General features: G+C 71.8%; 110 protein-coding genes, 1 tRNA gene and 1 pseudogene (2 of these 112 cut by a window edge). 57 read left to right on the forward strand and 55 right to left on the reverse strand.

The features are described from left to right. The 6 genes from IE096_RS19140 to IE096_RS19165 form a co-directional block, all read left to right on the forward strand. Positions 1-866: the 3' portion of an SIS domain-containing protein gene (locus IE096_RS19140; protein WP_189453315.1), read on the forward strand. It extends 19 nt beyond the left edge of the window; the window shows 866 of its 885 coding nt (coding positions 20-885); its start codon lies off the left edge, out of view; the stop codon is at positions 864-866. Positions 867-1,252: 386 nt separating this feature from the next. Next, positions 1,253-2,218, forward strand: coding sequence for an ROK family protein (locus IE096_RS19145; protein ID WP_189453317.1), 966 nt, complete (start codon positions 1,253-1,255; stop codon positions 2,216-2,218). Continuing rightward, complete coding sequence (nagA, locus tag IE096_RS19150; protein ID WP_189453319.1) at positions 2,215-3,393, forward strand: N-acetylglucosamine-6-phosphate deacetylase; 1,179 nt, start codon at positions 2,215-2,217, stop codon at positions 3,391-3,393. The genes IE096_RS19145 and nagA overlap by 4 nt, the downstream gene beginning before the upstream one ends. A 135-nt stretch (positions 3,394-3,528) precedes the next feature. Continuing rightward, positions 3,529-4,449 (forward strand): 1-phosphofructokinase family hexose kinase, encoded by a 921-nt coding sequence (locus tag IE096_RS19155; RefSeq protein WP_189453321.1) that lies wholly within the window; start codon positions 3,529-3,531, stop codon positions 4,447-4,449. Positions 4,450-4,519: 70 nt separating this feature from the next. After that, positions 4,520-5,353 carry a class II fructose-bisphosphate aldolase gene (locus tag IE096_RS19160; RefSeq protein ID WP_189453322.1) on the forward strand — a complete coding sequence of 278 codons (834 nt, stop codon included), beginning with the start codon at positions 4,520-4,522 and terminating at the stop codon, positions 5,351-5,353. 164 nt (positions 5,354-5,517) lie between these two features. Then, positions 5,518-6,006 carry an RICIN domain-containing protein gene (locus IE096_RS19165; RefSeq protein ID WP_189453324.1) on the forward strand — a complete coding sequence of 163 codons (489 nt, stop codon included), beginning with the start codon at positions 5,518-5,520 and terminating at the stop codon, positions 6,004-6,006. A 594-nt stretch (positions 6,007-6,600) separates the two neighbouring features. Here IE096_RS19165 and IE096_RS19170 read toward each other — a convergent pair. Next, positions 6,601-7,608, reverse strand: a complete 1,008-nt coding sequence (locus IE096_RS19170) for a carbohydrate-binding protein (protein WP_189453326.1) — start codon at positions 7,606-7,608, stop codon at positions 6,601-6,603. Between the two features lie 145 nt (positions 7,609-7,753). Then, positions 7,754-9,550 carry a diguanylate cyclase CdgB gene (gene cdgB, locus IE096_RS19175; RefSeq protein WP_189453328.1) on the reverse strand — a complete coding sequence of 599 codons (1,797 nt, stop codon included), beginning with the start codon at positions 9,548-9,550 and terminating at the stop codon, positions 7,754-7,756. Between the two features lie 413 nt (positions 9,551-9,963). Here cdgB and IE096_RS19180 point away from each other — a divergent pair, with 413 nt between their 5' ends. Continuing rightward, entirely contained in the window at positions 9,964-10,509 is a 546-nt protein-coding gene (locus IE096_RS19180) for a flavin reductase family protein (protein ID WP_229820358.1), read from the forward strand. 16 nt (positions 10,510-10,525) lie between these two features. Here the strand turns inward: IE096_RS19180 and arfB are convergent, their stop codons facing one another. Then, positions 10,526-10,963 (reverse strand): alternative ribosome rescue aminoacyl-tRNA hydrolase ArfB, encoded by a 438-nt coding sequence (gene arfB, locus IE096_RS19185; RefSeq protein WP_189453330.1) that lies wholly within the window; start codon positions 10,961-10,963, stop codon positions 10,526-10,528. Positions 10,964-11,162: 199 nt separating this feature from the next. Between arfB and IE096_RS19190 the strand changes: the two genes are divergently transcribed. Continuing rightward, positions 11,163-11,738: a TerD family protein gene (locus IE096_RS19190; protein ID WP_189453332.1), complete on the forward strand. Its 576-nt coding sequence runs from the start codon at positions 11,163-11,165 to the stop codon at positions 11,736-11,738. Between the two features lie 96 nt (positions 11,739-11,834). Here IE096_RS19190 and IE096_RS19195 read toward each other — a convergent pair whose 3' ends face one another. Together IE096_RS19195 and IE096_RS19200 are read right to left on the reverse strand one after the other, a co-directional pair. Beyond that, positions 11,835-12,488, reverse strand: coding sequence for an NAD(P)-dependent oxidoreductase (locus tag IE096_RS19195; RefSeq protein WP_189453597.1), 654 nt, complete (start codon positions 12,486-12,488; stop codon positions 11,835-11,837). Positions 12,489-12,586: 98 nt separating this feature from the next. Beyond that, positions 12,587-13,453, reverse strand: coding sequence for an EamA family transporter (locus IE096_RS19200; protein WP_229820360.1), 867 nt, complete (start codon positions 13,451-13,453; stop codon positions 12,587-12,589). A gap of 99 nt (positions 13,454-13,552) precedes the next feature. On the opposite strand from IE096_RS19200, the gene IE096_RS19205 reads away from it, so the two are divergent. Next, positions 13,553-14,050 (forward strand): MarR family winged helix-turn-helix transcriptional regulator, encoded by a 498-nt coding sequence (locus IE096_RS19205; protein WP_189453337.1) that lies wholly within the window; start codon positions 13,553-13,555, stop codon positions 14,048-14,050. A 29-nt stretch (positions 14,051-14,079) separates the two neighbouring features. Here IE096_RS19205 and IE096_RS19210 read toward each other — a convergent pair whose 3' ends face one another. Further along, the gene (locus tag IE096_RS19210; RefSeq protein WP_189453339.1) at positions 14,080-14,844 is read right to left on the reverse strand and encodes a MerR family transcriptional regulator; all 765 of its coding nucleotides are present in this window, start codon (positions 14,842-14,844) and stop codon (positions 14,080-14,082) included. A 149-nt stretch (positions 14,845-14,993) separates the two neighbouring features. Here IE096_RS19210 and IE096_RS19215 point away from each other — a divergent pair, with 149 nt between their 5' ends. Beyond that, positions 14,994-15,182, forward strand: coding sequence for an antitoxin (locus IE096_RS19215; protein ID WP_189453341.1), 189 nt, complete (start codon positions 14,994-14,996; stop codon positions 15,180-15,182). Positions 15,183-15,201: 19 nt separating this feature from the next. Here IE096_RS19215 and IE096_RS19220 read toward each other — a convergent pair whose 3' ends face one another. Next, positions 15,202-15,783: a GNAT family N-acetyltransferase gene (locus IE096_RS19220; RefSeq protein ID WP_229820398.1), complete on the reverse strand. Its 582-nt coding sequence runs from the start codon at positions 15,781-15,783 to the stop codon at positions 15,202-15,204. Between the two features lie 303 nt (positions 15,784-16,086). Between IE096_RS19220 and IE096_RS19225 the strand changes: the two genes are divergently transcribed. The 4 genes from IE096_RS19225 (at position 16,087) to IE096_RS19240 (ending at position 21,087) form a co-directional block, all read left to right on the forward strand. Next, positions 16,087-17,640 (forward strand): M4 family metallopeptidase, encoded by a 1,554-nt coding sequence (locus tag IE096_RS19225; protein WP_189453601.1) that lies wholly within the window; start codon positions 16,087-16,089, stop codon positions 17,638-17,640. 142 nt (positions 17,641-17,782) lie between these two features. Beyond that, a complete protein-coding gene (locus tag IE096_RS19230; RefSeq protein ID WP_189453342.1) occupies positions 17,783-18,277 on the forward strand; it encodes a hypothetical protein in 495 nt (164 codons plus the stop codon). Positions 18,278-18,358: 81 nt separating this feature from the next. Then, positions 18,359-19,372 (forward strand): zinc-binding dehydrogenase, encoded by a 1,014-nt coding sequence (locus tag IE096_RS19235; RefSeq protein WP_189453603.1) that lies wholly within the window; start codon positions 18,359-18,361, stop codon positions 19,370-19,372. Positions 19,373-19,554: 182 nt separating this feature from the next. After that, complete coding sequence (locus tag IE096_RS19240; protein ID WP_189453344.1) at positions 19,555-21,087, forward strand: MFS transporter; 1,533 nt, start codon at positions 19,555-19,557, stop codon at positions 21,085-21,087. Between the two features lie 28 nt (positions 21,088-21,115). Here IE096_RS19240 and IE096_RS19245 read toward each other — a convergent pair whose 3' ends face one another. Further along, a complete protein-coding gene (locus tag IE096_RS19245) occupies positions 21,116-22,222 on the reverse strand; it encodes an aminopeptidase P family protein (RefSeq protein WP_189453346.1) in 1,107 nt (368 codons plus the stop codon). A 251-nt stretch (positions 22,223-22,473) separates the two neighbouring features. Between IE096_RS19245 and IE096_RS19250 the strand changes: the two genes are divergently transcribed. The 4 genes and pseudogenes from IE096_RS19250 to IE096_RS19265 all read left to right on the forward strand — a co-directional run. Further along, positions 22,474-24,636 carry an MMPL family transporter gene (locus IE096_RS19250; RefSeq protein ID WP_189453348.1) on the forward strand — a complete coding sequence of 721 codons (2,163 nt, stop codon included), beginning with the start codon at positions 22,474-22,476 and terminating at the stop codon, positions 24,634-24,636. 150 nt (positions 24,637-24,786) lie between these two features. Continuing rightward, positions 24,787-25,947: a DUF262 domain-containing protein gene (locus IE096_RS19255; protein WP_189453350.1), complete on the forward strand. Its 1,161-nt coding sequence runs from the start codon at positions 24,787-24,789 to the stop codon at positions 25,945-25,947. 5 nt (positions 25,948-25,952) lie between these two features. Beyond that, positions 25,953-26,651, forward strand: coding sequence for a HEPN domain-containing protein (locus IE096_RS19260; protein ID WP_268248329.1), 699 nt, complete (start codon positions 25,953-25,955; stop codon positions 26,649-26,651). A gap of 997 nt (positions 26,652-27,648) precedes the next feature. Beyond that, a pseudogene (locus tag IE096_RS19265) lies at positions 27,649-28,039 on the forward strand (tyrosine-type recombinase/integrase); the annotation flags it as partial. Positions 28,040-28,107: 68 nt separating this feature from the next. Here IE096_RS19265 and IE096_RS19270 read toward each other — a convergent pair. Then, positions 28,108-28,183 (reverse strand) — tRNA-Thr (locus IE096_RS19270). Positions 28,184-28,345: 162 nt separating this feature from the next. Between IE096_RS19270 and IE096_RS19275 the strand changes: the two genes are divergently transcribed. The 3 genes from IE096_RS19275 (at position 28,346) to IE096_RS19285 (ending at position 30,865) form a co-directional block, all read left to right on the forward strand. Beyond that, on the forward strand, positions 28,346-29,458 hold the full coding sequence (locus IE096_RS19275) for an ABC transporter ATP-binding protein (RefSeq protein ID WP_189453354.1): 1,113 nt from the start codon (positions 28,346-28,348) through the stop codon (positions 29,456-29,458). A gap of 198 nt (positions 29,459-29,656) precedes the next feature. Continuing rightward, positions 29,657-30,067 (forward strand): hypothetical protein, encoded by a 411-nt coding sequence (locus IE096_RS19280; protein WP_189453356.1) that lies wholly within the window; start codon positions 29,657-29,659, stop codon positions 30,065-30,067. Positions 30,068-30,133: 66 nt separating this feature from the next. Next, positions 30,134-30,865 (forward strand): nucleotidyltransferase family protein, encoded by a 732-nt coding sequence (locus IE096_RS19285; RefSeq protein WP_189453358.1) that lies wholly within the window; start codon positions 30,134-30,136, stop codon positions 30,863-30,865. A gap of 171 nt (positions 30,866-31,036) precedes the next feature. Here the strand turns inward: IE096_RS19285 and IE096_RS19290 are convergent, their stop codons facing one another. The 3 genes from IE096_RS19290 to cysS form a co-directional block, all read right to left on the reverse strand. Then, positions 31,037-32,671, reverse strand: coding sequence for a DoxX family protein (locus IE096_RS19290; RefSeq protein ID WP_189453360.1), 1,635 nt, complete (start codon positions 32,669-32,671; stop codon positions 31,037-31,039). Between the two features lie 156 nt (positions 32,672-32,827). Further along, positions 32,828-33,778: a 23S rRNA (guanosine(2251)-2'-O)-methyltransferase RlmB gene (gene rlmB / locus IE096_RS19295; RefSeq protein WP_189453363.1), complete on the reverse strand. Its 951-nt coding sequence runs from the start codon at positions 33,776-33,778 to the stop codon at positions 32,828-32,830. Positions 33,779-33,909: 131 nt separating this feature from the next. Beyond that, positions 33,910-35,304, reverse strand: a complete 1,395-nt coding sequence (gene cysS / locus IE096_RS19300; RefSeq protein WP_189453366.1) for a cysteine--tRNA ligase — start codon at positions 35,302-35,304, stop codon at positions 33,910-33,912. A 268-nt stretch (positions 35,305-35,572) separates the two neighbouring features. Here cysS and IE096_RS19305 point away from each other — a divergent pair, with 268 nt between their 5' ends. After that, positions 35,573-36,691 (forward strand): acyltransferase family protein, encoded by a 1,119-nt coding sequence (locus IE096_RS19305; protein WP_268248331.1) that lies wholly within the window; start codon positions 35,573-35,575, stop codon positions 36,689-36,691. 219 nt (positions 36,692-36,910) lie between these two features. Beyond that, positions 36,911-38,086 (forward strand): acyltransferase family protein, encoded by a 1,176-nt coding sequence (locus IE096_RS19310; protein ID WP_189453370.1) that lies wholly within the window; start codon positions 36,911-36,913, stop codon positions 38,084-38,086. A 53-nt stretch (positions 38,087-38,139) separates the two neighbouring features. Here IE096_RS19310 and IE096_RS19315 read toward each other — a convergent pair whose 3' ends face one another. The 4 genes from IE096_RS19315 to IE096_RS19330 all read right to left on the reverse strand — a co-directional run bounded on the left by IE096_RS19315 (position 38,140) and on the right by IE096_RS19330 (position 40,732). After that, complete coding sequence (locus IE096_RS19315; protein WP_189453372.1) at positions 38,140-38,547, reverse strand: PPOX class F420-dependent oxidoreductase; 408 nt, start codon at positions 38,545-38,547, stop codon at positions 38,140-38,142. Positions 38,548-38,666: 119 nt separating this feature from the next. After that, on the reverse strand, positions 38,667-39,164 hold the full coding sequence (gene ispF / locus IE096_RS19320; protein ID WP_189453374.1) for a 2-C-methyl-D-erythritol 2,4-cyclodiphosphate synthase: 498 nt from the start codon (positions 39,162-39,164) through the stop codon (positions 38,667-38,669). Next, positions 39,154-39,930 carry a 2-C-methyl-D-erythritol 4-phosphate cytidylyltransferase gene (ispD, locus tag IE096_RS19325; protein WP_126915462.1) on the reverse strand — a complete coding sequence of 259 codons (777 nt, stop codon included), beginning with the start codon at positions 39,928-39,930 and terminating at the stop codon, positions 39,154-39,156. The genes ispF and ispD overlap by 11 nt, the downstream gene beginning before the upstream one ends. A gap of 319 nt (positions 39,931-40,249) precedes the next feature. Next, positions 40,250-40,732: a CarD family transcriptional regulator gene (locus tag IE096_RS19330; protein WP_009716930.1), complete on the reverse strand. Its 483-nt coding sequence runs from the start codon at positions 40,730-40,732 to the stop codon at positions 40,250-40,252. Positions 40,733-41,314: 582 nt separating this feature from the next. On the opposite strand from IE096_RS19330, the gene IE096_RS19335 reads away from it, so the two are divergent. Continuing rightward, complete coding sequence (locus IE096_RS19335; protein WP_189453376.1) at positions 41,315-42,001, forward strand: DUF461 domain-containing protein; 687 nt, start codon at positions 41,315-41,317, stop codon at positions 41,999-42,001. A gap of 66 nt (positions 42,002-42,067) precedes the next feature. On the opposite strand, the gene phoP is transcribed toward IE096_RS19335, so the two are convergent. Together phoP and phoR are read right to left on the reverse strand one after the other, a co-directional pair. Continuing rightward, a complete protein-coding gene (phoP, locus tag IE096_RS19340; protein ID WP_466728736.1) occupies positions 42,068-42,739 on the reverse strand; it encodes a two-component system response regulator PhoP in 672 nt (223 codons plus the stop codon). A gap of 100 nt (positions 42,740-42,839) precedes the next feature. Then, positions 42,840-44,090 carry a two-component system sensor histidine kinase PhoR gene (gene phoR / locus IE096_RS19345; RefSeq protein ID WP_189453378.1) on the reverse strand — a complete coding sequence of 417 codons (1,251 nt, stop codon included), beginning with the start codon at positions 44,088-44,090 and terminating at the stop codon, positions 42,840-42,842. 196 nt (positions 44,091-44,286) lie between these two features. Here phoR and phoU point away from each other — a divergent pair, with 196 nt between their 5' ends. Beyond that, positions 44,287-44,979 (forward strand): phosphate signaling complex protein PhoU, encoded by a 693-nt coding sequence (gene phoU / locus IE096_RS19350; protein ID WP_189453380.1) that lies wholly within the window; start codon positions 44,287-44,289, stop codon positions 44,977-44,979. A gap of 313 nt (positions 44,980-45,292) precedes the next feature. On the opposite strand, the gene IE096_RS19355 is transcribed toward phoU, so the two are convergent. Then, positions 45,293-46,054, reverse strand: coding sequence for a phosphoglyceromutase (locus tag IE096_RS19355; protein WP_126915459.1), 762 nt, complete (start codon positions 46,052-46,054; stop codon positions 45,293-45,295). Between the two features lie 137 nt (positions 46,055-46,191). Between IE096_RS19355 and IE096_RS19360 the strand changes: the two genes are divergently transcribed. After that, positions 46,192-47,472 (forward strand): MDR family MFS transporter, encoded by a 1,281-nt coding sequence (locus IE096_RS19360; protein ID WP_189453382.1) that lies wholly within the window; start codon positions 46,192-46,194, stop codon positions 47,470-47,472. Between the two features lie 19 nt (positions 47,473-47,491). On the opposite strand, the gene IE096_RS19365 is transcribed toward IE096_RS19360, so the two are convergent. Further along, the gene (locus IE096_RS19365; RefSeq protein WP_189453384.1) at positions 47,492-48,007 is read right to left on the reverse strand and encodes a type III secretion system chaperone family protein; all 516 of its coding nucleotides are present in this window, start codon (positions 48,005-48,007) and stop codon (positions 47,492-47,494) included. A gap of 155 nt (positions 48,008-48,162) precedes the next feature. Between IE096_RS19365 and IE096_RS19370 the strand changes: the two genes are divergently transcribed. Beyond that, a complete protein-coding gene (locus IE096_RS19370; RefSeq protein WP_189453386.1) occupies positions 48,163-49,563 on the forward strand; it encodes an MFS transporter in 1,401 nt (466 codons plus the stop codon). Between the two features lie 22 nt (positions 49,564-49,585). Here the strand turns inward: IE096_RS19370 and mshA are convergent, their stop codons facing one another. Together mshA and IE096_RS19380 are read right to left on the reverse strand one after the other, a co-directional pair. After that, a complete protein-coding gene (mshA, locus tag IE096_RS19375; protein WP_229820370.1) occupies positions 49,586-50,947 on the reverse strand; it encodes a D-inositol-3-phosphate glycosyltransferase in 1,362 nt (453 codons plus the stop codon). A gap of 131 nt (positions 50,948-51,078) precedes the next feature. Continuing rightward, positions 51,079-52,263 (reverse strand): MFS transporter, encoded by a 1,185-nt coding sequence (locus tag IE096_RS19380; protein WP_189453389.1) that lies wholly within the window; start codon positions 52,261-52,263, stop codon positions 51,079-51,081. Positions 52,264-52,347: 84 nt separating this feature from the next. On the opposite strand from IE096_RS19380, the gene IE096_RS19385 reads away from it, so the two are divergent. Both IE096_RS19385 and IE096_RS19390 read left to right on the forward strand, forming a co-directional pair. Continuing rightward, positions 52,348-53,067, forward strand: coding sequence for a FadR/GntR family transcriptional regulator (locus IE096_RS19385; RefSeq protein WP_189453391.1), 720 nt, complete (start codon positions 52,348-52,350; stop codon positions 53,065-53,067). After that, positions 53,060-53,860: a class I SAM-dependent methyltransferase gene (locus IE096_RS19390; RefSeq protein ID WP_189453392.1), complete on the forward strand. Its 801-nt coding sequence runs from the start codon at positions 53,060-53,062 to the stop codon at positions 53,858-53,860. Before IE096_RS19385 ends, IE096_RS19390 begins: the two co-directional genes overlap by 8 nt. A gap of 142 nt (positions 53,861-54,002) precedes the next feature. Here the strand turns inward: IE096_RS19390 and IE096_RS19395 are convergent, their stop codons facing one another. The 5 genes from IE096_RS19395 to IE096_RS19415 form a co-directional block, all read right to left on the reverse strand. After that, entirely contained in the window at positions 54,003-54,416 is a 414-nt protein-coding gene (locus tag IE096_RS19395; RefSeq protein WP_189453394.1) for an NUDIX hydrolase, read from the reverse strand. Further along, entirely contained in the window at positions 54,416-55,573 is a 1,158-nt protein-coding gene (locus tag IE096_RS19400) for a CHAD domain-containing protein (protein ID WP_189453397.1), read from the reverse strand. Before IE096_RS19400 ends, IE096_RS19395 begins: the two co-directional genes overlap by 1 nt. Then, the gene (locus tag IE096_RS19405) at positions 55,515-57,773 is read right to left on the reverse strand and encodes an RNA degradosome polyphosphate kinase (RefSeq protein WP_189453398.1); all 2,259 of its coding nucleotides are present in this window, start codon (positions 57,771-57,773) and stop codon (positions 55,515-55,517) included. Before IE096_RS19405 ends, IE096_RS19400 begins: the two co-directional genes overlap by 59 nt. A gap of 177 nt (positions 57,774-57,950) precedes the next feature. Further along, positions 57,951-58,880, reverse strand: coding sequence for a mycothiol synthase (gene mshD / locus IE096_RS19410; protein ID WP_189453400.1), 930 nt, complete (start codon positions 58,878-58,880; stop codon positions 57,951-57,953). A 30-nt stretch (positions 58,881-58,910) separates the two neighbouring features. Next, a complete protein-coding gene (locus tag IE096_RS19415; protein ID WP_229820373.1) occupies positions 58,911-59,495 on the reverse strand; it encodes a hypothetical protein in 585 nt (194 codons plus the stop codon). A 346-nt stretch (positions 59,496-59,841) separates the two neighbouring features. Here IE096_RS19415 and IE096_RS19420 point away from each other — a divergent pair, with 346 nt between their 5' ends. The 3 genes from IE096_RS19420 to IE096_RS19430 all read left to right on the forward strand — a co-directional run bounded on the left by IE096_RS19420 (position 59,842) and on the right by IE096_RS19430 (position 62,609). Further along, positions 59,842-61,674, forward strand: a complete 1,833-nt coding sequence (locus IE096_RS19420) for a bifunctional metallophosphatase/5'-nucleotidase (RefSeq protein WP_189453405.1) — start codon at positions 59,842-59,844, stop codon at positions 61,672-61,674. A 139-nt stretch (positions 61,675-61,813) separates the two neighbouring features. Continuing rightward, positions 61,814-62,026 (forward strand): hypothetical protein, encoded by a 213-nt coding sequence (locus IE096_RS19425; protein ID WP_189453407.1) that lies wholly within the window; start codon positions 61,814-61,816, stop codon positions 62,024-62,026. 112 nt (positions 62,027-62,138) lie between these two features. After that, positions 62,139-62,609: a hypothetical protein gene (locus IE096_RS19430; RefSeq protein ID WP_189453409.1), complete on the forward strand. Its 471-nt coding sequence runs from the start codon at positions 62,139-62,141 to the stop codon at positions 62,607-62,609. A 74-nt stretch (positions 62,610-62,683) separates the two neighbouring features. On the opposite strand, the gene IE096_RS19435 is transcribed toward IE096_RS19430, so the two are convergent. Both IE096_RS19435 and IE096_RS19440 read right to left on the reverse strand, forming a co-directional pair. Further along, positions 62,684-62,842, reverse strand: coding sequence for a hypothetical protein (locus IE096_RS19435; RefSeq protein WP_189453410.1), 159 nt, complete (start codon positions 62,840-62,842; stop codon positions 62,684-62,686). After that, positions 62,842-63,459 (reverse strand): L,D-transpeptidase, encoded by a 618-nt coding sequence (locus IE096_RS19440; protein WP_189453413.1) that lies wholly within the window; start codon positions 63,457-63,459, stop codon positions 62,842-62,844. Before IE096_RS19440 ends, IE096_RS19435 begins: the two co-directional genes overlap by 1 nt. Before the next feature lie 202 nt (positions 63,460-63,661). Between IE096_RS19440 and IE096_RS19445 the strand changes: the two genes are divergently transcribed. Next, entirely contained in the window at positions 63,662-64,711 is a 1,050-nt protein-coding gene (locus IE096_RS19445) for a hypothetical protein (protein ID WP_189453414.1), read from the forward strand. A 50-nt stretch (positions 64,712-64,761) separates the two neighbouring features. Here IE096_RS19445 and IE096_RS19450 read toward each other — a convergent pair whose 3' ends face one another. The 3 genes from IE096_RS19450 to IE096_RS19460 are packed head-to-tail and all read right to left on the reverse strand — an operon-like array spanning position 64,762 to position 66,026. Further along, entirely contained in the window at positions 64,762-64,989 is a 228-nt protein-coding gene (locus tag IE096_RS19450) for a DUF397 domain-containing protein (RefSeq protein WP_189453417.1), read from the reverse strand. After that, entirely contained in the window at positions 64,962-65,162 is a 201-nt protein-coding gene (locus IE096_RS19455; RefSeq protein ID WP_189453418.1) for a DUF397 domain-containing protein, read from the reverse strand. Before IE096_RS19455 ends, IE096_RS19450 begins: the two co-directional genes overlap by 28 nt. Before the next feature lie 12 nt (positions 65,163-65,174). Further along, complete coding sequence (locus IE096_RS19460; RefSeq protein ID WP_189453420.1) at positions 65,175-66,026, reverse strand: helix-turn-helix domain-containing protein; 852 nt, start codon at positions 66,024-66,026, stop codon at positions 65,175-65,177. 222 nt (positions 66,027-66,248) lie between these two features. Between IE096_RS19460 and IE096_RS19465 the strand changes: the two genes are divergently transcribed. After that, the gene (locus tag IE096_RS19465; protein ID WP_189453422.1) at positions 66,249-66,737 is read left to right on the forward strand and encodes an ATP-binding protein; all 489 of its coding nucleotides are present in this window, start codon (positions 66,249-66,251) and stop codon (positions 66,735-66,737) included. Positions 66,738-66,765: 28 nt separating this feature from the next. On the opposite strand, the gene IE096_RS19470 is transcribed toward IE096_RS19465, so the two are convergent. Continuing rightward, the gene (locus IE096_RS19470) at positions 66,766-67,413 is read right to left on the reverse strand and encodes a hypothetical protein (protein WP_189453424.1); all 648 of its coding nucleotides are present in this window, start codon (positions 67,411-67,413) and stop codon (positions 66,766-66,768) included. 358 nt (positions 67,414-67,771) lie between these two features. Here IE096_RS19470 and IE096_RS19475 point away from each other — a divergent pair, with 358 nt between their 5' ends. Beyond that, on the forward strand, positions 67,772-69,025 hold the full coding sequence (locus tag IE096_RS19475) for an LmeA family phospholipid-binding protein (protein ID WP_189453426.1): 1,254 nt from the start codon (positions 67,772-67,774) through the stop codon (positions 69,023-69,025). A gap of 110 nt (positions 69,026-69,135) precedes the next feature. On the opposite strand, the gene IE096_RS19480 is transcribed toward IE096_RS19475, so the two are convergent. From IE096_RS19480 to IE096_RS19510, 7 genes are all read right to left on the reverse strand, one after another. Beyond that, on the reverse strand, positions 69,136-70,539 hold the full coding sequence (locus IE096_RS19480) for a sensor histidine kinase (protein ID WP_189453428.1): 1,404 nt from the start codon (positions 70,537-70,539) through the stop codon (positions 69,136-69,138). Further along, a complete protein-coding gene (locus tag IE096_RS19485) occupies positions 70,536-71,273 on the reverse strand; it encodes a response regulator transcription factor (RefSeq protein ID WP_189453430.1) in 738 nt (245 codons plus the stop codon). The genes IE096_RS19480 and IE096_RS19485 overlap by 4 nt, the downstream gene beginning before the upstream one ends. A gap of 74 nt (positions 71,274-71,347) precedes the next feature. Then, positions 71,348-72,340: a S1C family serine protease gene (locus tag IE096_RS19490; RefSeq protein WP_189453432.1), complete on the reverse strand. Its 993-nt coding sequence runs from the start codon at positions 72,338-72,340 to the stop codon at positions 71,348-71,350. A 123-nt stretch (positions 72,341-72,463) separates the two neighbouring features. Next, positions 72,464-73,486 (reverse strand): LacI family DNA-binding transcriptional regulator, encoded by a 1,023-nt coding sequence (locus IE096_RS19495; RefSeq protein ID WP_189453435.1) that lies wholly within the window; start codon positions 73,484-73,486, stop codon positions 72,464-72,466. 24 nt (positions 73,487-73,510) lie between these two features. After that, positions 73,511-74,329, reverse strand: coding sequence for a response regulator transcription factor (locus tag IE096_RS19500; RefSeq protein ID WP_189453437.1), 819 nt, complete (start codon positions 74,327-74,329; stop codon positions 73,511-73,513). A gap of 478 nt (positions 74,330-74,807) precedes the next feature. Beyond that, positions 74,808-76,706, reverse strand: a complete 1,899-nt coding sequence (locus IE096_RS19505) for an ABC transporter ATP-binding protein (RefSeq protein WP_189453605.1) — start codon at positions 76,704-76,706, stop codon at positions 74,808-74,810. Positions 76,707-76,873: 167 nt separating this feature from the next. After that, entirely contained in the window at positions 76,874-78,607 is a 1,734-nt protein-coding gene (locus IE096_RS19510; RefSeq protein WP_189453439.1) for an ABC transporter ATP-binding protein, read from the reverse strand. 145 nt (positions 78,608-78,752) lie between these two features. Here IE096_RS19510 and IE096_RS19515 point away from each other — a divergent pair, with 145 nt between their 5' ends. From IE096_RS19515 to IE096_RS19540, 6 genes are all read left to right on the forward strand, one after another. Then, the gene (locus IE096_RS19515) at positions 78,753-79,046 is read left to right on the forward strand and encodes a MoaD/ThiS family protein (protein WP_189453607.1); all 294 of its coding nucleotides are present in this window, start codon (positions 78,753-78,755) and stop codon (positions 79,044-79,046) included. A 10-nt stretch (positions 79,047-79,056) separates the two neighbouring features. Next, positions 79,057-80,259: a hypothetical protein gene (locus IE096_RS19520; protein ID WP_189453441.1), complete on the forward strand. Its 1,203-nt coding sequence runs from the start codon at positions 79,057-79,059 to the stop codon at positions 80,257-80,259. A gap of 263 nt (positions 80,260-80,522) precedes the next feature. Beyond that, complete coding sequence (locus IE096_RS19525) at positions 80,523-81,233, forward strand: LmeA family phospholipid-binding protein (RefSeq protein ID WP_189453443.1); 711 nt, start codon at positions 80,523-80,525, stop codon at positions 81,231-81,233. Between the two features lie 405 nt (positions 81,234-81,638). Beyond that, positions 81,639-82,484 carry a sulfurtransferase gene (locus IE096_RS19530; RefSeq protein WP_189453445.1) on the forward strand — a complete coding sequence of 282 codons (846 nt, stop codon included), beginning with the start codon at positions 81,639-81,641 and terminating at the stop codon, positions 82,482-82,484. Positions 82,485-82,513: 29 nt separating this feature from the next. Further along, positions 82,514-82,804: a DUF1416 domain-containing protein gene (locus IE096_RS19535; protein WP_189453447.1), complete on the forward strand. Its 291-nt coding sequence runs from the start codon at positions 82,514-82,516 to the stop codon at positions 82,802-82,804. A gap of 115 nt (positions 82,805-82,919) precedes the next feature. Beyond that, positions 82,920-83,204 (forward strand): DUF3099 domain-containing protein, encoded by a 285-nt coding sequence (locus IE096_RS19540; protein WP_189453449.1) that lies wholly within the window; start codon positions 82,920-82,922, stop codon positions 83,202-83,204. Between the two features lie 11 nt (positions 83,205-83,215). Here the strand turns inward: IE096_RS19540 and IE096_RS19545 are convergent, their stop codons facing one another. Then, positions 83,216-83,587, reverse strand: coding sequence for a DsrE family protein (locus IE096_RS19545; protein WP_189453451.1), 372 nt, complete (start codon positions 83,585-83,587; stop codon positions 83,216-83,218). A gap of 258 nt (positions 83,588-83,845) precedes the next feature. Here IE096_RS19545 and IE096_RS19550 point away from each other — a divergent pair, with 258 nt between their 5' ends. The 6 genes from IE096_RS19550 to ygfZ all read left to right on the forward strand — a co-directional run bounded on the left by IE096_RS19550 (position 83,846) and on the right by ygfZ (position 89,049). Continuing rightward, entirely contained in the window at positions 83,846-84,445 is a 600-nt protein-coding gene (locus tag IE096_RS19550) for a heme-binding beta-barrel domain-containing protein (protein ID WP_189453454.1), read from the forward strand. 252 nt (positions 84,446-84,697) lie between these two features. Next, entirely contained in the window at positions 84,698-85,771 is a 1,074-nt protein-coding gene (locus tag IE096_RS19555; RefSeq protein WP_189453456.1) for a FecCD family ABC transporter permease, read from the forward strand. Further along, a complete protein-coding gene (locus tag IE096_RS19560) occupies positions 85,771-86,544 on the forward strand; it encodes an ABC transporter ATP-binding protein (RefSeq protein ID WP_189453458.1) in 774 nt (257 codons plus the stop codon). The genes IE096_RS19555 and IE096_RS19560 overlap by 1 nt, the downstream gene beginning before the upstream one ends. Positions 86,545-86,551: 7 nt before the next feature. Then, positions 86,552-87,595, forward strand: a complete 1,044-nt coding sequence (locus IE096_RS19565) for an ABC transporter substrate-binding protein (RefSeq protein WP_189453460.1) — start codon at positions 86,552-86,554, stop codon at positions 87,593-87,595. Between the two features lie 19 nt (positions 87,596-87,614). After that, positions 87,615-88,052: a Fur family transcriptional regulator gene (locus tag IE096_RS19570; RefSeq protein ID WP_189453462.1), complete on the forward strand. Its 438-nt coding sequence runs from the start codon at positions 87,615-87,617 to the stop codon at positions 88,050-88,052. 10 nt (positions 88,053-88,062) lie between these two features. Then, the gene (ygfZ, locus tag IE096_RS19575; RefSeq protein ID WP_189453464.1) at positions 88,063-89,049 is read left to right on the forward strand and encodes a CAF17-like 4Fe-4S cluster assembly/insertion protein YgfZ; all 987 of its coding nucleotides are present in this window, start codon (positions 88,063-88,065) and stop codon (positions 89,047-89,049) included. Between the two features lie 177 nt (positions 89,050-89,226). Here ygfZ and IE096_RS19580 read toward each other — a convergent pair whose 3' ends face one another. After that, positions 89,227-90,450, reverse strand: a complete 1,224-nt coding sequence (locus tag IE096_RS19580) for an MFS transporter (RefSeq protein WP_229820401.1) — start codon at positions 90,448-90,450, stop codon at positions 89,227-89,229. A 116-nt stretch (positions 90,451-90,566) separates the two neighbouring features. Here IE096_RS19580 and IE096_RS19585 point away from each other — a divergent pair, with 116 nt between their 5' ends. Beyond that, positions 90,567-90,917 carry an ArsR/SmtB family transcription factor gene (locus tag IE096_RS19585; protein ID WP_189453468.1) on the forward strand — a complete coding sequence of 117 codons (351 nt, stop codon included), beginning with the start codon at positions 90,567-90,569 and terminating at the stop codon, positions 90,915-90,917. Here IE096_RS19585 and IE096_RS19590 read toward each other — a convergent pair. Then, the gene (locus tag IE096_RS19590) at positions 90,806-94,060 is read right to left on the reverse strand and encodes an AfsR/SARP family transcriptional regulator (protein ID WP_189453470.1); all 3,255 of its coding nucleotides are present in this window, start codon (positions 94,058-94,060) and stop codon (positions 90,806-90,808) included. The two genes, IE096_RS19585 and IE096_RS19590, sit on opposite strands and share 112 nt — an antisense overlap. A gap of 105 nt (positions 94,061-94,165) precedes the next feature. Between IE096_RS19590 and IE096_RS19595 the strand changes: the two genes are divergently transcribed. Beyond that, entirely contained in the window at positions 94,166-94,975 is an 810-nt protein-coding gene (locus IE096_RS19595) for an SDR family NAD(P)-dependent oxidoreductase (RefSeq protein ID WP_229820375.1), read from the forward strand. Between the two features lie 35 nt (positions 94,976-95,010). On the opposite strand, the gene IE096_RS19600 is transcribed toward IE096_RS19595, so the two are convergent. From IE096_RS19600 to IE096_RS19615, 4 genes are all read right to left on the reverse strand, one after another. Beyond that, complete coding sequence (locus IE096_RS19600; RefSeq protein ID WP_189453472.1) at positions 95,011-95,604, reverse strand: NADPH-dependent FMN reductase; 594 nt, start codon at positions 95,602-95,604, stop codon at positions 95,011-95,013. 141 nt (positions 95,605-95,745) lie between these two features. Then, a complete protein-coding gene (locus IE096_RS19605; protein ID WP_189453473.1) occupies positions 95,746-96,999 on the reverse strand; it encodes a GNAT family N-acetyltransferase in 1,254 nt (417 codons plus the stop codon). Positions 97,000-97,145: 146 nt separating this feature from the next. After that, positions 97,146-98,135, reverse strand: a complete 990-nt coding sequence (locus tag IE096_RS19610) for an asparaginase (protein ID WP_189453475.1) — start codon at positions 98,133-98,135, stop codon at positions 97,146-97,148. Between the two features lie 111 nt (positions 98,136-98,246). Further along, positions 98,247-98,888, reverse strand: a complete 642-nt coding sequence (locus tag IE096_RS19615; RefSeq protein WP_229820377.1) for an RsiG family protein — start codon at positions 98,886-98,888, stop codon at positions 98,247-98,249. Between the two features lie 158 nt (positions 98,889-99,046). Between IE096_RS19615 and dtd the strand changes: the two genes are divergently transcribed. Continuing rightward, entirely contained in the window at positions 99,047-99,472 is a 426-nt protein-coding gene (dtd, locus tag IE096_RS19620; protein ID WP_189453477.1) for a D-aminoacyl-tRNA deacylase, read from the forward strand. 18 nt (positions 99,473-99,490) lie between these two features. Here dtd and IE096_RS19625 read toward each other — a convergent pair whose 3' ends face one another. The 6 genes from IE096_RS19625 to cynR all read right to left on the reverse strand — a co-directional run bounded on the left by IE096_RS19625 (position 99,491) and on the right by cynR (position 103,952). Further along, positions 99,491-100,159, reverse strand: a complete 669-nt coding sequence (locus IE096_RS19625; protein ID WP_189453479.1) for a ScbR family autoregulator-binding transcription factor — start codon at positions 100,157-100,159, stop codon at positions 99,491-99,493. An 85-nt stretch (positions 100,160-100,244) separates the two neighbouring features. Next, positions 100,245-101,027, reverse strand: a complete 783-nt coding sequence (locus IE096_RS19630) for a GNAT family N-acetyltransferase (protein WP_189453482.1) — start codon at positions 101,025-101,027, stop codon at positions 100,245-100,247. 61 nt (positions 101,028-101,088) lie between these two features. Further along, on the reverse strand, positions 101,089-101,499 hold the full coding sequence (locus IE096_RS19635) for a VOC family protein (RefSeq protein ID WP_126915413.1): 411 nt from the start codon (positions 101,497-101,499) through the stop codon (positions 101,089-101,091). A 61-nt stretch (positions 101,500-101,560) separates the two neighbouring features. Then, a complete protein-coding gene (locus IE096_RS19640) occupies positions 101,561-101,965 on the reverse strand; it encodes a helix-turn-helix domain-containing protein (protein ID WP_229820378.1) in 405 nt (134 codons plus the stop codon). A gap of 30 nt (positions 101,966-101,995) precedes the next feature. Further along, positions 101,996-102,838 carry a putative protein N(5)-glutamine methyltransferase gene (locus tag IE096_RS19645; protein ID WP_189453484.1) on the reverse strand — a complete coding sequence of 281 codons (843 nt, stop codon included), beginning with the start codon at positions 102,836-102,838 and terminating at the stop codon, positions 101,996-101,998. A 202-nt stretch (positions 102,839-103,040) separates the two neighbouring features. Continuing rightward, a complete protein-coding gene (gene cynR, locus IE096_RS19650) occupies positions 103,041-103,952 on the reverse strand; it encodes a transcriptional regulator CynR (RefSeq protein WP_189453486.1) in 912 nt (303 codons plus the stop codon). 138 nt (positions 103,953-104,090) lie between these two features. On the opposite strand from cynR, the gene IE096_RS19655 reads away from it, so the two are divergent. From IE096_RS19655 to IE096_RS19680, 6 genes are all read left to right on the forward strand, one after another. Then, positions 104,091-104,696: a carbonic anhydrase gene (locus tag IE096_RS19655; RefSeq protein WP_189453488.1), complete on the forward strand. Its 606-nt coding sequence runs from the start codon at positions 104,091-104,093 to the stop codon at positions 104,694-104,696. Positions 104,697-104,766: 70 nt separating this feature from the next. After that, positions 104,767-105,237, forward strand: a complete 471-nt coding sequence (gene cynS, locus IE096_RS19660) for a cyanase (RefSeq protein WP_189453490.1) — start codon at positions 104,767-104,769, stop codon at positions 105,235-105,237. Between the two features lie 72 nt (positions 105,238-105,309). Continuing rightward, positions 105,310-105,798 carry a nucleoside deaminase gene (locus IE096_RS19665; RefSeq protein ID WP_189453492.1) on the forward strand — a complete coding sequence of 163 codons (489 nt, stop codon included), beginning with the start codon at positions 105,310-105,312 and terminating at the stop codon, positions 105,796-105,798. A 77-nt stretch (positions 105,799-105,875) separates the two neighbouring features. Beyond that, on the forward strand, positions 105,876-106,316 hold the full coding sequence (locus IE096_RS19670) for a helix-turn-helix domain-containing protein (protein ID WP_189453495.1): 441 nt from the start codon (positions 105,876-105,878) through the stop codon (positions 106,314-106,316). A 17-nt stretch (positions 106,317-106,333) separates the two neighbouring features. Continuing rightward, positions 106,334-106,927 (forward strand): hypothetical protein, encoded by a 594-nt coding sequence (locus IE096_RS19675; RefSeq protein WP_189453496.1) that lies wholly within the window; start codon positions 106,334-106,336, stop codon positions 106,925-106,927. A 108-nt stretch (positions 106,928-107,035) separates the two neighbouring features. Further along, the gene (locus tag IE096_RS19680) at positions 107,036-107,377 is read left to right on the forward strand and encodes a DUF2516 family protein (protein WP_189453498.1); all 342 of its coding nucleotides are present in this window, start codon (positions 107,036-107,038) and stop codon (positions 107,375-107,377) included. Between the two features lie 42 nt (positions 107,378-107,419). Here the strand turns inward: IE096_RS19680 and IE096_RS19685 are convergent, their stop codons facing one another. Continuing rightward, on the reverse strand, positions 107,420-108,649 hold the full coding sequence (locus IE096_RS19685) for a PP2C family protein-serine/threonine phosphatase (RefSeq protein WP_189453501.1): 1,230 nt from the start codon (positions 108,647-108,649) through the stop codon (positions 107,420-107,422). Positions 108,650-108,939: 290 nt separating this feature from the next. After that, positions 108,940-110,013 carry a C40 family peptidase gene (locus IE096_RS19690; RefSeq protein ID WP_308430362.1) on the reverse strand — a complete coding sequence of 358 codons (1,074 nt, stop codon included), beginning with the start codon at positions 110,011-110,013 and terminating at the stop codon, positions 108,940-108,942. A 348-nt stretch (positions 110,014-110,361) separates the two neighbouring features. Here IE096_RS19690 and pstS point away from each other — a divergent pair, with 348 nt between their 5' ends. Then, positions 110,362-110,417, forward strand: partial view of a phosphate ABC transporter substrate-binding protein PstS gene (gene pstS / locus IE096_RS19695; protein WP_189453504.1) — the 5' end (the start) only. Its footprint extends 1,078 nt past the window's final position; 56 of the gene's 1,134 nt are visible here — the first part of the coding sequence; it begins with the start codon at positions 110,362-110,364; the stop codon falls past the right edge of the window.

A 110,417-nucleotide genomic window follows, 5' to 3' on the forward strand; every position in this document is an offset into this window, starting at 1 on the left:
ACCGCGAACTGATCACCCAGCCGGAGAGCTGGCGCCGCGCGGCCCGGGCCGCGTCGGAAGCCACCGGCCTCCCCGTTCCGGGCGAACGGGTCGCCGTCACCGGCTGCGGCACGTCGTGGTTCATGGCCCAGGCGTACGCGGCGCTGCGCGAGGCGGCGGGGCAGGGCGAGACGGACGCGTTCGCCGCGTCCGAGTTCCCGCGCGGCCGCGCGTACGACCGCATCGTGACGATCACGCGGTCCGGTACGACGACGGAGGTGCTGCGCGTGCTGGACGCGGCGGGCGACACCCCGACGCTGGCGATCACCGCGGACGGGAAGACGCCCGTCGTGGACGCCGCGACGGAGGTGGCCGTCCTGGACTGGGCGGACGAGGAGTCCGTCGTCCAGACGCGCTTCGCGACGACGGCGCTGGCGTTCTTGCGCACGGGCGTCGCACCCAGAGCGGTCGCGACGGCGGCGGACGAGGCGGAACAGGCGCTGTCGTCCCCCTTGCCGACCGCCGTGGTGGAGGCGGAACAGTGGACGTTCCTGGGCGCGGGCTGGGCGTACGGGCCGGCGCAGGAGGCGGCACTGAAGATGCGGGAGGCGGCGGGGGCGTGGACGGAGGCGTACCCGGCGATGGAGTACCGCCACGGGCCGGTGGCGATCGCGGGGCCGGGGCGGGTGGTGTGGTCGTTCGGACCACTGCCGGAGGGGCTGGCGGCGGAGGTGACCGCGACGGGGGCGACGCTGGTGGCGGAGGGGGGCGATCCGATGGCGGATCTGGTGCGGGCGCAGCGGCTGGCGGTGGCGGTGGCGGAGTCCAGGGGGCTGAACCCCGACGCGCCGCGGCACCTCACGCGGAGCGTGGTGCTTTCCGGCTGACCGGGCGCCTCCCGCGCGGGGTTCCGTGGACTTTCCGGGTGCCCCCGGTGGGGGTTTTCCGCGCCTTCGGCGCGGGTTCTACCCCACCCGCCCGCCCGATCACCCGGAGCCGGATTGCACCGGGTAGGGGGCGGGGGTCGGGGGCTTCCCTGGGGTACCCACGGCTGGGGTGACGTGAGGGGGCGGGGTGGGGTGGATGGGCCCTGGTAGGGGCGTAAGGAGCTCTTCGCCGCTGGAGCCCAGTGCGGGGCACCCCGTACCAAAGTGGCAGGGGCCGCGAAGAGCTCAGCCCCGTAAGGGCCCGTCCGCCCCACCCCGCCCCCGACCCACAGTCGCCACGGCGAGTGGACTAGACCTTTCCCGCCCGTAAGGGCGAAACTACAGACGTGAAACACGTCATCGCCCTGGACGTAGGCGGCACCGCCATAAAGGCCGCACTGATCGCCCCGGACCACACCCTGCTGCACGAAACCCGCAGGCCGACCGAGCGCGCCAAGGGCCCAGAGGCCGTCGTGGCCGGCATCCTCGCCCTCGCCGCCGACCTGCGCGAGCACGGCCGCCGTACGTACGGCGAACCGGCCGCCGCGGCCGGCATCGCCGTACCCGGCATCGTGGACACGGACAGCGGCACCGCCGTCTACGCCGCGAACCTCGGCTGGCGCGACCTCCCCCTCCGCGACCGCCTCAGCGAGCACCTGGCCGGCACCCCCGTGGCCCTCGGCCACGACGTCCGCACCGGCGGCCTCGCCGAGGGCCGCGTCGGCGCGGGCCGGGGCGCCGACCGGTTCCTGTTCGTGCCGCTGGGCACCGGCATCGCCGGGGCGATAGGCATCGACGGCCGGATCGAGGCGGGCGCCCACGGCTACGCGGGCGAGATCGGCCACATCGCCGTGCGCCGCGGCGCCGACGCCGACGCGCTCGACTGCGGCTGCGGCGGCCGCGGCTGCCTGGAGACGATCGCCTCCGCGTCGGCGGTCAGCCGCGCCTGGGCGGAGGCGAGCGGTGACCCGGCCGCCGACGCCGCCGACTGCGCGAAGGCCGTGGCGGCGGGCGACCCCCGCGCCGAGCGGGTGTGGCGGCACGCCGTGGACGCCCTCGCCGACGGTCTCGTGACGGCCCTGACCCTGCTCGACCCGCGCCTGCTGATCATCGGCGGCGGACTGGCCGAGGCCGGGGAGACCCTCTTCGCCCCCCTGCGCGCCGCGGTCGCCGAGCGCGTCACCTTCCAGAAGCTCCCCCGGATCGTCCCGGCGGCCCTCGGGGACACCGCCGGCTGCCTGGGCGCGGGCCTGCTCGCGTGGGACCTACTCGCAACGCATGACACGGAATCCATGGAGGTATCCGCCCGATGACCGAACGAACGGTTCTCACCGGCGCCCGCGTAGCGCTGCCGACCGGGGTGGCGGAGGGGGCCCGCGTAACGGTCGAGGGCGGCCGCATCGCGGAGAGCACCGCGCACGAGGCGGCGGAGAACACCGCGCACGAGGCGAACGAGCTGGACCTGACCGGCCACTGGATCGTCCCCGGCTTCGTGGACATCCACGTCCACGGCGGCGGCGGCGCGTCCTTCTCGTCCGGCGACGCCGAGGAGGCGCTCACCGCGATCCGCACGCACCGCGCCCACGGCACCACCACGATGGTCGCCTCGACGGTCACGGGTGACCTGGACGACCTGGCCCGGCAGGCGGCGGCCCTGGCGGAGCTGACCGAGCAGGGCGATCTGGCGGGCATCCACTTCGAGGGCCCGTTCATCTCCGCGCACCGCTGCGGCGCCCACCAGCCGGAGCTGCTGCGCGACCCGGACCCGGCGGACGTCCGCAAGCTCGTCGACGCGGCGCACGGCGCGGCCCGGATGATGACGCTGGCGCCGGAGCTGCCGGGCGGCCTGGAGTCCGTCCGGCTGCTCGCGGAGCACGGCGTGATCGCGGCCGTCGGCCACACCGACTCCACCTACGAGGCCACCCTCGACGCCATCGACGCGGGCGCGACGGTCGCGACGCACCTGTTCAACGCGATGCCCTCCCTCCTGCACCGCGCGCCCGGCCCGATCGCGGCGCTGCTGGAGGACGAGCGGGTCACGGTCGAGCTGATCAACGACGGCACCCACCTCCACCCGGCCGCCCTCCAGCTGGCCTTCCACCAGGCCGGCGCGGACCGGGTCGCGTTCATCACGGACGCGATGGGCGCGGCGGGCATGAACGACGGGATGTACCCGCTGGGCCCGATGCGCGTCGAGGTCAAGGACGGCGTCGCGCGAATCGCGGACGGCCCGACGGCGGGCTCGATCGCGGGGTCCACGCTCACCCTCGACACGGCGTTCAAGCGGGCGGTGACGGTCGACCGGCTGCCGGTCGAGGACGCCGTACGAGCCCTGTCGACGACCCCGGCGCGGCTGCTGGGCCTGTCGGACCGGATCGGCACGATCGAGGCGGGCAAGGACGCGGACCTGGTCGTCCTGAACGGGACGTTCGACCTCGTCGGCGTGATGCGCAAGGGCGAATGGCTGGTTAAGCCCGAAGTGCGGTAATGATCCGCCCACTTCGTCGAGAGCGGCGGGCCCGGAGGTCTGGGCCTGCCGCTCTCGCTTTGGCATGATCGCTGGCGCACCACCACTGCCGCCCACTGCCGCCCATTGCCGCCCCGGTCGAGGAGAGAGGCGCCGATGATCCTCACGGTCACGCTCAACGCCGCGCTCGATCTGACCTATCGCGTCCCCCGGTTGCTCCCGCACGCCTCGCACCGCGTCCGGCACTCGGCCGAACGGCCGGGCGGCAAGGGCGTGAACGTCGCGCGGGTGCTGGCCGCGCTGGGCCACGAGACGGTGGTCACCGGCTTCGCGGGCGGCGCCACGGGCGACACCCTGCGCCGGCTCCTCGCGGAGTCGGCGGGGCCGCTGACCGACGCGCTGGTGCCCATCACCGGCGTCACGCGCCGCACGGTGGCCGTCGTGGACGACGCGACCGGCGACGCGACGCAGCTCAACGAGGCGGGCCCGGACGTCACTCCGGCCGAATGGGCCGCCTTCGACGACCGTTACGGCCAGCTCCTGCGCGACGCCGACGCCGTCGCCCTGTGCGGCAGCCTGCCCCCGGGCGTCCCCGTCGGGGCCTACGCCCACCTGATCCGCCAGGCCCGCGCCCGGCACGTGCCCGTCCTCCTGGACACCAGCGGCGAGCCGCTGCGGCGCGGCATCGCCGCCCGCCCGGACGTCGTCAAGCCCAACGCCGCCGAACTGGCCGCCCTGACGGGCTCCACGGACCCCCTGCCCGCGGCCCTGGACGCCCGCCGCCGCGGCGCCCACGCCGTCGCGGCGTCCCTCGGCCCCGACGGCATGCTGGCCGTCACCCCCGACGGCACCTGGCGCGCCACCCCGCCCACCCCGCTGCGGGGCAACCCCACGGGCGCGGGCGACTCGGCCGTCGCGGGCCTCCTCTCGGCCCTGACAGAGGGCCTGCCCTGGCCGGACCGCCTGATACGCGCGGTGTCCCTGTCGGCGGCGACGGTCCGCGCCCCGGGCGCGGGCGAGTTCGACGCGGGGGCGTACGAGGAGCTGAGGACGGCCGTACGGGTCGAGGAGCTGTGAGCGGACGCGGACCGGGGCCGGACCCGGCGGTGCCGAAGCGACCGTTACCCACGGAGGGGTTGAGCAGCCCATGCCACTGACCCGCACCCACGACCTCATGACCGCAGGCGGAGCCGTGATGGCCTTCAACGTCATCACCATCGAGCACGCCGAAGCCATCGCGCTCGGCGCGGAGGCGGCCGGCGCCCCCGCCATCCTCCAGATCTCCGAGAACGCCGTGAGGTTCCACGGCGGCGACCTGGCCCCCATCGCCGCCGCGACGGCGGCGGTGGCCCGCGCGTCGACGGCGCGCCTGGCCCTCCACCTGGACCACGTCGAAAGCACGGACCTCCTGAGGGCCTCCGCCACCCACGGCTTCGACTCGGTCATGTTCGACGCGTCGAAGCTCCCGTACGGCGAGAACGTCAAGGCCACGGCGGAGGCGGCCCGCTGGGCCCGAGAACGCGGCATCTGGCTCGAAGCCGAACTGGGCCGCGTCGGCGGCAAGCCGGGCGACGCCCACACCCCCGGCGTCCGCACCGACCCGGCCGAGGCGGCCGCCTACGTGGCCGACACGGGCGTGGACGCCCTGGCCGTGGCCGTGGGCAGCACCCACGCCATGACCGAACGCACGGCCACCCTCGACCACGCCCTCATCAAGGCCCTCGCCACCACGCTCCCGGTCCCCCTGGTCCTCCACGGCTCCTCAGGCGTCCCGGACGCGGAAATCCGCCGCGCCATCGCGTCCGGCATCAAGAAAATCAACGTAGGAACGGCCCTCAACAAGGCCTACACGGGTGCGGTCCGCGCCTTCCTGGAGGCCCATCCCTCGACGGTCGACCCCCGCAAATACCTCGCCCCCGCTCGCGAGGCGATGACGGGGGCGGTGGCGGGGTTCCTGCGCGCGACAGGCGCTCACGCTTAGCTCTGCGGCGACGCGCCAACGGAGTGGCGAATTATGGCCACATTGGCCGGAAATCGCACACTTGCAAATCACTTGTCACTTCACGGACAAAAAGCATATGATCATCCCGCTAAACACCCAGAGAGACCTATAAGCCCTTCCCGGCCATCAAGGAAAATTTCCGAATGAAGCTCGTCTCAAAAATTCCGGCAATTGTCGCGTCCGCCGCGGCGATCATACTGCTGACCCCGAGCGTGAGCCACGCGGACGAAGAAATGGTTCGCATTCGCAATGGGCTGGGGAAGTGTCTTGAGATCGACAATTCAAGCGACGAAAACGGCGCCACGGCACAGCAATGGGATTGCGGCAACCAATCCGGCAACATTTGGTATCTCGATCACCTGGTGAACGAGACGTTCATGATCCGAAACCGGAGCGGGAAGTGCCTCGAAATCGCTGATTCACGAACAGATAACGGCGCACCTGCCCAGCAGTGGAATTGCAACAGGAACAACGACACCATGGTATGGCATATCATAGACAACAAGATCTACAACCACAACAGCGGAAAGGCGCTCGAAGTATCGAACTCGAGTCGCGCGAACGGCGCTAAGGTCCAGCAGTGGTCGGACGCTCAAGTCCCCGGGCAGTACTGGTCCATCGAGAGGTACTAGGGTTCACCTCAGAGTGAAGACGACTGCCAGTGCGTAGCGCCCGAGGCAGCTCGCGCAGATTCTGCAGACCATGCTATTGACGGCCTGGTGGCCATCGGCCCGAGAACGAGCAATGCCGGAACTGAGTAGGAAGGGCACCGAGAGGGGCCGTCGCGACTATCGCTGACAGCACGCCTCGCGAAAATCCCGCCGATCAGGGCATTCCTATTGGGGAGATCTCGCGTCGTGCAACGCCTGGCGCCACTCGACTAGGAGCAGGAATCCATGAGGCGCGCCGACCGCTGTGCAGGCCCGCGCCAGGCATGCTTACTCCTCTAGCCTCTTGGCAAGCTGACCCATCAGGGTCAGGCATGGGCCTGGCCTCAATGGGTTACTCAGTGCGCTGCGGAGTCAGCGTCCAATCCAAGGGGCCAGGCCCTCTGTATTTCCCTCCGCGACGCGGCCTTCGATCCTGCCGACCTCCACAGCGCCTCCGACATTCTCAACGCGGAACTTCGCCGCATCGGAAGCCCCCGGCCTTAAAGAAGCCCAATGCCGGAACGCCCGCAAATACCCCGCCCCGCTGAAGAGGCGATGGCGGGGTTCCCCGGGGCGTCAGGCTCCGCCCGGGGTGAGCCAGAGCTGGTCGAGGTGCACCTCACACGCGTTGCCCTGCTCGCAGGACAGACGGATGGTGTTGGTGCCCTTGTTGAGCTTGATGACCGACCAGGTGTTCTTCCAGCCGGCTTCCCAGTCGCCTTCCTTCGTGCCGCCGAAGTTCTCCATCCGAATGGCGCGCGTGTCACCCTTGCCATTCGTGTTGATGGTCAAGTTGGCGTTCTTGCCGGGCACGCCGTACCGGGCGTTCAGCCGGTACTCGCCGGCGGAATCCACGTCGACCGTCCACTCCACGGCGGCGCCGACCCGGTTCATCCCGGTGATGTACAGACCGTCGGTGGCCTGGGCGCCCGGGACGGTCTTCTCCGTCGTGGCACCGCCGCTGAGCCGCAGCGTGGCGGCGTCCCGCTTCAGCTGACCATTGGCCGAGGGGTTCTTGGGCTCGTCGTTCTTCTTGCCCTCGCCCCCGTCCTTGCCCTTCTTCGACGACTCGTCGGACTTGCCGGAGCCGTCCGGGGCCGTCTTGCCGCCGTCGGCGGACGTCTGCTTGTCGTCCGACGAGCTGTTCTGCATCATCGCCACGCCGATGCCGCCCGCGACCACGAGGACGACCGCTATCGCGGCTATGAGCAGCCCGCGCCGCTTCGGGCGCGCCGGGGCCCCCGCGCCGTGACCGCCGTGGCCGCCCCGTACGGCCGCCTGGCCCTGCGTGGGCGCGCCCAGGGTTTCCGGCGCCGCGTAGTGCGGGTTCGGGCCGCCCGGTCGCTGCGCGGCGGCGCCGAGGTTCGAGCCGACGCCCTGCGTGCCGCCGTACGTGCGGGAGCCCACCGGGCGTACCTGGTTGTAGGACGTGCGGGGGACGCCCGGCTGATAGGCGGCGGTCTGCTGGCCGCTCTCGGCGGACCCGCCGCCCTCCGAGCGGTACAGGTAGCCGAACGGGTCGTCGTTCTCCGGCGCTCCGGACGCTCCCGAACCGCTGCCCGCGCCGTTGTTACCGGCCGTCATCCCCTGTCACTCCCCATATCCCACATGGTGTGCCCGTCGGCTCCCACGCACCACGCTCGGCGGCGGTGCCGCATCGGCGAAGCGTACCCCGAGTGGGTGGTTTCACGCCGGGCACCCGGGCTCGGGGGGCCGGGCAAACCGGCACTCATCCGGCGCGTCTTCCCGCCTTCGCCCGCGCCCGCTTCTCCCGGTACATCCGCTGGTCAGCGGAGTGCAGCACTTCGTCCGCGCTCATGCCGCAGCCCGCCCAGCCGATTCCGAAACTCGCCCCCACCCGGACGGCCCGGCCGTCGACCCTTATGGGCGGAATGATGGCATTTCGCAGCCGGACGGCAAGATCCTCCGCGTCCGCCAGGGCCAGCCCGTCGGCGAGGACGACGAACTCGTCGCCGCCGAGCCGGGCGACGGTGTCGCCCTCCCGCACGCCGTTGCTCAGCCGCCGGGCGACCTCTATCAGCACCGCGTCACCCGTGTGGTGGCCGAACCGGTCGTTGATCGACTTGAAGCCGTCGAGGTCGCAGAAGAGGACGGCCAGGCCCTTGGTGCCGTCGTCGGTGTCCTCGTCCGGGGCGATCGCGTGCTCGTGGTGGTCGTAGGCGTGGCCGTGCCCGTGGCCGTAGCCGACGGAGATCCCCGGGCCGCCGCCGTAGTCCTCGGGCGGGAAGTCCGGCGCATAGTCGGGGCCGGTGTCGGAGCCGAAGCCGTGACCGTGGCCGTGACCACCGGCGGAGGGGAGCCCTCCCGCCGGCAGCGGCTCCGGGACGTACGCCGTGCTCTCGACGCTCGCGACCTCCGCGAAGCCGTCGAGCGCCCCGTACGGGCCGACGGCCGCGGCCGCGTGGGTCTCGCTGCCGGGCGGGCGGCCGCAGAGCCGGCTGCTGAGGCGGGCGCGGAGCTCGGCGCTGTTGGGCAGACCCGTCAGGGAGTCGTGGCTGGCCCGGTGGGCGAGCTGGAGCTCGTGCCGCTTGCGCTCCTCGATGTCCTCCACGTGGGTGAGCAGGAAGCGCGGGCCGTCGGCGGCGTCGGCCACGACCGAGTTGCGCAGCGACACCCAGACGAACGTTCCGTCGCGCCGCGCCAGCCGCAGCTCGGCGCGGCCGCCCTCGGCGGAGGTGCGGAGCAGGGTGCCTATGTCCTCGGGGTGGACGAGGTCGGCGAAGGAGTAGCGGCGCATCTGGGAGGCGGAGCGGCCGAGCAGCCGGCACAGCGCGTCGTTGGTGCGGTGGAGCCTGCCGTGCTGGTCGCCGCCCATCTCGGCGATGGCCATCCCGCTCGGCGCGTATTCGAACGCCTGTCGGAAGCTCTCCTCGCTGGCGCGCAGCGCCTGCTGCTCCCGTTCGAGTCGGACCAGAGCACGCTGCATATTTGCGCGTAGACGAGCGTTACTGATCGCAATCGCCGCTTGCGACGCGTACATCTGCAGGGCCTCCCGGCCCCATGCGCCGGGTCTACGGCCGTTGCGCGGTTTGTCCACGGAGATGACGCCGAGCAGTTCGCCGCCGGACGGGCCCGTGGAGTACATCGGGGCGAAGAGCCGGTCCATCGGGTGCCACTCGTCGGCGAAGCGCGGGGCGGGGCCGGCGGTGTGCCACTGGGGGACGTCGTCGTCGTCGAGGACCCAGCCCTCGGTGTACGGGATGAAGCGCAGATCGCCCCACTCGTCCCCCATCGCCAGCCGCCGCTCCCAGGACACGCGGGAGCCGACCCGCCCCGCCATCAGGGCCTCCGCACTGGCGCTCCCGGCCACGGCGGCGACGACGAGATCACCGTCCGGGCGGACGAGGTTGACGGCGGAGAGCTCGTAGCCGAGCCCGGACACGACACCGTCGGCGACGGTCTGCAAGGTGTCCGCGAGGCTGCGCGCGGTGTTCAGGTCCGCGATCGCCCGATGGACCTGTTTCAAGGTGGCCAGGCGGACGTACGGCTCCGACTCGGTCTCCATAGCTCGCTCTCCCCCGAGACCTCGACAGCAAACTCCAGGCTTCTTGTTCGTCCGATTACCCGGCCACTGAATCACAGCGAGCTGACCACCCGGTACACAGGGTCAACAATTAGCGCCCTCTGTGACTCATGTCACAAGAGGCGTTGAAGTCGCACCCCTGGCGTTCGATCGCGCTCTTATGCTTAATGAACGCAAATTCGAGGGCCCGGAAAAGACACGAACGGACATGATCAGATCTCTTCCGGACCGATTCCCACGCGGACGTACGCGCACAGGCTCTCAGGACCTAGGACCCGGCGGGAACCCCGACTGGTCCCGCAGCCCGATGCGTCCCGTCCCCCGGGACGGCTAGCGTGCGAGGCGTGTTGCAGACGACTTCGCCCACCGAGACCGGCATAGCCCATCCTGAGGTAGTGACCGCCGAGCCAGACACCCACCGCGAGGGCCACCCCGAGGGGGTGACCGCCGACGAATTCCGCGCCGCCCTGACCCGGCTGGCGGCCGGCGTCGTGCTGGTGACCGCGCACGACCCGGAGGACGGCCCCCGGGGCGAGGACGTCGGCATGACGGCCACCGCCTTCGTCTCCGTCTCCCTGGACCCGCCCCTGGTGATGGTGAGCGTCCGCAACGGCTCCCGCATGGACGACCTGCTGGAGCGGCAGCCCGCCTGGGCGGTCTCCCTGCTCGCCGAGGGCCAGCGCCACATCGCGGGCCGCTTCGCCATGAAGGGCCGCATCAGCGACCGGCTCCTCTTCGCGGACGTCCCCCACGAGCGCGGCGCGGTCAGCGGCGCCCCGCTGATCAAGGACACCCTGGCCGTCCTCGAATGCCGCACCGAGCAGCGCGTGGTGGCGGGGGACCACACGCTCGTCATCGGCCGGGTGCTACGGGCGGACACGCCCGGCACGGACACCGGCCCGCTGGCGTACTTCCGGGGGCGCTACCGCCACCTGGACTAGCTCCAGCCGGCTTCGGTCAGTGCCAATCGCGGCCGGTACGTCCCCGTTTGGTGTCGGCGCGCTGCTTCTTCTCCCGCAGCCGCCGCTCATTGATGCCGCGCGGGATCTTCGTGGGCCGCCGCGGCTTCGGCGGCGGCGCGCTCGCCTCGGCCAGCAGCGCCGCCAGCCGCACGGCCGCCGCCTCGCGGTTGCGCCACTGCGAGCGGTGCTCCGAGGCCCGTACCGTCACCACGCCGCCGACGAGCCGGCCCGCGAGCCGCTCCAGCGCGCGCTCCTTCCACACCTCGGGCAGCGCGTTCGTCGCCGCGAGGTCGAAGCGCAGCTCGACCTGGCTGTCGCTCGTGTTGACGTGCTGACCGCCCGGCCCGGAGGAACGCGAGAAGCGCCACAGGAGCTCGGCCTCGGGGAGGGAGACGGAGCCGCGGATGACGTAGGGACCGGACATGCGTCCCATGTTCCCCGACGGACGCGAACACGTCACCCCGTTTATCCACGGAGGGCATGGACGCCACGACGGCCGGCCCGGCGTCAGGAACCGGCAAAGAAAGTAAAGCGGAATGGAACCCCGGGTCCCCCACATGGCGTTATCAGGGATGTGACGGCGGCCTGGAGCGCGCCGCGAGTCGACGTAGAAGCAGAAAGGGACTCATCCCATGGCTGTAAGCCTGTCCAAGGGCGGCAACGTCTCCCTCACCAAGGAGGCCCCGGGCCTGACGGCCGTCACGGTCGGCCTCGGCTGGGACGTCCGCACCACCACCGGCACGGACTTCGACCTCGACGCCAGCGCCATCGCCGTGAACGCGGGCGGCCGGGTCTACTCCGACTCCCACTTCGTCTTCTTCAACAACAAGTCGACGCCGGACCAGTCCATCGTCCACACCGGTGACAACACCACCGGCCAGGGCGAGGGCGACGACGAGCAGATCAACGTGAACCTGGCGGCCCTCCCGGCCGACATCACGAAGATCGTCTTCCCGGTCTCCATCTACGACGCCGCGGCCCGCTCGCAGAACTTCGGCCAGGTCCGCAACGCCTACATCCGCATCGTCAACCAGGCCGGCGGCGCCGAGATCGCCCGCTACGACCTCAGCGAGGACGCGGCCACCGAGACGGCCATGGTCTTCGGCGAGCTCTACCGCAACGGCGCGGAGTGGAAGTTCCGCGCGGTCGGCCAGGGCTACGCGTCGGGCCTGGTCGGCATCGCCCAGGACTTCGGCGTCAACGTCTGAGACGTCTGAGACGTCTGAGGGGTCGACGGAGGGCCGCCTCGTCCTCCCCACCGGGACGAGGCGGCCCTCCGCGCACCCTTGTCGTGTGTCGTCGCGTCAGTACGCCACGGTGAACCGGGCCCGCCGGTGCGCGGGCCGCTCGGCCTCGTCCAGCAGGGCCACGGCCAGGTCCTCCATGGAGACGGCCGAGCCGCCCTCGCCGTCGACGAGCAGTTCGTCGCGGCCCAGCCGGTACGCGCCCGTCCGCTCGCCCGGCTCCAGCTGCGCCGGCGGGCTCAGGTACGTCCAGTCCACGGCCGCGCCGGCGGCGCGGCAGGCGGCCAGCTGCTCGACGCAGGCCACCGCGATGGGCCGCCACGCCTCGGGGACGTACGCCGGGTCGTCGACGACGAGGACACGACCGTCCGTGCCCGGCACGGAGAGGCCCCCCGCGCCGCCGACGAGCAGCAGCCGGGCGCCGGCGGCCGCGACCCCGGCCAGCAGGGCCTCCGCCATGGGGACGAGTTGGCCCTCCTGCCCGGGCGCGGGGCGGGTGGCGCCGACGACCACGTCCTGCCCGGCGCTCAAGGCAGCGACATCCTCGACGACTCCCGCGTCGCCGACGCGTATTTCCGCTGCCTCGGGCAGCCCCGCCGCCCGGCCCCGGGCCAGGTCGCGGACGACGGCGGTGACGTGGTGCCCGCGCGCCAGCGCCTCGGCGACGACCCGGCGCCCCACGTTCCCGGCGGCACCGAACACGGTGACCTTCAGAGGCTTGCGCACGCCCTCGCGCACGCCCTCGCGCATGTCTTCACTCATGTCTTCGCGCATCTCTCGCATCGTGTCCTCTTCCTCTTCTTCCTTGACTCTCAGCTCTTGTGGGCGAGTTGACGGGGTGCGAGCCGCTTCTTGGGCTGCGTCTGTGCCACGACCAGGGCGGCCAGGACGACCAGCCCGCCCAGCCCCTGCGCGACGGTGAGGGACTGACCGAGCGCGAGCCAGCCGACCGCCGTGGCGACGACGGGGCTCAGCAGCCCGAGGAAGGTGACGTCCGTGGCGGGCAGCGCCCGGATGCCCCGGAACCACAGCACGTAGGCGAACGCGGAACCGACGACGGCCAGATAGCCGTACCCGGCGAGGTTCGCCGCGGTGAGCGACGTGGGCGGCGCGCCTTCCACGACGAGGGCGATCGGGAGCAGCAGCACGCCTCCGGCCACGAGCTGCCAGCCCGTCGCCGCGAGCGGCGGCGCGGACGAGGCCCAGCGCTTGCTGAGCACGACGCCGGTGGCCATCACCACCGCGCCGCCGACCGCGGCCGCCACCCCGATCCCGTCGAGCCGCGCGTCGGCCCGCAGGACGAGCATGCTGACACCGGCCACGCCCACCGCGCCGGCGACCACCGTGCGGAGGGAGAGCCGCTCCCCCAGCAGTCCGGTGGAGAGCCCGGCGGCCAGCAGGGGCTGGACCGCCCCGATGGTGGCGGCGACGCCGCCGGGCAGCCGGTACGCGGCGACGAACAGCAGCGCGAAGAACGCCCCGATGTTGAGCGCCCCCAGCACCAGCGCCCGCCACCACCAGTCGCCCTTCGGCAGCCGCCGGGTCACCGCCACCAGGGCGAGGCCCGCGGGCAGCGCCCGCACGACCGCCGCCAGCAGGGGCCTGCCGGGCGGCAGGAACTCGGTGGTGACGGCGTAGGTGGTGCCCCAGACGGCGGGCGCCAGCGCGGTGAGGAACACGATCCCGATCCGATTGCTTAGCACTAAGCCAATATAACTCATCGCTAAGCTATCGGTGAGTGATCTACCTCACCGCTAAGACATTGCTAGGCTGGGGCCGTGGCAGATCACGTCGACCGAGTACTCGAACAGTGGGCGCAGGAGCGGCCCGACCTGGACGCATCCCCCATGGCCGTGATCGGCCGGCTGAACCGGGTGCACCAGCTGATCAACACCGAGCTCCGGCGCACCTTCGCCGCGCACGACCTGGACGGCGCCTCCTTCGACGTCCTCGCCACCCTGCGCCGCAACGGGCCCCCGTACCGCCTCACCCCGGCCGGGCTGATGCGCTCGTCGATGGTCACCTCGGGCGCCATCACCCAGCGCCTCGACCGCCTGGAGGCCCGCGGCCTCGTCATCCGCACCCGCAGCGACCACGACGGCCGCAGCGTCGTCGTCTCCCTCACGGACGAGGGCCGCGCCCTCATCGACCGCGTCCTCCCGGACCACGTCGCCACGGAGGAACGCGTCCTGGCGGCCCTGAGCCCGGGCGAACGCGAGGCCCTGGCGGGCTCGCTGCGCACCCTGCTGGAGTCCCTGGGCGACAGGGCGGGCTGAGACCGCTCCGCCGACGAACGAGCCGGGGCTCAGCCCAGCCGGGTGTCCGCGTAGACGACCATCGCGTCACGCTGGTAGGCGGCCAGCCCCTCGGCGATCCTGTCGAAGTTCGCGCGGAACTTGGGGTCGTCGACGTACGTCTGCCCCACTCCCTTGTACGCGCAGGCGTTCGGGGTCCAGAAGCCGCACACGCCCCGGTAGTGGGCCTCCACCTCGGCCTGTACCGCCGGGTCGGTGACCGGGACGCCGGCCACCATGAGCTCCGCCATGCGGATCATCTGCGCCGTCACCTCCCGCTGCCACCGCTCCGTGTCCTCGGCGGTCATCGCCTCGACCGCCTGCCGGGACTGCTCCCACTCGCGCGGCCACCGCTCCCGCACCTCCGCGTCGGTCTCGGCGTCGACGGGGCCGAAGCCCTCGAACAGGTTCTCCGGCCGGTTGATCCTCGTCATACCGTCACTCTCTCCTTCCTCCAGTTCGGTGATGGTGCGGCCGACGGTGCGGACGAGCGTCTCCAGCCGGTCGCGCTCGCCCAGCAGCCGCTCGTAGTGCTCGCGCAGCGCGGCCAGCCGGTCGACCTGGCTGTCCAGGACCGCCTGGATCTCGCGCAGCCCCAGCCCCAGCTCCCGCATCAGGAGGATCTGCTGCAACCGCAGCAGCTCGGCCTCCTCGTAGTAGCGGTGCCCATTGGCCCCCGTCCACGCGGGCGGCAGCAACCCGATCTCGTCGTAGTGCCGCAGCGTCCGGGACGTCACCCCGGACATCCGGGCCACATCCGCGATCGACCAGGCCATCCGTCCAGCCCTCCCACATCACCGGGCCGGCCGTTCCGGCCCTGGGGAAACCGTAGGAGTTGACGTAACGGCAACCACAAGCCCGGGATGCGGCGGGGGCGGAACGCGGCGATCCTGAAGGCGTCAGGCGTTCCGTTAGGAGGACGACCATGTCCATGCTCGACAAGCTCAAGGGCCTGCTCAAGGGGCACGAGGACACAGCCCGGCAAGGCGTCGAGAAGGCCGGCGACGCGTTCGACGCGAGGACGGGGAACAAGTACCAGAGCCAGGTCGACGCGGCGCAGCGGAAGATCGACGAGCAGCTCGGCAACAGGCCGCCCACGGACGACCAGCCCTAGCGCCCCTCGCCACCCCTGATCACCACAACCTGTCGATCTCCCCGGGGTAGAGCCCGATCCGGGCGTTCCGGAACGACGCGGCACCGCGCCGCCCCCGCTCGGTGAAGAAGTCCGCCAGCGTGACCTTGTCGAAGCCGGGGCGGTCGCTGGGGAAGGGAGCCTCCGGGGTGCCCCCGACGAGTACGGCGCCCTCCAGTACGCGCCAGCCGGCCCCTTCGTAGAAGCCCCGCAAGGGGCGGTCGCAGGTGAAGATTCCCAGGTCCGCACCGCTTTTCGCGATCATTTCACGGGCGGCAGCCACGAGCTGCCGCCCGTGTCCTTTGCCCCGGTGCGCCTCGGCGGTGACGACCGAACTCAGGCCGGCCGCCCGGTAACGGACGCCTTCGTGCTCGATGTCCTTCCACAGGACGTCGAGCACCGCCGTGACTTCACCCTCCGGCGTTACCAGCGGTATCGTCAGCGGATTCAACGCGGGATCGTGCGGGATTCCTCCGAGGCCGGGCCATGCCTCTTCGCGCAACGCACGCGCCTGTACGCGGAATTGCTCCGGAAGGTAGTCCTCCGCGTACATTCCGATATCCATTCCCGCCAGCCCTTTCACTCCGTTCAACTGCCCTCTTCCTCAGTTGAACACATCTTCCCCGCCCCCCAACTCACCGCATAGCGGATCCAATCCACCGCTCAGCGTTTACCAACAGATCAAATCCTTGTTGCGCCCCTGTCAATCTCCGTCCATCGGTGGCACGCTCTCCTCAATTCGCTCCTGCACCACTCCTGACGCAACGGCGCGGCCCTTGACCCGGGCTGCCCGTAACCCCCCTCTTAGGAGATCGAGTTGAGAAGCAACACCGCCACCCCCCGAAAGAACTCCCTGCGCGCCGCCGCACTTGTCGCCTCCGCCGCCATGGTGGTCATCGGCGTGCAGTCGGGCTCGGCGAACGCGACGGCCGAAAAGGTCGCGGGCGGCCAGCAGTTGGCGCTCTCCGCCGGCCAGCGGGCCGCCGCCGTGCAGGACGCGCAGGGCGGGGCGGCCTCGACCGCCGCGAAGATCGGCCTGGACGCCGACAAGGAGAAGCTGATCGTCCGTGACGTCGTGAAGGACGCCGACGGCACGACGCACACGCGCTACGAGCGCACCTACGAGGGCCTGCCGGTGCTCGGCGGCGACCTCGTGGTGCACCAGAAGAAGAACGGCGCCCGCGACGTCACCAAGGCGACCGACGCCAAGATAGCCGTGCCCAGCACCACGCCCTCCCTCGCGCCCGCCGCCGCCAAGAAGAGCGCGCTGAGCGTCGCCGCCGGGGAGAAGACCGCGAAGGCCGACGCCGACCGCGCGCCGCGCAAGGTCATCTGGGCCGCGCAGGGCAAGCCGGTCCTGGCGTACGAGACCGTGGTCACCGGCGTCCAGAAGGACGGCACGCCCAGCAAGCTCCACGTGATCACCGACGCGAACACCGGTGAGAAGCTGTTCCAGGACGAGGCCATCGAGACCGGCACCGGGACCAGCACCTACAGCGGAAACGTTCCGCTGACCACCACCAAGTCGGGTTCGGGGTACACCCTCGAGGACGGCTCGCGCGGCGGCCACAAGACGTACGACCTCAACCAGGGCACCGACGGCACCGGCGCGCTCTTCACGAACTCCAGCGACGTCTGGGGTGCGGGCCGCCAGAAGGCCGGTGTCGACGCCCACTACGGCGCGGCCGTCACCTGGGACTTCTACAAGAACGTGCTCGGCCGCAGCGGCATCAAGGGCGACGGCAAGGGCGCCTACTCCCGCGTCCACTACGGCAACGGCTACGTCAACGCCTTCTGGGACGACGAGTGCTTCTGCATGACCTACGGCGACGGTGAGAACGACGCCCACCCGCTGACCTCGCTCGACGTGGCAGCCCACGAGATGAGCCACGGCGTCACCTCCGCCACCGCCAACCTCCGCTACAGCGGCGAGTCCGGCGGCCTCAACGAGGCCACCTCGGACATCTTCGGCACCGCCGCCGAGTTCTACGCCAACAACGCCGCCGACCCGGGCGACTACCTCATCGGCGAGAAGATCGACATCCGCGGCGACGGCAGCCCGCTGCGCTACATGGACAAGCCGAGCAAGGACGGCCGCTCCAAGGACTACTGGTCGTCCTCCCTGGGCAGCGTCGACGTCCACTACTCCTCCGGCCCCGCCAACCACTTCTTCTACCTGCTGTCCGAGGGCAGCGGCAGCAAGGTCGTCGGCGGCGTGAGCTACAACAGCCCCACCTACAACAACTCCAAGATCACGGGCATCGGCCGGGACAAGGCCACCAAGATCTGGTACAAGGCCCTGACCACGTACTTCACCTCCACCACCAACTACAAGGCCGCCCGCACCGCCACCCTCAAGGCCACCGCGGACCTCTACGGCGCCACCAGCAACGAGTACAAGACGGTCGCCGCCACCTGGACCGCGATCAACGTGAAGTAACCCCCGCGGGCGCACCCCACCGGTGCGCCCCGACGGGTACACCCCCCAGCGCCCCCGTCGCCCCCGTGGCGGCGGGGGCGGCACCCGTGGCGGCGGGGGCGCACCCGTCGTACGTCCTCGCCTTCCGTACGTACCATGAAGCGTGATCGACCTCGGCTACTCCCTCTCCCGCCGCTTCCCGGACCCCCCGCAGACGGACTACCGCACCGCCGACGTGCACGCGCTGCGGCACGACCTGTTCTGCGGCGACGTCTATCTGGCCGACGTCAAGGAGGACCGGGAGCTGTCCACAGCCTGGGGATGGGTGCCGGTGCTCGACTTCGCGTGGGCGCTGTGCGACATCGTCGAGAAGGTCGACCAGGACCCCCGGGGCAGCCGCTCGGCGCGGACGCAGTTCGCCGAGCTGGACTTCACCGAGTCCACCGACTGCCTGGTCTTCGAGCGCCGCTTCGGCTGGGTGGAGGTCACGGCCGACTGGGCGCCGGACGACCCGCCGCTGACCTTCGACCACAAGGCGCTGCGCCGCGAAGCCCGCGATTTCCTTCACGATCTGATCGCGGATCTGGTGGACATGCATGACGGACTCGGCGACAACCCCGCCATCTGGGACCTGCAGAGCCGCTTCCCCCGGGTGTGAACGACATCTGTGCTTGACCTCAATCCTGGTTGAGGTTGAAGACTCGGGACCGTCCCCGTGACGATCTTCGAGGAGAGCGCCATGCACGTCATCCGTCTGCACGCCTTCGGCCCCGCCGAGAACCTGCGCCACGAGCGCGCCGAGGACCCCGTTCCCGGCCCCGGCCAGGTCCGGGTGGCCGTGGCGGCGGCGGGCGTCCACCTCGTCGACACCACCCAGCGCGCCGGGGACCCCGGCAACCCGTACGGCCTGCCCGAGCTGCCGGCCGTCCTGGGCCGGGAGGTCGCGGGCACCGTCGACGCCCTCGGCGAGGGCACCGACCCCCGCTGGCTCGGCCGGCGAGTCGTCGCCCACCTGGGCCGCACCGCCCCCGGCGGGGGCTACGCGGAGCTGGCCGTCGTCGACGCCGCCAGGCTCCACGAACTGCCGGACGGGCTCGCCGAGGACCACGCCATCGCCATGATCGGTACGGGCCGCACCGCGCTCGGCATCCTGGGCTTCACCGAGCTGGGCGAGGACGACGTCGTGATCGTCCCGGCCGCCGCGGGCGGCATCGGCTCGCTGCTCGTGCAGTACGCCAAGAACGCGGGTGCCACCGTCGTCGGGCTGGCCGGCGGGCCGGCCAAGGTCGCCCACGTCGGCGCGCTGGGCGCCGACGTCGCCCTCGACTACGACGACCCCGAGTGGGCCGAGCGGGCCCGTACGGCCCTGTGGGGGCGCGCCGCCACGGTCGTGTTCGACGGCGTCGGCGGCGCGGTCGCGCGGGCCGCCGTGGACCTGCTGGCGCCCGGCGGGCTGCACCTGGTCTTCGGCTGGTCCGCGCGGGGCACGGTCGGCGCGGGGCCGTGGGAGCCGGAGCCGACCTGGCTCGCCGAGCGTGGCATCACCTCACGGAACGTGCTCGGCCCGGCCATGCTGGAACGGTTCGGCGGGGGCGAGACCGGCATACGGCGGCTGGAGGAGCTGTCGCTGGCGGACGCCGCGGCGGGGCGCGTCGTCCCGGCCGTGCAGCGCTTCCCGCTCGCCGAGGCGGCGGCCGCCCACCGGGCGCTGGAGACGCGCGGCACGATCGGCAAGGTCGTGCTCGTCCCCTGATGCGGGTGCGGCCTTGGGGTGGGTGCGGCCTTGAGGCGGCCGGGTGCGACTGCATACGTCGAAATATGCCGAACAAGCGCCCGATTCACCGTCGAGGGGCGTATGTCACCCGGCGGGCCTAGGCTGGATTGCGAGCTTCTGCACGTCGCGCACGGCGCGAGAGCACGCGAGAGCGGGTACCCATGAGCTCGAACGAGCCTCCCATAGCCGATTCCGAGGCCCCTGAAACCGACGCCGACCCCCGCCGCTGGTGGGGGCTGGTGGTGATCGCACTGGCGCAGCTGATGGTCGTGCTCGACGCGACCATCGTGAACATCGCCCTCCCCTCGGCCCAGCGCGAGCTCGGGATGACCGACGCCCACCGCCAGTGGGTCATCACCGCCTACTCGCTCGCCTTCGGCGGGCTCCTGCTGCTCGGGGGCAGGATCGCCGACCGCATCGGGCGCAAACGCACCTTCACCCTGGGCCTCGTCGGTTTCGCGGCCGCCTCCGCGCTCGGCGGCGCCGCCCACGGCCAGGGCACGCTCTACGCGGCCCGCGCCCTGCAGGGCGTCTTCGCGGCGGTGCTGGCGCCCTCGGCGCTGTCGCTGCTGACGACGACGTTCACGGATCTGCGCGAGCGCGGCAAGGCGTTCGGGATCTACGGCGCCATCGCGGGCGGCGGCGCGGCCATCGGGCTGATCACCGGCGGCCTGCTGACCGAGTACCTGGACTGGCGCTGGTGCCTGTACGTCAACGTGCCGATCGCCCTGATCGCGCTGCTCGGCGCGGTCTGGCTGCTGCGCGACCACCGGCCGCCGCCGGCCGACCGGCCGAGCCTGGACCTGCCCGGGGTGCTGCTGGGCTGCGGCGGGCTCGTGGCCGTCGTCTACGCGTGCAGCGAGGCCGAACCGCACGGCTGGTCCAGCCCGTTGGTCCTCGGTCTGCTGTGCGGCGGGGTGGTGCTGCTGGCGTTCTTCGCCCGGTGGCAGACCCGGGCGCGCAGCCCGCTGCTGCCACCGCGCGTCATCGCCGACCGCAACCGGGGCGGCGCGCTGATCACGATGGCGCTGGCGGTCGTGGGGATGTTCGGGATGTTCCTGTTCATGACCTACTACCTGCAGGTCGTGCTCGGGTACTCACCGCTGCGGACCGGCCTGGCATTTCTGCCGATGACCGGCGCGATCGTGCTCGCCTCGACGCAGATCTCGGCGCGGCTGATGACCCGGCTGCCGCCCCGGCTGCTGATGGCGCCGGGCGCCCTGCTCGCGGCGACGGGGCTGTTCCTGCTGACGTTCCTGACCACCGAGCCGGCCTACGCCTCGCACGTCCTGCCTTCCATGATCCTCGTCGGGCTCGGCATGGGCCTGATCTTCATGCCGGTCGTCAACGTCGCCACGTCCGGAGTGGCGCCGCGCGACTCGGGCGTCGCCTCGGCGACGGTGAACACGGCACAGCAGGTGGGTGGTTCGATCGGGACGGCGTTGCTGAACACGATCGCCACGTCGGCGAGCGCGGCGTATCTGGCGGGGCACGCGGGCGCGTCGTCGGCCGTCAAGGCCGGCGCGGTGCACGGGTTCAACGTGGCGATCGGCTGGGGTGCGGGGATCATGCTGCTGGCGGCGCTGGTGGCGAGCGTGATGGTGAGCGCGCGGGCGCCGAACCAGCCCCGGCCCCGCCCCTTCACCGTTTCCGAGCGGGGCCTGCGGCCCCCTCGCAACCCCGCTCCGCGCTGACACATGGGGTCCCCGCCCCCGGCCGGGGCTAGCGCACGACGCGCAGTTCGCGCGCCGTGTTGTTCAGCCTCCGCCCGGCGGAGTCCGTGCACACCACGATGTCCTCGATCCGCACCCCGAACCGTCCCGGCAGGTAGATCCCGGGTTCGATCGAGAAGCACATCCCCGGTACCAGCGGCAGGTGTTCGCCCTCCACCATGTAGGGCGGTTCGTGCGTCGTGACGCCGATGCCGTGACCCGTGCGGTGGATGAAGTACTCGCCGTATCCGGCGCGGCGGATGACCTGGCGGGCCACGCGGTCGACGTCCTGGCAGGCCACGCCGGGGCGCACCGCCTCGAACGCGGCCTGCTGGGCCTCGCGCACCAGGTCGTGGACCGTGCGCTCCTCCGCCGTCGGCTCGCCCACGTGCACCGTGCGGGTGGTGTCGGAGCCGTAGCCGTCCTTGAGGCCGCCGAAGTCCAGGACGACCATGTCGCCGTCCTCGATGACGCGGTCGCCCGCCTCGTGGTGGGGATCGGCACCGTTGGGGCCCGATCCGACGATCGTGAAGTCGACCTGGGAGTGGCCGTGTTCCCGGAGCAGCCGGGCGAGGTCGGCGGCCACCTCGCGCTCGCGGCGCCCGGCGAAGCGCACGTCCACGATGGTCTCGTACGTGGCGTCGGCGGCCGCCCCGGCGGCGGCGAGCAGCTCGACCTCGTGGGCGTCCTTCACCGCCCGGAGCATCGGGAGGACCTCCGTGAGCGCCCCGAAGCCCGCTTCCGGGGCCGTTCGCTGGAGGGCCAGCAGGTGCAGCGCCCACGTCGCGTCGGAGACGCCGTAACGGCCGCGCGGGTCGAGGTGCCCGGCGACGGTGGTGTACGGGTCCTCGCCGTCGACCCAGCCGACGATCTCCAGCGCGCCCGCGCCCGGTGAGTGCTGGGCGTCGGCCCGTTCCAGCTGGGGCACCACGAGCAGGGGCTTGCGGCCGGGGGCGAGCAGGAGGGCCGTGAGGCGCTCGGTGACGGCCGGGACGCGGTAGCCGCAGAGCCAGCCGAGATCGGGGCCCGGGGAGATGATCAGACCGGCCAGGCCCGCCTCGACGGCGGCCAGGACGGCGCGCTCCATGCGCGCGGCATAGAAATCGACATCGCTCATGGGGGCAGCGTAATCCGGACGAAGACGGTCGGCCGAGTGACCTCTACCCCACGGGTGAGAGGGCCTCCACCCGCCCTCCTCCTCAGGGTTGAGAGGCTTCCTCAACTTCCCCACCCCAGGGCCGATTTCCCCCTGATTCCCCGGGATTTTGTTGTGGAGCGGGAACTTCAGTCCCTAGCGTGTTTCCCGCCCATACCGCACACACGAGCGCCCGTACACGCATGCTGTTAAGAGGTAGTTGAAGGAGCGTTATGTTCCGTCGAGTCGGGCGGTTCGCCGTCCATCGACCCTGGCTCACGATCGCCGGCTGGATCATCGCGGCCGTGGCCCTCGCCATGTTCGCCCCGGCTCTGAAGTCCACCACGGACGAGACCGAGTTCCTGCCCTCGCACTACGAATCGGTGCGGGTGGGGAACCTCCAGCAGAAGGCCTTCCCGCAGACCGAACAGCCCGCCGCGATCGCGGTGTTCCAGCGCGCCGACGGCGGCAAGCTGGACGACACCGACAGGCGCGACGTCATCAAGGTCGCCGCCGGGCTCGACGGCAAGCACCACGAGAAGATAGGCAAGGTGGTCTCCGACCCCAAGGCCGTCTCCCCCAACGGCGAGGTGGCCCTCGCCAACATCTACGCCACCACCAAGAACTTCAACGACGAGAAGCTGCCCGATTCGGTCAAGAAGCTGCGCGAGGACGCCAAACCGCTGCTCAGCGGCACCCATCTGAAGATGGGCATCACCGGGCAGGCGGCCACCCAGCTCGACGCGAAGGAGTCGTCCACCGACACCGACGCCATGGTCATGTCGGCGACGTTCCTGCTGATCATCGTGCTGCTGCTGGTCATCTTCCGCAGCCCGCTGATAGCGATCCTGCCGCTCGTCATCATCGCCGTGGTCTCGGTCGTCGCCACGGGCCTGATCGGCACCGCCGCCTCGATCGGCGGGCTGAAGGCCGACTCCTCCATGTCCACGATCCTGATCGTCGTCCTCTTCGGCGTCGGCACCGACTACATCCTGTTCCTGCTCTTCCGCTACCGCGAGCACCTGCGCCGGGGCCAGGAGCCCAAGGAGGCCCTCGTCGAGGCCGTGGCCCGGGTCGGCGAGACCATCGCCTCGGCCGCCGGGGCCGTCATCGTCGCCTTCACCGCCCTGCTGCTCTCCACGCTGGGCATGATGCGGGCGATGGGCCCCTCCCTGGCCATCTCCGTGGGCGTCACCCTCGTCGCGGCGCTCACGCTCGTCCCCGCCGTCTTCTCGCTCCTCGGGCGCGCCGCGTTCTGGCCGTCGAAGGCCTGGCGCAAGGAGCCCCGGAACCGCTTCGCGAACGGCGTCGGCGGGCTGGTCGCCCACCGCCCCGGCGTGGTCGCCGCGCTGTCCACCGCCGTCCTCGCGATCCTCGCCGTGGGCGCGTTCAGCATGAAGCCCCAGTTCGACACCAGCAGCCAGATGCCGCAGAAGCTGGAGTCCGTCCAGGCCATGAAGGACCTCCAGCGGGGCTTCTCCGCCGGCCAGTCCGACCCGGCCATGATCTACCTCAGCTCCACCAACGGCACCCGCCTCGACCGGGCGGCGCTGGAGACCTTCCGCGGGAAGCTCGCCGCCGTCGACGGCGTCGGCACGGCCGCGCCCGCCGTCGTCAACGGCGACGGCACCGTCGCCCAGTACAGCGTGATCCTCAAGTACAGGCCCTCCGCCGACGAGGCCATCGACCTCGCGGGCGGCGAACTGCGCGATGCGGCCCACGCGGCCGCGCCCGCCGGCACCGAGGCCCTCGTCGGCGGCACCTCCGCCGTCCTCGCCGACATCGAGGACGCCGTGGGCCACGACTACCGGGTCGTCTTCCCTGCCGCCGGACTGGCCATCATGATCATCCTCGGCCTGCTGCTCCGCAGCCTGGTCGCGCCCTGGTACATGATGATCGCCGTGGCCCTCGGCTTCGGCGCCACCCTGGGCTCCACCGTCTGGCTCTTCCAGGACCTCAAGGGCGAGCCGGGCCTGCTCTTCATGCTGCCGGTGATCGTCTATCTCTTCGTGGTCGCGCTCGGCACCGACTACAACATCCTGATGATCGCCCGGCTGCGCGAGGAGGTCCGCCGCGGCGTCCCGCCCAAGGAGGCCATCCGCACGGCCGTGGCCCAGTCCACCCCGACCGTCGCCTCCGCCGCGATCATCCTCGCCGGCACCTTCGGCGTACTGGTCCTCGCCGACAACTCCATGCTCCAGCAGATGGGCTTCGCCGTCGGCTTCGGCATCCTGCTCACCGCCTTCGTGATGGCGATGCTCCTGGTGCCCACCGTCACCTCGCTGCTGGGCCACAAGGCCTGGTGGCCGGGCCACCAGGACTCGCCCCAGGCCGTAGCGCTCACCACGGCCGACAAGTCGACTGCCTCCCGCACGGGAGACGGGGCTTGGCACTAGCCGGATCATCCGAGCCGCCCCGAAGAGCTGCAGGGCCTGAACAGGCCCTGCAGCTCTTCGAGTTCGCGCCCCATCCTCTCCGGAAAACGGGTGCCTGCCTCTCACCCCTCGCCGTAGGATCGCCTCTCCGGTATCGAGATCGAGAAAGGCATGGACATGCCGACCCCGGACAACATCGCACTGACCCACGGATTACCCTTCGAGCGGGATATCGAGGAGTCGGAGGAAGAACTGGATGCACCAGACGAAATAGACCCGGTAGGTTTCTGGGAGGCGAAACAGCGCGACCTGCTCACCAGCGTCCTCGACTACAACCTCAAGTCCCTGACCGATCTGGTACGGACCGGAAAAGTCGACCTCTCGCCCAATTACCAGCGCAGGAACCGCTGGAATAGTATTCGCAAGTCGGAACTCATAGAGTCGTTCCTCATGAACGTCCCCATCCCGAACGTCTTCCTCAACGAAGACGCCTACGGACACTACTCGGTGATCGACGGGAAGCAGCGCCTCACGGCTATCAGCGAATACCTGCAGGGGAACTTCCGACTCCGTGGGCTCAAGGTCTTCTCCGAGGCCAACGGCCTCTCATTCAAAGAGCTTCCCGTAACGCTTCAGACCATCCTGGAGACCCGAGCCAACCTCCGGGCTGTCATCATCCTCCGCCAGTCCGACCCGGATATCAAATACCAGGTCTTCCGGCGCCTCAATACCGGCGGCATGCGCCTGAACCCGCAGGAGATCCGCAACAGCGCCTGGCCCGGCGAGCTCAACGACATGATCCTCGAGGAGTCAACCTCTCCCGAGTTCCACGCACTGCTAGGGATCCGGGACCGTAACCGGTCCGCCATCTACCGGGAGATGCGGGACGCGGAATTTGTCCTCCGCTACCTGTCCTTCCGAACCAACTGGGCTACATTCTCCGGCGGCATGGGGCGGAAGCTCGACTCGTACATGGGGGAGCAGCATAAAATCTCCTCCACCGAGGTCGAGCACCTGCGCGCAGAATTCCGTGGAGCGATCAGAAGAGCTCGCGCCGCCTTCGGAGAAAACGCCTTCCAGCGCTGGTCACCAGAGAAGCAGACCTGGCGAAAGCAGGTGCTTGCAGCCCTCTTCGACGCCGAGATCTTCGCCCTCTCAGAGTTCGCCGAGGAAGACCTACTCATCCATCAGGCAGAAATCTTGGAGGGCGTCAAAAACCTCTTCAGCGACAAGGAATTCCGTGGGGTGGTAGACGCGGCCACGAACACACCGGCATACTTTCGGGCCCGAATCCAGATCATGAGGGACATGATCGCCCGCACGATCGGCTGAGTCGCGTGTCCGCATCCCTAGAGCTGCTCGACTCAAACCTACTTTCAGTACGTGCACTGATCTCCTTGGAATCGGTCTACGCTGACCCGCCGAAAGAGCGAGAGCTCCCCACAGTCTCCGCTCTACGGGGAGCATGCACTGTGCTGACCGTGGCGGCATTCGAAAAGTTTCTCCGCGATGTGTTCGAGGAAGAACTAGACCACATCCGACAGGCCGGCATAGCCGCATCTGCACTCCCGACCAAATTACGGGTCGAGGCGGCTTTCGCCTCACTGGAGCTGGCGATCAAGGGCGACCATGCAAGCAAGGGAACGGAGCGCGAGCAGCGCCTGAACAACATCCTGGCAGTCGCCGCGATGCTCTCCCAGGACAGCTTCGACCCCAAGGCTCTCGCCGCAACAAACAGCAATCCCGACTCGCTGTGCGTCAAGCGAATGTTTAAGTCGGTCGGCGTTTACGAGGTCTTCCAGAAGGTCACTCCCAAGTTCCTCAAACTGTGGGGCAAACCGGAAGTCTCCGGTTTCGAGGCGCAGAAGCTCGACGGTCTGCTCGGCTCCCGTCACCAGGTGGCGCACACAGCGCAAGCGCTGCACATATCGCGACAGGAACTGACCTATAACACCCGCTTCGTCGAGGTGCTCGCACAGTCACTACAGGAGGTCCTCGCTGAGCACGTGACCGAGATCATCTGTAGCGTCCTATGACAACGGCTCTCCGCGGCTCGCCGCGGAGAGCCGACAGCCGCCACGTACCAGCCCCGTGCTTCCTTTCTGCGGCTGGTTGGCGCACGACAAGTCACCCGAATCCGTCGGTGTCCACGCTTGTTGATGTCAGATACGGATGTCGCCTGGCTTGGCTCCACCTCGGGCCTGCGGCCAAGCCAGCATCTCCGGTCGGCTGATGTCACAACCGTTGGTACGCCCTCGGCATCAGCATTTGTCGGCACCGCGCGGCTCAGGCTGATGCAGACCGGGCCATGGGGCGTACCCACCTGCCACGCCTCTCACTGATCAAGGTCGTGGGAGCAGAACCGATTCATGAGCCTGCCAAGCTGCTGCAGACCAACCTGACAGGGCCGGGCTTGGAGAAATGAGCCCTGAGCTTGGGAATCTCCGGCTGCTCGGGGCCAGCAACTCACCTGATCTGCAACCACGGTTATCCCTGGCCTGCCCTGCCGGGTTGGCTGCCGTTGGCCGTGAGTGACCGCTCGTTCTGATGTCCATCCGACGCAGAAACGGCCCCTTCCCTGATGTGGTGACTGTACGATCCATCAACTTCTGTTCTGTGACACCGCCTTGGAGACACAATGCCGGATTCGATGATGAGACCAGTCCCACCTATGCCTTCTGAGCCGCCAACGGTGGGGGCGGAACCTCGAAGAACCGGGTTGACAGCCGTAGCACTCGGCTCAGCCGTCTTAGCGCTCGTGGTAGCCCTCACATGGTCTCCGGGAAAGAGCCATGGGGGATCAAGCCCATCTACGGCCCCCTGTGGTGTCACGGGTGCCGCGTGCCCTGTACGCGAAGAGGCGGATAGTCGACCGGGCGGGCAACCTGCCCTCCCCCAGCAGCCGCGGCAACCGCAGCGGTTCCAGGTATGCGACACGGTGAAGGTCCCGTACGGCCATGGCTACAGCAATGCCTACACCTATGAGCAGCGTTGTCACACCGAGGTGCGTTGACCGGTAGTCGGCTTCCGGCACGAGCCGCAGCGTACCCGCTGCCGCTGATCTGCATTGCCGCGCTTCGGTGGCACCGGCTGTGCCAACAGGCAGCCTCCGAACATAATGGATTCCAGTTCGCGGCGAGCTCGCACGTCTTCGTCACCCGGACTGGCCGTCCCGTAGAGCCACGGAATCTCAGTCGCTCCTTCACCCGGATCACCGATGCCGCCGGCCTTCGCCGCATCCGGCTGCGCGACCCTGCTCGTGGCTGCCGGGGTGCCCCCCCCCCCCCGCATCGTGATGGAGATCCTCGGGCACAGTCAGATCAGCATCACCATGGATGTGTACACGCACGTGGCGAGCGAAACGCAGCCCGAAGCGATCAGCCATACGGACCGGCTGCTGAAGCGGCGACGCGACCGTGAGTGATCGCGTTCGTTGATGTCATCCGTGGATGTCAAAGACCCCCGGCCAAGATCGGCCGGGGGTCTTTGCGCTGGAGCCGCCTGTCGGACTCGAACCGACGACCTTCGCTTTACAAGAGCGGTGCTCTACCAGCTGAGCTAAGGCGGCATGCGAGACGCAGTCTACCCACAACGACTTCGTGACCCGCCACCTGCTGACAACGGCTTCCGGCCCCGGTAGCGTCACGGGAAACCCAGCCCGATTGGACTGGACCACTCCCTCTACTCGGATCGTCCGGCACGTTCCTGCCGGTGAAGGGATCACATCACCATGGCCACGGTCACATACGACAAAGCCACCCGGATCTACCCGGGCGCCGACAAGCCCGCCGTCGACCAGCTCGACATCGCCATCGAGGACGGGGAGTTCCTGGTCCTCGTCGGCCCCTCCGGCTGCGGCAAGTCCACCTCCCTGCGGATGCTGGCGGGGCTCGAGGACGTCAACGGCGGCGCGATCCGCATCGGCGACCGGGACGTCACCCACCTGCCGCCCAAGGACCGGGACATCGCCATGGTGTTCCAGAACTACGCGCTCTACCCGCACATGACCGTGGCCGACAACATGGGCTTCGCCCTGAAGATCGCGGGCGTGCCGAAGGCGGAGATCCGCCAGAAGGTCGAGGACGCCGCGCGCATCCTGGACCTCACCGAGTACCTGGGCCGCAAGCCCAAGGCCCTCTCCGGCGGCCAGCGCCAGCGCGTGGCCATGGGCCGCGCCATCGTCCGCGAGCCGCAGGTCTTCCTCATGGACGAGCCGCTGTCCAACCTCGACGCCAAGCTGCGCGTCCAGACCCGTACCCAGATCGCGAGCCTCCAGCGCCGCCTCGGCATCACCACCGTCTACGTCACCCACGACCAGGTCGAGGCCATGACCATGGGCGACCGCGTCGCGGTGCTCAAGGACGGTCTGCTCCAGCAGATCGACTCCCCGCGCAACATGTACGACCGGCCGGCCAACCTCTTCGTGGCGGGCTTCATCGGCTCCCCCGCGATGAACCTCGTCGAGGTGCCGATCACCGACGGCGGAGTGAAGTTCGGCTCCGACGTCGTGCCCGTGCCCCGCGAGGCGCTGACGGCCGCCGCCGACAAGGGCGACCGCACGGTCACCGTGGGCGTCCGGCCCGAGCACTTCGACGTCGTCGAGCGGCCCGAGGGCAGGACCGACGAGCCCGGCGGCGTCGCCGTGACCGTCAACGTCGTCGAGGAGCTCGGCGCCGACGGCTACGTCTACGGCACCGCCGAGGTCGGCGGCGAGCGGAAGGACATCGTCGTCCGCGTCAACGGCCGCCGGGTGCCCGAGAAGGGCTCCGTGCTCCACGTCGTGCCGCGCAGCGGCGAACTCCACGTGTTCTCCACCTCCAGCGGCGAGCGCATCGGCGACTGAGCGTAACCAAGGGGGCGCGCCTCGCGTTCGGGTCCGCAAGGGCCCCGACGCGGGGTGCGCCCGGGCGGCAAATACCCCGGCACACCTCGCATTTCGAGCTCCGTACGTCAACTCAACCGTCATTCTGATAACCATCGACATCCCCCGACCGGGTGACTAAATGGAGCGGCTTCATTACGCCTCGCTACCATCTGCGGCATGAACCAGGCCGCCCGCCGCATCGGCAGAACCCTCGCTCTCGTCCTCCCGGTCGTTCTCGTGCTCTCGGGGACTCTCGCGGTGACCCGCGTTCCCTGGGCGGCGCCGACCGCCGAGTCGCAGGTCCTCACCGCGTCCTCCGACAACGCCTCGACCGTCGCCAAGGCCCGTGCGCCGCACGAGGTGCTGCGCGACAAGCTGCTGCTGGAGCTCCAGGAGAAGAACCCCGGCGTCGCCCTCACGCACCTTCAGGAGGCGACCAACGGCCGCCCCACGCTGGCCCAGCACTGCATGGCGATCGCCCGGGCGCTGGGTGAGGCCGCGCGCAAGAAGTACGGCGAGCGCAAGGCCCAGTCCTTCGCCCGCCCTGTCTGCGACACGGCCTTCGCCGCCGGCGTCCAGAGCCACTGACCGCCCCCACCGCCGGCCGCACCTCCCTTGGCGGCACCGCTCGCGGCACCGCATATCGTGCGGAGCATGACCGGCACGCAGCACAGCCCGTACAGCCTGTACCCGACGCAAGCCGTGATCCTGGCCGGAGGCCAGGGCTCGCGGCTCCGTCCGTACACCGACGACCGTCCCAAGCCGATGGTCGAGATCCCCGGCACGGGGGTCCCGATCATCGGCCATCAACTCGCCTGGCTGGCCGCCGAGGGCGTCACCGACGCCGTGGTCTCGTGCGGCCATTTGGCACGCGTCCTGGAGGACTGGCTCGCCACGGCCGAACTGCCGCTGCGGGTCACGACGGTCGTCGAGCCCGAACCCCTCGGCCGGGGCGGCGGCCTGCGGCACGCGGCCGCCTCCCTGCCCCGCCCCGACGAGCCCTGGTACGCCACCAACGGTGACATCTGGACCCGGTTCTCGCTGCGCGAGATGGCCGCCTTCCACCATGAGCGGGACGCCACGGCGACGCTCGCGCTGGCCCGGCCGCGGATTCCGTGGGGCGCGGTGGAGACCGACGAGTTCGGCCACGTCCTCGACTTCGTCGAGGCGCCGCCCTCGCCGTATCTGATCAACGCCGGCGTCTACGTCTTCTCGCCCGCCTTCACGGGCCTGCTGCCCGAGCGCGGCGACCACGAACGCACCACGTTCCCGCGTTTGGCGCGCGAGCGCCGCCTTGCCGGGTTCCCGCTGCCGCAGGGGGCGTACTGGCGGGCGATCGACACGGCGAAGGATCTGGCGGAGGCCGCCAAGGAACTGGCGCGGTAGCGCCCCGTCGGGGCAACGCACCGAAGGGGCGCGGGGAACTGCGCGACCAGCCACGACGCACCAGCAGGTGACGCGCAGCGTGGTCGGTTCACCGCGGGCCGGTGGGGGCTGAGCGCGCAGTTCCCCGCGCCCCTTACGGGGCACGGGGAACTGTCCGCGTACCGGCGGCGGCTAGCCGAGGAGCCCCCCAAGGGCTCCGCCGGAGGTGCCACCGCCCGAGCCGCTGGTGGAACCGCCGGAGCCGCCACCCGCCGAGCTGCCCGTCGTCGCACCCGACGAGCTGTGCTGCGGGGCCGCCGGAGCCGGCGCCTGGTGGGGGGACTGCGGCGCCGGGCGGACACTGCCCGCGCTCCCGCTGGACTGCCCCGCGCCGCCCGCCGACGCCGTGGGCGTGTGGACCGTGCCGGCCGGCGCGGACGGCGTGGCCCCGGGGGTGGGCGTCTTCCGGTTGGACGGGCTGGGCTTCGGCGTGCCCGAGGCCGCCGGGCCGTGCGAGCCGCGCGGCGAGGACGACGAGGGCCGCTGCGGCAGCGGCGAACCCTGCAGGCTGTTGGACGGCGGGGGCGGGGTCCCGGGCGTCTCGGCGACCCGGGAGGAGCGGACGGCCCCGCCCAGCATCGACCCGGTGAGCAGGGAGATCCCGATGAGCACCGTCGCCATGACCGTGCCCCGGCGCAGCACGCGCCGCCGCAGCGCCCAGAGCTCGGCGCGCGGCCCGAGCCGCCGCCAGGCCTCGCCGGCGAGCCGGCCGTCGACGGAGTAGAAGGGCGCCCCGGCGATCACCAGGGGGCTCCAGGCGGCCAGGTAGATGATGTCGGGCGCGCCGTAGACCGGGGTGGACCGCCAGCTGACCGTGACGAGGAGGATCACGGAGAGCAGCACGCCGACGGCGGCGGCGAGCCGCTGCCAGAGGCCGAAGATGGTGAGGACGCCGATGACGACCTGCGCGAAGGCGACGCTCAGGCCCGCGCCGACGGGGTGGGCGAGGGCCAGCTCGCGCAGGGGTTCGGCGGCGGCCCAGGGGTGGAGCTGGTGGAGCCAGGCGACCAGGGAGCCGCGCTTGCCGCCGTCGAAGTAGACGGGGTCGCAGAGCTTGGTCATCCCGCCGTAGACGGAGATGAGGCCGAGGAAGACGCGGAGGGGGAGGAGGACGACGCCGAGGTTCATCCGGCGCCCGGGGTAATAGGCGTGGCGGACGGAGTCGCCCTGGCGCCCGCGCCGGAGCTCGTCCTCGTCGGCGTCCTGCTCGTCGGCGAAGTCGTCGAGGTCGCCGAGATCGTCGGGGTGGCCGGCGTCCTCGTCATAGGCGCTGTGGGCGGGGCGCATGCCCTGGAGGAGGCGGGTCGGCGGCCCGCCGTGCTCCTCGGCCGACCCGCGCGGGCCGATCACCGTGGCCGGGGCGTCCTCGACGCTGACGCGCGGCAGCACCTGGGTGACGCCCGCGTCCCCGCCGCCGGCCGTGGGCAGCGGGCCGGTGAGGCCGCTGAGGCCGCCGGAGTCGCGGACGGCCTGGAGGAGCTGGGTGGAGGCGGAGTCTCCCGGCCCGGTCCGCCCGCTCCACACCACGGGGGCGCGGCGCTTGGCCCCGGCGCTCTTGGCGGCGGGCATCCGCGCCGTGTCCACTCCCCCGGCGAACTGCCGGGCTGCGCGCGGGGGCCGGGCGAGCTGCACCCGGAAGCTCAGATGGTTGACGATGACCTGCGCGGGGTCGGACGGGACCTTCACCGTACTCAGCGCGGGCTGGTCGTCGTACCCGGAAGAGCTTCCCCCCGTAGGTGTGCGGGGTGTTCTGGTGTCCACACTCATCTAACCGAGTGACCGGAGGTTAGGACACTGCCTTGACCGGTTGGATGTGTCCAGGACCCGTCAATATCTTCAGCAGAACGTCTTCAGCACAACGTCTTCAGCACAACGCGCGGCGGCCGGGGAGGAGACTCCCCGGCCGCCGCGCGGTCACTGGTCTCAGGCGCGGCGGCGCGCCGCCTCGTAGAGCACGACGCCCGCGGCGACACCGGCGTTCAGCGACTCGGCGCCGCCCGGCATCGGGATGCGCACGCGGAAGTCGCAGGTCTCGCCGACGAGGCGGGAGAGGCCCTTGCCCTCGCTGCCGACGACGATGACGACCGGGCCCTCCAGGGCGTCCAGCTCGTGGAGCTCGGTGTCGCCGTCCGCCGCGAGGCCGACGACCATCAGGCCCTCCTTCTGGTACGCCTCGAGCGTCCGCGTCATGTTGGTGGCGCGGGCGACGGGCGTCCGGGCGGCGGTGCCGGCGGAGGTCTTCCAGGCGCTGGCGGTCATACCGGCCGCGCGGCGCTCGGGGACGACCACGCCGTGGCCGCCGAAGGCGGAGACGGAGCGGACGACGGCGCCGAGGTTGCGCGGGTCGGTGATGCCGTCGAGGGCGACGATCAGCGGGTCCTCGCCGTTGTCGGCGGCGTGCGCCGTCAGGTCCTCGGGGTGGGCGTAGTCGTACGGGGGCACCGAGAGGACCAGGCCCTGGTGGTTCAGGCCGTTGGTCATGCGGTCCAGCTCCGGACGCGGGGCCTCCATGAGGTTGAGGCCCTTCTCCGTGGCGAGCTGGATGGCCTCGCGCACGCGCTCGTCGCTGTCGACGAACTGCTGGACGTAGAGCGTGTTCGCGGGCACGCCCTCGCGCAGCGCCTCGACGACCGAGTTGCGGCCGACGACGAGCTCGTTGGCGCCCTTGGGGCCGCCGCGGCGCGGGGCCGGGCGGCGGGCGGCCTGCTTGGCCTGGGCGTTGGCCATGCGGTTCTTCTTGTGGCCCTTGCGCATGCTCGCGGGCGGGGTCGGGCCCTTGCCCTCCAGGCCTCGGCGCCGCTGGCCGCCGCTGCCGACCGTCGCGCCCTTCTTGTTGGACGTGCGACGGTTCCTGCGCTGGCTGTTGCCGGCCATGGGGGTCACCTGACTCTTTCTTCTGCCGCCCTCGCACCGCTCGGCCCTGGCGGGCCTCACGGGCTTCGGACAGCTGCGCCGGACTCCGTCCGGCGGCTGCCTACCTACTACGTACGTACGAAAAGTGTCCCTCAGGACAGGGTCCAGCGGGGGCCGGAAGGAGTGTCCTCGATGGCGAGGCCGGTCTGCTGGAGCTGGTCGCGGATGGCGTCGGCGGTGGCGTAGTCCTTCCGCGCCCGGGCGCCCTCGCGCTGCTCCAGGACCATCCTGACCAGGGAGTCCACCACGCCGTGGAGATCGTCCCCGTGGCCGGGGCCGGTGGCGGCCCAGTGCTCGTCGAGCGGGTCCAGGCCCAGGACGCCGAGCATGGCGCGGACCTCGGCCAGCCGGGCGACGGCGGTCTCCTTGTCGTCGGCGGTCAGGGCCGAGTTGCCCTGCCGGACGGTGGTGTGGACCACCGCCAGCGCCTGCGGCACACCGAAGTCGTCGTCCATGGCCTCGGCGAACGCGAGCGGCACCTCGGAGGCGGGCTCGACGGGGCCGACGAGCTCGACGACGCGCTGCGTGAAGCCCTCGATGCGGGCGAAGGCCGCATCGGCCTCGCGCAGGGCCTCCGGGCTGTACTCGATCATGGAGCGGTAGTGCGGGGTGCCCAGGTAGTAGCGCAGCACGATCGGGCGCCACTGCTTGAGCATCTCGGAGACGAGGACGGAGTTGCCGAGCGACTTGGCCATCTTCTCGCCGCTGATGGTGACCCACGCGTTGTGGAGCCAGTACGAGGCGAAGTCGTCACCGAAGGCCTTGGCCTGGGCGATCTCGTTCTCGTGGTGCGGGAAGATCAGGTCCAGGCCGCCGCCGTGGATGTCGAAGGACTCGCCCAGGTACTTGTGCGCCATGGCCGAGCACTCCAGGTGCCAGCCCGGGCGGCCGCGGCCCCAGGGGGTCTCCCAGCTGGGCTCGCCCTCCTTGGCGGCCTTCCACATGGCGAAGTCGCGCGGGTCGCGCTTGCCGGTCTCGCCCTCGCCGGAGGGCTGCAGCAGATTGTCCAGCTCCTGGTTGGAGAGCTGGAGGTAGCCGGGGAAGGAGCGCACGTCGAAGTAGACGTTGCCATCGGCCGCGTAGGCGTGGCCGCGCTCGATCAGGCCGCGCATCATCTCGACCATCTCGGTGACGTGGCCGGTGGCGCGGGGCTCGACGGTGGGCGGCAGGCAGCCGAGGGCCGTGTAGCCGTCGTTGAAGGCGCGCTCGTTCTCGTAGCCGATCGACCACCACGGGCGGCCCTGGTCGGCGGCCTTCGCGAGGATCTTGTCGTCGATGTCGGTGACGTTGCGCACGAACGTGACGTCGTAGCCGCGGTAGGCGAACCAGCGGCGCATGATGTCGAAATTCAGGCCCGAGCGAATGTGCCCGATGTGCGGAGCGGCCTGTACGGTCGCACCGCAGAGGTAGATCGAGACGCAGCCCGGAACGAGCGGGGAGAAGTCACGGATCTGCCGGGCGCTGGTGTCGTACAGGCGAATGCTCACGGCACCAGGGTAGTGGGCCCGAGGGGGTGCATCGCCCCTGGCGGCGCGGGCTGACTCGATAACGGGTACGAGCCCGGACGCCTACTGCGGCGGAGCGACAGCTTCCGCGGAACCGGTGGCGGGTCTTTGACCTCTCCTTACTATCTGCACATGATAGGGGGCCGCGTGGTAGCTTCCCCGGCGGTCACGCCTTCCCGGCCAGGCCCGCGATAAAACCAGCGAAATCCGGACACAGGACTCAGGAGGGACGTTGACGTCCTCCGTGACGGTGCAGCAGCGGCAGAAAGAACGTCCTGCCTCACCACCCCCGCGAATAGCACCCAAGGGGAGACTCGCCGCACTGGATGGCCTGCGTCTGCTCGCCGCCCTCATGGTCGTGCTCTACCACTACATCGCCTTCAACAGCGCCGCCTGGTCCAAACCGGCCACCGAGCGTTTCCCGGTGGCGTACGTGCCCGCGTCCTACGGGTGGCTGGGCGTCCAGCTCTTCTTCCTCATCAGCGGCTTCGTCATCTGTATGAGCGCCTGGGGCAGAAACGTCGGTGATTTCGCGGTCTCGCGCGTCACCCGGCTCTACCCCGCCTACTGGTTCGCCGTGCTCGCCGCGACGGTCGTCGTCTCCATCTGGCCTGTGAACGGCGTCGGGCCGTCGCTGAGCGACGTCGCGGTCAACCTCACGATGTTCCACGAGCCCATGAAGGCCGCGCCCGCCGACGGCGTCTACTGGACGCTGTGGGTGGAGATCCGCTTCTACCTGCTCTTCGCGCTGCTGATCGCCTGGAAGGGGCTGACCTACCGGCGCGTCGTCGGCTTCTGCGTGGTCTGGGCCATGGCCGCCGCCGTGGCGGCGGGGCTCGACGTCGACGCGCTGGACGCCGTGCTGATGCCGAACGACTGCTGGTTCTTCATCGCCGGCATCGCGTTCTACCTGATGTACCGCTACGGCCCCAACATGCTGCTGTGGGGCATCGTCGCCGCGACCTTCCTGGCCGGCCAGCACTTCGCGCTCAACACCCACCACAACGTCCAGAAGTACGTGGGTCACAAGCTCCCGCTGTGGCCCACGGTGATGCTGCTCGCCCTCTTCTACGCGGCGATCGCGGCGGTGGCGCTCGGCAGGACCAGCCGGATCAACTGGCGCTGGCTGCCGACGGCGGGCGCGCTGACGTACCCGCTCTACCTGCTGCACGAGCGCATCGGCTGGACGGTCATCAAGGAGTTCGAGAACGACATCTCGCGCTACGTCCTCGTCCCCGCGCTCGTCGTGCTGATGATGGTGGCCTCCTGGCTGCTGCACCGCTATCTGGAGCGCCCGCTCGCCCGCGTGCTCAAACGCGGCATGACGAAGGCGCTCGCGGACATGCGCGCGCCACGCGAGCGCGTCTGACGCCACGCGAAGACGTCCGACGACACCCGACGGCGGTCCCCCGGTCACCCGGGGGACCGCCGTTGCTCCTTTCGGGGGACCGGGCCCGGGCATCGGGCGGAAACCCGGAGCCCAGCGGGCCCGTGGTGACGTTCGGTCACCCGTCGGGAACGCTCGGTGTGCCAGCATGCTGGGTGGCCCGTAAGCGCAGCGGGCCGACAGCCAACGGGAGAGGACGACATGCGTTTCGCCAGCGGCGGCGGAAACGATGGCGTCCGACCGGGTGGGCCTGGTCCCAGGCTCTGCATCCTGGACGGACTCCGTCTGCTCGCGGCCCTCATGGTCGTGCTGTACCACTACACGAGTCTGAACGGCGGCTGGAACCGCGACCCGCGTCTGCTGTTCCCCGGCATCGAGCCGATAACGCGCTACGGCTGGCTGGGCGTGGAGATCTTCTTCCTCATCAGCGGCTTCGTCATCTGCATGAGCGCCTGGGGCAGGTCGCTGGGCGACTTCGTGGTGTCCCGGGCCGCGCGGATCTACCCCGCCTACTGGGTGGCGATCCTGCTGACCGGCGGCGTGGTCCTGCTGTGGCCCCAGGTCCGCTCGGTGGCCGGCCCGGAGCAGGTGTTCACCAACCTGACCATGCTCCAGCAGGGACTCGGCGTCTGGGACGTGGACGGCGTCTACTGGACGCTCTTCGTGGAGCTGAAGTTCTACGTGCTCTTCGCCCTCGTCGTGGCCAGGGGCGTCACCTACCGCCGCTGCGTGATCTTCTGCGGCGTCTGGACCCTGGCCGCCGCCATCGCCCCGACGGCCGACAGCAAGCTGCTCACCCTGTGGGCGACGCCCTTCGCGGCGCCGTACTTCGTCGCGGGCATCGCCTACTACCTCATGCACCGCTACCGGCCCACGGCCCTGCTCTGGGGCATCGTCGTCATCTCGTACCTGCTCGCCAACCACCAGGTGGCCAAGCGGCTGCACGACAACGCCAACCACCCGACCGCGCTCTTCCCCGCCCAGGCCATGGTCTTCGTGATCTTCGCCGTGATGGCGCTGGTGGCGCTGGGCACCTTCGACCGGGTGCGGTGGCGCTGGCTGACCACGGCGGGCGCGCTCACCTACCCGATGTACCTGCTGCACCAGTACATCGGGATGACGGTCATCTACGCGCTGCGCGAGGCCGTCCCCCCGCTGCCGCTCGTCGCCGGGCTGATCACGGTGATGCTGGGCGCCGCCTGGCTCCTGCACCGCTACGTCGAGCGCCCGCTCGGCAGGCGGCTGCGCTCGGCGCTCCGCAAGAGCATGGAGGACGTCCGCCACAGCGCGACGGCGCCCGCGCTCGACGGACTGCCGCTGCTGAACGAGCCGCGGCGCTCCGACCGGGTGGGAGCCGTGCGGTCGGAGGGCGGCTGAGGTTCGTACCTCCGGAGCGAGCCGACTGCAGCCGGCCGACCGGATCGAGCCGGCTAGAGCGAGCCGACGACCTTGCGCGGCGTGATGCGGACCACGACGCGCTGGGCGTCGTCCTTGGCGGCCGGGTTGAAGTCGGCGTAGTCCTTGCCGGTGTACTTCCGCGACAGCTCGTCGATCAGCTCGTCACCGCCCTCGGTGGTGATGTCGGCGGTGCCGCGCACCTCGGCGTAGGTGTACGGCGCGTTGGGCGGGTTGACCAGGACGGTGACACGGGGGTCGCGGCGGAGGTTGCGCTCCTTGCGCCGGCCGACCGTCGTGGAGAACAGCAGATCGTCGCCGTCGCGCTTGACCCAGGTGACGGAGAGCTGCGGGCTGCCGTCGGGCTGGACGGTGGCGACGGTGACGAAGGCGGGGTTGTCGTCGATGTACTTCTTGAGGTCCTCGGAGAGCACGGCAGACACGGGTGGTCCTTCCGGGGCGGGGGGTTGTCCGTGGTTCTTTCCCCTGACCCGCCCCTTCCCGAAACCGGGGCTCCGCCCCGGACCCCGTGTCGCCCCGGACCCCGTGTGAGGACGCCGCGTCAGACGCGGTACACGAGCGCCGTCGCCAGGGCCGCCAGGCCCTCCGCCCGGCCGGTGAGGCCGAGACCGTCCGTCGTGGTGCCCGAAACCGCCACGGGCGCCCCGATCGCCGCCGAAAGAGCCGCCTGCGCCTCCTCCCGCCGCTTCCCGATCTTCGGTCGTACGCCGATCACCTGAATGGCGACGTTGCCGATCTCGAACCCCGCCGCGCGGACGATCCGTGCCGCCTCCGTCAGGAGCGTGACGCCGGACGCGCCCGACCACTCGGGCCGGTCCGTGCCGAAGTGGGCGCCGAGGTCGCCGAGCCCGGCCGCGGAGAACAGCGCGTCGCAGGCGGCGTGCGCGGCGACGTCGCCGTCGGAGTGGCCCGCGAGCCCGTGGCTGGCGCCCTCCCACTTGAGGCCCGCGCACCACAGCTCGCGGCCCTCCTCGAAGGCGTGGACGTCCGTGCCGACGCCGACGAGGGGCAGCATCGGGCGGGGGGTCTCAGAATCCATCGTTGGCCCTCCTGCGGGCGAGTACGGCCTCGGCCAGGACGAGGTCCAGCGGCCGGGTCACCTTGAACGCCTCCTCGTGGCCGGGCACGACCACGACGGGGACGCCGAGCCGCTCCACGAGGCCGGCGTCGTCCGTGGCGCCCTCGCCCTCCACGGCGACCTTCTCGTGTGCCTCGACGAGCGTCGCCCGGTCGAAGCCCTGCGGCGTCTGCACGGCCCGCAGCAGCGCCCGCTCGGGCGTGCCCACCACGGGCTCCGGCTCGCCGGCGCGCTCGCCGACGCGCGGCTCGACCTGCTTGACGGTGTCCGCGAGCGGCAGCGCCGGTACGACGGCGGGCGCGCCGCCGCGGACGGCGGCGGCGACGGCGTCGACGGTGTCGACGGGCACCAGCGGGCGGGCGGCGTCGTGGACGAGGACGGTGGTGACGTCGGCGGGCAGGGCCGCGAGGCCCAGCCGGACGGACTCCTGGCGGGTCGCGCCGCCGGGGACGACCACGACGTCGGTGCGGGTGCTGTCGCGGTCGGCCAGCGGATGGGCGTCGAGGAGGTTGCGGACCTCGGCGGCACCGTCCGGCGGGGCGACCACGACGACGAGCGAGACCGCGCGGGAGGCCGCCATGGCCCGGACCGCGTGGACCAGCATGGGGGTGCCGCTCAGGGCCCGCAGGGCCTTGGGGGCGCCCGGTCCGAGCCGGACGCCGCGGCCCGCCGCGGGAATGACGACGGCGGTGCGCGAAATGGTCTGAGAGCTGCCTCGATCAGACATTGCGTTGGCGTTCAGGTTTGCTTCCTCGGCCGAATTGGGTATGGCCTCAGCGTGCCGGGCACGATGCCCCGACCAGCCCCTTCCGTGACGACTGGTCGGGCCGGCTGCCCGGGCCCGGCACGCCAAGCGCGCGCTGCGGAGCTCGTAAAGCGCAGACTTGTGAGCAGACTCGTAAAGCTCGGCGGATTCGTGAAGCGCGGAGCTGTAGAGCCGAAGACGCCGCAGCGCCCGCCGGATGACTCGGTCATCACGCGGGCACCGCGGCACTTCTATGAAGCCAGTTGCGGGGCACAGCCGCCGGCACCTGTGCTGTACGTCGTCAGGACGCGAGAACCTCGTCGAGCAGGGCCTCGGCCTTGTCCTCGTTGGTGCTCTCCGCGAGGGCGAGCTCGCTCACCAGGATCTGCCGCGCCTTGGCGAGCATGCGCTTCTCACCTGCGGAAAGACCGCGCTCACGCTCACGCCGCCACAGGTCGCGAACGACCTCGGCGACCTTGATCACGTCGCCGGACGCGAGCTTCTCGAGATTTGCCTTGTAGCGACGGGACCAGTTCGTCGGCTCTTCGGCGTACGGTGCGCGGAGCACCTCGAAGACCCGGTCAAGCCCGTCCTGGCCGACCACATCGCGAACACCGACGAACTCGGCATTGTCCGCCGGCACCCGAACCGTCAGGTCACCCTGGGCGACCTTCAGCACCAAGTAGGTCTTGTCCACGCCTTTGATCTGGCGAGTTTCGATGGCCTCGATCAGCGCGGCCCCGTGATGGGGATAGACCACGGTGTCGCCAACCTTGAACGTCATGTGACAGGTACCCCTTCCGTGGCTATCCAGTCTAACACGGGAACTGCCCGTTCTGAATGGCGTTTCCGCAGGTCAGGGCATATCTCGGGGCTTGACAACAGCAACCGGAACGTGCTGCGGAGCCCTTCCGGAAGCAGGTATTCGCAGGTCGGAGCGGTTGTCCGGGTCAGGCGAAACGCCCACGTTACGCCTGTCGGACAGGCCCCGCGAGCGGCCGAACGTCCCGATTTGCCGGGCTCCGGTCGGCCGACTTCCGGTACTCCGTTCGGGGCGCGGAGCCCTTCCGGACTTCCCTTCCGGAATTGATCAAGTCGGACTTGATCAATTCCGGAAGGCCCTTCCCGGTGCCTCCCGCATTCATTGCCGATATTCACTCGCGTCACCCGGCCGGACGTTCCGTGGCGGCCGATCTTCCGGCGATGGTTGATATTCGGCCGTGGGGCCGCCACGGCGCCGAGTTGACCATGGGGGCGGGTCGGGTGCGGGCGCCGCAGGACGGCTCGGTAACCTAAGCCCGCTGACACACACCCTTATCCCGTACGTACCTCGTACGCGAACCTCGTCCAAGGAGATGCCGCCGCCGTGAGCAGCAGCCTTCGACGCGGCGCTCTCGCCGCTTCCGCCCTCGTGGTCTCGATCGCCTCGCTCTCCGCCTGCGCCGCGGGCAACAAGGCGCAGACGCTGGAGGTCAAGCCGGACAACGCCGCCACCTCGGTCGGTGACATCAAGCTCCAGAACGTCAATGTGATCACCCAGCAGGACCTCAAGGCCGGGGGCCCGGCGGTCGTCACGGGCAAGGTCTTCAACAACGGCCGCAAGGACCAGGAGCTGCGCTCGATCAAGCTCGCGGGCCTGGACGCGCCGGTGACGCTGGCCCCGGCGAAGGGCTCCGGCCCGGTCGTCGTGCCGGCGGGCGGCTCGATCGTCCTGGGCGGCAAGGACAACCCGTCGGCGGTGCTGCCGAAGGGGCGCGAGGGCCTGAAGGACGGCGCGACGCAGCGGCTGTCCTTCGACTTCAGCTCCACGGGTGAGGTGAAGATCGCCGCGTTCGTGGTCCCGGCGAAGAGCTTCTACAAGGACTGGGGCCCGCAGGCCCCCGCCGCCCAGCCGAGCGGCACGCCGGGCGCCCCCTCGGGCGCCCCCTCGGCCCCGGCCGGCGCGGCCGAGGGCCAGCCGCAGGGCGCCGGCCACCAGGCCGGCACCAAGCCGGGCGCCGGCACGGGCGCCTCGGCCACCCCGCAGGGCGGCCAGCAGCACGCGGGCCACTGACGCACGCGAAAGGGGCCCGGAAGCCGCACGGCTTCCGGGCCCCTTTCGCATACCTACTGAGCCGGTTTACGGCTCGAATTTGTAGCCGAGGCCCCGCACCGTGACCAGGTAGCGCGGCGCCCCCGGGTCCGGCTCGATCTTGGCGCGCAGGCGCTTGACGTGGACGTCGAGGGTCTTGGTGTCGCCCACGTAGTCCGCGCCCCAGACGCGGTCGATCAGCTGCATCCGGGTCAGGACGCGCCCGGCGTTGCGCAGCAGCATCTCCAGGAGGTCGAACTCCTTCAGCGGAAGGTCCACCTTGCCGCCGGCGACGGTGACGACGTGCCGGTCGACGTCCATGCGCACCGGGCCGGCCTCCAGCGCGGCGGGGGTGACCTCCTCGGGCTCGCCGCGGCGCCGGAGCACGGCGCGGATGCGGGCGACGAGCTCGCGGGAGGAGAAGGGCTTGGTGACGTAGTCGTCGGCTCCTATCTCCAGGCCGACGACCTTGTCGATCTCGCTGTCCTTGGCGGTCACCATGATCACGGGCACGTTGGAGCGTCCGCGCAGCTGCCGGCAGACCTCGGTGCCGGGCAGGCCCGGCAGCATCAGGTCCAGCAGGACCAGGTCGGCGCCGTTGCGCTCGAACTCGTCCAGGCCGTCGGGCCCGGTGGCCGCGACGGCGACCTCGAAGCCCTCCTTGCGGAGCATGTAGGACAACGCGTCGCTGAAGGATTCTTCGTCCTCGACGACGAGCACTCGGGTCACGAGGCGGCCTCCGGTCGGTTCTCTGGGAAGTACGGGGAGTACAGGGAGTACGGGACGTACGGAGTGGGAGGAGTGGGAGTGGTGCCGGGGGTCACGGCCGGACCCCCGGCAGGGGGAGGTGCTCGCCGGCGAAGGTCTCGCCGACGGGCTCGTCTGGGGAGTCGCCCGGGCGCGGCCGCTCGCGGTCCCGGGCCGCGCCCGCCTCGGGCAGCCGCAGCGTGAACGTGGAGCCCTGGCCCTCGGCGCTCCAGACGGTGACCTCGCCGCCGTGCGAGGCGGCCACGTGCTTGACGATGGACAGGCCGAGGCCGGTGCCGCCGGTGGCGCGGGAGCGGGCGGGGTCGACGCGGTAGAAGCGTTCGAAGACGCGCTCGCGGTCCTTCTCGGAGATGCCGATGCCCTGGTCGGTGACGGCGATCTCGATCAGGTCGCCGCCGGGGGCGGCGACGCGGCGGGCGGCGATGCCGACGCGGGTGCGGGCGGGGCTGTAGTTGACCGCGTTCTCCACGAGGTTGCCGAGGGCGGCGGCGAGCTGGCCCCGGTTGCCCCAGACGTGGAGCTCGGCGGTGCCTCCGGTGGCCATGGTGATCTGCTTGCTGGCGGCGCTCTGGCGGCAGCGGTCCACGGCCTCGGCGACGAGCTCGTCGACCCGGACGGGCTCGGAGTCCTCGAGCGGGTCGTCGTACTGCACCCGGGAGAGGTCGATGAGCTCCTGGACGAGGTTGGTCAGCCGGGTGGCCTCTATCTGCATGCGGCCGGCGAAGCGGGTGACCGCCTCGGGGTCGTCGGAGGCGTCCATGACGGCCTCGGAGAGCAGGGAGAGCGCGCCGACGGGCGTCTTGAGCTCGTGGCTGACGTTGGCGACGAAGTCGCGGCGGACGGCCTCGATGCGGCGGGCCTCGGTGAGGTCCTCCACCAGCAGGAGGACGAGCCGGGAGCCGAGCGGCGCGACTCTGGCCGACACGGCGAGCGCGTCGCCGCGCCCGGTGCCGCGCCGGGGGAGGTCGAGCTCGACCTGGCGTATCTCGCCGTCCCGGCGGGTGTCGCGGGCCATCTGGAGCATGGGCTCGACGGCGAGCTTGCCGCCGCGCACCAGTCCGAGGGCGTAGGCGGCGGAGCTGGCCTTCACGACGGCGTCGGCCTCGTCGAGGACGACGGCGGAGGAGCGCAGGACGGAGAGGACGGTGTCGACGCCGGGCGGCAGCACGGCGTCGGTGTGGAGGGAGCTACGGGTGGGACGGGCCTGGTCGCGCTCGCTCCAGCGGAACGCCAGCATGGCGATCACACCGGTGCACACTCCGGCGATCGCCGCCGCTGCGGCGACGGCCGCGTCCAGGTTCATGAATCCAGGTTATGCGGGTACGCCGACACAACCACAGCCAAATGGGGGGCGCCTCGAACACCCGTTGCCAAGAGTTCACCTTCAAGCCAGCACCGGTTCACTCCGGTGGCCGCCTGCCGTCGCGTTCCGGCCGGAACGTGGAGGTCACGGCCGGACTACCGGCCCCGGCACCACCAAGGTCGAGAGAAGGACGGACATGCGGGACGCGTACCACGAGGAGCTCGATTCGATCGGCGAGGGCCTCGTCGAGATGGCCCGGCTGGTCGGCTCCGCGATCGGGCGCGCCACCACGGCGATCCTGGACGCGGATCTCAAGCTGGCGGAGTCGGTGATCGCGGCGGACGCCAAGGTCGACGACCTCCAGCGGGACCTGGAGGCCCGGGCGATCGCCCTGCTGGCGCGGCAGCAGCCGGTCGCCACGGACCTGCGGATCGTCGTCACCTCGCTGCGCATGAGCGCGGACCTGGAGCGCTCCGGCGACCTCGCCCAGCACGTGGCCAAGCTGGCCCGGCTGCGCTTCCCGGAGACGGCGGTCCCCCGGGACCTCCACTCGACGGTCCTGGAGATGGGCCAGCTCGCCCAGCGGCTGATGGCCAAGGCGGCCGAGGTGATCATCACCAAGGACGTGGACCTGGCGCTCCAGCTGGAGCAGGACGACGACGCCATGGACCTGCTGCACCGCACGCTGTTCCAGCACCTGATGGACGACCGCTGGCGGCACGGCATCGAGACGGCCGTCGACGTGACCCTGCTGGGCCGCTACTACGAGCGCTTCGCCGACCACGCGGTGTCGGTGGCCAAGCGCGTGGTCTACCTGGTGACCGGCGAGCACGCGGACGAGATCGCCCAGTCCGGCGGCACCACCCAGGGCACGACCGAAACGGACTGACCCCCGCACGCCCTGGCGCCCCCTCCGTGCGCCTGTACGCCCCCACTTGGTCCGTACATACGTACGTGCTGAGCATTGACGGTCGCTTCGGCCGGTCCTTGACTGGGTGGAGGCAGACACCCCTTCGAGGGAGGAGACCGAATGAGCGGCTGTCAGTGTGGTCCTGGGTGCTCGTGCGGCTGCCAGAACGGCGGCTCGTGCCAGTGCGGCGGAAGCTGCAGCTGACGACTCCACGCACGTCACTCACCTGTGGAGAAGGGCCCCCGCCCCCAGCCATCGGCTGCGGGCGGGGGCCCTGTCCCGTTCCACTGCGTTACTTCTTCTTGCCCTGGTTCTTCACGGCCTCGATGGCGGCCTTGGCGGCCTCCGGGTCGAGGTACGTGCCGCCGGGGACGACCGGGCGGAAGTCGGCGTCGAGCTCGTAGGCGAGCGGGATGCCGGTCGGGATGTTCAGGCCCGCGATGTCGGCGTCGGAGATGCCGTCGAGGTGCTTGACCAGGGCGCGCAGCGAGTTGCCGTGCGCGGCGACCAGGACGGTGCGGCCGGCGAGCAGGTCCGGGACGATGCCGTCGTACCAGTACGGCAGCATGCGCGTGACGACGTCCTTGAGGCACTCGGTGCGCGGGCGCAGCTCGCTCGGGATCGAGGCGTAGCGCGGGTCGTCGCTCTGCGAGAACTCGGAGCCGTCCTCGAGGGCCGGCGGCGGGGTGTCGTACGAACGGCGCCAGAGCATGAACTGCTCCTCGCCGAACTCGGCCAGGGTCTGGGCCTTGTCCTTGCCCTGGAGGGCGCCGTAGTGGCGCTCGTTCAGCCGCCAGGAGCGGTGGACGGGGATCCAGTGGCGGTCGGCGGCCTCCAGCGCGAGCTGCGCGGTGCGGATCGCGCGCTTCTGGAGGGACGTGTGGACCACGTCCGGGAGCAGGCCGGCGTCCTTGAGGAGCTCACCGCCCCGGACCGCCTCCTTCTCGCCCTTCTCGTTGAGGTTGACGTCCACCCAGCCGGTGAACAGGTTCTTCGCGTTCCATTCGCTCTCGCCGTGGCGGAGGAGGATCAGCTTGTACGGTGCGTCGGCCATGCCCTTGAGCGTAATCGACCGTGCGAGCGCCCCGCGCCCGGGACGATTGACGCCGATCGTCAATTGGATGGCGTGGACACGCTCATATCCGTAAGGTGCGGAGTGGCTTGGTACCACTTACCTTGGGGGGCGCGGACATGTCGGTCGCGAGTATCGGGAGGGCGGCGAGGCAGAGCGTCTCGGGGCTGCCCCGGGCGTTCTGGTGGCTGTGGACGTCCACCCTGATCAACCGGATGGGCGCCTTCGTCGCCACGTTCCTGGCGCTCTACCTGACCGTCGACCGGGGCTACTCCGCCTCCTACGCCGGTCTCGTCGCCGCGCTGCACGGGCTCGGCCAGGTCGTCTCCTCCCTGGGCGCCGGGGTGATGACCGACCGGCTCGGCCGGCGTCCCACGCTGCTGATCGCCCAGCTGTCCACCGCCGCGACCGTGGCACTGCTCGGCTTCGTCCAGCAGCCCGCCGCGATCGCGGCCGTCGCCTTCCTGGTGGGCGTGGCCAGCAACGCCTCCCGCCCGGCCGTGCAGGCGATGATGGCCGACATCGTCGCCCCCGAGGACCGCGTCCGCGCCTTCGCGCTCAACTACTGGGCCATCAACCTGGGCTTCGCGTTCTCCTCGCTCGCGGCCGGTGCCATCGCCCAGTACAGCTATCTGATCGGCTTCCTCGGCGAGGCCGTCCTGACGCTCGTCTGCGCGATTCTGGTCTTCCTCAAGCTCCCCGAGACCCGCCCCGAGCCGGTTCCCGGCGGGGACGGCGCGTCCGGCGAGCCCCCGGTCGGGCTGGGGACGGTGCTGCGCGACCGTCGCTTCATGGGCGTCGTCGGGCTGTCGTTCCTGATGGCCCTGATCTTCATGCAGCACTCGGTGGCCCTGCCGGTGGCCATGGGCGAGGCCGGCTTCTCCAGCGCCGACTACGGCATGGTCATCGCCGTCAACGGCGTCCTGATCGTCGCCCTCCAGATCCCCGTGACCCGCTTCATCGAGCACCGCGACCCCCAGCGGCTGCTCGTGATCTCCGCCCTGCTGGCCGGCTACGGCTTCGGGCTCACCGCCTTCGCGGGCTCGCTGGGCGTGTACGCGCTGACCATCTGCGTCTGGACGCTGGCGGAGATCGTGAACTCGCCGACGCAGATGGGGCTCGTCGTGCGGCTCTCCCCCGTCCAGGGACGGGGGCGCTACCAGGGCGTCTACACCCTGTCGTGGTCCCTCGCCGCGCTGATCGCCCCGCTGGCGGGCGGCTTCGTGATCGACGAGTTCGGGGCGGCCGTGCTGTGGACGGGGTGCGCGGTCGTCGGCTCGGTGGCGGCCGCGGGGTACTGGCTGCTGATGCGCGGCCTCCCCGCGGAGAGCGCCGTCGGCGCGGCGGAGCCGGCCGCCGAGGCCGAGACCGAGACCGAGACCGAGGCGGCGTCGGCCTGACGCCCGGTGGGGCGGCGCGCTACGGCGTCGGCTCGTCGCGCGTCAGGCGGGCGAACGCGTCGAGGTTGCGCGTCGACTCGCCGCGCGCCGTGCGCCACGCGTACTCCTTGCGGATCGCGCTGGCGAAACCCATCTCCAGCAGCGTGTTGAAGCTGCCGTCCGCGTGTTCCAGGACCTGCCCCAGGATGCGGTCGACCTCCTCGGGCGTCACCGCCGCGAGCGGCAGCCGCCCGACGAGATAGACGTCCCCGAGCCGGTCGACGGCGTACGCGAGCCCGTAGAGGCGCGTGTTGCGCTCCAGCAGCCAGCGGTGCACGGCGGCGTGGTTCTCGTCGGGGCACCGGACGACGAAGGCGTTGACGGACAGCGAGTGGTTGCCGACGACCAGGGAGACGGTCGTCGACAGCTTGCGCGTGCCGGGGAGCTTGACGACGTACGTGCCGTCGGAGCCGGCCGGGCTCTCCCATTCGAGGCCCGCGTCGCGGAGCGCGTGCTCGATGGTGGTCTTCGCGTCGGTGGTCTTCGCATCGGACATGAGCCGAGCGTAGGCGACGCCCCGGGGCCCGGCGCGGGGCGGGCGTACCGACCCCGCCGGGAACCGGCGGAAACCCGGCCCCGGCCACCGGCACCTGTTGCGGTTTCGGCAAAAAAGTTAGGGGTATGTTGCCACCCGCTCCGACTATGTCGCCCATGACCACGACATCCCCGGCCCCCTCGGCCACCCCACCCGTACTGAGCGCGCGCAGGCGCTGGACCGTGCTCGTCGTCTGCGCGCTGAGCATGTTCCTCGTCGGCCTGGACACCACGATCGTGAACGTGGGCCTGCCCGGGATCGGACGCGGGCTGGGCGTGGGAACGCGCGCCCTGGAGTGGGTCGTCGACGCCTACACCGTCGTCCTGGCCGCCCTCCTCATCGCGTCCGGCGCGCTCGCGGACCGGTTCGGGCGGAAGCGCGTGTTCCAGGCCGGGCTGGGCGTCTTCGGGGTGGCGTCGCTCGCGTGCGCGGTGGCGCCGTCGCTCGGGTTCCTCGTGGCGGCACGGGCCGTTCAGGGGGTGGGGGCCTCGATGCTGAGTCCCGTGGCGCTGGCGATCGTCGTGAACGCGATGCCGGACCCCCGGGAGCGGGCCCGGGCGATCGGTGTGTGGGCGGCGGTGTTCGGGCTGAGCATGGCGGCGGGGCCGGTCGCGGGCGGGGGGCTCATCGCGGCGTTCGGCTGGCGGTCGGTGTTCTGGGTCAACGGGCCGGTCGTCGTCGCCGCGCTCGTCCTGGTCGCGGTGTTCGTACCGGAGTCCCGGGGCGAGCGGGCCCGGCGACTCGATCTGCCCGGTCAGGCGCTGCTCACGGCCGCCCTGGGCCTGTCGGTCGGCGTGCTCATCGAAGGTCCCCGCATCGGCTGGACGTCGCCCCTGGCGCTGGCCGGCTACGCCCTGATCGTCGTCACGGCGGCCGGGTTCGTACGCGTCGAACTGCGGCGGCCCGAGCCCCTGATGGAGCTCGGACTCTTCCGGCGGCCGCCCTTCGCCATGGCGGCGCTCGGCGCCGTGGCGGTGTTCGTCGCGCTGAACGTGACCCTGCTGCTCACCACGTTCCACCTCCAGCACGCCCGCGGCTGGACGCCGCTCGCGGCCGGCACGGCGGCCCTGCCCCTGGCGCTCGGGGCCACCGTGTGCGCGCCGTGGTCCGGCGCCCTGGTGGGGCGGGCCGGGCCGCGACGGCCGCTCGTCCTCGCGGGCGGCTTCCTCACCGCCGGCGGGCTGTGCATGGTGGGGCTCGGCGGGGGCGCGAGCGCCCTGCCGGTCCTGCTCGCGTATCTGCTCATCGGCATCGGGTTCGGCTTCGCCAACGCGCCGATCACCAACACCGCGGTCGGCGGGCTGCCGCCGTCCCGTGCCGGGGTGGCCGGGGCGATCACCTCCACCGCGCGGCAGGTCGGTTCGGCGGTCGGCATCGCGATCGCGGGCGGCCTGGTCTCGGGCGTCGGACCCGCCGGTCTCGCCGGGGCGTCCCGGCCGGGGTGGCTGCTCGTGACGGCCTGCGGGCTGTTCCTCTTCGCCGTGGCGCGGGCCTCCCGGCCGACGTCACGGGCCTGAGGCCACGGGGCCGTAGGAACGCTCAGACGTGGGCCGACCGCGAGCGTCGGCGGCGCTCCGCGATCGCGGCCGTGTAGACGTCCGCGGTCGCGGTCGCGGCCGCGCCCCAGCCGAAGGAGCGGGCGTGGTCGGCGGCGGCCGCGCCCATCCGGTCGGCCAGGCCCCGGTCGTCGGCGAAGCGGGCGAGCGCGGTGGCGTAGTCGGCCGGGTCGTGGCCGTCGACGAGGAAGCCGCTGACCCCGTCCCGCACCGCCACGGGCAGGCCGCCGACCGCCGCCGCGACGACGGGCGTGGCGCACGCCTGTGCCTCGACGGCGACGAGGCCGAAGGACTCGCTGTACGAGGGCATGACCAGCACGGACGCGGCCCGGTACCAGTCGGCGAGGCGGTCCTGGCCGACGGGCGGGCGGAAGCGGACGACGTCGGCGATGCCCAGCCGGGCCGCCAGCTTCTGGAGGCCCTCGGGCTTGGCGAGGCCGCTGCCGCTGGGACCGCCGACCACGGGGACGACGATGCGCGAGCGCAGCTCCGGGCGCCGGTCCAGCAGCACCGCGACAGCGCGCAGCAGCACGTCCGGGGCCTTGAGGGGCTGGATGCGTCCGGCGAAGAGCGGTATCAGGGCGTCGGCGGGCAGATCCAGCCGCTCACGGGCGGCGGCCCGGCCGCCCGCCGGGCGGAAGCGGTCGAGGTTGACGCCGGGGTGGACGACGGCGACCCGCTCCGGGTCCGCGTCGTAGTGGTGGACGAGCTCGTCGGCCTCGCCCCGGGTGTTGGCGATGAGCCGGTCGGCGGCGCGGACGATCTGGGTCTCGCCGATGACGCGGGCCGCGGGCTCGGGGGTGTCGCCGGCGGCGAGCGCGGCGTTCTTCACCTTGGCCATGGTGTGCATGGCGTGGACGAGCGGGACGCCCCAGCGCTCGGCGGCGAGCCAGCCGACGTGGCCGGAGAGCCAGTAGTGGGAGTGGACGAGGTCGTAGTAGCCGGGGCGGTGGCCCGCCCAGGCGCGCATGACGCCGTGGGTGAAGGCGCACAGCTGGGCGGGGAGCTCCTCCTTGGCCAGGCCCTCGTACGGGCCGGCGTCGATGTGCCGCACCAGGACGCCGGGGGCCAGCTCCACGGTGGGCGGGAGGGCGGCGGTGGTGGCCCGGGTGAAGATCTCCACCTCGATGTCGATCTCCGCGAGGCGCTTGGCGAGCTCGACGATGTAGACGTTCATCCCGCCCGCGTCGCCCGTGCCGGGCTGGTGGAGCGGGGAGGTGTGCACGCTGAGCATGGCCACGCGGCGCGGGCGCCGGGGGGCGCCGAGGCGCCGGAGCTGGGGCTTGGGGAAGTGGCCGAGCGTACGGCCACGGCGGGCGCCGAGCCGGGATGCGTACTGGCTCACCGTGTGTCCTCCGTCCGCCCGCTGAGGGACCGTCCCTGGGGCGTCCATCGCCTGTCCGACGGTGCAACGCCGGACGGACCGGCTCCCATTTCCCCTTTACCAAACAGTGACGCAAAGCCCTGGTCAAATCGCTACGCCCGTCCTCGTGCGAGGGCCGTCCCGACCGCCAGCTGGGCCGCCGCCGTACCCAGTAGCAGGGCCATGGGGGCGGTCCAGCCGCCGGTGGCGGAGTGCAGCAGGCCCACGGCGAGCGGGCCGAGCGCGGCCAGCAGATAGCCGAGGGACTGGGAGAGCGTGGACAGCGCCGTGGTCTGCGCCGGCCCGCTGCCGCTCCGCGCGATCACGGCGAGGACCAGCGGGAACGAGCACAGCCCCAGCCCCACCAGCACCGCCCACACCAGGGGCAGCGCCATGGGCGCCACCAGCAGCCCGGCGAAGCCCACGAGCATCGCCGCCGAGACGCCCGCGAACGCCCCGCGCAGCCCCGCCGGGCCCTTGGCCAGGGCCAGCACCGCGAAGGACACCGGTATGCCCACGGCCTGGGCGACCGCCAGCACGACGCCCGCCGCGCCCTCGGACATGCCGTGGCCGGAGAGCAACGAGGGCAGCCAGCCGGTGATGGCGTAGGCGTTGAGCGCCTGAAGGCCGAAATAGGCGGTGACCAGCGCGCCGAGGCGGGTGCGGGCCATGGCCCAGGGCGAGATCCGGTCCGTCGGCTCTGTCGCCGGGGCAGCACCCGGCGTCCGTATGCCCGTCCGGGCGGCCCACACGACCGTCGCCGCCAGCGCGGGCAGCGCCCACACGGCGAGGCCCAGCGACGGCGAGCCCACGGCCCCGGCCACGGGGACGGCCACGGCGGAGGCGAGCGTCGCGCCCAGGGCGAGGGTGGTGGTGTAGAGGCCGGTGATCAGGCCGACGCGCTCGGGGAAGTGGGTGCGCACGAGCGTCGGCAGCAGGACGTTGCACAGCGCGAGCCCGGACATCCCCAGCACGGTGCCGGCGAGCAGCGCCCACGTGGCAGGCACGGCCCGCACCGCCAGCCCGGCGGTCAGCGCGACGACGGCCGCGAGGACCGTGCGCTCGGCGCCGAGCCGACGGGCCAGGGCGCCCGTACCGGCGCCGGCGGCGGCGAAGCAGAGCGACGGCAGCGTGGGCAGCAGCGCCGCGACGAGCGGCGAGAAGCCGAGGTCGGCGCGGAGGGCGTCCAGGAGGGCGGCGGCGCTGCTGATGCCGAGGCGGAGGTTGAGGGCGATGAGGAGGACGGCGGCGATGGAGGTGAGGAGGCCGGTGCGGGTGGAAGGGAGGGCAGTGGACACGGCAGCAAACGTAAGACGTCCGACGTTTGATGTCCAACGTGAGACGTGCGATGTGCTCTCCCGGCCAGCCGGTACCGTGGCCGCATGACCGCCGAACCCGCCGACCCCGCCCTCGAACCGGTGCGCCGCCCGGCGCTCTCCGACGAGGTCATCGAACGGATCCGGGCCCGGATCGCCTCCGGCGACTGGCCCGTCGGCAGCCGCATCCCGCCGGAGCCCGAGCTGATGCGCCGGCTCCAGGTCGCGCGCGGCACCGTCCGCGAGGCCGTGCGCGCGCTCGCCCACACCGGGCTGCTGGAGGTGCGGCGCGGCGACGGCACGTACGTCAAGGCCAAGAGCGAGCTCTCCGGCGCGGTGACCCGCCTCTACGGCGGCAGCGACCTCGGCCAGCTCCTGGAGGTGCGCGAGGGGCTGGACGCGCAGGCCGCCCGCCTCGCCGCCGCCCGCGCCGACGACACCGCGCTCGACGCCCTCGCCGACGCGCTGCGGCGGCGCGCCGCCGCGTGGGAGGCCGGGGACTTCGACGCGTGGGTCACCGCCGACTGGGACTTCCACGCGGGCGTCGCCGACGCCTCCGGCAACGCGCTCCTCGCCGAGCTCTACCACAACCTCGCCGGGCCGCTGCGGACGGCCATGGCCGAGGCATGGTCCACGTCCGGCTTCCAGGGCGCGGACCCCGTCGGGCACGAGACCCTGCTGGCCGCGCTGCGCGAGCGCGACCCCGCCGAGGCGGGGCGGCAGGCCGCCGCGAACGTCTCCGACACGCGGGCGTGGGACGAGGGCGAGGGCTCCCGGCGTGGCTAGGCCCTCCCGCCCCATCGGCTCGGCCACCCGCGGCACCACCAACCCCAACCGGCTCCGCCGCATGGACCGCTGGATCGCCGCCACCCACGCCCCCGCCCTGCGGCGCTCCGCCGACCCCGTCGCCGTCGACCTCGGCTACGGCGCCGCGCCGTGGACGGCCGTCGAGTTGCTCGGACGGCTGCGCACGGTGCGGGCGGACGCGGAGGTCGTGGGCATCGAGATCGACCCGGCGCGGGTCGCGGCGGCCAAGCCGTACGAACGCGACGGGCTGAGCTTCGCCCACGGGGGCTTCGAGGTCCCCCTGCCCGGGGGCACCGGGCGGCGGGCGCTGCTGATCCGCGCGGCGAACGTGCTGCGGCAGTACGACGAGGGCGAGGTCGCGGCCGTCTGGGCACGGCTGTGCGGGCGGCTGGCGCCGGACGGGCTGCTCGTCGAGGGCACGTGCGACGAGATCGGGCGCCGGCACGTGTGGGTGGCGCTGGGGCCGGAGGGGCCGCGCACCCTTACGTTCGCCGCTCGGCTCGGCTCCTTGGGCACCCCGTCGGACCTCGCCGAACGGCTGCCGAAGGCGTTGATCCACCGGAACGTTCCGGGGGAGGCGGTGCACGCGTTCCTGCGGGACTTCGACCGGGCGTGGGCGGGGTTCGCCCCGTACGGGGCGCTGAGTGCGCGGCAGCGGTGGATGCGGTGTGCGGATGCGTTGCGGGGGGACTGGCCGGTGGTGGACGGGCCGGGCCGTTGGCGACAGGGGGAGCTGACCGTCCGCTGGGACGCGCTGGCGCCGGGTGGGTGACCCGGGGGGGGGAGGGTGCCCCAGTCCCGCCCTTTCTCCCCCAGCTACCGCTGGGAGGTGCCCCCAGTTTCCTGGGGCTCCGCCCCAGACCCCGCGCCTCAAACGCCGGCGGGGCTGAATTTGTCGCCCGGGCGGGCTGAATTCAGCCGAGGCCCAGCGCAGCGCACAGCGCGTCCACCAGCGGACGGTCCCGCTCGTTCGTCAGGCGGGCCCGCGCGGCATCCGGGGCGAGCCACGCCAGCTGGTCCACCTCCCGGTTCGGCTCGAAGAAGCCCCCCGTCATCTCCGCCGACCAGTAGCGGACCTCCTTGGGCCGCCCCGCCACCTCATAGCGGGACGTGGGCAGCCGCGCCCCCACCACGCAGTGCATGCCCGTCTCCTCCAGTACCTCCCGGATCGCACCCAGCAGCGGGTCCTCACCCCGCTTGAGCTTGCCTTTCGGCAGGGACCAATCGCCATATTTCGGTCGGTGGACGAGCGCCAGCTCGATACCCCCGGGCACCCGGCGCCACAGCACGCACCCGGCCGCCCGGATCACGGAAGAGGCCCCGGCCATCAGATCCGCTGCCAGATCCGGCCGAACATGAAGCGCGCCGCCTCCACCTCGTGCCGCTGGTCGGCGTGGAGGACGCCCAGGGCGTACGCCGTCGCCGGGGCGATGCGCGGGGTGCGGGCGGCCGAGGCCGCCGCGGCGGCGGCCTCGGCGGCGTCGCGATGGCGGTCCAGGGCCTGACCGGCGCTGAGCAGCCGCACCGACAGGGACGGTTCCGCTTCCGTCTGCCGCTGCTCGTCCAGGACCTCCTGGGCGTAGCGCCGCAGCCGGACCAGGCGGCGCACCTGGTGCCAGGGCGCGTCCTGGCGGGTCTCGGCGGGCGGGGCGTCGGCGGTGGGCGTGGCGGCCAGGCCCCAGGTGAGGGCCTCGGCGTTGTACGGGAGGCCGGACACCGACAGGGGCAGCTCGTCGACCGCCTCGGTGAGCCGCCGCTGGATCTGCTCCGCCAGACGGGTCAGGGCCTCGCCGGCGAGCACCTCGTGCGCGGCGGGGGCGAGCGGCACCTCGGAGGCGAGGACGGCGACCGAGTCCGCCACGGCGTGGAAGCGCGCCGAGCCCAGGGCCTGGAGGGCCGCCGAGTGGGCGCGGGTGCGGGCCAGGGTCAGCTGGCGGTCCAGCAGGGCCCCGGCGCGCGCGGCGCCCACGGTCGGGGTGCCGTCCGTGCCGGACAGGCGGTGGAGCGCGCCGCGCAGCCGGGCCAGCCGGGCGGTGTGGGCGTGTTCGCGGCCCAGGACGTCCGAGAGCCACACCAGTTCGGTGCGGAGCTGGTCCGTCCAGGTGACGTCCGTGAGCGGCCGGTAGACGTGGAGCGCGCCGGCGACGCGGCGCGCGGAGCGCCGCAGCATCCGGACGGCCTCGCCCGCGTCCTCCGCGTCGGAGCGGCTCTCGCCGTGCAGCCGCAGGCTGCGGAGGAAGTCGGTGGCCTGGGCGTGGAGGTAGCCGGAGAGGACGTCCCCGGCGGTCGCCGCCTCCGGGCCGTGGGGGGCGGGGGCGCCGCCGTGGAGCGCGGCCTGCCCTCCGGAAACGGACCGTTCCGTCGTCGTCACTTCGTACTCCCCGGGCGCGGGCGTCGGCGCCGGCGCGGTGACCGTAACCGGCGGGTCATGAGGTCGGTGAGCCACGCCGGCGCCTCCGGGCGTCGATGAGCATCTCCTGCACATTGCGCAGCGGCCGGCCGTCGGCGTCGGTGGCGTGCCGTGTCCAGTTGCCGTCGGGGCCCAGGTGCCAGGAGGCCGTGTGGTCGGAGACGCCGAGTTCCAGCAGGCGGCTGAGGGAGGCCCGGTGTCCGGGGTCGGTGACCCGGACGAGGGTCTCGATGCGGCGGTCGAGGTTGCGGTGCATCATGTCGGCGCTGCCGAGCCACACTTCGGGCTCGCCGCCGTTCCCGAAGGCGAAGACCCGGGAGTGTTCCAGGAACCGGCCGAGGATGCTGCGGACCCGGATGTGCTCCGAGAGGCCCACCACGCCCGGCCGCAGCGCGCAGATGCCGCGCACCCAGACGTCCACGGGCACCCCGGCGCGGGAGGCGCGGTACAGGGCGTCGATGACGGCCTCGTCCACCATCGAGTTGACCTTGATACGGATGTACGCGGGCCGTCCGGCGCGGTGGTGGGCGATCTCCTTGTTGATCCGGGAGATCAGTCCGTCGCGCAGGGATCTGGGGGCGACGAGCAGCCGCCGGTAGGTCTCGCGCCGGGAGTAGCCGGAGAGGCGGTTGAAGAGGTCGGAGAGGTCGGCGCCGACCTGCGGGTCGGCGGTGAGCAGGCCGAAGTCCTCGTAGAGCCGGGCCGTCTTGGGGTGGTAGTTGCCGGTGCCCACGTGCGCGTAGCGGCGCAGGGTGTCGCCTTCCTGACGGACCACCAGCGACAGCTTGCAGTGGGTCTTCAGCCCGACGAGCCCGTAGACGACGTGGCAGCCGGCCTCCTCCAGTTTCCGGGCCCACTTGATGTTGGCCTGTTCGTCGAAGCGGGCCTTGATCTCGACGAGGACGAGGACCTGTTTGCCGGACTCGGCCGCGTCTATGAGCGCGTCGACGATCGGCGAGTCGCCGGAGGTGCGGTAGAGGGTCTGCTTGATGGCCAGGACGTCCGGGTCGGCGGCGGCCTGCTCCAGGAACGCCTGGACGGAGGTGGAGAAGGAGTCGTAGGGGTGGTGCAGCAGGACGTCGCGTTCCCGCAGCGCCGCGAAGATGTCGGGCGCGGAGGCGGACTCCACCTCGGCGAGGTCGCGGTGGGTGCCCGCGACGAACTTCGGGTACTTGTGCTCGGGCCGGTCCAGGGAGCCGATGGCGAAGAGCGCGGTGAGGTCGAGCGGGCCGGGCAGCGGATAGACCTCGGCGTCGCTGATCTTCAGCTCGCGGACGAGCAGGTCGAGGACGTACGGGTCGATGGTCTCCTCGACCTCCAGCCGCACGGGCGGGCCGAAGCGGCGCCGCATGAGCTCCTTCTCCAGGGCCTGGAGGAGGTTCTCCGCGTCGTCCTCCTCGACCTCCAGGTCCTCGTTGCGCGTCACCCGGAACATGTGGTGCGCGAGCACGTCCATGCCGGGGAAGAGCTCCTCCAGGTGGGCCGCGATGACGTCCTCCAGGGGGACGTACCGCTGCGGGGAGACCTCCAGGAAGCGCGGCAGCAGCGGGGGGACCTTCACGCGTGCGAAGTGGTCGTGGCCGCTCACGGGGTTGCGGACGACCACGGCGAGGTTGAGCGAGAGTCCCGAGATGTACGGGAAGGGGTGCGCGGGGTCGACGGCGAGCGGGGTGAGCACGGGGAAGATCTGCTGCCGGAAGAGGGTGAAGAGCCTGCCCTGCTCCTTCTCGGTCAGCTCGTTCCAGCGGATCAGGTGGATGCCCTGCTCGGCCAGCTCGGGGGCGACGTCCTGCTGGTAGCAGGCGGCGTGCCGGGCCATGAGCTCCCGGGAGCGGGTCCAGATCAGCTCCAGGACCTCGCGCGGCTGGAGCCCGGAGGCGGAGCGGGTGGCGACGCCGGTGGCGATGCGGCGCTTGAGGCCGGCGACGCGGACCATGAAGAACTCGTCGAGATTGTTGGCGAAGATCGCCAGGAAATTGGCGCGTTCCAGCAGGGGCGTGGCCGGATCCTCCGCCAGTTCCAGCACCCGTTCGTTGAAGGCGAGCCAGCTGCGCTCCCGGTCCAGGAAGCGGCCGTCGGGCAGCGGCTCGGCGTCCACGCGGCCGTCGCCCTCGTCGAGCTCGTCGAGATCCTTGATCTCGTACGCGTCGAGACCGGGCCCGAGCCGGGGCACGCCCGCGACCACGGCGGCCTTCGGACGGTGGGCGGCGATGAAACCCACCGACTCGGGGGACTCGGCGTTGTCATGTGCCTGTGCGCCGGACGACTGGCTCATGTCTTCATTGTTCCGCGCCGGGGGCCGCCCGGGCGCGCCGGAGGGCGACGCGGGGGCGGCGCGGAGCCGTCGTTCGGGGGCGCTGGGCGCGGCGGGCTGCATTCGCCAAGGCTCGCAACCGAGGTTTAATCACGGGTAACGTGCACATGGCGTGAAGGTGTGCCGTGAAGGTGCGGCTCAGCTCTCGGTGCGGTACATCAGATCCGTCTCGTGGGTGAGGAAGCCCAGCCGCTCGTAGACCCGTACGGCCGGGGCGTTGTCGGCGTCCACGTAGAGCATCGCCGTCGGCAGCCCCTTGGCCGCCAGGTGCCGCAGGCCGATCGTGGTGAGCGCCTTGCCGAGGCCGCCGCCCTGGGTGCCGGGGCGGACGCCCAGCACGTAGACCTCGCCGAGCTCCTCGGCGGCGTGGATCTTCGTCCAGTGGAAGCCGACGAGCTCCCCGCCGCGCTCGGCGAGGAAGAAGCCCTCCGGGTCGAACCAGTCCGCCGCCTTGCGGTCGTCGAGGTCGCGCTGGGTGAGCGAGCCCTGCTCGGGGTGATGGGCGAACGCCTCGGCGTTCACCGCGAGCCACGCCGCGTCGTCCTCGCCGGGCCGGAAGGCCCGTACGGTCACGCCCTCGGGCAGCACGGGGTCGGGGAGGTCGAGGCCGGCCAGCGGCCGGCGCATCTGCCGCAGCTCGCGGAAGAGGCTCAGCCCGAGCACCTGCGCGAGGTGCCGGGCGGCCGGGTGGCCGCCGTGCGCCCAGACCCGCAGCCGCTTGCCGGACTCGTGCAGCAGGGCGCTGCCGAGCGCCCGCCCGTGGCCGCGCCCCCGGGCGTCGGGGTGGACCACGAGCTCGCCCGCCGGGGCCTCCACGGGGTCGCTGTCCTCCAGCTGCCCGTAGCCGATGAGTTTCCTGTCCAAGTCGCGCAGCAGGACGTGCCGTACGCCCTCGCGCCGCCCCTTGAGCTGAAGGCGCCCCTGCTCGGAGACGGCCGGCTGCCCGTCCGCGGCGGCGGCCTCGCCGATCAGCCGCAGCACGTCGTCCACCACGTCGGGTGCCAGTTCCGCCAGCACCTCGATCCGGCGCTGCCCGCTCACGTCCACGTCATTCACCACGTCGCTCATGGGGCGAGCCTACGACGCCGACGCTCCGGTTCAGCGACGGCTGTTGAGGAAGCCGATGACGGTCGCGCCCCACCAGCCGAGCTGGGAGACGAGCACGGTGGAGGCGCAACGGGCGACGAGGGCGCGCCGGGCACGCCGGGAGACCGTGGCCGGCTCCGGGCCCCCGGCCGGCAGCGCGGCCAGGCGCGGCTGGAGGGTCCAGGCGTGGAGGCCGTTGAGGGCGACGACGAGGACGAGGCCGAGCTTGACCCGGGTGAGGAGGGCACCGGGGTCGGGGTGGAGCAGCATCCCGCTGCCGACAAGTCCGGCCAGCCCCAGCCAGATCGGCGGGTGGACGGCGTCGGCCGCGCGGAGGACCTCCGTCAGGGGGCGCTTGCCCAGCAGCCAGAGCAGGCCGAGCCAGTCGACGGTCAGGACGGCGCCGAAGCCGACGATCAGGCAGGCCAGGTGGACGAAGAGCGCGACGTCGTGGAGGAGCGGATCGGCCCGGAGGTGGACGGCGGCCCAGACAGTGGCCGCCCAGACGGCGCAGACACCGGCCGCGGCAGCGGAGATCAGCACGGATCTGGCGACCAGAGGGGTGGGAACGGGGGCGGAGCCGACCGGGGCGGTCACGAGCGGGTTCCTTCGCGCGAGGGGGGACGGACGGGTCGGCCGGCCCCCCACAGGCCGAACGCACCGCGGTCGGCCTTCGCTCGGGTCAGTTAGGAAAGGCTTCCCTTGGTTGGTTCGCCCTTACTAGGCCATAAAAGCCATGTCCTGGTCAAGCGGCGTGACCGCTTCGTCACCGCGCCGACGACAGCGGGGCCGCACCGAAGCGCTACCGATTCGTCACCTCGCCCCACCTGCCGCACTACGCGCGTTGACCGTAGGCTGCCGCCGACCGCATGTGCCGCGATCTTCACGCGCGCCCATGCACGCTTCACGCACGCCTTCTCGTCCATTGCACAAAGGGGAACAAATGCACGCGACGCCGCCACGGAAGCGCCTCGCGAGACGGCTGACCGCGACGGCGGCCGTTCTGGCCGCCACCGCCGGTGTCCTCTCCACCGCCGCCCCCGCCGGGGCGGCGCCCGCGTCGTACGGCCACGGTCACGGGCACGGCAACGCCCACGGCCGGACCGTGGACGTCCAGCTGCTGTCCTTCAACGACCTCCACGGCAACCTCGAGCCCCCGCAGGGCTCCTCCGGCACGGTGACGGAGAACCAGGCCGACGGGACGAAGAAGGTCATACCCGCGGGCGGCGTGGAGTACCTCGCCAACTCGCTGCGCACGGCGCGCAAGGGCCACGACTACTCGATCACCGCCGCCGCGGGCGACATGATCGGCGCCAGCCCGCTGATGTCCGGCCTCTTCCACGACGAGCCCACCATCGAGGCGCTCAACAAGCTCAAGCTCGACGTCACCTCCGTGGGCAACCACGAGTTCGACGAGGGCCGCGCCGAGCTGACGCGCATGCAGAAGGGCGGCTGCCACCCGAAGGACGGCTGCTTCGAGAAGGGCAAGAAGTTCCAGGGCGCCGACTTCCCCTACCTCGCCGCGAACGTCGTCGACGAGAAGACCGGCAAGCCCATCCTCAAGCCGTACACGGTCTGGCAGCGCAAGGGCGTGAAGGTCGGCTTCATCGGCGTGACGACCAAGCACACGCCGGACGTCGTCACGGCCGAGGGCGTCAAGGGCCTGAAGTTCCTCGACGAGGTCGAGACGATCGACAAGTACGCCAAGGAGCTCGACCGCCAGGGCGTGAAGTCGATCGTCGCGCTGATCCACGAGGGCGGCATGCCCGCCAACGGCTCGTACAACTTCGACTGCGACACCCCGGGCGCGGGCGCGGGCATCTCCGGCCCGATCGTCGACATCGCCAAGAAGGTCACGCCGAAGGTCGACGCCCTCGTCACCGGCCACACCCACCAGTCCTACGCCTGCACCATCCCCGACCCGTCCGGCGCCCCGCGCACGGTCACCTCGGCGGCCTCCTTCGGCCGGCTGTACACGGACACGACGCTGACGTACGACCGCCGGACCAAGGACATCGTCCGGACGACCGTCAAGAGCCCGCGCACCGGCAACCACGTGGTCAACCGCGACCAGCCCAAGGCCGCGGACATGACCGCGCTCATCGACCGCTGGAAGACCCTGGCGGCCCCGATCGCCAACAAGCCCGTCGGCTACATCTCCGCCGACATCAACGGCCGCGGCGCGGAGTCCCTGGAGCAGCCCCTCGGCGACGTCATCACCGACGCCCAGGTGGAGGCCCTGGCCCCGGCCGGCAAGGGCGGCGCGCAGATCGCCTTCATGAACCCCGGCGGCATCCGCTCCGACCTGGCCTACAAGGCCTCGGGCGGCGAGGGCGACGGCGTCGTGACGTACGGCGAGGCGTTCACGGTCCAGCCGTTCACCAACATGATGCAGACCAAGGACCTCACCGGCGCCCAGGTGCTCGCGGTCCTGCGGCAGCAGGTCAGCGGCGCCAACGAGGAGCAGCCGAAGATCCTCCAGGTGAGCAGCGCGCTGACCTACACGCTGGACCTGACGAAGAAGGGCGCGGACCGGATCGTCGCGTCGTCGGTGAAGGTGGGCGGCGCCCCGCTGGACGAGAAGAAGACCTACCGCGTCGCCGCGAACGAGTTCCTGATGGGCGGCGGTGACGGCTTCCCCGCCTTCAAGGACGGCACGAACAAGCTCGTCGGCCCGTCCGACCTGGACGTCTTCGTCACCTACCTGACGGCCCACTCGTCGAAGGCGTCGCCGCTGGCGCCGCCGAAGACGGACCGCATCACGATCGTGAAGTAATTCGCGATCCTGTACGTGTGCCCCTGTACGCCCTCGCGCCCCTTGGCGCGGGGGCGTACGCCGTGTCGGGGGCGGCGCGCGGTGGTAGGTCGTCCCGACGACCCACCCACCTGCCCGCCTCACGACTCGGGAGACCCGTATGAAGCACACCCTCCGCCGCGCCCTCACGACGGCCGCCGCCACGGTCCTGCTGGGCCTGGGCGGCGCTGCCCTGGCGACCCCGGCCCACGCGGAGGTGGACGCGAACGTGCTGGGCGGTACGGCCACGGCCCTGGCGGACGGCGTGGTGGCGGCGGGGCTGCTGGGCAATCCGCTCCTCCAGCTGCCCAACCCGGTCGAAGGCGTGATCTGACCCTCGGGTAGCCGATGGCCGGATCGGACGGTCCGGCCTTGCCGGGGGCGCGGGACGGACACATGATCACTGCTCGTATCGAGTCGCTCACCCACAGGACTGGAGACGAGACGTGTCATCCCGTATCGCGTTCCGCGCCCTCACCGCGCTCGTGGCGACGGCTGCCTTGAGCGTGCCCTTCACGCAGGGGGCGTCAGCGGCGACGCCGCCGACGCGCCCGGCGGCGAACGCCGTCGCGGACGACAACCCCTTCCGCTGGATGGACCTGGACGGCCTGCGCGCCGAGTACCGGTTCATGTGCCCGGCGGGGCACTGCGTCGGCTACTGGTCGCTGGTCCTGACGGACGAGGTCGCGAAGCGCCCGTACCGGGGCGGCGAGTTCTTCGTCTACGCCCCGGCGACGGGCGAGTTCGGCTTCTTCCTGGACACGGACATCGCGACGCGCACGGTGCGGCACGCACGTCAAGTCCGCCTCGTTGACAGCGACTTCACCCGTTCACATCCGCGCTTCGAGGTGCGCTACGGGGATCCGGCCCAGCCGAAGAAGGCCCGGGTCGTGGCGACGGCCACGATCTGGATGTAGCCGCCGCCGGTCCGGCTCCGGCGGTGTCGTCCGCCGGAGCCCTGTCGGCTATCCGGGCTAGGGCCGGCCGCCGTTCACCAGTTCCAGCGCTCGCCGCGGCCCTTGCAGGGGTCGCACACGCCGTCACCGCCGCACGCGTCGCACTTGGGCCTGGAGAAGAAACCGTCCAGTTCCCCGGTCCCGTCGCACTTACGGCACTCTCCGCTGCCCTCGCACGACTTGCACCGGGGCATCAGCCGACCACCTTCAGGGTCCTCGGCTTTCCGTTCTTCTCGAACCACTTGAACATCCCCTTGATGTCATCCGGGCTGAGCTTGATGCAGCCGTTGGAGTCGTAGTCCTTCACGCCGTCCCAGCGCTGGTGCTCATCCCGGCCCCGACCGCCGTCGCGGGTCATCTCGCTGTGGATGAACAGGCCGTCGCGCGGGGTGTTCTTGGCCTTGCAGGACGCACCGCTCAGGCTGATGGCATAGCCCTTGATGTCGCTGTTGCGCCTCCTCTCATAACCCTTGATCGAATAGTCCCCGTTGGGCAGCCAGCCCTGGTTGACCGCGCAATCGTCCGTGGCCCTCTCACCCCAGCCGGAGCCGGCCCGGTAACTCTTGACCGGGGATCCGTCGCGCATCACATAGAGCCTGGAATCCCTGTGGTCCCGGTGATTCTTGACGAACTTGAGGTAGAGAAAGTTGATGTGGTGCCGGCCTGCGTGGGTGCCCTTGCCGCCCTTGTGCGCATCCTTTCCGTCAGCCTGCGCGGTGGCCGCCGGCCCGGCCAGTGCGACGAGCGAGGCGGCCGCCAGCGCCGCCGCGACGGCACGCGCCGGGCGGCGCGTCGTGGTGTTCTTCGGCATGCTGTTGCTGCTCCTTGGATGAGTGGGAGATCCGCGAGACCGGATCTCTGTGGTCCCTGCGGCATCCAGAGTTCCGGGCCACCGACAGGGGCACCAGGGCTTCGGCCCGGCGCTCCGTCCCGCCCGCATCCCGCTCCCGTCCCGCTCGTTCTTCAGGGCGTCCACCTGCAAAAACGTTTGGGTTCGGGATGACGGAGGGACCGTGACGGGAGAACGGGACGCCACCGGCGACGCGGTGGCCGGACCTCGCACCGCGCCGGAGGCGGCGAGGGCGGAGCTCGCCCGGAGGCTGCACGCTCGCTGGAGCGCCACAGGGCTGGCGTTGGACCGGGTCGAGGACAAGCTCAGGAAGGCCCTGCACGGCCAGAAGGTCAAGGGGGTCAGCAAGTCAGCGCTGCAGCGCTATATGGCCGCGGACCACACGTCCGTCCCCGACAAGGCCCTGCTCACCGCGTTAGCGCAGATCTTCGAAGTCCCGGACCGGGAACTCGAGGAGTGGTACGAGCTCCAGAGACAGGCACTGATCATCCAGCGGCAGCGGCGCTACCGGCGGCCTGCGGCACCGACCGCCGTCCCGGCGCCCCGCGCCACCGAGGAGCCCGGGGAAACCGTGCCGCCCGTGCCGCCCGTGCCACCGGAGCGGCTCGGGCGGAGGTGGCGACGGCCGCCCACGCCCAAGGCCCTCCTGGCCGGCGGCGCCGTGGCAGCCGTCCTCGCGGTCGCGGCCGCTGTGCTCGGCCCGTGGGAACGGGCCGAGGCGCCCGCGGAGACCGCCACCGGAGCCACCCGCCCGGCGCCGTCGGCCCTCGCCGGACCCGCCACCCCGGAACGGCCCGATCTGGAACGCGGAACACTGGGCGAGGACAGCCGGTGCAGCGCGCCTTTCCCCGGGCCGGGCTCCGTCACTTGGCGCGTGTGCGCACGCGTCGAAGCGGAACGGATCACGTTCGCCCTGAAGATCACAAACCAGGGCTCCGGCGACGCGCGGATCAGGGCCCGCCTCCAGTACGTACAGGACAGGGTGTTCCACCCCTGCACCGGAGCCCCGGAAACCCGCGCCATGCTCATTCCGGCAGGCAAATCCCTCCTCACGGACCCCGCGGAATGCGGGGTGGCGCGGGCGAAGACGCCCCTCGGCTACCAAGGGGTGGGCTGGGTGCTGGCCGAGCACGCCGCGTCGGGCACGTACAAGCTCTCCCCGACGGCCCACGTCTACCCCGACCGCACCATCTGGCAGCCCGATCTCGTCTGAACGCACGTCGGCGGCGTGGACCCTGGGCACGTACCGGCCCGCGAGGCGGTCTACCGCAACTGGTGCCGGTGCCGGTGGCTGCGGATGGCTGCCAGCAGCGCGCGCAGTGACGCGGGGGCGACGACCAGGACGGTGTCCGGGTCATCGCTCTCGCGTAACCGGACGGTGCCGTCTTCGACGGCCGCTATGTTCAGGCAGGTGGCGCCCTCACCGCTGTACGACGACTTCTGCCAGGCGATCGCGGCGGCCGTCACCGGCACCCGCCGGCCGCCAGCCATCTCGCCTTGATCGCATGGAGAAGTCCGCGCAGGCTTCCGGAGGCCATTGCGATGACTACGCCCGGGTCGTCGCTCTCGCGTAAGCGGACGGTGCCGTCTTCGACGGCCGCTATGTTCAGGCAGTTCGAGGCGTCTCCGCTGTAGGAAGACTTTTGCCAGTGGTACGTGGACACGCGTCGTACCCTTCAGATGGTGCGTACGAGGCCATGGATGAAATCCCGCGACTCAGCCGGATTGAGCGCCGTTGCTTCCATGACGTCAAGGATTGCGCGGTATTTCGCCAGTTGAGCTTCGGCGTCGAGGAATTGACAGCCATGCGCAACGTCTAGCTGCACTGTATCGAGCTCCGGCACAGCCCCATAGACGTAGTCCGAAGACGTACCTGCTCCCGTGAAGGCCCCCACGGTGAAGGGGATCACGCGGATGGTGACGTTCTCCAGCTCGCTCATCTCAACGAGGTGGCGTAGCTGAGCGCGCACGGTCTCCGTGCCCCCGAACCTCATCCGCAGCGCCGCCTCGTGAATGACGGCGGAATAGCGAACCGGATTGTCGCGATGAAGGATCCCTTGTCGCTTCATCCTGTGAGACAGCCGGTGTTCCACCTCATATGCCCGCATGGGAGGTACCGCCGCCTGGATCACCGATCGCGCATGGTCGACGGTCTGCAGTAGCCCCGGGATGTGGATCACCAGCGCCACGCGCAGTCCGTGGGCATGGTGTTCCAGCTCGGCCAAGTCCGCCAGACCTGCCGGGAGATGCTCGCGGTACTCGTCCCACCAACCGCGCGTGCGCCCGCCCGTCATGTCGGCCAGAGCGTCAGTGAGCTTGTCGTCGCCGCACGAGTAGGCGCGTGCCATCGCCCGCACGCGGTCGGCGCTCACCGCGTGGCGGCCGGCCTCGATCATGCTCATGCGCGCCTGCTGGAAGCCGAAGCGCGCAGCGGCGGCTGTTGACGAAAGGCCCGCGCGCTCGCGGAGCTTGCGCAGCTCGGCACCCAGGCGTCGTTGCCTGAGTGTAGGTGGATGGCTCGATGACATGGCGCCCACTGTAGAGCCGACGCCGGGGGCGCCCTTGTCACCCACACGAGGGGGATTTCGTAGCTCTAAGAACGAACCGGTGTTAGCCCTACGGGCGGAGGCCCTACCGTCTCACCCAAGCCACTCCCCACGCGGCCCGCCGCGAACGCGGAAGCGCACCGCCCTGCCCAAGGGCGGCATTGACACCGCGCGGCAGCGAAAACCTCCCCGCAAGGAGCCACCATGGCAACCGTATCGCCGGAGAACCGCTGGTCCTACTCGCTCACCCTCCCCCACGACCCCCACTCCGCGCGGATCGCGCGGATCACGGCGCGCGGCGCGGTGGAAAGTCACGGCATGGGCGAACTCGCGGACGTCACCGAGCTGGTGGTGAGCGAACTCGTCACCAACTCCTACCTCTACTCCGACGGTCCGATCGAGGTACGGCTGAAGTACGTGGCCGACGACCGGCTGCGGATCCGCGTCTGGGACCGGAACCCGGAGGTCCCGTCGGCGTTCGAACGGCCCGTTCGGTGCGGCAAGGGTCTCATCCCGGAGATCGATCCGGAGGCGAGCCGGGGCAGGGGCCTACGGATCGTCCGGCTCTGCGCCGACAACTGGGGCAGTTGGTCGGGCAGCGCGACATACCCGGGGCTGCAGGGGAAGCTCCTGTGGTGCGAGGTGAGCCCGGCATCCGTGCCGTTCGCCCTCGCCGTGACGGCAGCGGTATAGGCCGAAAAGGCGCCGAAAAGACAGCGCGTCACTGCGCGTTGATGACGCTCCGGCACGTTCCGAAGGCGTCGCCGCTCTTCACCGTCCCCTCCCCGAACGCCGTGTTCAGCGCTGCCGCGAACTGCGGGGTGACGCTCAACGCGATGGTGAAGGGGATGGTGACCTTGGGCGTCGGCATCAGCTCCAGCTGCGGTGGCAGCGAGCCCGACGGGACGTAGGTGAAGGCCGGGGTGCGCGAGCCGGCCGGGTCGGCGGGGGTTCTGACGAGGAACGTCAGCACGCCCTGGAGGAGGTTCTCCGCGCTGCTGGGGATCTCGGGCTCCGATGCCTCGATCACGTTCCCGGCGCGGTCCCGCAGCGAGAATCCGCCCTTCGCGGCGTTGGTGACCGTGATCGCGCGTGTCAGAGCGGCCGGATCGGCGGCCAGCGACGGGAGGTCCCCCTCGCCCGCGATCTCGATCCTCGCCGTGCCGTCCGTGGTGGCGAAGGACCCCGAGGCGGCGCCCGGTGTCAGCGGGGCGAAGACGACGCCCGGCTTCCGCCAGGAGACAGCGCACTCACCCCTCGTGCCCTCGGCCGTGAGGGAGATGGGGTCGGGCACGAAGGCCGCCCATCCCGTGACCGCCGCGCCGGTGAGCGCGGCGGCCGCCAGGGCGACCACAGCCTTCCGGTTCACGGGGCGACGCCTCCTCCGACTCGGGCTCGGACCACGCTCGCATCCTCGCCCCAGCGGGAATCCCCCGCATCCGGCAGCCGCCGTTGGGATGACCGCTGTCCGAGTCATCCGGTGTCGCACATGTCGCGTGATCGTCGCGACTCCCCCGAGCGCGTGCCATGAGGATCACGCTAGAGGGCTTTGTCGGCCACGGGGAAAAACCCCGGCACAACGGCCGGAAACCGCCCCGATTCCTGCGCGTATTCATGCTAAGACTCGCGTTCGAAAATCCCGCCAAGAATGCGCCAGTACCGGCGGTAGCCCTTGCGATCACCGACCTCGGCCGTGGTGGGATGTGGCGATGCGAACCCCCACACGCATGCCCCTCCGTCCCCCCAACCCCTACGAGGAACTGGCGCAACTCGCCGGTCCGGAGCCGCCGTACGACGAACCCGACGAGCCGCCCCTCATACCCGCCATACCCTCCGATCCGATTGCCGCTCCTTCCGCCCGCCCTTCCGCCGGTCCCGGTGACAACCGGCCGCCGGCCCCGCCCGGCCATCGCCGCGCCGGGCGCCGTGGGAGCCGGCGCGGCCGCGCGAAGCGCCGCGCCCGTCGGCGGACCCGGCAGCGGTGGACGCCCAGCCCCTTCCGTCTCCTCCGCCGCGTCGTCAAGCTCCTCCTCGTCGTCACCGCCGGCGCCGCCCTCCTCTTCCTCGCCGACCGCTGCGCCGCGATGTACGCGGAGAAGAAGGCCCAACAGCAGCTCCAGCACGCGCTGCGGCTGACGGCCGAACCGCAGGTCGACATCAAGGGGTTCCCGTTCCTCACCCAGGTGGCCGCCAAGCGCCTCGACCGCGTCGACGTCACCGTCCCCCACGTCGCCGCCGACCGCGTGACGCTGGCGCGGGTGCGGGCGAGCGCCCGCGACATCCGGCTCACCGGCAGCCTGCCCACCGCCATTCGGGGCGCCGTCATCGGCGACCTCAGCGGCGAGGTCCTGCTGGCCTTCGCCGACATGGACCGGGAACTCGGCGCCTCGCAGGTCAGATTCCGCGACCTCGGCGGCGATTCGATCGGCGCCCTGGGCCGGCTGAACGTCGCCGGGCAGGAACTGGTCGTCCGGGCCCAGGCGCATCTGCGCCGGGACGGCGGGCACGCGATCACCACCGAGATCGACGGGATGAGCCTCGACCTCCCCCACGTCGCCACCTACCGCCCCGGAGGCCAGGGCCCGGACGACCGCAGAAGCCTCGTCCTGCACCGCGAGGCCGCCGAACGCATCGCCAAGGACGCCGCCCGGGTGAAGGCCCTCTTCTCCGTCCCGGCGATCGCCGAACGACTCGGCGTGCCGGAGGAGGCGGTGGGGACGCCCCGGTTCCTCGACGGGCTCACCCGGCTCAATCTCGTCGACGTGCTCGTCGAGCATCCGTGGCTGCTGGAGAAGCTGGGCATCGACCCCGGGCTGCTCACCGCGCTGACGCGGCTCCAGCCGCCCGAGCTGGCGGATCGATTCTCGTTCTCGTTCCGGATGCCGCGGGAGGCGGAGGGGTTGCGGTTGCGGGCCCTTTCCGTTGGGGCGGATGGGATTCGGGCCGAGTTGTCGGCGACCGGGCTCGCCGTGGGCGGATAGCCCATGTTGCACCTGCGGGCCGGTGGGGGCTGGTCGCGCCCGCGCGGCGGCAGCCGCAAATCGAAACTGCCCCGCGCCCCTTACGGGGCGCCCCCATTCGGGGCGCCCCCCTACAGCGCGTGTGGCGGTTCCGTCGCCGCGCCCGGGAGGCGGACGCTCGCCACCGTGCCGCCGTCCTCGGCCGGGCGGAGGGTCACCTCGCCGCCCGCCTGCCGGACCGTCCGGGCGACGATCGACAGGCCCAGGCCGCTGCCCGGCATGCCGCGTGCCGAGGGGGAGCGCCAGAACCGGTCGAAGACGTGCGGGAGTTCCTCGGCCGGAATGCCGGGTCCGTGGTCGCGAACGGTCAGTTCGCCCTTCACCAGACGGACCTCGATCACACCACCCGCAGGGCTGAACTTCACCGCGTTGTCGAGGAGGTTGACGACCGCCCGCTCCAGCGCGGCCGGCTCGGCGCGGACGAACCACGGGTCGAGCTCGGCGTCGACGGTGAGCCCGGCGCCACCGGCCCGCAGCCGGGCCCGCTCGACGGCTCGTCCGGCGGCCTCGTGGAGGGCGACCACCTGGAGCGGGCCGCTGTTCTCCGGGCCGTCCGGGCGGGACAGCTCCTGGAGGTCGCCGATGAGCTCCGCCAGCTCCGTCATCTGCGCCTTGACGCTCGCCAGCAGCGCCTTCCGGTCCTCCGGGGGGATCGCCCGGCCGGTCTCCTCGCTCCGGGCGAGCAGGTCGATGTTGGTGCGCAGCGAGGTCAGCGGCGTCCGCAGCTCGTGCCCGGCGTCGGCGATGAGCTGCTGCTGCCGGTCCCGGGAGGAGGCGAGCGCCTCGGTCATGGAGTTGAACGAGCGCGACAGGCGGGCGATCTCGTCCTCGCCCTCGACGGGGATGCGGACCGCGAGGTCGTCCGTGCGGGCGATGTGCTCGACGGCGTCCGTGAGCCGGTCCACGGGGCGCAGCGCGGCCCGGGCGATCCACAGTCCGGCCGTCGCGGCCAGGACCACGCCCACGCCGGCCGTGAACACCAGTACGAGGGCGAGGGAGTTGAGGGGCTTGTCGGTCTCGCTCAGCGGCTGGGCGATGGAGACGGCCGTGTTCGGCAGCTGTTCGCTGCGGTACGTCGAGACGCGCATCTCGCTGCCGTCGGTGGCGACGCTGTCGTGGAGCGTCTCCTCCAGCCGGCCGTCGGCGACGGCGAGGTCGGCGGCGGTGATCCTGATGGGGGACTTGCCGGGCAGCGTGCAGACCAGCCCGCCGGCCGTGACGACCTGCACGGTGTACGAGCCGGGGGCCGGGGGCAGGCCGGGCGGGTTGGCGCCGCAGCCGCGCACCAGGGCCTGTACCGAGCGCTCGTCGAGGCGCTTGCTGGTCAGGGTGGTGTCGCGCTCGCTGCCGAGCTGCTCCTTGGTGACGAACCAGCAGGCCCACGCCGCCAGCGCCACCGCCACCGCGCAGGCGGCGGCCGTCAGCAGGGCCAGCCGGGAGCGCAGCGGGAGCCGGCGGAATCTGGTCGCGATCATTCCGTGCCGCCGTCGGCCCGCAGGACGTACCCGACCCCGCGGACGGTGTGGACGAGCCTGGGTTCTCCCCCGGCCTCGGTCTTGCGGCGCAGGTACATCACGTACACGTCGAGGGAGTTGGACGACGGCTCGAATTCAAACCCCCAGACGGACTTGAGGATCTGCTCGCGGGTGAGCACCTGACGGGGGTGGGTCAGGAACAGCTCCAGCAGGGTGAACTCGGTCCGGGTCAGCTCCACGCGCCGTGCGCCCCGGGTCACCTCGCGCGTGGCGAGGTCCATGCGCAGATCGCCGAAGGACAGCGTCGGCGAGTCGGTGTCGGCGGGCGCGGCGGAGGCCGCGTAGGAGCTGCGGCGCAGGAGCGCGCGGATGCGGGCCAGCAGCTCGTCCAGTTCGAAGGGCTTGACGAGATAGTCGTCGGCGCCGGCGTCGAGGCCGGTGACGCGGTCGCCGACCGTGTCGCGGGCGGTCAGCATCAGGATGGGGACGGTCACTCCGGAGGCGCGCATCCGGCGGGCGGCCGTCAGGCCGTCCATCCGGGGCATCAGCACGTCGAGCACGATCAGGTCGGGGCGCCGGTCGGCGACCTTCTCGACCGCGTCCAGCCCGTCGACGGCCAGCTCGGTCGCGTAGCCCTCGAAGGCGAGGCTGCGGCGCAGTGCCTCGCGCACGGCGGGCTCGTCGTCCACGATCAGGATGCGGGCGGGCGTCTCGCCGTGCTCGGCGGGGCTCATCGGCGGTACCTCACGGTTCTCACTGGGTGGCAAGGGTGCGTCTCTCGCCTCAGCCTCGCACGCCCAGGGGTTTCTCAGGCGCCACTGCCGCCCGCTCGCAGCTTGGCCAGGTCGGCCTTGACCGTGTTGACGGGGATGGCGAAGCCGAGGCCCACGCTGCCCGCGGTGTCACTGGCGCCCGCGTTGTACATGGCGGAGTTGATGCCGATGATCTCGCCGTTCATGTTGATGAGGGCGCCGCCGGAGTTGCCGGGGTTGAGGGAGGCGTCGGTCTGGATGGCCTTGTAGGTGGTCTTGGAGGAGCCGGTGTCGCCGTTGTACTGGTTGCCGCCGAACTCGAAGGGCCACTGCGAGAAGCCGCGCTGCCGCTGACCCTGCTGGTCCTGGCCGCCGCCGCCCTGTCCCTGTTCCTTGGCGACGGTCACGTCGCGGTTGAGGGCGGAGACGATGCCGCTGGTCACGGTCCCGGTGAGGCCCTCGGGGGAGCCGATGGCGACGACCTGGTCGCCGACCCTGAGCTTGCCGGAGTCGCCGAGCTTGGCGGCCTTGAGGCCCTTGGCGTCCTGGATCTTGATGAGGGCGAGGTCCTTGCCGGGGTCGGTGCCGACGACCTTGGCGGTCTTGGACGTGCCGTCGCTGAGGGTGACCTTGACCTCGTCGGCGCCGGCGACGACGTGGTTGTTGGTGATCACTTCACCGTCGCCGGTGATGATCACGCCGGAGCCGGTGGACTGGCCGGAGGCCGTCGCCGCCTTGATCTCCACGATGCTGGGGCTGACGGCGTTGGCGACGGCCGAGACGCCACTGCCCTTGGCGGAGACGTTCTGGACGGGCGTGGACTGGCCGGTGTCCGCGCGCCCGCTCGTCAGCTCTCCCACGAGCGCCGCCGACCCGCCGCCGACCACGGCCGCGACGATCGCCGCGGCGGCGAGCAGCGCGACGGGACGGCGGGCGCGGGCTCGGTGGGACGCGGGGTACGGCTGCGGCTGCGCCGGCTCGGGCGCCGGGGCGCCGAACTGGGCGTGCGGGGGGTAGGCCGGGGGCGCGGGGTACTCGTTGTCCGTCATGACTATGACTGTGCGCCGTCATCATGAGAGGAGTCTGAGGACGGGCTGAGAACGGGGGCAGAACCCTGTTCACCCGGCATAAGGACCGCCACCCCGCGCCGGGGGCCCGGGGGCGGGGCCTCGTCAGCCACAGCCGCAGGAGCGGCGGATCACCAGGCGGGACGGGAACTGCTTGAGGCGTTCGCGGCGGGAGCCGGCGAAGCGGAGGCCGTCGTCGAGGACGAGATCGACCGCCGAGCGCGCCATCGCCTGGCGGTCGGAGGCGACGGTGGTGAGGGGCGGGTCCGTGAGGGCCGCCTCCTTGACGTCGTCGAACGCGGCCACCGCGAGCTCACCCGGCACGTCGATGCGCAGCTCGCGCGCGGCCCGCAGCACACCGATGGCCTGGTCGTCCGTGGCGCACATCAGGGCCGGCGGCCGGTTCGGGCCGGAGAGCAGCTCCAGGGCGACCTTGTACGCGTCGTAGCGGTTGTAGGGGGCCGGGAAGAGCCGGCCCTCCAGGGACTTCCCGGCCTCGCGCATGGCGCGCCGCCAGCCCTCGACGTGGTCGGTGACCGGGTCGCCCACGGTCGGTGTGACCTCCGTGCCGCCGAGGCAGGCGACGTACGGGTGGCCGTGCTCCAGGAGGTGGCGCGTGGCGAGCTGGGCGCCGCCGACGTCGTCGGTGACGACGGCCACGTCGTCTATGGCGTCGGGCCTGCGGTGCATCAGGACGACCCGGGCGTCCCAGGCGTCGATCTCCATGGCGGCGGTCTCGCTGGGGCCCTGGCTGATCAGGATCAGGCCGGAGACGCGCATGCCCAAGAAGGCGCGCAGATAGTGCACTTCGCGCTCGTCGAGGTAGTCGGAGTTCCCGACGAGGACCATCTTCCCGCGCTCGGCCGCCGCCTGCTCGACCGCGTGCGCCATCTCCGCGAAGAAGGGCTGGCGCGCGTCCGGGACGATCAGGCCTATGAGGTCCGTCCGTCGGGAGGCCATCGCCTGGGCGACCCGGTCGGGCCGGTACCCCAGCTCCTTGATCGCGGCCAGCACTCGCTCCCGCGTCGCCGGTGCCACCGGGCGCGGTCCATTGTTGATGACGTAGCTGACGACCGCGGTCGACGTCCCCGCAAGCCTCGCCACATCGTCCCGCGTCACCTTGGCCACGCGCGGCAGTCTACGCGGGTCCACCTACCGTTTCACCGGGCGAACGGCCTCGGTTCGGTCACTTCGCCGCCCGGCGGAAGCAGGGGCGGAGGAGGGGGTGGCGGAAGGGGCGGAGTCGGCCTTCTCCTTCTCGGCCTTCTCCGCCTTCACCTGTTTCTCCGCCTTTTCCGGCTTCTCCGGCAGCACGAACCGATAGCCCACGTTCCGGACGGTGCCGATCAAGGACTCGTGCTCGGGGCCCAGCTTGGCGCGCAGCCGCCGGACGTGGACGTCCACCGTGCGGGTACCGCCGAAATAGTCGTAGCCCCAGACCTCTTGGAGCAGCTGGGCGCGGGTGAAGACCCGGCCGGGGTGCTGGGCGAGATATTTGAGCAGCTCGAATTCCTTGAAGGTCAGGTCCAGGACCCGGCCCTTGAGCTTGGCGCTGTAGGTGGCCTCGTCCACGGAGAGGTCGCCGGTGCGGATCTCCATCGGGCTGTCGTCCATGGAGATCTGCTGACGGCCCATGGCCAGGCGCAGCCGGGCCTCGACCTCGGCGGGGCCCGCCGTGTCGAGGAGGACGTCGTCGACGCCCCAGTCGGCGGTGACGGCGGCGAGGCCGCCCTCGGTGACGACGAGGAGCAGCGGACAGCCCGGCCCGGTGGAGCGCAGCAGCTGGCAGAGGCTGCGGACGTGGGGCAGGTCGCGGCGGCCGTCGATCAGTATGACGTCGGCCCCGGGGGTGTCCACGAGGGCCGGGCCCTCGGCGGGGGCCACGCGCACGCTGTGCAGCAGCAGGCCGAGCGCGGGCAGCACCTCGGTCGACGGCTGGAGGGCATTGGTCAGGAGAAGCAGGGAGCTCATCGGCCACCACCTGCCCGGTTCCTCGTAAGGCACGTACGACCCGCGGGGGTCGCGCCCTCTTCTGGTGCGCTCTCTTGTCGTGCGCTTCGCTCGCCCATTACGTCGGTTCCTCCTCGGTCCCTGCGAGGACGGTTGGGGCACTGCTCGTCGTCCGAATGCACAAAAGGACCCGGGGGCCACTCTGCCCGGATCCTCTCTGCGCAGCAGAATAACCCACCCGACTTTCGACGGCGCGGACGATTTTGCATGAGCTTGTGTTTCGTCGGTCACTTCGAGTGGTCATCGCATCGCACTCTTGACGGTCGCCGGTCGGTACGTCCTGCAGGAACCAGTCTCGCGCACCCACCGGCTCCGGGGCGGCCGAATGGGGGTGCGCCGCGGCACGGGGGGCGCACGGGGGCACGCGCCGGGGCACGCGCCGCCGCGACGGCGCGTGCCCCCAGGCCGTACGAAGAGCCCGACGGTCGTACGAAGAGCCCTACGCCTCCGCGACCGGCTCCGCGAACTGCGCCTCGTACAACCGGGCGTACGCCCCGCCCGTCGCCAGCAGCGAGTCGTGGGTGCCCTGCTCCACGATGCGGCCGGATTCCATCACCAGGATGACGTCCGCGTCACGGATGGTGGAGAGGCGGTGGGCGATCACGAAGCTGGTGCGCCCGGTCCGCAGCCGGCCCATGGCCTGCTGGATCAGCACCTCGGTGCGGGTGTCGACGGAGCTGGTGGCCTCGTCGAGGACGAGGATCTCCGGCTCGGCGAGGAAGGCCCGCGCGATGGTTATCAGCTGCTTCTCGCCGACGCTGACGTTGGAGCCCTCCTCGTCTATCACCGTTTCGTAGCCGTCGGGCAGCGTACGGACGAAGCGGTCGACGTGGGTGGCCTTCGCCGCCTCCACGATCTTGTCCATGGAGACGCCCTCGGGGGCGCCGTAGGCGATGTTCTCCGCGATCGTGCCGCCGAAGAGCCAGGTGTCCTGGAGGACCATGCCGATGTGGGAGCGCAGCTCCTCGCGGGACATCTCGGCGACGTCGACGCCGTCGAGCGTGATGCGGCCCCCGTTGACCTCGTAGAACCGCATCAGCAGATTGACCATGGTGGTCTTGCCGGCGCCGGTCGGGCCGACGATGGCGACGGTCTGGCCGGGCCGGACCGTCAGCGACAGGTCCTCGATGAGCGGGCGGTCGGGCTCGTAGCGGAAGGAGACCTTCTCGAAGGAGACCTCGCCGCGCACCCGGTCGGGGCGGCGCGCGTCCGCCGGCTCGGCGGACTGCTCCTCCGCGTCCAGCAGCTCGAAGACGCGCTCGGCCGAGGCGACGCCGGACTGGACCAGGTTGGCCATGGAGGCCACCTGGGTCAGCGGCTGGCTGAACTGGCGCGAGTACTGCACGAACGCCTGGACGTCACCGATCGACAGCGAACCGGTCGCCACGCGCAGACCGCCGACCACGGCGACGAGCACGTAGTTGAGGTTGCCGATGAACATCATCGCGGGCTGGATCAGGCCCGAGATGAACTGGGCCTTGAACCCGGCCTCGTAGAGCTCCTCGTTCTCCTTGCGGAACGTCTCGGCGGACTCCTTCTGCCGGCCGAAGACCTTCACCAGCGAGTGGCCGGTGTACATCTCCTCGATGTGGGCGTTCAGCTTGCCCGTGGACTTCCACTGGGCGACGAACTGCGGCTGCGCCCGCTTGCCGATCCGGGTGGCGACGACGATCGACACCGGCACGGTCACCAGGGCGACCAGGGCCAGCAGCCAGGAGATCCAGAACATCATCGCCAGCACGCCGACGATCGTCAGCAGGGAGGCCATGATCTGGCTGAGGGTCTGCTGGAGGGTCTGCGCGATGTTGTCGATGTCGTTGGTGGCCCGGGAGAGGACCTCGCCGCGCTGCTGCTTGTCGAAGTAGCTCAGCGGCAGCCGACCGAGCTTCTCCTCGACCTCCTCGCGCAGCCGGAACACGGCCTTCTGGACGACGTTCGTGGCGATGCGGGCCTGGACGAGCTGGAAGAGGGACGAGCCCACGTAGATCAGCGTCGCCCACAGCAGTACGTTGCCGACGGCGCCGTAGTCGATGCCGTGGCCCGGGACGAAGTCGACGCCGGAGAGGACGTCGGCGATCTTGCCGTTGCCCTGCTGCCGCATCCGCTCCAGGACCTGGGCCTTGGTGGCGCCGGCCGGCATCTGGGAGCCGACGACACCGGCGAAGATCAGGTCGGTGGCGTGGCCGAGGACCTTGGGGCCGATGACGGCCAGCCCCACGCTGGCCACGCCGAGCGCCAGGGCGAGGGAGACGACGGCCCGCTCGGGGCGCAGCCGGGCGAGGAGCCGGCGGCCGGAGCCGGCGAAGTCCATGGACTTCTCGGTGGGCTGGCCGCCCATGAAGCGGGCCATGCCGACGGCGGGCGCGGGCCCTCTGCGCTGCGGGGCACCCGGTTTACCGCCCGATCCGCCCGGTTTTCCGTCCGGGCCGCCCGGTCCGCCCGGTTTCCCGTCCGGGCCGCCGGCGGCGGGCTCGGCGGGCTTCGCGGCGGGCTTCTCGAGGGACGTCACGCCGCCTCCTCCTCGGTGAGCTGGGAGAGCACGATCTCCCGGTAGGTCTCGTTCGTCCCCATCAGTTCGGTGTGGGTGCCCGTGCCGACGACCCGGCCCTCGTCGAGGACCACGATGCGGTCGGCGTCGCGGATGGTCGACACCCGCTGCGCGACGATCACCACCGTCGCGTCCCCGGTCTCCCGCGACAGCGCGGCCCTCAGCCGGGCGTCCGTCGCGTAGTCGAGGGCGGAGAAGGAGTCGTCGAAGAGGTAGATCTCCGGCTTGCGGACCAGGGCCCGGGCGATCGCCAGGCGCTGCCGCTGGCCACCGGAGACATTGGTGCCGCCCTGGGAGATCGGCGCCTCCAGCATCCCGTCCATCGACTCGACGAACGCACGGGCCTGCGCGGTCTCCAGCGCCTGCCACAGCTCGTCGTCGGTCGCGTCGGGGCGTCCGTAGCGCAGGTTGGAGGCGACGGTGCCGGAGAAGAGGTACGGCTTCTGCGGGACGAGCCCCACGGCCGCCGACATCGCGGCCGGGTCCAGCTCCCGCACGTCCACGCCGTCGACGAGGACGGTGCCCCCGGTGGCGTCGAACAGCCGTGGGATCAGGCCCAGCAGGGTCGACTTGCCGCTGCCGGTGGAGCCGATGACGGCCGTGACCTCGCCGGGCCGGGCCACCAGGGAGACGTCGCGGAGCACCGGCTCCTCGGCACCCGGGTAGCCGAACTCCACCGCGCGCAGCTCCAGGTGACCGCGCCCCCGCAGCTCGGTCACCGGGACGGCGGGCGGCGCCACGCTCGACTCCGTGGTCAGGACCTCCTGGATGCGCTCGGCGCAGACCTCGGCGCGCGGCACCATCATGAACATGAAGGTGGCCATCATGATCGACATCAGGATCTGCATCAGATAGCTGATGAACGCCGTGAGCGCGCCGATCTCCATGCCGCCGTCACCGATCCGGTGCCCGCCGAACCACACGACGGCGATCGAGGACAGGTTCACCACCAGCATCACGGACGGGAACATCAGCGACATCAGCCGTCCCGCGCGCAGCGAGACGTCCATCAGCTCGGTGTTGGCGCTCCTGAATCGTTTCCGCTCGTGATCGTCGCGGACGAACGCGCGGATGACGCGGATGCCCGAGATCTGCTCGCGCAGCACCCGGTTGACGGTGTCGATGCGGGACTGCACCCCGCGGAACACCGGCCGCATCCGCCAGATGATCACGCTCACGATGGCCGCCAGGACCGGCACGATCACCAGCAGCAGCGAGGAGAGCGGCACGTCCTGCTGGACGGCCAGGACGATGCCGCCCGCGCACATGATCGGCGCCGACACCATCAGCGTGAACGCCATCAGGGTCAGCATCTGGACCTGCTGGACGTCATTGGTGGTGCGGGTGATCAGCGATGGCGCCCCGAACTGCCCCATCTCACGCGCGGAGAAGGACTGGACGCGGTCGAAGACCGCGGCGCGCAGGTCCCGGCCGACCGCCATGGCCGTCCGGGCGCCGTAGTACACGGCGCCGATCGCGCAGACGATCTGCGCGAGGGTCACGGCGAGCATCAGCCCGCCGGTGCTCAGGATGTATCCGGTATCGCCCTTGACGACACCCTTGTCGATGATGTCCGCGTTGAGATTGGGGAGGTAGAGAGTGGCGAGGGTCTGAACGAGCTGCAAGAGCACGATCAGCGCGATCGCTCCGGTATAGGGCCGCAAAGACGACCGTAGAAGTCGCACCAACACACAAGAAGCCTATGCGAGCTGCTCTCGATGGGGCCTCTCCTTTACCGGGCGGGGACATGGCGGCCCCGGCACCCGTCATCATGGAGGCGGCAAGAAACCGAAAGGGGTCGCCGTGGCGACGACACACACGGCTCGTCCGGCACCGCTGCCGGCACAGCCGGGACCGACCGAGCCGGAGCCTCCGGCCGGCACGATCCGGTACTGGGCCGCGGCCAAGGCCGCCGCGGGCACGGCCGAGGAGCCGTACGCCGCGCGCACGCTCGCGGACGCGCTGGTCACGGCCCGGCGGACGCACGAGGCGGCGCCGGAGTTCGCGCGGGTGCTCGCGCGCTGCTCGTTCCTCGTGAACGGTGACCCCGTCGGCACGCGCGACCACTCGACGGTCCGACTCACCGAGGGCGGCACGGTCGAGGTGCTCCCGCCCTTCGCAGGAGGGTGACCCCGGCAGCATGAGCGAACAGCACCACCGCAATCCCTACGACCCGTACGACCAGCACGGGCAGTACCCGCAGTACGAGCCGCCGCCGCAGGGCTACGGGTCGTACGACTACGACTACGACGGGCAGCAGCAGACGCCGCACCAGCCGCAGCACCAGCCACAGCACCAGGCGCCGCAGCACCACCAGCCCGCCGCGTGGCCGCAGCCCCAGCAGGAGTACCAGCAGCACGACGAACCGCACACCCAGACCTGGCAGACCCAGAGCTGGGACACCCACAGCTGGCAGCGGCAGGATCCCGCGCCCGCCTACGACGCGTCGTGGGACCGGGAGCCGTCCGGCCACGAGCCCACCGGCGCCGGGAGCGGAGCCCTGCCGGTGCCCCGCCCGGAGGGCGCGGTCGTGGCCGCGCCGGTCGCCGGCGAGGTGGCCGAGCGGCCGGTGGCCGCGGTGGCCCCGATGACCGCCGCCGAGAAGGCGAAGGCGGAGGGCCGCCCGCAGATCGTGTCGCCCGGCCTCCAGCCGGCGCTGATCACCGCCGTCCTCGCCGGGCTGCTGGCCGCCGCGGCGCCGCTGGCGCGGCCCGCGCTGGCCGTGCCCGTGGTGCTGCTCCAGGCGGTGACGGCGGCGGGCTGGTTCCGGCTGAACGGCATGTGGCCCGCCCGGCAGGGCATCGCGCTGGCCTTCCTCGGCGGCGTCGCCGCCGACGTCGGGCTGCTGGCCACCGACACGGCCAAGGCGCCGACGGTCCTCCTCGGCACCCTCGGCGTATGGATCCTGCTGGTCGTCGTCCTCCAGCTGCGCAGCCACGCCGGGGCGGACGAGCGGCTCTACGGGCTGACGGCGGCCACCGCCTCCTCCGCCCTGGCCGTCATGGCGGGCGGCCACCTGGCGGCCGACCCGGACGCCGTGGTGATCGGCGCGCTCGGCGTGGCCGCGGCCGTACTGGCCCGCGCCCTGCCGCTGCCGTCGGTCGCCGCGCCCGTCGTCGCGCTGATCGCCGCGACGGGCGCGGGGATCGCGGGCGGCCAGCTGACCGGCTTCGGCCCCACGGCCGCGCTGCTCGGCCTGGCGGCCGGCGTCTGCGCCCTCGCCGGCCTGCGCGTCGCCAGCTACGACTACCCCTCGCGGTTCGTCCACATGACGGCGGGCGTGGCGCTTCCGCTGACGCTGGCCGCACCGGTCGTCTATGTCCTGGGGCGGGCCCTGGGGTAGGGGTTGACGCCCCGGTCCCGCCCTTTCACCGTTTCCTGGGGCTCCGCCCCAGACCCCGGTCCTCAAACGCCGGACGGGCTGAAATCAGCCCGTCCGGGGGGGCGCGAGGGGGCGGAGCCCCCGGAAGAAACGGTGAAAGGGCGGGACCGGGGCAAGATCCCCCAACCGGTTACAAACCGGTGACACCCGGCGCGGTCACCCACCGACCCACCCCGGTTAGGCTCACGGGAAAGCCTGACACCGAGTGGGGGACCGACGAACCGATGCGCGCGATACGAGCACTGCTCATCACCGCCATAGTCCTGGCGGCCCTCTTCGTGGCCGCCGACCGCGCCGCGGTCTACTTCGCCGAGAACCAGGTCGCCGACAAGATCCGCAGCAGCCAGAACCTCTCCGGCACCCCGGACGTCTCCATCAAGGGCTTCCCCTTCCTCACCCAGGTCGCGAGCTCCCGGCTCGACGAGGTCGAGATCAAGCTCGACGGCGGCGTCACCGCCGGCGCGGGCGACCGCTCCATCAAGGTGAGCGGCTTCGACGCCACCCTCCACGACGTCCGCGTCGACAGCAGCTACACCTCCGCCACCGCCGGCCGCGCGAGCGGCACCGCGCACCTCACCTACGAGGAGCTGACCAAGGCCACCGGCGACCCCGACGTCGGCGTCGGATACGGCGGCAAGGACGCCACCGGCGGCAACCAGGTGAAGGTCTCCGGCAAGGTCACCGTCATGGGCCAGACGTCGCAGCAGAACGTGATCTCCACCGTGACGGTCGTGAACGGCGACACCGTCCGGGTCCGGGCCAACGAGGTCCCCTCGCAGGGCATCCCCGGCCTGGAGCGGAAGATCCGCGAGAAGACCGACTTCGACCGGAAGATCACGGGCCTGCCCCGGGGCATCAAGCTCGACACGGTCGTCGCGACGCCCAACGGCGTCGACATCACCCTCACCGGCACCGACGTCAACCTGGCGGGCTGAACCCCCGCGTCCACGCTACGAGACGCCTCCGTCCGCACGTCAGTCCAATTGGGCCGACGAAAGGGCCGGACGGGGGCCGACGAGCCCCCCGGGAAGCTCAGTATCCCGCCATGCGAGATTTTTCGTCTCATTATCCGGCACCCCGGTGACAGGGCTCCCGCCCCTCCCTACGATCGCCCTTATGAAGCGACAGGCGGATCTCACCAAGCGGCGGGCAGTGGACCTGTGCCGCGTGGCCGCCATGCTGTGTCGCCGTGTCTGACGGGGCCCGCTTACCGGACCCCTTTCCGGCCCCTCGGCCGCCTCCCCGCACCACCGCTCCACCCGCCGCGCGGTGCCGCACGCGTACGCACCGCGTCCCGCACCGCCCGCCGGCACACCGCAACTGCCCCGGAGGAGATCAGCATGAGCCGCAGTGACGTCCTGGTGGACGCCGACTGGGTCCAGGCCCGCATCGACGAAGGCCACCCCAAGACCGTCATCGTCGAGGTGGACGAGGACACGTCCGCGTACGACAAGAACCACATCAAGACCGCCATCCGGATCGACTGGAAGACCGACCTTCAGGACCCGGTCCGCCGCGACTTCGTCGACCAGGCCGGATTCGAGAAGCTGCTGTCCGAGAAGGGCATCGCCAACGACGACACCGTCGTCCTCTACGGCGGCAACAACAACTGGTTCGCGGCCTACGCCTACTGGTACTTCAAGCTCTACGGCCACCGGGACGTGAAGCTCCTCGACGGCGGCCGCAAGAAGTGGGAGCTCGACTCCCGCGACCTGGTCGCCGAGGTGCCCAAGCGCCCCCACACCGCCTACCGGGCCCAGCCGCAGGACCTGTCCATCCGCGCCTTCCGCGACGACGTCGTGGCCGCGATCGGCGAGCTGAACCTCGTCGACGTCCGCTCCCCCGACGAGTTCAGCGGCAAGCTGCTCGCCCCGGCGCACCTCCCGCAGGAGCAGTCGCAGCGCCCGGGTCACGTCCCGACCGCGCGCAACATCCCGTGGTCGAAGTCGGCCAACGACGACGGCACGTTCAAGTCCGACGACGAGCTCACGGAGCTCTACCGGGGCGCGGGCGTGGACTTCGGCAAGGACACCATCGCCTACTGCCGCATCGGCGAGCGCTCGGCGCACACCTGGTTCGTCCTCCACGAGCTGCTGGGCCAGGCCAACGTCCGCAACTACGACGGCTCCTGGACCGAGTACGGCTCCCTGGTCGGCGTGCCGATCGCGCTCGGCGCCGACAACTGAGCCTCCCGCGCCAACGGAAAGGAACGCACATGTGTGGAGCGAAGGCAGGCGGCCCCGACGCCTCGACCGCCAAGGCCGGTGAGACCACCATCCAGGGCTCGGTGACCCGCGACGGCGAGCCCGTCACCGGCTATGTCCGGCTGCTGGACTCGACCGGCGAGTTCACGGCGGAGGTGCCCACGTCCGCGACCGGGCAGTTCCGCTTCTACGCGGCCGAGGGCACGTGGACGGTCCGCGCGCTCGTCCCGGGCGCCACGGCCGACCGCAAGGTCGTGCTCACGGAGAAGGGCGCCCTGGTGGAGGTCGCCATCGCCGTCTGAGCGAGCCGCGGGTCCGTAGGACCCGCCGGGACTCGAAGGGCCGCACCCCGGGGTTGGACGCCTTGCGGGGGTGCGGCCCTTCGCGCGCGCCCGCCCGGAGTCGTACCGTGAAGGTGTGCTCGCGAGGCGTAAGCACCTCTACTTCGCCATGATGGGGACCTGCGTCTTCCTCTTCGTCATGGCGTGGGCCGTCGTGCGCCTGTGGTCGGTGCCGGCCGCCGTGGGGCTGTGCCTGTTCGCCATGGTCATCCCGCCCGTCGCGGCCGTCGTCGCGAACCGCCGGGGGCCCGACGACCGCTGGTGGGACGATCCGTCGGGCGACCCGAAGTCGGACGAGTGGTGGGACGAGCTGGACGGCAAGCGCCGCGAGGGCCCACGCGACCCGTGGGGACGGGACTGAGGACCAGGGGACTAGTAGACGAGTGCCTGCGTGCCGTCCGCCATCGCCTCGCTGACGAACACCTGCGCGCCCGCGATCCGGGCGCCCTCGATCAGGTCCTTCTCCTCGATCCCGCGCCGCGCCGCGCACTGCGTGCACAGCGTGATCAGCCCGCCCCCGGCGAGGATCCCGTCGATGAGGTCCGGCAGCGGCGCCGCGTGCGGCAGCTCGAACTCCGCGGCGCGCCCGGGCAGCGCGAACCACGACGACTCCCCCGTCAGCCACAGCGACACCTCGACGCCGCTGGCCACGGCCACGGCCGCCACCGTGAACGCCTGCGAGCACCGCTCGGGCGCGTCCGCGCCCGCCGTCACCTTGATCACGAGCTTCTTCGCGTTCGCCATGCCGGTCACTCTAGGCCGACGGGACGGGCAACCTCACAGCGCCGCCCCCGGGGCGGCCGACTAGACTCCTGTCCGGTCCGTACCGACATAGATCTCCACTCCGACCGAGGAGCGCGCTCGTGCTTGAAGGCTTCTTCACCACCCTGCTGGTACTGGTCGCCGTCGGCGTCATGGCCTTCGCGGGCCTGACCTGGAAGAAGCTGTACCAGGGCCAGCGCTGACACAGTTGCCCGCATCGCCTACAGATCGCCTGAGCTCATGATCGAGATTCCGTCCGACCTTCACCCCGACCTCGTCCCCCTGGCGTTCCTCCTCGGCACGTGGGAGGGCGCGGGCGTCCACGACTTCCCCGGCGCCGAGAAGTGCAACTTCGGCCAGGAGGTCGTCTTCAGCCACGACGGCCGGGACTTCCTCGAGTACGTCTCGCGCTCCTGGGTGCTGGACGAGGCCGGCAAGCCGGCCAAGCCGCTGGAGACCGAGACCGGCTACTGGCGCATCGACAAGGACCGCAAGGTCGAGATCGTCATGATCCGCGACTCCGGTGTCGTCGAGGTCTGGTACGGCGAGCTGGCCGACCAGAAGCCGCAGATCGACGTCGCCACCGACGCCGTCGCGCGGACCGCCGCCTCCGGCCCGTACTCGGGCGGCAAGCGCCTGTACGGCTACGTCAAGGGCGACCTGATGTGGGTCGGCGAGAAGGCCACCCCCGAGGTGCCGCTGCGCCCGTACATGTCGGCGCAGCTGAAGAAGGTCCCGGACGACCTGCAGGAGTGGGCGCGCAACCTGCCCGATGACCTGCCGGACGGCGTCTCCTTCTTCAACCCCGACGGCACGCCGTACAAGCCCGAGGAAAAGTAAGCCCGAGGGAAAGCAACCTCTCCGAGGAAAGCGATCTCTTTCGCGCCCCGCGGGGGAAGTCCGGTCGAAGTCCGGCGCTGACCCGCAACGGTAGGTGCGAGGCCCCCGAGGGGCCTCGCACGAGCCCGATCACCCGCGGCGGCGTGGATCCCAGCACACTCGCCGTGGACTGCGAGGGGACACCCGTACGCGCGGAAGCACGCATGCGCTCCGCGCGCGGAGCCACGGCCCGAGGCGAAGGCGGACCCGCCCGTGGCGACAGATCTCCGTACCGGCGTGCGGCCGGCCCGCGCGCCGCTCCCCCTGCCACCGCTCCTGGCCGCCCTCGCCGCCACCCTCCTCGTCTCGCTGCTGTGCTGCGTGGCCCTCGGCGCGTCCGGCGTCGGCTGGGGCGACACGGCCCGCCATCTGTGGGCGGGGCTGAGCGGCGGGACCATCGCGCCGGACGAGGTCCCCGCGTACACGATCGTCTGGGAGCTGCGCTTCCCGCGCGCCCTGCTGGCCGCCGTCGTCGGCGCGGGGCTGTCCGCCATCGGGGTGGGCGTGCAGGCGATGGTGCGCAACGCCCTCGCCGACCCGTTCGTCCTCGGCATCTCCTCCGGCGCCGCCGTCGGCGCCAACGCCGTGCTGCTCTTCGGCGCGCTGGGCTCGCTCGGCGTGTGGGCGCTGTCGGGTGCCGCGTTCACCTCCGCGCTGGCCGCGATGGCGCTCGTCTACGCGGCGGCGCGCACCCGGCACGGGCTCACCCCGCTGCGGCTGGTGCTGACCGGCAGCGCGATGTACTACGGCTTCTCCGCGATCACCACGCTCATGGTGTTCAGCGCCGACCGGGGCGAGGCGGCGCGCTCGGCGATGATGTGGCTGCTGGGCAGCCTGGGCGGGGCCACCTGGTCGTCCGTGCCCATCGCCGCGGCCGTGGTGCTGGCCGGGACCGGGTACCTGCTGTGGTCGGCGCCGCGGCTGAACGCGCTGGCCATGGGCGACGAGACCGCCGCCGCGCTGGGCGTGGACGCCGAGCGGCTGCGGCGGGTGCTGTTCGTGGTGACGGCCGCGGTCACCGGGGCCGTCGTGGCCGTCAGCGGAGCGATCGGCTTCGTGGGGCTGATGGTCCCGCACGTCACCCGCATGCTCGTCGGCGCCGACCACCGCCGGGTGCTGGCCGTGGCGCCGCTCATGGGCGCGGTGCTGCTGCTGTGGGTGGACGTCGTCTCCCGGCTGCTGCTGGCGCCGGTGGAGCTGCCCGTCGGGGTGATCACCGCACTGATCGGGGTGCCCTGCTTCGTGGTGCTGATGCGACGGCGCGGCTATGTCTTCGGGGGTTCGTGATGCGGGTCGACATCGAGGGGCTCGCGGTCGACGTCGCGGGCGCGCGGCTGGTGGAGGACATCGCGCTACGCGCGGACAGCGGGCAGTTCGTGGGGCTGGTGGGGCCGAACGGCAGCGGCAAGTCCACGCTGCTGCGCTGCGTCTACCGGGCGCTGCGGCCGGCCGCCGGCCGGGTGCTGCTGGACGGCGACGACCTCCACGCGCTCACCGCCCGCGAGGGGGCACGGCGGCTGGCGGCGCTGCCGCAGGAGTCGGGCGGCGAGTTCGACTTCACGGCCGCCGAGGTCGTGGCCATGGGCCGGCTGCCGCACCAGGGGCCGGGCGGCCGGGCCACGGCGGCGGACGCCGAGGTGTGCGCGGCGGCGCTGGCCCGCGCGGGCGCCGCGCACCTGGCCGGGCGGGGCTTCCTGACGCTGTCCGGGGGCGAGAAGCAGCGGGTGCTGATCGCGCGGGCGCTGGCCCAGGAACCGAAGGTGCTCGTCCTGGACGAGCCGACGAACCACCTGGACATCGCCCAGCAGCTGGAGGTCCTGTCGCTGGTGCGCGAGTCGGGGGTGACGGTCCTGGCAGCGCTGCACGACCTCAATCTCGCCGCCGGGTACTGCGACGCGCTGTATGTCGTCGCGGGCGGGCGGATCGTCGCGTCCGGGCCCCCGCACTCCGTGCTGACCGCCGAGTTGCTGGCCGAGGTCTTCGGCGTGCGGGCGCACCGCGTGCCGCACCCGGTCTCCGGCGCCCCGCAGCTGCTCTTCGACCGCCTCCCGCTCGCGTAAGGACACCATGCGCACTGCCCGCGTCACCCTCGCCGTCCTCCTCACCGCCATCACCCTCACGAGCTGTGGCGCCAAGGTTTCGGACGCTCCCGACGACAAACAGCCGAAGGCCGCGTCCGGTGGATCCGGCGGCCACTACCCGGTGACGATCAGCAACTGCGGGGTGAAGACGACGTACGACAAGGCGCCGCAGCGCGTGGTGACCAACGACGTCGGGATAGCCGAGATCATGTTCGCGCTGGGCCTGGAGGACCACATGGCGGGCTATGTGGCACCCGATTACCGCACCAGCAGGGACGACAAGGGTGCGGCACCTTGGAAGAGCGGCTACGACAAGGTGAAGTGGCTGTCGAAGAAGGAGATCAACAAGGAGCTCGTCCTCGACGCCAAGGCCGACCTGGTCTTCGCGGGCTGGAACTACGGCTTCGGCGAGGGCAACGGCTTCACCCCGGAGGCGCTGAAGAAGCTCGGCGTGGGCTCGTACGTCCTCACCGAGTCCTGCCACAACGGCGGCACGGGCACGTCGCGCGGGGTGATGCCGCCGCTTGAGGCGCTCTACACCGACCTGGAGACGCTGGGGAGGATCTTCGACGTGGAGGACCGGGCGCGGAAGCTCGTCGACGGCTTCAAGAAGCAGGTCGCCGACGCCCGGGCGGCCGTGCCGAAGGACGGCCGGGCACCCCGGGTGTTCCTCTACGACGACGGCAAGGACAAGCCGCTGACCGCCGGGGCCTTCGCCGGGCCGCACGACATCATCACCAAGGCGGGCGGCGACCACGTGATGAAGGACCTCGACGACTCCTGGGTGACGGTCGGCTGGGAGACGGTCGTCGAGCGGGACCCCGAGGTCATCGTGATCAACAACTACGGGAACGTCAGCGCGGCGGAGAAGAAGCAGTTCCTGATGTCCTACCCGCCGCTCGCGGGCGTCTCGGCCGTCAGGAACGACCGGGTCTTCGTCCTCGACTACGTCGATCTCGTCGAGAGCCCCCGCAACCCGTCGGCCGTCGCCGCGCTCGCCGGATACCTGAAAGGGGTACGGGGTGCCTGACGCTGCCTAGACTGGGAGCGTGGTGGACACCGACTGGCAGAGCGACCTCCGTAAGCGCGGCTACCGGCTGACCCCGCAGCGCCAGCTCGTCCTGGAGGCCGTGGACCGGCTCGAGCACGCGACGCCGGACGACATCCTCACCGAGGTCCGCAGGACCGCGGGCGGGGTGAACATCTCGACGGTGTACCGGACGCTGGAGCTGCTGGAGGAGCTGGGGCTGGTCAGCCATGCCCATCTCGGGCACGGGGCGCCGACCTACCACCTCGCCGACCGGCACGACCACATACACCTGGTCTGCCGGGACTGCACGGACGTCATCGAGGCCGACCTGTCGGTCGCCGCGGACTTCACGGCCAGGCTCCGCGACACCTTCGGCTTCGAGACGGACATGAAGCACTTCGCGATCTTCGGCCGGTGCGCCGACTGCTCCTCGAAGGCGCCGGACCCCGAGCCGTAGGCTTGGTCCCATGCTGCGTCAATCGAAGAGCCCGCTGCTGTCGCTGCCCGGCGCCGTCCCCGCCGAGGGGCCCGACGAAGGCGTCGCCGCGCACTACGGCGACCTGTTCCGCGAACAGCGCGCGCTCGCCGGCGGTACCGGTTTCGTGGACCTCTCGCACCGGGAGGTCGTCACCGTCACCGGCCCCGACCGGCTGAGCTGGCTGCACCTGCTCGTCACCCAGCACGTGACCGACCTCCCGGCGGGGCAGGCCACGGAGGCCCTGATCCTCTCCCCGCACGGCCACATCGAGCACGCGCTGTACCTGGTCGACGACGGGGAGACGACCTGGATCCACGTCGAGCCCGGTACGCGGGAGGCGCTCCTCGCCTACCTGGAGAGCATGAAGTTCTTCTACAAGGTCGAGGTGGCGGACCGCACGGACGACTTCGCGGTGGTCCACCTGCCGGCCGGCTCGATCGCGGAGACGCCCGAGGGCGTCGTGGCCCGCGAGACGCCCCACGGCCGGGACCTGTTCCTGCCGCGGGCCTCGCTGACGGACTTCGCCGCCGCGTACGGCCCGGCGGCGGGCGTCCTCGCCTACGAGGCCCTGCGCGTCGAGGCCCACCGCCCGCGGCTCGGTCTGGAGACCGACCACCGGACGATCCCCCACGAGCTGGGCCTCATCGGCGTGGCCGTCCACCTCCAGAAGGGCTGCTACCGGGGCCAGGAGACGGTCGCCCGCGTCCACAACCTGGGGAAGCCGCCGCGTCGGCTGGTCTTCCTCCACCTCGACGGCAGCGAGGTGCACCTGCCGCCCCACGGCGCCCCCGTACGCCTCGCCGCCGACGGCCCCGACGGCCGCCAGCTCGGCTTCGTCACGACCTCGGCCCGCCACTACGAGCAGGGCCCCATCGCCCTGGCCCTGGTGAAGCGGAACGTTCCGCTGGACGCGGCCTTGATCGTCGGCGAGGGCGCGGGGACGGCGGCGGCGCAGGAGGTCGTGGTCGAACCCTGACGCCGTGCGGCCGGCTTGGCGGGGTGGGTAGTGCCCCGTAGGGGCGCGGGGCCGTGACACCGTGCGGCTCCGCCGCGTGGGCGCGACAAGCCACGACGTGGCCGCAGATTGCCCGGACCCCGGGGTGGCCTGTCAGCTGCGGGCCGTCGCGGGCCGATCGCGCAGTTCCCCGCGCCCCTATGGGGCGCCGTCCCGCGTCGCCACCGCCATCCCACCCCCCGCCGCCAACACACCGAGCACCACCGCGAACGTCGTCGCCCCGCCCGTCAGGCCGATGCCGTCGCTCAGGTAGCCCGCCGCGACGGGCAGGGCGCCGGCCGGGACGTAACCGCCGACGTTCAGCGCGGCGTTGGCCTCGGCGAGGCGGGCGCCGGGGACGGCGGAGTTCAGGAGGGAGAGCCCGCCGAGCTGGCCCATGCCCTGCCCCGCGCCGGCGAGGATCGCGGCGACCGCCAGGAGGACGACGGACGAGGTCCACACGGCGGCCATCAGAGCGACCATCCCCGCCACGACACTCCCCGCACCACCCATCAGAATCACCCGCACCCGCAGCCCCCTCACCGCGAACTGCACCCCCGTGGCGGCGAGGAACATCACGAACGCCATCGCCCCCGCGACCACCCGGCTGGTGGTGCCCAGCAGCCCGGACAGCAGCGACGGCCCGAGCGAGAGCACGAAGGACGTCGACGTGATGCCGGGCGCGAACACCGCGATCCCGAGGAACAGCTGACGCCCGCTGCCCCGCGGCACCTTGGGCAGCCGGATCCAGGCGCCCGCGCCCCCACCCGACGGCTGGGACAGCGGCATGCGCAGCACCGTCACGAACGCCAGGGCGAGCAGCCCGATCTCGACCAGGAAGACGGTCGCGGTCGGGCCGGGCAGCGTCTCGGAGAGCACGCCGGCCAGCAGCGGCCCCAGGCCCGCGCCGAGCACCATCGCGCAGGACGCCAGCAGCGCGCCGAGGCGCTTGCGGTCGGGGCCGGCCACGTCCGTCACCGCCGCCATGCCCGCGGAGACCACCGCCCCGACCGCGACCCCCGTGAACAGCCGGGCCGCCATCAGCGCCACCACCGACGTGGCCGTGGCGAAGATCCCGCAGGCCAGCACCGCCAGCCCCAGCGCCGGGAGCAGCACCGGCTTGCGGCCGACCCGGTCGGAGACCACGCCCGACACCAGCAACGAGCCGATGAGGCCCACGATGTAGCAGGCGAAGACGACGGTCATCGTGCCCTTGGAGAAGCCGATGTCGCGTTGCCACAGCGCGTACAGCGGTGTCGCCGCGTTGGAGAGGACGAAAACCGCTGTGACAGGCCAGGCCGCCAGCCAGACCCACCGGGTCGGGGCGGTCGCCGGAACAGCGGCCGCCGGAACGCCGACGACTTCCGGCGCGGGTCGAGTGATGGTCACAGGGGTCCCCCTTGGCACGCTCCAGTACGAGTCGAGTCGAACTTAGCATGCAGTACGATCGAACTCGTACAAGAAGCTCGCACAGAGAACGGCGCTGCCAGGGAGCGGTCATGACAGTCCAGCCCACCCCCGACGACCTGCCCGAGCCCCTCCCGGAGCCCGCGGTCGACGACATCCGCCTGGAGACGGTCATGGGCGCGCTCAGCGACCCCCTGCGCATGGGGATCGTCCGTAAACTCCTCCTGGAGTCAGAGCAGTTCGACCACCCGTGCGGCTGGTTCGGCCTGGACCGCCCCAAGTCCTCGCTCACCCACCACTTCAAGGCCCTGCGCGAGGCGGGCGTCACCCGTCAGCGGCAGTACGGGCTGGAGCGCCGCAGCCACGTCCGCGTCGACGACCTCAACACCCGCTTCCCCGGCCTCCTCGACCTGGTCGCCGCCTGGACGCCCGCGTCGTCCTGAGCACCACCTGCGACAAAAGCCGGGGCCTCCGCCCCCAGCACCGCCAGCCCCAGCCGCGTGCCCCGGGCGAAGGACACCGTGAAGACCTCCTCCCCCAGGGCCGCCCGGGCGCCCGCCGTGACGCGGTCGACGTCGCCGCGTTCGGCGGGCGGCAGGGGCGCGCCCGCCGAGGCGCGGGCGCCGGCGGCGGCGCCCAGGAGGAGCGCGGCCAGCCCGGGTTCGCCGCCGAGCGCGGCGGCGCCGGCGAGGCCCTCCAGGGGCAGGGCCATCGCGCGCGGGTCGCCGATCAGCCGGGCGATCTCGAGCGCCTCGCGGTGCAGCAGCCACGCCGCCACCGCGTCGCCGCGCAGCTCGGCGACGAAGCCCAGTTCGTCGAGGACCAGCGGATTGCCCGGCTCCGCCGACACCGCGTCGTACCAGTCGCGGATCTTCAGAAGAATCGTTTCCGCAGTGGCGAGGTCCCCGTCCCGCCGGGCCGAGAGCGCCTGGCCCAGCTCGGCGTGGATCTCGCCGAACTTGAAGCCCTGGGCCACGGCCGTCCGCCGGGCCCGTTCGTGGAGCTCCCGGGCCGCGCCCCGGTCGCCGGTCAGCAGGGCGATCCGGCCGAGGTGGGAGAGGAGGAAGGACACCTCGGTGGCCAGGTCCAGGTCCTCGGCGATGATCAGGGCGTCGTTCAGCAGCCGTTCGGCCCGCGCGTAGTCCCCGCCGATCTCGGCCAGGGTCGCGAGCGGGGCCACGCTCTGGAGCTGGCCCCACCGGTCGCCCAGCTCCCGGAAGAGGGCCGCGCTGGCCTCGCCGTCACGCCGGACGGCGGCCAGCTCGCCGCGGATCATCGCGTGGGTGGCGCGCAGGGCGAGGGCGGCGGCGACGCCCCAGCGGTCGCCGTGCTCCCGGAAGCCCGCGAGCGCCAGCTCCGTCTGCTTCTCGCTGGCGGCCAGGTCACCGGTGTTGAACAGGGCGTACGCCAGGAACCAGCGGGCCCTCGACCGGACGCCCGGCCCGTCCAGCCCCTCGTACGCCGGCGGTTCGGCCCGGTGGCCCGAGAGCAGCGCGAAGCCGCTGTGCACGGCCCGGATCTCGCCCGACTCGCCGGTCGACAGGGCCGCCTCCGCCCAGCGGCGCGCCTCGCCCAGCCGGCCGCGCAGCAGCCAGTACCAGGCCAGGGAGCCCACCAGCCGGCGGGCGTCGTCCGCCGCGCCCTCGCGCACGGCCGTGTCGAGGGCGGCGCGCATGTTGCCGCTCTCGGCGTCCAGCCGGTGCAGCCACTCGCGCTGTTCGGCGCCGTGGAGGTACGGGCGGGCGCGCTCGGCGAGGTCGGCGTAGTAGCGCAGGTGCCGCCGGCGCACGCACGTCTCGTCCGCCACCTCGCGCAGCCGCTCGGTGGCGTAGGCGGCGACGGATTCCAGCAGCCGGTAGCGGGGGCCCCGCTCGCAGTCGGTCACCAGGACCAGGGAGCGGTCGACGAGCCGGGCCAGCAGGCCCAGTACGTCCTCGCGCGCGACGCCCTCGCCCGCGCAGACGGCCTCCGCCGCCGCCAGTGTGCAGCCGTCGGTGTGCGCGGCGAGCCGGCGCAGCACGGTCCGTTCGGGGACGGTCAGCAGCCCCCAGCTCCAGTCGATGACGGCCCGCAGCGTCTGCTGCCGGCGCGGCGCGCCGCGCCTGCGGCCCGTCAGGAGGCGGAAGCGGTCGTCCAGCCGGGAGGCGAGTTCGCGGACGCCCAGCGCCCGGACGCGGGTGGCGGCGAGTTCGAGGGCGAGCGGGAGCCCGTCCAGGCGGCGGCAGATGACGTCGACGGCGCCCCTGCTGCGGTCGTCCAGGACGAAGCCGGGCGCGGCGGCGGCCGCGCGGACGGTGAACAGCCGTACCGCGTCGGCCTGCGGCAGCGGTTCGACGGAACGCACGGTCTCGGCGGGCAGGCCCAGCGGCTCCTGGCTGGTGGCCAGGACGCGCAGGCCGGGCGCGGCCCGCAGCAGCCGGTCGGTGAGCTCGGCGGCGGCCTCGACGACCTGCTCGCAGTTGTCGAGGATCAGCAGGGCCCGCCGGTCGCGCAGCCGCTGGCCGAGGCGTTCGACGGCCGACAGCGGCGCGGGCGCGCCGTGCGGCGCCCCGTCGTCGCGTACGCCCATGGCTCCGGCGATCACCTCGGCCAGGGAGTCGGCGTCGCCGTGCTGACCGGCCAGCTCCGCCAGCCACACCTCGTCGAAGCGGCCGCCGACGAGCCGGCCCGCGGCCTCGACCGCGAGGACGGTCTTGCCGACGCCGCCCGGCCCGGTGAGCGTCACCAGCCGTCCGGTGCGCAGCAGGGCGGTCACCTCGGCCGTGGCGTCCTCGCGGCCGATGAGTTCGGTGAGGGGGGCGGGCAGGTTGGTGCGTACGGCCGCCGGGCCGGACGGCAGGGCGGGGGCCCGGCCGGCGAGTTCCGGGGCCTGGGTGAGGATCGCCTGGTGGAGGGCGGTGAGTTCCGGTCCCGGGTCCAGGCCCAGCTCGCGGGCGAGGCGTTCGCGCAGTTCGGCGTAGGAGGCGAGGGCCTCGCTCTGCCGCCCGGCCCGGTACAGGGCGCGCATCTGGACCGCGCGCAGCCGTTCGCGCAGCGGGTGCCGGGCGACGAGCGCGGTGAGTTCGCCGGCGAGGCGGCCGTGTTCGTCCAGTTCGAGCCGGGCCTCGGCCTGTTCCTCCAGCGCGGTCAGCCGGAGTTCCTCCAGGCGCAGGGCGGCGGCGCGGACGTACGCGGCGTCGGCGAAGTCGGCGTAGGCCGGGCCGCGCCACAGGCCCAGCGCCTCGGTGAGCAGCGCGGCGCGCTCGCGGGGCCCGGCGACGGACCGGGCGCGGGCGACGAGGGCCTGGAAGCGGTCGGCGTCGGTGTCGCCGGCCTCCAGGCGGAGCCGGTAGCCGGGCGGGGTGTGGAGGACGCGGTCGCGGCCGACGGTCCGGCGCAGCTGGGAGACCTTGGCCTGGAGGGCGTTGGCGGGGTTGCCGGGGGGCGCGCCGCCCCACAGGTCGTCGACGAGCCGGTCGGTGGGAACCGGCCGGCCTTCGTGCACCAGAAGGTCCGTCAGGAGCGCGCGGACCTTCGCCTCGCGCACCCTGACCGCATCCCCCGCGTCGTCCCACACCGTCAGTGGACCGAGCACCCCGAACCGCATGCCGTCGACCGTAGCTCAGCGGACCGCTCCCGGCCGGGCTGACATGACCGTGGACCGTCAGCTCTTCCGCAGCGGGGCGTCAGTGGGACGCGAAAGAGTACGGTCATGGCGATTTCCATCGAAACCACGGGCATGTTCACCGACGAGCCTCGTCACGGCGGTAAGAAGGCCGTCATCACCGGCGGAACCATGGGCACGGGGCTGGCCATCGCCAGACGCCTCGTCGCGGGCGGGGCGGAGGTGTTATTGACCGGCCTGAGAGACGCGCACCTGCTGCGGGCCCAGGAGGAGCTCGGCGCCCGGGCCCATGTCGTCCGCTCCGACGCCACCAGCCTCGACGACATCGCCGCGCTGGGCGCGACGGCCGAGGAGGTCCTCGGCCATGTCGACTACCTCTTCGTCAACGCCGGGGTCGCGGAGCTCGGCCCGGTCGCGGAGGTCACCGAGGAGTCCTACGACCGGCAGTTCGGGGTCAACGCCAAGGGGGCGTTCTTCACGGCGCAGCGGATGATCCCGCTGCTGCGCGAGGGCGGGGCGATCGTGTTCACCACGAGCGTCGCGGACTCCATGGGGGCGCCCGGCATGGGCGTCTACGCGGGCTCGAAGGCCGCCGTGTGGGCGTTCGCCCAGGTGCTGGCCGCCGAGCTGGCCGGGCAGGGCATCCGGGTCAACGCCGTGAGCCCCGGCTTCATCGACACCCCCACCATGGGCGTGGCCGCCCTGTCCGACGAGGAGCGGCTGCACTTCAGGGAGCTGGGCGACGCCAGCACGCCGATGCGGCGGCACGGTTCGGCCGACGAGGTGGCGCGGGCCGCGCTGTTCCTGGCCGCCGAGGCGACGTTCACCACCGGCGTGAAGCTGCCGGTGGACGGCGGGCTGGCGCAGAGCGTCGTCGCCGTGCTCCCGGCCGGGTAGCGAGAGCCGGCCAGCGACGGCCGGGGCGCGGGGAATCACCCGCCGTACGGGCGGGTCGCGCGGGCCTCGCGCAGGGAGACGGCCCACCAGGAGAGCTGGTCCAGCATCACCTTCGCGGCACCGGCGGCCAACTGGCCCGCCTCCTCGTCCAGGTGGCGGCCCGAGGCGTCCAGCTTCCCCCAGGGGCTGTGGAAGCTGACGGTCTCGCGGATGGTGACGGCGTGCAGTTCGGCGAAGACGGGGCGCAGGTGCTCGACCGCGCGCAGGCCGCCGGAGAGACCGCCGTAGGAGACGAAGGCGACCGGCTTTGCCTGCCACTGGGTGTAGTGCCAGTCGATGAGGTTCTTCAGGGACGCCGGGTAGCTGTGGTTGTACTCGGGCGTGATGACGACGAAGGCGTCGGCCGCCGCCAGCCGGGGGGTCACTGCGGCGAGCACGGCGGCGACCTCGGGGCCCGGGTCCTTGGACAGGCTGACGGGGAGCGGGTGTTCGGCGAGATCGATGACGTCGACGTCGATGTCGTCGCGCCGTGCGGTCTGGTCGGCGAGCCACTCGGCGACCGTGGGACCGAACCGGCCCTCACGGGTGGAGGCGACGACGACGGCGAGGCGGTAGGGGGTCTCGGACATGACGGGTCCTCTTCTCTGCGGTTCGGCTGATTGCCCGGTGGGGGCAGGGCCCTTCGGGCCGCTGGGAAGAAGCCTCTTACCTCAAGCATGCTTGAGGTCAAGCGCGGATTTCCGGGCAACCGCACCGCGCGAACGGACGGCTCAGAAGACGTCCGGGCACCACGGCCGCCGGGCCGTGCGCAGCATCAGCTCGGCGCGCGCCACCGCGCCCGGCCGCTCCTCGGCGACCCGGCCCAGCGCGGCCAGCCGTACGACGGACTCGTCGCCCAGGTACAGGGTGCCCAGGTCGCGCGCGGCGAGGGCGAGATCGGCCGGGCGCCTCGTGGCCGCGCAGCGGGCGCCGTCCGGCCCGGCCTCCAGCAGGAAGCGCCCGCCCGCGTAGCCGTCCGGGTCGGCGACCTCGACGACCAGCGTGCCGGGGTGGGCGTACGTCCGGGCCTCCAGCAGGGCCGGCACGTCCAGCGGGCGCAGCCACAGGAGGTCGGCGTGCGTGGTGACCTTGGCGGCGCGCGGGTCGGGCAGCAGCAGGGGGAGCAGGTCGTCGGGGGCGCGGAAGCCGGAGCGGACGGTGGTGATCCAGTCGACCGACAGCAGGAAGTGCCACAGGGCCCGTTCGGCCTCGGTGCTCACCGCGATCAGGTCGAGCACGGAGGCGGTGCCGTGCGGGCGCTTGGCCTCCCAGGTGTCCTGGGCGGTGTAGGCGAGGAGGCCGTCGACAGCGCCGTCGGGGGCGCGGTAGAGGACGTAGAACGGCTCGGTCCACGGCCGGCCGGCCGGGCGGAGATCGCCCGTGGCCCGTCGCCACCAGCGCTCGTCGCGGTCGACGAAGCCGGGCCGCGTGGCGCGCAGCCGCTCGTGGAGGGCGGGGCCGAGCTCGCGCGCCGTGCCGGGGTCCACGAAGTCGACGCGCCCGCCGTCCGTGGGCCCCGCGTAGCGGCGGTCCAGGCCGGCACGGGCCACGTCCACCTCCCACTCGGTGGTCCAGGAGGCGGGACCGAAGCCGTACCGGCCGTAGATGAGCCACTCGGCGGCGATCAGCGTCGCCGCCGCGTCGCCGCGCTCCTTGGCGAGCCGCAGGTCGTTCGCCATCATCCGGCCGAGCAGCCCGCGCCGGCGGTGGGTGGGCGAGACGGACACGTTGGAGACGGCGTCGGCCGCCACGGACGCCCCGCCCGGCACGGTGAGCCGCTGCGCGAAGCTGCGGAAGGCCGCCACACAGCGCCCACCATCGAAGGCCCCCTGCGTGCGGTCGAGATCCATGCCGGCACGACGTATCTCGACCTCCTCCTTGGAGGCCACGGGGGGCCGGAGGAAACCGGTGTGCATGGCGCGCGTCCAGGCCGGGACGTCGTCGTCGCCGATGGTACGGATCTCGATGCCGGTGCTCGCGGTCATGCGAGCACGCTAGGGGCGGGCCGGGGCGCGGCGCACGCGGTTTCCTACGACCGTCAACGATCCGGAACAGGACCTGCCCAGACGGAAGGACCCGCTCAGGGGAAGGACCCTCAGCGGGCGGTACCGGCGTCCGCGCCCCGCGCGCGTCAGAAGGCCGCGCGGATCTCCCCGACCCGCTGCCCGCCGCCCAGCAGCGGCGCCTCGGCGATCCGGGCCAGGACGGGCGACTCGACGCCCAGCAGCGCCAGAGCACGGGCCAGCACGGGCCCCATGGCACGCGCCGCGCCATCGTCGATCTTGAAGGCCAGCGCCCGGCCGTCCGGCAGGGCCAGGGCCTGCACGGCCTCGGCACCCATCTTCGACAGCGCGCCCGGCACCTCGCGCATGATCCAGGTGTCGGGACGGCGGGTGCCCGCGACGTACTCGGGGTGGGCGCGCATCGCGTCGGCCACCGCGCGCTCCGGCGTGCCCGGCGCGGCCAGCACGAAGGAGCGGAACGCCCGGGCCAGCCCGGTCAGCGAGAGCGCCATCAGGGGCGCGCCGCAGCCGTCCGTGCCGACGTGGTGCACGGGCTCGCCGGTCACCGTCTCGACGACGTCGAGGACCAGCCGCTGGAGGGGGTGGGCGGGGTCGAGGTAGGTCTCGGTGGGCCAGCCGTTGGCCGCGCAGGCGGCGATCATGGCCGCGTGCTTGCCGGAGCAGTTCATGGTGACCTTGTGGCGGGCCAGGCCCGAGGCCAGGTACGCCTCCGCCTCGACCGGGTCCAGCGGCAGGTCGGGCGGGGTCTGGAGGTCCTCCTCGGAGAGGCCGAACTCACCGAGCATGGTCCGCGCCAGCTCCAGATGGAACGTTTCTCCGGAGTGGCTCGCCGCCGCCAGCGCCAGCCGCTCCCCGGAGAGCTCCAGCCCGGCGCGGAGCACGGCGGCCGCCTGCATCGGCTTGTTGGCGGAGCGCGGGTAGACAGGGGCCGCGGGGTCGCCGAGCGCGAGCTCGACGCTGCCGTCGGCGGCCAGCAGCACCAGCGAGCCGCGGTGCACGCCCTCGACGAAGCCGGAGCGGACGACCTCGGCGAGGACCGGGGACAGCCGGGATATGCCGATCCGCGCGGCGGTGGCGTCAAGGGTCGAGGAGGTCATCGTCGGCCTTCCGGGGGGTGGGGGGTGGTGGTCACAGGCCCGCCCCGGTGGTCCGTGGATGTCACACGGTGGTCCGCTGGTCTCACCCGGCGGTCCGTGGGTGTCACACGATCACGAGAGCAGGTCGTCCACTTGTGCTTCCCCTTCACGGTACCTGCGTGCGATCTCGGCGCTGCAATCGTCCGTGGTGCGCTGCAGTCCCTGACGGCGCAGGGACACCTGCCGCTCGTACGCCACCAGCCGGCCCATACCGGCCCGTAGCTCCCCGTCCGTCCGGGCGCCCAGGTCGGACAGCTCGACCTCCGACAGCATGTCCTCCGCCAGCCGCCGGTACTCCTCCCCGCGCGGGGTGCCCAGCGTCACGTGGCGGGCCGAGGAACGGTGGGTGGACGGGCCGTCCGCGAGGATCTCCGAGAGCCGCTCCACCAGCAGCCGCTCCACCAGCGGGGAACCCGGCGTCGCCCGGCGCGCCAGCTCCGCCCGAAGGATGTCGATGCGGCCCTGGAGGAGCCGCCGCACATAGCTGAGGTCCGCCTCGTCGCGCCGGGCGTCCCGGCGCATCGCGCGCAGCTCGTTCAGCCGCAGCTCGTTCAGCCGCCGCCCGGGGACGTCCGCCTGCCGCCCGGAGCGCTGGCTCGGCGGTCTGGCCTGCAAGCTGTCCACTGCCGTCAGGTCCTTCAAGTCCTTGAGCCGCTTGAGCTCTTCGAGGTCCGTGAGGTCCTTGGTGAGGCCCTCCGTGAGGTCCTTCGTCATGCGGTTCCGTCCCCTCGGGCGGCGGTGCGCGGCACGGATCGCCTTGCCGATGGCCGCGAAGAGCACCGCCTTGCACGCATCGTGCCACCCGGTGCGCCCGGTGCGCAGGGCCTCTCCGCCCGAACGGACCTGAATGGGCGCAGGGCATCATGGTCCGTATGCGTGCTGTGGTGCAGAGGGTGGACGGGGCGAGCGTCGCCGTGGACGGCCGGGTGGTCGGCGAGATCGTCGGCGAGGGCCTGTGCGTGCTGGTCGGGGTGACGCACGAGGACACGCCGGAGCGCTGCGCGCAGCTGGCACGGAAGCTGTGGAGCCTGCGGATCCTGGCGGACGAGAAGTCCTGTTCGGACGTGGGGGCGCCGCTCCTGGTGATCTCGCAGTTCACCCTCTACGGTGACGCCCGCAAGGGGCGCCGCCCCACGTGGAACGCGGCGGCCCCGGGCCCGGTCGCGGAGCCCCTCGTCGACGAGGTGGTGGCCCAGCTGCGGGCGCTGGGGGCGCGGGTGGAGACGGGGGTGTTCGGGGCGGACATGAAGGTGTCGCTGACGAACAACGGGCCGTTCACGGTGCTGGTGGAGGTCTGAGGACCACCCGGCACGGGGCTACGCGCGGAGCGCGAAGAACATCAGCCCGCCCACCTCGCGCCACCGCTCCACGATGTCGGCCCGGTGCTCCAGCACGTCCGAGATGTGCTGCATGCCGAAGAAGCCCGCGACGAGCGAGCGCGCGGCGGCCGCCGGATCGACGCCCTCGCGCAGCCGGCCCTCGTCGCGCGCGGCCGTCAGCAGCCCGGTGAGCAGCTCGGTCCAGTCGACGTAGGGCGTGGGGAGCGTGGCGTCGATCTCCGGGCGTTCGAGCTGGAGCCGGGCGCCCGCCTGGACGACGACGTCGTCGCGGAAGGCGACGGCCGCCCGGTTCAGCATCTCGGCGGCGGTGTCCAGCGGGGCCAGGCCCTCCTCCCGGATCTCCTCCAGCAGTTCGGGCCAGCGGGCGTAGTGGTGCTCGACGACGGCGACGGCGAGCGACTCCTTGGACGGGTAGTGGAAGTACACCGCGCCCTTGGTCATCTCCACCCGGTCCGCCACGTCCTTGACGGAGGTGTGCCGGAAGCCGCGCGCGGCGAAGAGCTCGGCGGCCGCGCGCAGGACGAGGGCCTTGGTGCGGATCGACCGGTCCTGCTTGGGGGCGGGCCCCCGGGCACAGTCGATCGTCCGGGCCGGGAACGCGGTCGCCGAGGTGCACGCCGCCGGATCGTTCGCCTCGTTCACCATGAGCGGCAATATACCTTCGAGTAGGTATATTTCCGCCTCCGGGGCGGGACAGGACCCGGAGGGCCCGAAAGCCCTCACGGCACCCTCACGGCACGAGAACATACGGCGTGGTCGTCCCCAGCGCCACGAACCCCAGCCGCTCCAGGATCGGCCGGCTCATCGCCGACGCGTCGACGTGCAGATGGCGGTAGCCGTGCTCGGCCGCCAGCCGCGCCCGGTGGTGGACGAGCGCGCGGTAGATCCCCCGCCCCCGCCACTCCGGCGCGGTACCGCCGCCCCACAGGCTCACGAAGGACGTCCCGGGGTGGAGTTCCATCCGCGCCGCGCTCACCGGAACGTCCCCGTCCATGGCGACGACCGCGAGCGGAACGTCCGAGTCCAGCTGGTCGAGGAGCAGCTTCCGGTGCTGCTCCCGGGACTCGCCGAACGCCCGCTCCTGGGCGGCCACCGCCAGGTCGACGCCGGCCGCGTCGGTGACGGGGAGCAGCCGGATCCCCTCCGGGGGCCCGGAGCCGGCCGGGAGGTCCGCGACGGCGGCGACCATCAGCGTCTCCGTGGGCTCGGCCGTGAAACCGGCCGCCCGCAGCCTGCGCGGCAGGTCGGCCGGCAGGTCGTGGCCGTACAGCTTCCACTCGAACTCGCGGCCGAGCGCGGCGAAGTACGCCACCTGTTCGGCGATGGCGGCGTCCGCCGTGTCCTCGTCGAGGTCCGACCAGACGACGCCGTTCCAGCCGTCGGCGTCCGCGCCGACGTGCCGGACGACCTTGCCGGTGCGCTCGACCCGGGCGCCGGGTCCGTCGGCCCGGACGCCCTCCCGCATCTCACGGTCGTAGAGCGGCAGGAGCGCCGCCACCGTGTCCTTGTCCATCCGCACACCCCAGCACCGGCCGGGGCGGGCGGCAACGGAATTACCGCCGGAGCGCGGCCCGTCAGACCTTCGGCTGCGTGAAGCGGATGCGGTTGCCGAACGGGTCGCGCAGCCCGCAGTCGATCCCGTAGGGGCGCTCGGTCGGCGGCTCGGTGAACTCGACGCCCTTGGCCAGCAGCGTCTCGTAGGTCTTGTGGCAGTCCGGCGTGGTGAGGATGAGCCAGCCGGCCATCGCGCCCTTGGTGACCAGGTCGCGCACCTGCGCGGCCGTCTCGTCGGACATCATCGGCCCGCCCGGCTGCTCCAGCAGGATCTGGCGGCCGGCGTCACCGGGGACGCCGACGGTCAGCCAGCGCATGAAGCCCAGGGGGATGTCGGCGGTGATCTCCAGGCCCAGCTTGCCGACGTAGAAGTCGAGGGCCTCGTCCTGGTCGAGGACGTAAATCTGCGAGTGCGTGATGGCGTTGAACATGAGGGAAACGTTATTCGGCCAGGCGCCCGAAAACTTATCCAAAACTGCTCTCTACGAGCCCTTACGAGCCGGGCCGGATCCACGCCATGGCGAAGCAGGTGGGCACGTGCTGCGCGACCGCCTGCTTGCGGTAATCACGGGGTGACATGCCGACGATGTCCCGGAACGTCCGGCTGAACGTCCCGGGACTGCCGAAACCGACCTCGAAGCAGATGTCCGTGACCGCGCGCCCGGTCTCGCGCAGCAGGAACATCGCCCGCTCGACGCGGCGCCGCTGGAGGTAGCGGTGCGGGGTCTCCCCGAACGTCGCGCGGAAGGTACGGCTGAAATGCGCCTCGGACACATGGGCGATACGGGCGAGGGCGGGGACGTCCAGGGGCTCCGCGTAGGCGCGGTCCATGGCGTCCCGCGCCCGCAGCATCCGGCGGTTGGTGTCCTCGACGGCGGCACGGTTCACACCGCTCATCCCACCATATGGCGGGCGTGGAAACGCAGGTCAGCGCTGTGGGAGCGTCCCTATGACCACGGTGGCGCCCAGGTCCTCGCAGTGGACGACCGCCGTCTCCAGCCCGCCGCGCGCGAACGTCCGGGCCGTGCGGGGCGCCTGCCGCTCGCTCGTCTCCATCAGCAGGTGCCCGCCGGGCGCCAGCCAGCGCGCGGCCCCGGCGGCCACGCGCCGCTGGACATCGAGCCCGTCCGGGCCGCCGTCCAGCGCCACCCGCGCCTCGTGGACCCGCGCCTCGGCGGGCAGCAGCCCGATGGCGTCGGTGGGAACGTAGGGGGCGTTGGCGAGCAGGACGTCGACACGGCCGCGGAGCGCGGCGGGCAGCGGCGCGTACAGATCGCCCTCCAGGACCCGCCCGCCGGACGCGGCGACGTTGCGGCGCGCGCACCGCACGGCGGCGGGGTCGATGTCGGCGGCGTACAGCTCGACGCCCGTCCCCGCCCCAGCCTCCCCCACCCCGGCCACCAGCGCCGCGCCCAGCGCACCGGACCCGCAGCACAGGTCCACGGCGACCACGTCCGGCCCACGGCGCAGGGCACGGCTGACGGCCTGCTGGACGAGGAATTCGGTACGCCGGCGCGGTACGAAGACACCGGGGTCGACCGCGATCCGCAGGCCGCGGAACTCGGCCCAGCCGACGACGTGTTCGAGCGGATGCCCGGCCGCCCGCCGGTCCACCATGGCGTGGAGCTCGTCCGGCGAGCCCGCCGCGGAGAGGATCAGTTCCGCCTCGTCCTCGGCGAAGACGCAACCGGCGGCGCGCAGCGTGGAGATGACGGCATTACGGAAGGAAAAAAGTCGCAGAGCCGCGGAAGCGGCGAAAGAAACCGACACGGGAGCCTTTCGGGGTACGAAGGGCGCCCTCCCGGTCCACCTAGACCGGCACGACCACGACGTCGCGGGACGAGAGCACCCGACCTGACACAGCGTTGATCGGTCTCACCTCCTTCTGTCCGGGCCCACTTCACGGGGCCCCTGTTTCTTGCAGGAGTGATGGTAACCCCTCCCGGTGCGCCGCTTCCGGGCCGCCCTCCGCTCAGGCCGGGGTGTAGGCGCGGGTCGCGACGTGGTCCTGGACGAGGCGGGTGAAGGCGCGGGTGGCGGCGGACCGGTAGGCGCCCTCGCGGGTGAGGAGGGCGACGGTGCGGGTGGGCAGGGGCGGGTCGAGGGGGACGGGGGTGAGGTGGGGGTGGTCGTGGGTGATGGCGTCGGGGAGGACGGTGGCCAGGGGGGCGCGCCGGACGATCTCGGTGAGGGCCTGGATGGAGTTGGCCTCCACGGCGATGCGCGGTTGGACCCGGTGGCGGGCGAAGTAGGCGTCGATGTGGCCCCGGGTGGCGAAGTCGGCGCTGAGCAGGGCGAGCTGCTGCCGTTCGAGGGCCTGGACGGGCAGGGGCTCATAGCCGGTGGCGGTGGGGGCGTGCTGTGCCGCGGTGACGAGACCGAGGGTCTCGGTGAACAGCGGGGTGGCGGTGATGCCGGGCGGGTGGGGCCCGGCGAAGGCGATGCCGAGGTCGATCTCGTCACCGGCCAGACCGGCCTCGATACGGTCCTGGGTCGCTTCGGTGACGGTCAGGGTGATGCCCGGATGGCGGGCGTGGAGCTCGGCGACGACCGGGCCGACGAGGTAGGCGGTGAACGTCGGCGTGACCGCGAGGCGGAGGTGGCCGCGGGAGAGGTCCTGCATGTCGTGGACGGCGCGTTCGGCGGCGGCGAGGTCGCGCAGCGCCCGGCGGGCGTGTTCGACGTAGACCGTGCCCGCGTCGGTGGGCCGTACGGTCCGGCCGGTGCGGTCCAGCAGTTGCACGCCCACCGTGCGCTCCAGCTGTTTGATCTGCTGGGAGAGGGTGGGCTGGGAGATGTGGAGCTCTTCGGCGGCGCGGGTGAAGTTCCCGTGCTCCGCGACGGCGAGCAGATAGCGCAGGTGACGCAGTTCCAGGGCGGCCATGGGGCTCACTATAGACAGCGCTATAGACAGCACCAATAGCTCCCATGGAGAGCAACTCTTGGACTCTATAGGTGCAGCTCATGCATGGTGGATCTCGCCGGGCCCCACGGGCTCGACGGCTACCGAAGGGAGTGACCCATGCAGGACCTCACCGAGGGCGTCGCGCGGTTCCAGCGCGAGGTCTTCCCGGCCAAGGCGGACCTCTTCACCCACCTGGCCACGCATCACACGCCGCACACGCTGTTCATCGGCTGCTCGGACGCCCGCGTCGTCCCCGAGCTGATCACCCAGGGCGAGCCCGGCGAGCTGTTTGTCATCCGCACCGCCGGAAACCTCGTTCCCGCCTACACGCCCGGCGCGAACGGGGTCACGGCCAGCATCGAGTACGCCGTCGCCGTGCTGGGCGTCACCGACATCGTGGTGTGCGGGCACTCCGCCTGCGGCGCGATGACCGCCCTGGCCGAAGGCCACGACCTGTCCGGCGCGCCGGTGGTCGCCGACTGGCTGCGGCACGCGGACGCCGCCGTGGCCCGCACCGCCGGCATGGCGACCGGCCCGGAGAAGACCGGCGCCCTGGTCCACCAGAACGTGTACGCGCAGCTGACGAACCTGACCACCCACCCCTCCGTCGCCCGGGCGCTGGCGGAGAAGAAGGTGGCGCTGCACGGCTGGGTCTTCGACATCGCCACCGGGCGCGTCGAAGCCCTCGACGTCACCGGCGCGGGCACCGCCCTCGCGTCCTGACGCGGGACCCGTCCCGAATCCCACTCCGGACCATCCCGGACCACCCCACCCCAAAAAAGGAGCCCCTCTCATGGTGCACGCCCAGTTCGACCCGACCGCCCGCGAAGCCCTGGCCAACGCCGCTGTCGAGGCCAAGACCCGCAAGAACCTGACCTGGCAGCAGATCGCCGACGCCTCCGGCCTGTCGGTCGCCTTCACCACCGCCGCCGTCCTCGGCCAGCACCCCCTGCCGGAGCAGTCCGCCAAGGCCGTCGCCGAGCTGCTCGGCCTGGACGAGGACGCGGCGCTGCTCCTGCAGACCATCCCGACCCGCGGCTCGATCCCCGGCGGCATCCCCACCGACCCGACGATCTACCGCTTCTACGAGATGCTCCAGGTCTACGGCACCACCCTCAAGGCCCTGGTCCACGAGGAGTTCGGTGACGGGATCATCTCCGCGATCAACTTCAAGCTGGACGTGAAGAAGGTCGCCGACCCCGAGGGCGGCGAGCGCGCCGTCATCACCCTGGACGGCAAGTACCTGCCGACCAAGCCGTTCTGACCGCCAGGGGCGGGGCCCACCGGCCCCGCCCCTCCCCTCCTCACCCCTCCCGCTCACCGGAAAGGCCCGTTCATGGACTTCATCCAGCGCACCATCGACCTCGCCCGGCAGAACGTCGCCGAAGGCGGCCGCCCGTTCGCGACGGTCATCGTCAAGGACGGGGAGATCCTCGCCGAGAGCGCGAACAAGGTCGCCCAGACCGACGACCCCACCGCCCACGCCGAGATCCTCGCCATCCGCGAGGCGTGCGTGAAGCTCGGCACCGAGCACCTGACCGGCACCACCATCTACGTCCTCGCCCACCCCTGCCCGATGTGCCTGGGCTCCCTCTACTACTGCTCCCCGGACGAGGTCGTCTTCCTCACCACCCGCGACGCCTACGAACCGCACTACGTCGACGACCGCAAGTACTTCGAGCTGAACACCTTCTACGAGGAGTTCGGCAAGAACTGGGACCAGCGCCGGCTGCCCATGCGCCACGAGCCCCGCGAGGACGCCGTCGAGGTCTACCGCTTCTGGCAGGAGCGCAACGGCGGCGAACGCCACGTGGCCGGCGCCTAGCGCCACTCCCCGACTGGCGGAAAACTATTGCAAGCATCCGCTTGCAATAGTTAGCAAGCTGCGGCACCATCGGCACCATGGCATCACTCAACGTCGGCAATCTCGGCGAGTACCTCCGCGAGCAGCGGCGCACCGCGCAGCTGACGCTGCGGCAGCTCGCGGAAGCCGCCGGAGTGTCCAATCCGTACCTCAGTCAGATCGAGCGCGGCCTGCGCAAGCCGAGCGCCGAGATCCTGCAGCAGCTGGCCAAGGCGCTGCGGATCTCCGCGGAGACGCTGTACGTGCAGGCCGGGATGCTCGACCAGCGGGACCGGGAAGAGGCGGAGGTCCGCAGCGTGATCCTCGCCGACCCCTCGATCAACGAGCGGCAGAAGCAGGTGCTGCTCCAGATCTACGAGTCCTTCCGCAAGGAGAACGCCCTCGCCACACCCGGAACCGCTCCCGAACAGAGCGGTCCGGGCGGGACGAGCGGCGGCACGGGCAAGACGGACGACGACCAGAGCAACCCTTCGAGCTGATCGGGAGACCCTTCGCCATGGCCCTCACTCAGGACATCCGCAAGACGGCCACCGACACCCTCTACGCCACCGCCGGCGCCGCGGACCTCGCGGCGGAGAAGGTGGGGCAGCTCGTCGCCGAGGCCCCCGGCCGTTTCGAGCAGCTGCGCAACACCGACCCCAAGGAGCTGGGCGGGCGGGTGAAGCAGCAGGCCAAGGAGGTGCAGACGCAGGTGACCGCCAAGGTCACCGAGTTCGTCGGTACCGTCGACACCGACGCCAAGAAGCTCGGCCAGAAGGCCCAGGACCTGGCGCTCCAGGGCGTGGGGCAGGTCGTCGCGGTGGCGGCCCAGGCCGGTGAGCAGTTCGAGAAGCTGGCCGAGCGCGGGCGCACGGCCGTGAAGACCTGGCGCGGCGAGGCCGCCGAGGGGTTCTCCGAGATCGCCGTCGCCGTGGAGCCGGGCAGCAGCGAGGGGAACAGCGGCGCCGCCGCCAAGGACGACCAGCCTGCCGCCGCCGCGGAAGGATCGGACGGCTCGGACGACGCGTCCAAGCCCGCCGCCCGCCGGACCGCCGCCCGCAAGCCCGCCGCCGCGAAGAAGGCGGACACCAAGGCCGGTGAAGACGCCTAGGCCGCCCGCGCCGCAGCACGCAGCGCGCGGAACGATCCGGGCACGGACCACCTGCCCGGATCGTTCTCCGGGTACGGTGGGCAACGGACGCACTGAGAGGTGGGCGGCATGCTGGTGGAAGGCTTCGGCGAGGTCCTGTCCTGGGTGTCGATCGGGCTGCTGGTCTTCACGGTCGTCGCCTTCGTCGACGCGGCCGTCCGCCGGGAGGACGCCTACCGCGCGGCGGACAAGCAGTCCAAGGGCTTCTGGCTGATCATCCTCGGTATCGCGATCGCCGTGAACCTCTTCTTCGGCATCCTGAACTTCCTGCCGATCCTCGGCCTGATCGCCACGATCGTCTACATGGTCGACGTGCGCCCCGCCCTGCGGCAGGTCTCCGGCCGGGGCGGCCCGCGCCGCCGGGGCTCCAGCTCGGACGGCCCGTACGGCCCGTACAACGGCGGCCGCTGACCCCGGAGGCGCCCGGAAGTACTCGGGAAAGCCCGGCCGCGCCTATCCCCTGGCGAGCAGCATCACCGCGAGGTCGTCCGTCAGGTCACCGCCGTTGAGCGCCCGTACCTCCGCCACGAGAGCCTCCAGCAGGTCCTCCCCGGTCAGCCCCTCCTTCAGCCGGCGGGCGACCAGTTCGATCATCCCCTCCTGGCCCAGCCGCCGGGTGCCCGCGCCCACCCGGCCCTCGACCAGGCCGTCCGTGTACATCATCAGGCTCCACTCCGCCCCCAGCCGGATCTCGCGGTACGGCCAGCGCGCGGCGGACAGCAGCCCCAGCGCCGGGCCGCCGCCCTCCTGCGGCAGCAGGGCCGGGGCGTGCCCGGGGCGTACGAGCAGGGGTGCCGGGTGCCCGGCGAGGCAGAGCGCGGCCGAGCGCCCGCCCGGGGCGATGTCCACCATGCACAGGGTCGCGAAGACCTCCTCGTCCGCCCGCTCGTACTCGAGCACCCGCTGGAGGGTGACCAGCAGCTCGTCGCCGCACAGCCCGGCGAGCGTCAGCGCCCGCCACGCCATGCGCAGCTCGACGCCGAGCGCCGCCTCGTCGGGGCCGTGCCCGCAGACGTCGCCGATCACCGCGTGGACCGTGCCGTCGGCGGTGCGGACCGTGTCGTAGAAGTCCCCGCCGAGCAGGGCGCGGCTGCGGCCGGGCCGGTAGCGGGCGGCGAAGCGCAGCTCGGAGCCGGCCAGCAGCGGATGGGGCAGCAGGCCTCGCTCCAGCCGGGCGTTCTCCTGCGCCCGCAGCCGGGTCTCGGTGAGCTGCCGCCGGTCGAAGTCGGCGCGCTTGCGCTCGACGGCGTAGCGGATGGCCCGGGTGAGCACCCGGCCGTCCAGCTCGTCGCGGAAGAGGTAGTCCTGCGCGCCGACCCGGACCGCCTCCGCCGCCCGCGCGGCGTCGGTCTCGGCGGTCAGCGCCAGGACGGCCCGATGGGGTGCCAGGCGCAGCACCTGGCGCAGGGTGTCGAGCTCGTGGCCGCCCCCGGGGGCGTAGGCCCGGGAGGGGAGGGCGAGGTCGAGGAGGATGCACTGCACGTCGTCGGTGAGCAGCCGCTCCGCCTCGGTGAGGTTGCGGGCGGTCCGGATGCGCACGGGCCCCTCGGCCGTGCCGGTCATCTCCGCCATGCGGGGGCCGGACAGCGCCCCGCCGGGGGCGTCCTCGATCACCAGCAGCGTCAGCCCGCCGTCGGGCGGCACGGCGGGCGGCTCCGCCGGCCAGGGCGCGGATACGGGCATCGCTTCGGTCCTTCCTCCCCCGGCCACCACGAGGGGGTGCCCCCGCCCGGGGGCGCGGCACCTCGCCGACAGACGAGTACAGAACGTGACCCTAGCGCCAGAGCCCGCCCGAGCGGAATGGTACGCAGCCACCCGCCTCCGTCATATGCCTTACGGGTGACGGGAGTTGACGCCCGCGCGAGGACAAGCGGACCGTCCTACGAGCTGATGGTCGAGCCACCGCCGGGCGCCCGGACGGGCCCGTCGACACCCCGGCGTACGGCCCGGCTCCCTTCACCACCCCGCCGTCGCTACCCCGGCCGTACGACCCCCAGCACCGGCATCGAGCCCGCGCCCGTGATGGTCACCTGCCGGCCCGGCCGCGGCGCGTGGACGATCCGGCCGTCGCCGATGTACATGCCCACGTGGCTGGCGTCCGCGTAGTAGATGACCAGGTCGCCGGGGCGCATGTCCTTGACGTCGACCTTGGGCAGCTGCCGCCACTGCTCCTGAGAGGTGCGGGGGATGGCCCGGCCCGCCGCCGCCCAGGCCTTGAGGGTGAGGCCGGAGCAGTCGTAGGTGTCCGGTCCCTCCGCGCCCCAGACGTAGTCCTTGCCGATCTGTGCGGTCGCGAAGTCGATCGCGCGGGCGGCGTCGCCGGACGCCGCGACGGAGCCCCGGCCGGTGAGCCACTTGGCGGCGTCCGAGGCGAGCCAGCGGTCCTGGGCCTGCCGGGCCCGCTCCTCCTCCAGCAGCCGAAGTCTCTCCTTCTCCTGGTCCGCGAGTCGTGATTCCAGCTGCTTGGCGGTATCGAGCCGCTCCTGGATCTCCTTCTTCGCGGCTTCGCGCTTCTTCTTCTCCGCGTCCAGCGTCTTCCGGCGCTCGTCCGCGGCCTGGGTGTAGCGCTCCAGGTCCGCCTTCGCGGCCGTGACCTCCGTCAGCATCCGGCGGGTGGCCTGCTCGCCCTTGCGGGCGAGGGAGACGTTGCCGAGGAAGGAGTCGGGGGAACCGCTGAGGAAGAGCTGCGTCCGGTTGAAGCCACCGCTGCGGTACTGGGCGCGGGCCAGGGCGCCCGCCTGGGCCCGCAGCGTGTCCATGCGCTTCCGGGCCGCCTCCAGCCGCTGGGTGAGCTCCGCGACCGACTTCTCCTGGAGGCGCAGCTGCTCACCGGCGGCGTTGTAGGCGTCGGTGGCGGTCTCGGCCTTGCGGTAGAGCTCCTCGACCTCCTTGTGGATGGCCTCCAGGCGCCGGGTGGCGTCGTCCGCCGCGGCACCCCCACCGGTGGCCGAGGACGTCGGGCCCGGGGTCGGCCCGGGCGCCGCGTACGTCACGCCGGGCGCGCCCAGCACCGCCAGCCCGGCCGCGCACACGAGCGCCGTCGCCACCGCCAAGCGCCGCCCACCGCTCGTACGGTCATCGTTTCGCCTGTCCGGACGCCCCACCGGCCACCTCCGCACCTTCACCCCCATGCCTGACATACCGTCACGCGAGGTTCGGATGCTGCCATGCCTGGCGTCAAATCGACAGAGATCTGCGTCACACTGCACAAGGAACCGGACCCTCGTGCGGGCAACCGCCCTGACGGGTGAGGTTCACCCTCCGTTCACTCTCACCCATCGACCGCTTCACCTGATCTGCCTAATTTCGCCGAGTAGAGGGTGCGGGCAGGACCGCTCGTACCGACACCTCTCGCACGCCGCCCCAGCGGCGGCTCCCGGAAGGAACTCCCGAAAGTGAAGCTTCAGCGCAAGAACCGGCTTCGCACCGTCGCTCTCGGCGCCATCGCCGT

Origin of the sequence: Streptomyces abikoensis (genome assembly GCF_014648775.1) — a bacterium.
In the GTDB taxonomy this organism is placed as follows: Bacteria; Actinomycetota; Actinomycetes; order Streptomycetales; family Streptomycetaceae; genus Streptomyces; species Streptomyces abikoensis.

What these genes read in the sequence shown, in the direction of transcription:
- nagA (WP_189453319.1), top strand. Translation starts at nt 2,215, where the DNA reads ATGACCGAACGAACGGTTCTCACCGGCGCCCGCGTAGCGCTGCCGACC.
- IE096_RS19155 (WP_189453321.1), top strand. Translation starts at nt 3,529, where the DNA reads ATGATCCTCACGGTCACGCTCAACGCCGCGCTCGATCTGACCTATCGC.
- IE096_RS19160 (WP_189453322.1), top strand. Translation starts at nt 4,520, where the DNA reads ATGCCACTGACCCGCACCCACGACCTCATGACCGCAGGCGGAGCCGTG.
- IE096_RS19165 (WP_189453324.1), top strand. Translation starts at nt 5,518, where the DNA reads ATGAAGCTCGTCTCAAAAATTCCGGCAATTGTCGCGTCCGCCGCGGCG.
- IE096_RS19170 (WP_189453326.1), bottom strand. Translation starts at nt 7,608, where the DNA reads ATGACGGCCGGTAACAACGGCGCGGGCAGCGGTTCGGGAGCGTCCGGA.
- cdgB (WP_189453328.1), bottom strand. Translation starts at nt 9,550, where the DNA reads ATGGAGACCGAGTCGGAGCCGTACGTCCGCCTGGCCACCTTGAAACAG.
- arfB (WP_189453330.1), bottom strand. Translation starts at nt 10,963, where the DNA reads ATGGGACGCATGTCCGGTCCCTACGTCATCCGCGGCTCCGTCTCCCTC.
- IE096_RS19190 (WP_189453332.1), top strand. Translation starts at nt 11,163, where the DNA reads ATGGCTGTAAGCCTGTCCAAGGGCGGCAACGTCTCCCTCACCAAGGAG.
- IE096_RS19210 (WP_189453339.1), bottom strand. Translation starts at nt 14,844, where the DNA reads ATGGCCTGGTCGATCGCGGATGTGGCCCGGATGTCCGGGGTGACGTCC.
- IE096_RS19215 (WP_189453341.1), top strand. Translation starts at nt 14,994, where the DNA reads ATGTCCATGCTCGACAAGCTCAAGGGCCTGCTCAAGGGGCACGAGGAC.
- IE096_RS19225 (WP_189453601.1), top strand. Translation starts at nt 16,087, where the DNA reads ATGGTGGTCATCGGCGTGCAGTCGGGCTCGGCGAACGCGACGGCCGAA.
- IE096_RS19235 (WP_189453603.1), top strand. Translation starts at nt 18,359, where the DNA reads ATGCACGTCATCCGTCTGCACGCCTTCGGCCCCGCCGAGAACCTGCGC.
- IE096_RS19240 (WP_189453344.1), top strand. Translation starts at nt 19,555, where the DNA reads ATGAGCTCGAACGAGCCTCCCATAGCCGATTCCGAGGCCCCTGAAACC.
- IE096_RS19245 (WP_189453346.1), bottom strand. Translation starts at nt 22,222, where the DNA reads ATGAGCGATGTCGATTTCTATGCCGCGCGCATGGAGCGCGCCGTCCTG.
- IE096_RS19250 (WP_189453348.1), top strand. Translation starts at nt 22,474, where the DNA reads ATGTTCCGTCGAGTCGGGCGGTTCGCCGTCCATCGACCCTGGCTCACG.
- IE096_RS19255 (WP_189453350.1), top strand. Translation starts at nt 24,787, where the DNA reads ATGGACATGCCGACCCCGGACAACATCGCACTGACCCACGGATTACCC.
- IE096_RS19275 (WP_189453354.1), top strand. Translation starts at nt 28,346, where the DNA reads ATGGCCACGGTCACATACGACAAAGCCACCCGGATCTACCCGGGCGCC.
- IE096_RS19280 (WP_189453356.1), top strand. Translation starts at nt 29,657, where the DNA reads ATGAACCAGGCCGCCCGCCGCATCGGCAGAACCCTCGCTCTCGTCCTC.
- IE096_RS19285 (WP_189453358.1), top strand. Translation starts at nt 30,134, where the DNA reads ATGACCGGCACGCAGCACAGCCCGTACAGCCTGTACCCGACGCAAGCC.
- IE096_RS19290 (WP_189453360.1), bottom strand. Translation starts at nt 32,671, where the DNA reads ATGAGTGTGGACACCAGAACACCCCGCACACCTACGGGGGGAAGCTCT.
- rlmB (WP_189453363.1), bottom strand. Translation starts at nt 33,778, where the DNA reads ATGGCCGGCAACAGCCAGCGCAGGAACCGTCGCACGTCCAACAAGAAG.
- IE096_RS19310 (WP_189453370.1), top strand. Translation starts at nt 36,911, where the DNA reads ATGCGTTTCGCCAGCGGCGGCGGAAACGATGGCGTCCGACCGGGTGGG.
- ispF (WP_189453374.1), bottom strand. Translation starts at nt 39,164, where the DNA reads ATGGATTCTGAGACCCCCCGCCCGATGCTGCCCCTCGTCGGCGTCGGC.
- ispD (WP_126915462.1), bottom strand. Translation starts at nt 39,930, where the DNA reads ATGTCTGATCGAGGCAGCTCTCAGACCATTTCGCGCACCGCCGTCGTC.
- IE096_RS19330 (WP_009716930.1), bottom strand. Translation starts at nt 40,732, where the DNA reads ATGACGTTCAAGGTTGGCGACACCGTGGTCTATCCCCATCACGGGGCC.
- phoR (WP_189453378.1), bottom strand. Translation starts at nt 44,090, where the DNA reads ATGAACCTGGACGCGGCCGTCGCCGCAGCGGCGGCGATCGCCGGAGTG.
- phoU (WP_189453380.1), top strand. Translation starts at nt 44,287, where the DNA reads ATGCGGGACGCGTACCACGAGGAGCTCGATTCGATCGGCGAGGGCCTC.
- IE096_RS19355 (WP_126915459.1), bottom strand. Translation starts at nt 46,054, where the DNA reads ATGGCCGACGCACCGTACAAGCTGATCCTCCTCCGCCACGGCGAGAGC.
- IE096_RS19360 (WP_189453382.1), top strand. Translation starts at nt 46,192, where the DNA reads ATGTCGGTCGCGAGTATCGGGAGGGCGGCGAGGCAGAGCGTCTCGGGG.
- IE096_RS19365 (WP_189453384.1), bottom strand. Translation starts at nt 48,007, where the DNA reads ATGTCCGATGCGAAGACCACCGACGCGAAGACCACCATCGAGCACGCG.
- IE096_RS19370 (WP_189453386.1), top strand. Translation starts at nt 48,163, where the DNA reads ATGACCACGACATCCCCGGCCCCCTCGGCCACCCCACCCGTACTGAGC.
- IE096_RS19385 (WP_189453391.1), top strand. Translation starts at nt 52,348, where the DNA reads ATGACCGCCGAACCCGCCGACCCCGCCCTCGAACCGGTGCGCCGCCCG.
- IE096_RS19395 (WP_189453394.1), bottom strand. Translation starts at nt 54,416, where the DNA reads ATGGCCGGGGCCTCTTCCGTGATCCGGGCGGCCGGGTGCGTGCTGTGG.
- IE096_RS19400 (WP_189453397.1), bottom strand. Translation starts at nt 55,573, where the DNA reads ATGTGCAGGAGATGCTCATCGACGCCCGGAGGCGCCGGCGTGGCTCAC.
- IE096_RS19405 (WP_189453398.1), bottom strand. Translation starts at nt 57,773, where the DNA reads ATGAGCCAGTCGTCCGGCGCACAGGCACATGACAACGCCGAGTCCCCC.
- mshD (WP_189453400.1), bottom strand. Translation starts at nt 58,880, where the DNA reads ATGAGCGACGTGGTGAATGACGTGGACGTGAGCGGGCAGCGCCGGATC.
- IE096_RS19420 (WP_189453405.1), top strand. Translation starts at nt 59,842, where the DNA reads ATGCACGCGACGCCGCCACGGAAGCGCCTCGCGAGACGGCTGACCGCG.
- IE096_RS19425 (WP_189453407.1), top strand. Translation starts at nt 61,814, where the DNA reads ATGAAGCACACCCTCCGCCGCGCCCTCACGACGGCCGCCGCCACGGTC.
- IE096_RS19435 (WP_189453410.1), bottom strand. Translation starts at nt 62,842, where the DNA reads ATGCCCCGGTGCAAGTCGTGCGAGGGCAGCGGAGAGTGCCGTAAGTGC.
- IE096_RS19440 (WP_189453413.1), bottom strand. Translation starts at nt 63,459, where the DNA reads ATGCCGAAGAACACCACGACGCGCCGCCCGGCGCGTGCCGTCGCGGCG.
- IE096_RS19450 (WP_189453417.1), bottom strand. Translation starts at nt 64,989, where the DNA reads ATGGCTGGCGGCCGGCGGGTGCCGGTGACGGCCGCCGCGATCGCCTGG.
- IE096_RS19460 (WP_189453420.1), bottom strand. Translation starts at nt 66,026, where the DNA reads ATGTCATCGAGCCATCCACCTACACTCAGGCAACGACGCCTGGGTGCC.
- IE096_RS19465 (WP_189453422.1), top strand. Translation starts at nt 66,249, where the DNA reads ATGGCAACCGTATCGCCGGAGAACCGCTGGTCCTACTCGCTCACCCTC.
- IE096_RS19475 (WP_189453426.1), top strand. Translation starts at nt 67,772, where the DNA reads ATGCCCCTCCGTCCCCCCAACCCCTACGAGGAACTGGCGCAACTCGCC.
- IE096_RS19480 (WP_189453428.1), bottom strand. Translation starts at nt 70,539, where the DNA reads ATGATCGCGACCAGATTCCGCCGGCTCCCGCTGCGCTCCCGGCTGGCC.
- IE096_RS19485 (WP_189453430.1), bottom strand. Translation starts at nt 71,273, where the DNA reads ATGAGCCCCGCCGAGCACGGCGAGACGCCCGCCCGCATCCTGATCGTG.
- IE096_RS19490 (WP_189453432.1), bottom strand. Translation starts at nt 72,340, where the DNA reads ATGACGGACAACGAGTACCCCGCGCCCCCGGCCTACCCCCCGCACGCC.
- IE096_RS19500 (WP_189453437.1), bottom strand. Translation starts at nt 74,329, where the DNA reads ATGAGCTCCCTGCTTCTCCTGACCAATGCCCTCCAGCCGTCGACCGAG.
- IE096_RS19505 (WP_189453605.1), bottom strand. Translation starts at nt 76,706, where the DNA reads ATGGGCGGCCAGCCCACCGAGAAGTCCATGGACTTCGCCGGCTCCGGC.
- IE096_RS19520 (WP_189453441.1), top strand. Translation starts at nt 79,057, where the DNA reads ATGAGCGAACAGCACCACCGCAATCCCTACGACCCGTACGACCAGCAC.
- IE096_RS19525 (WP_189453443.1), top strand. Translation starts at nt 80,523, where the DNA reads ATGCGCGCGATACGAGCACTGCTCATCACCGCCATAGTCCTGGCGGCC.
- IE096_RS19530 (WP_189453445.1), top strand. Translation starts at nt 81,639, where the DNA reads ATGAGCCGCAGTGACGTCCTGGTGGACGCCGACTGGGTCCAGGCCCGC.
- IE096_RS19535 (WP_189453447.1), top strand. Translation starts at nt 82,514, where the DNA reads ATGTGTGGAGCGAAGGCAGGCGGCCCCGACGCCTCGACCGCCAAGGCC.
- IE096_RS19545 (WP_189453451.1), bottom strand. Translation starts at nt 83,587, where the DNA reads ATGGCGAACGCGAAGAAGCTCGTGATCAAGGTGACGGCGGGCGCGGAC.
- IE096_RS19550 (WP_189453454.1), top strand. Translation starts at nt 83,846, where the DNA reads ATGATCGAGATTCCGTCCGACCTTCACCCCGACCTCGTCCCCCTGGCG.
- IE096_RS19560 (WP_189453458.1), top strand. Translation starts at nt 85,771, where the DNA reads ATGCGGGTCGACATCGAGGGGCTCGCGGTCGACGTCGCGGGCGCGCGG.
- IE096_RS19565 (WP_189453460.1), top strand. Translation starts at nt 86,552, where the DNA reads ATGCGCACTGCCCGCGTCACCCTCGCCGTCCTCCTCACCGCCATCACC.
- ygfZ (WP_189453464.1), top strand. Translation starts at nt 88,063, where the DNA reads ATGCTGCGTCAATCGAAGAGCCCGCTGCTGTCGCTGCCCGGCGCCGTC.
- IE096_RS19585 (WP_189453468.1), top strand. Translation starts at nt 90,567, where the DNA reads ATGACAGTCCAGCCCACCCCCGACGACCTGCCCGAGCCCCTCCCGGAG.
- IE096_RS19590 (WP_189453470.1), bottom strand. Translation starts at nt 94,060, where the DNA reads ATGCGGTTCGGGGTGCTCGGTCCACTGACGGTGTGGGACGACGCGGGG.
- IE096_RS19595 (WP_229820375.1), top strand. Translation starts at nt 94,166, where the DNA reads ATGGCGATTTCCATCGAAACCACGGGCATGTTCACCGACGAGCCTCGT.
- IE096_RS19600 (WP_189453472.1), bottom strand. Translation starts at nt 95,604, where the DNA reads ATGTCCGAGACCCCCTACCGCCTCGCCGTCGTCGTCGCCTCCACCCGT.
- IE096_RS19605 (WP_189453473.1), bottom strand. Translation starts at nt 96,999, where the DNA reads ATGACCGCGAGCACCGGCATCGAGATCCGTACCATCGGCGACGACGAC.
- IE096_RS19610 (WP_189453475.1), bottom strand. Translation starts at nt 98,135, where the DNA reads ATGACCTCCTCGACCCTTGACGCCACCGCCGCGCGGATCGGCATATCC.
- IE096_RS19615 (WP_229820377.1), bottom strand. Translation starts at nt 98,888, where the DNA reads ATGACGAAGGACCTCACGGAGGGCCTCACCAAGGACCTCACGGACCTC.
- dtd (WP_189453477.1), top strand. Translation starts at nt 99,047, where the DNA reads ATGCGTGCTGTGGTGCAGAGGGTGGACGGGGCGAGCGTCGCCGTGGAC.
- IE096_RS19625 (WP_189453479.1), bottom strand. Translation starts at nt 100,159, where the DNA reads ATGGTGAACGAGGCGAACGATCCGGCGGCGTGCACCTCGGCGACCGCG.
- IE096_RS19630 (WP_189453482.1), bottom strand. Translation starts at nt 101,027, where the DNA reads ATGGACAAGGACACGGTGGCGGCGCTCCTGCCGCTCTACGACCGTGAG.
- IE096_RS19635 (WP_126915413.1), bottom strand. Translation starts at nt 101,499, where the DNA reads ATGTTCAACGCCATCACGCACTCGCAGATTTACGTCCTCGACCAGGAC.
- IE096_RS19640 (WP_229820378.1), bottom strand. Translation starts at nt 101,965, where the DNA reads ATGAGCGGTGTGAACCGTGCCGCCGTCGAGGACACCAACCGCCGGATG.
- cynR (WP_189453486.1), bottom strand. Translation starts at nt 103,952, where the DNA reads ATGGCCGCCCTGGAACTGCGTCACCTGCGCTATCTGCTCGCCGTCGCG.
- IE096_RS19655 (WP_189453488.1), top strand. Translation starts at nt 104,091, where the DNA reads ATGCAGGACCTCACCGAGGGCGTCGCGCGGTTCCAGCGCGAGGTCTTC.
- cynS (WP_189453490.1), top strand. Translation starts at nt 104,767, where the DNA reads ATGGTGCACGCCCAGTTCGACCCGACCGCCCGCGAAGCCCTGGCCAAC.
- IE096_RS19665 (WP_189453492.1), top strand. Translation starts at nt 105,310, where the DNA reads ATGGACTTCATCCAGCGCACCATCGACCTCGCCCGGCAGAACGTCGCC.
- IE096_RS19670 (WP_189453495.1), top strand. Translation starts at nt 105,876, where the DNA reads ATGGCATCACTCAACGTCGGCAATCTCGGCGAGTACCTCCGCGAGCAG.
- IE096_RS19675 (WP_189453496.1), top strand. Translation starts at nt 106,334, where the DNA reads ATGGCCCTCACTCAGGACATCCGCAAGACGGCCACCGACACCCTCTAC.
- IE096_RS19680 (WP_189453498.1), top strand. Translation starts at nt 107,036, where the DNA reads ATGCTGGTGGAAGGCTTCGGCGAGGTCCTGTCCTGGGTGTCGATCGGG.
- IE096_RS19685 (WP_189453501.1), bottom strand. Translation starts at nt 108,649, where the DNA reads ATGCCCGTATCCGCGCCCTGGCCGGCGGAGCCGCCCGCCGTGCCGCCC.